General features: G+C 72.8%; 92 protein-coding genes, 1 tRNA gene and 2 pseudogenes (1 of these 95 only partly in view). 46 read left to right on the forward strand and 49 right to left on the reverse strand.

The annotated features are described in order from the left end of the window. Positions 1-104: the final stretch of a DUF397 domain-containing protein gene (locus tag ACW69E_RS10525; protein WP_457497895.1), read on the forward strand. It extends 106 nt beyond the left edge of the window; the window shows 104 of its 210 coding nt (coding positions 107-210); its start codon lies beyond the left edge, outside the window; it ends in the stop codon at positions 102-104. Between the two features lie 47 nt (positions 105-151). Here ACW69E_RS10525 and ACW69E_RS10530 read toward each other — a convergent pair whose 3' ends face one another. Together ACW69E_RS10530 and ACW69E_RS10535 are read right to left on the reverse strand one after the other, a co-directional pair. Beyond that, on the reverse strand, positions 152-712 hold the full coding sequence (locus ACW69E_RS10530; RefSeq protein WP_457497896.1) for a DinB family protein: 561 nt from the start codon (positions 710-712) through the stop codon (positions 152-154). Positions 713-827: 115 nt separating this feature from the next. Beyond that, positions 828-1,364, reverse strand: coding sequence for a restriction endonuclease (locus ACW69E_RS10535; protein WP_457497897.1), 537 nt, complete (start codon positions 1,362-1,364; stop codon positions 828-830). Positions 1,365-1,888: 524 nt separating this feature from the next. Between ACW69E_RS10535 and ACW69E_RS10540 the strand changes: the two genes are divergently transcribed. After that, positions 1,889-5,227: a glycosyl hydrolase gene (locus ACW69E_RS10540; protein WP_457497898.1), complete on the forward strand. Its 3,339-nt coding sequence runs from the start codon at positions 1,889-1,891 to the stop codon at positions 5,225-5,227. A 562-nt stretch (positions 5,228-5,789) separates the two neighbouring features. Here ACW69E_RS10540 and ACW69E_RS10545 read toward each other — a convergent pair. Continuing rightward, entirely contained in the window at positions 5,790-6,521 is a 732-nt protein-coding gene (locus tag ACW69E_RS10545) for a DUF7873 family protein (protein WP_457497899.1), read from the reverse strand. 146 nt (positions 6,522-6,667) lie between these two features. Here ACW69E_RS10545 and ACW69E_RS10550 point away from each other — a divergent pair, with 146 nt between their 5' ends. Next, a complete protein-coding gene (locus ACW69E_RS10550) occupies positions 6,668-7,387 on the forward strand; it encodes a hypothetical protein (RefSeq protein WP_457497986.1) in 720 nt (239 codons plus the stop codon). 129 nt (positions 7,388-7,516) lie between these two features. Here the strand turns inward: ACW69E_RS10550 and ACW69E_RS10555 are convergent. Continuing rightward, positions 7,517-7,987: pseudogene (locus tag ACW69E_RS10555) on the reverse strand (ATP-binding protein); the annotation flags it as partial. Between the two features lie 146 nt (positions 7,988-8,133). Between ACW69E_RS10555 and ACW69E_RS10560 the strand changes: the two are divergent. The 6 genes from ACW69E_RS10560 to ACW69E_RS10585 all read left to right on the forward strand — a co-directional run bounded on the left by ACW69E_RS10560 (position 8,134) and on the right by ACW69E_RS10585 (position 15,083). Continuing rightward, on the forward strand, positions 8,134-9,039 hold the full coding sequence (locus ACW69E_RS10560) for a helix-turn-helix domain-containing protein (protein ID WP_457497900.1): 906 nt from the start codon (positions 8,134-8,136) through the stop codon (positions 9,037-9,039). Beyond that, complete coding sequence (locus ACW69E_RS10565; protein WP_457497901.1) at positions 9,036-9,251, forward strand: DUF397 domain-containing protein; 216 nt, start codon at positions 9,036-9,038, stop codon at positions 9,249-9,251. Before ACW69E_RS10560 ends, ACW69E_RS10565 begins: the two co-directional genes overlap by 4 nt. 622 nt (positions 9,252-9,873) lie before the next feature. Continuing rightward, entirely contained in the window at positions 9,874-10,749 is an 876-nt protein-coding gene (locus ACW69E_RS10570; protein ID WP_457497902.1) for a hypothetical protein, read from the forward strand. After that, on the forward strand, positions 10,746-11,972 hold the full coding sequence (locus ACW69E_RS10575; RefSeq protein WP_457497903.1) for a hypothetical protein: 1,227 nt from the start codon (positions 10,746-10,748) through the stop codon (positions 11,970-11,972). The genes ACW69E_RS10570 and ACW69E_RS10575 overlap by 4 nt, the downstream gene beginning before the upstream one ends. Continuing rightward, on the forward strand, positions 11,969-13,744 hold the full coding sequence (locus tag ACW69E_RS10580; protein ID WP_457497904.1) for an Hsp70 family protein: 1,776 nt from the start codon (positions 11,969-11,971) through the stop codon (positions 13,742-13,744). Before ACW69E_RS10575 ends, ACW69E_RS10580 begins: the two co-directional genes overlap by 4 nt. A gap of 1 nt (position 13,745) precedes the next feature. After that, on the forward strand, positions 13,746-15,083 hold the full coding sequence (locus ACW69E_RS10585) for a hypothetical protein (RefSeq protein WP_457497905.1): 1,338 nt from the start codon (positions 13,746-13,748) through the stop codon (positions 15,081-15,083). Between the two features lie 125 nt (positions 15,084-15,208). Here the strand turns inward: ACW69E_RS10585 and ACW69E_RS10590 are convergent, their stop codons facing one another. Continuing rightward, positions 15,209-15,382 (reverse strand): hypothetical protein, encoded by a 174-nt coding sequence (locus ACW69E_RS10590; protein ID WP_457497906.1) that lies wholly within the window; start codon positions 15,380-15,382, stop codon positions 15,209-15,211. A 56-nt stretch (positions 15,383-15,438) separates the two neighbouring features. Here ACW69E_RS10590 and ACW69E_RS10595 point away from each other — a divergent pair, with 56 nt between their 5' ends. Continuing rightward, a complete protein-coding gene (locus ACW69E_RS10595) occupies positions 15,439-15,762 on the forward strand; it encodes a lasso peptide biosynthesis B2 protein (protein WP_457497907.1) in 324 nt (107 codons plus the stop codon). Continuing rightward, positions 15,759-16,301 (forward strand): GNAT family N-acetyltransferase, encoded by a 543-nt coding sequence (locus ACW69E_RS10600; protein ID WP_457497908.1) that lies wholly within the window; start codon positions 15,759-15,761, stop codon positions 16,299-16,301. The genes ACW69E_RS10595 and ACW69E_RS10600 overlap by 4 nt, the downstream gene beginning before the upstream one ends. 298 nt (positions 16,302-16,599) lie before the next feature. Here ACW69E_RS10600 and ACW69E_RS10605 read toward each other — a convergent pair. The 5 genes from ACW69E_RS10605 to ACW69E_RS10625 all read right to left on the reverse strand — a co-directional run bounded on the left by ACW69E_RS10605 (position 16,600) and on the right by ACW69E_RS10625 (position 20,709). After that, positions 16,600-16,687: transfer RNA gene (locus tag ACW69E_RS10605), tRNA-Leu, on the reverse strand. A 197-nt stretch (positions 16,688-16,884) separates the two neighbouring features. Further along, positions 16,885-17,682 carry a hypothetical protein gene (locus ACW69E_RS10610; protein ID WP_457497909.1) on the reverse strand — a complete coding sequence of 266 codons (798 nt, stop codon included), beginning with the start codon at positions 17,680-17,682 and terminating at the stop codon, positions 16,885-16,887. Continuing rightward, positions 17,679-18,425 carry a hypothetical protein gene (locus ACW69E_RS10615; RefSeq protein ID WP_457497910.1) on the reverse strand — a complete coding sequence of 249 codons (747 nt, stop codon included), beginning with the start codon at positions 18,423-18,425 and terminating at the stop codon, positions 17,679-17,681. Before ACW69E_RS10615 ends, ACW69E_RS10610 begins: the two co-directional genes overlap by 4 nt. Before the next feature lie 29 nt (positions 18,426-18,454). Beyond that, positions 18,455-19,210 carry a hypothetical protein gene (locus ACW69E_RS10620; protein ID WP_457497911.1) on the reverse strand — a complete coding sequence of 252 codons (756 nt, stop codon included), beginning with the start codon at positions 19,208-19,210 and terminating at the stop codon, positions 18,455-18,457. Positions 19,211-19,272: 62 nt separating this feature from the next. After that, on the reverse strand, positions 19,273-20,709 hold the full coding sequence (locus tag ACW69E_RS10625) for a M1 family metallopeptidase (RefSeq protein WP_457497912.1): 1,437 nt from the start codon (positions 20,707-20,709) through the stop codon (positions 19,273-19,275). Between the two features lie 283 nt (positions 20,710-20,992). Between ACW69E_RS10625 and ACW69E_RS10630 the strand changes: the two genes are divergently transcribed. From ACW69E_RS10630 to ACW69E_RS10650, 5 genes are all read left to right on the forward strand, one after another. Then, entirely contained in the window at positions 20,993-23,248 is a 2,256-nt protein-coding gene (locus tag ACW69E_RS10630) for a BTAD domain-containing putative transcriptional regulator (RefSeq protein ID WP_457497913.1), read from the forward strand. A 105-nt stretch (positions 23,249-23,353) separates the two neighbouring features. Further along, entirely contained in the window at positions 23,354-24,205 is an 852-nt protein-coding gene (gene fdhD / locus ACW69E_RS10635) for a formate dehydrogenase accessory sulfurtransferase FdhD (protein ID WP_457497914.1), read from the forward strand. A 301-nt stretch (positions 24,206-24,506) separates the two neighbouring features. After that, positions 24,507-26,333 (forward strand): AMP-dependent synthetase/ligase, encoded by a 1,827-nt coding sequence (locus ACW69E_RS10640; RefSeq protein WP_457497981.1) that lies wholly within the window; start codon positions 24,507-24,509, stop codon positions 26,331-26,333. 185 nt (positions 26,334-26,518) lie between these two features. Continuing rightward, positions 26,519-27,346, forward strand: a complete 828-nt coding sequence (locus tag ACW69E_RS10645) for an aldo/keto reductase (protein ID WP_457497915.1) — start codon at positions 26,519-26,521, stop codon at positions 27,344-27,346. Positions 27,347-27,793: 447 nt separating this feature from the next. Further along, a complete protein-coding gene (locus tag ACW69E_RS10650; RefSeq protein ID WP_457497916.1) occupies positions 27,794-28,996 on the forward strand; it encodes a S1 family peptidase in 1,203 nt (400 codons plus the stop codon). 74 nt (positions 28,997-29,070) lie between these two features. On the opposite strand, the gene ACW69E_RS10655 is transcribed toward ACW69E_RS10650, so the two are convergent. Continuing rightward, on the reverse strand, positions 29,071-29,379 hold the full coding sequence (locus ACW69E_RS10655) for a 4a-hydroxytetrahydrobiopterin dehydratase (protein ID WP_457497917.1): 309 nt from the start codon (positions 29,377-29,379) through the stop codon (positions 29,071-29,073). A gap of 51 nt (positions 29,380-29,430) precedes the next feature. On the opposite strand from ACW69E_RS10655, the gene ACW69E_RS10660 reads away from it, so the two are divergent. Further along, on the forward strand, positions 29,431-30,252 hold the full coding sequence (locus ACW69E_RS10660) for a helix-turn-helix domain-containing protein (RefSeq protein ID WP_457497918.1): 822 nt from the start codon (positions 29,431-29,433) through the stop codon (positions 30,250-30,252). 19 nt (positions 30,253-30,271) lie between these two features. Here ACW69E_RS10660 and ACW69E_RS10665 read toward each other — a convergent pair whose 3' ends face one another. Together ACW69E_RS10665 and ACW69E_RS10670 are read right to left on the reverse strand one after the other, a co-directional pair. Continuing rightward, the gene (locus tag ACW69E_RS10665) at positions 30,272-30,715 is read right to left on the reverse strand and encodes a hypothetical protein (RefSeq protein ID WP_457497919.1); all 444 of its coding nucleotides are present in this window, start codon (positions 30,713-30,715) and stop codon (positions 30,272-30,274) included. A gap of 254 nt (positions 30,716-30,969) precedes the next feature. Continuing rightward, positions 30,970-33,048 (reverse strand): phage holin family protein, encoded by a 2,079-nt coding sequence (locus ACW69E_RS10670; protein WP_457497982.1) that lies wholly within the window; start codon positions 33,046-33,048, stop codon positions 30,970-30,972. 281 nt (positions 33,049-33,329) lie between these two features. On the opposite strand from ACW69E_RS10670, the gene ACW69E_RS10675 reads away from it, so the two are divergent. Both ACW69E_RS10675 and ACW69E_RS10680 read left to right on the forward strand, forming a co-directional pair. Then, positions 33,330-34,106, forward strand: a complete 777-nt coding sequence (locus ACW69E_RS10675) for an MBL fold metallo-hydrolase (protein WP_457497920.1) — start codon at positions 33,330-33,332, stop codon at positions 34,104-34,106. Continuing rightward, entirely contained in the window at positions 34,106-34,738 is a 633-nt protein-coding gene (locus tag ACW69E_RS10680; RefSeq protein ID WP_457497921.1) for a DedA family protein, read from the forward strand. Before ACW69E_RS10675 ends, ACW69E_RS10680 begins: the two co-directional genes overlap by 1 nt. Here ACW69E_RS10680 and ACW69E_RS10685 read toward each other — a convergent pair. The 3 genes from ACW69E_RS10685 to ACW69E_RS10695 form a co-directional block, all read right to left on the reverse strand. Next, a complete protein-coding gene (locus tag ACW69E_RS10685; protein ID WP_457497922.1) occupies positions 34,735-35,859 on the reverse strand; it encodes an MBL fold metallo-hydrolase in 1,125 nt (374 codons plus the stop codon). The two genes, ACW69E_RS10680 and ACW69E_RS10685, sit on opposite strands and share 4 nt — an antisense overlap. Further along, a complete protein-coding gene (locus ACW69E_RS10690) occupies positions 35,856-37,166 on the reverse strand; it encodes an aminotransferase class I/II-fold pyridoxal phosphate-dependent enzyme (protein WP_457497923.1) in 1,311 nt (436 codons plus the stop codon). Before ACW69E_RS10690 ends, ACW69E_RS10685 begins: the two co-directional genes overlap by 4 nt. A gap of 84 nt (positions 37,167-37,250) precedes the next feature. Next, complete coding sequence (locus ACW69E_RS10695) at positions 37,251-38,018, reverse strand: ANTAR domain-containing response regulator (protein ID WP_457497924.1); 768 nt, start codon at positions 38,016-38,018, stop codon at positions 37,251-37,253. Positions 38,019-38,287: 269 nt separating this feature from the next. Between ACW69E_RS10695 and ACW69E_RS10700 the strand changes: the two genes are divergently transcribed. Next, positions 38,288-39,589 carry a PAS domain-containing protein gene (locus tag ACW69E_RS10700; RefSeq protein ID WP_457497925.1) on the forward strand — a complete coding sequence of 434 codons (1,302 nt, stop codon included), beginning with the start codon at positions 38,288-38,290 and terminating at the stop codon, positions 39,587-39,589. On the opposite strand, the gene ACW69E_RS10705 is transcribed toward ACW69E_RS10700, so the two are convergent. Beyond that, a complete protein-coding gene (locus ACW69E_RS10705) occupies positions 39,565-40,434 on the reverse strand; it encodes a SigB/SigF/SigG family RNA polymerase sigma factor (protein WP_206349687.1) in 870 nt (289 codons plus the stop codon). The genes ACW69E_RS10700 and ACW69E_RS10705 overlap by 25 nt on opposite strands. 236 nt (positions 40,435-40,670) lie before the next feature. On the opposite strand from ACW69E_RS10705, the gene ACW69E_RS10710 reads away from it, so the two are divergent. Beyond that, complete coding sequence (locus ACW69E_RS10710; RefSeq protein ID WP_457497926.1) at positions 40,671-41,642, forward strand: TIGR03557 family F420-dependent LLM class oxidoreductase; 972 nt, start codon at positions 40,671-40,673, stop codon at positions 41,640-41,642. Positions 41,643-41,778: 136 nt separating this feature from the next. On the opposite strand, the gene ACW69E_RS10715 is transcribed toward ACW69E_RS10710, so the two are convergent. Beyond that, positions 41,779-42,297, reverse strand: coding sequence for a DUF402 domain-containing protein (locus tag ACW69E_RS10715; RefSeq protein WP_457497927.1), 519 nt, complete (start codon positions 42,295-42,297; stop codon positions 41,779-41,781). A gap of 426 nt (positions 42,298-42,723) precedes the next feature. Continuing rightward, entirely contained in the window at positions 42,724-42,951 is a 228-nt protein-coding gene (locus tag ACW69E_RS10720) for a DUF6158 family protein (RefSeq protein ID WP_206349693.1), read from the reverse strand. Between the two features lie 102 nt (positions 42,952-43,053). Between ACW69E_RS10720 and ACW69E_RS10725 the strand changes: the two genes are divergently transcribed. From ACW69E_RS10725 to ACW69E_RS10735, 3 genes are all read left to right on the forward strand, one after another. Further along, on the forward strand, positions 43,054-44,253 hold the full coding sequence (locus tag ACW69E_RS10725; RefSeq protein ID WP_457497928.1) for a baeRF2 domain-containing protein: 1,200 nt from the start codon (positions 43,054-43,056) through the stop codon (positions 44,251-44,253). 99 nt (positions 44,254-44,352) lie between these two features. After that, complete coding sequence (locus ACW69E_RS10730) at positions 44,353-45,162, forward strand: methyltransferase domain-containing protein (protein WP_457497929.1); 810 nt, start codon at positions 44,353-44,355, stop codon at positions 45,160-45,162. Between the two features lie 112 nt (positions 45,163-45,274). Further along, entirely contained in the window at positions 45,275-45,637 is a 363-nt protein-coding gene (locus ACW69E_RS10735) for a VOC family protein (RefSeq protein ID WP_237880341.1), read from the forward strand. Between the two features lie 73 nt (positions 45,638-45,710). Here ACW69E_RS10735 and ACW69E_RS10740 read toward each other — a convergent pair whose 3' ends face one another. The 5 genes from ACW69E_RS10740 to ACW69E_RS10760 all read right to left on the reverse strand — a co-directional run bounded on the left by ACW69E_RS10740 (position 45,711) and on the right by ACW69E_RS10760 (position 49,316). Next, positions 45,711-46,634, reverse strand: a complete 924-nt coding sequence (locus ACW69E_RS10740) for an NADP-dependent oxidoreductase (RefSeq protein WP_457497930.1) — start codon at positions 46,632-46,634, stop codon at positions 45,711-45,713. An 88-nt stretch (positions 46,635-46,722) separates the two neighbouring features. Then, positions 46,723-46,953 carry a DUF1049 domain-containing protein gene (locus ACW69E_RS10745; protein ID WP_457497931.1) on the reverse strand — a complete coding sequence of 77 codons (231 nt, stop codon included), beginning with the start codon at positions 46,951-46,953 and terminating at the stop codon, positions 46,723-46,725. Positions 46,954-47,000: 47 nt separating this feature from the next. Next, entirely contained in the window at positions 47,001-47,645 is a 645-nt protein-coding gene (locus tag ACW69E_RS10750) for a 4'-phosphopantetheinyl transferase family protein (protein WP_457497932.1), read from the reverse strand. Positions 47,646-47,673: 28 nt separating this feature from the next. Then, complete coding sequence (locus ACW69E_RS10755) at positions 47,674-48,381, reverse strand: class I SAM-dependent methyltransferase (RefSeq protein WP_457497933.1); 708 nt, start codon at positions 48,379-48,381, stop codon at positions 47,674-47,676. 146 nt (positions 48,382-48,527) lie between these two features. Further along, positions 48,528-49,316, reverse strand: coding sequence for an SDR family NAD(P)-dependent oxidoreductase (locus ACW69E_RS10760; protein WP_457497934.1), 789 nt, complete (start codon positions 49,314-49,316; stop codon positions 48,528-48,530). Positions 49,317-49,421: 105 nt separating this feature from the next. Between ACW69E_RS10760 and ACW69E_RS10765 the strand changes: the two genes are divergently transcribed. After that, positions 49,422-50,366 carry an aminoglycoside phosphotransferase family protein gene (locus ACW69E_RS10765; RefSeq protein ID WP_457497935.1) on the forward strand — a complete coding sequence of 315 codons (945 nt, stop codon included), beginning with the start codon at positions 49,422-49,424 and terminating at the stop codon, positions 50,364-50,366. A gap of 44 nt (positions 50,367-50,410) precedes the next feature. On the opposite strand, the gene ACW69E_RS10770 is transcribed toward ACW69E_RS10765, so the two are convergent. The 6 genes from ACW69E_RS10770 to ACW69E_RS10795 form a co-directional block, all read right to left on the reverse strand. Continuing rightward, entirely contained in the window at positions 50,411-51,361 is a 951-nt protein-coding gene (locus tag ACW69E_RS10770) for a S66 peptidase family protein (RefSeq protein WP_457497936.1), read from the reverse strand. Then, positions 51,358-53,364, reverse strand: coding sequence for a prolyl oligopeptidase family serine peptidase (locus tag ACW69E_RS10775; RefSeq protein WP_457497937.1), 2,007 nt, complete (start codon positions 53,362-53,364; stop codon positions 51,358-51,360). The genes ACW69E_RS10770 and ACW69E_RS10775 overlap by 4 nt, the downstream gene beginning before the upstream one ends. A gap of 96 nt (positions 53,365-53,460) precedes the next feature. Next, positions 53,461-54,789, reverse strand: a complete 1,329-nt coding sequence (locus ACW69E_RS10780) for a M20/M25/M40 family metallo-hydrolase (RefSeq protein ID WP_457497938.1) — start codon at positions 54,787-54,789, stop codon at positions 53,461-53,463. Beyond that, positions 54,782-55,618, reverse strand: a complete 837-nt coding sequence (locus tag ACW69E_RS10785) for a M55 family metallopeptidase (protein WP_457497939.1) — start codon at positions 55,616-55,618, stop codon at positions 54,782-54,784. The genes ACW69E_RS10780 and ACW69E_RS10785 overlap by 8 nt, the downstream gene beginning before the upstream one ends. A gap of 96 nt (positions 55,619-55,714) precedes the next feature. Then, a complete protein-coding gene (locus ACW69E_RS10790; RefSeq protein WP_457497940.1) occupies positions 55,715-56,479 on the reverse strand; it encodes an SAM-dependent methyltransferase in 765 nt (254 codons plus the stop codon). Positions 56,480-56,676: 197 nt separating this feature from the next. After that, positions 56,677-57,135, reverse strand: coding sequence for an SRPBCC family protein (locus ACW69E_RS10795; RefSeq protein ID WP_457497941.1), 459 nt, complete (start codon positions 57,133-57,135; stop codon positions 56,677-56,679). Positions 57,136-57,314: 179 nt separating this feature from the next. Here ACW69E_RS10795 and ACW69E_RS10800 point away from each other — a divergent pair, with 179 nt between their 5' ends. After that, the gene (locus ACW69E_RS10800; protein ID WP_457497942.1) at positions 57,315-58,349 is read left to right on the forward strand and encodes an Rv2578c family radical SAM protein; all 1,035 of its coding nucleotides are present in this window, start codon (positions 57,315-57,317) and stop codon (positions 58,347-58,349) included. Here ACW69E_RS10800 and ACW69E_RS10805 read toward each other — a convergent pair. After that, the gene (locus tag ACW69E_RS10805; protein ID WP_457497943.1) at positions 58,336-58,920 is read right to left on the reverse strand and encodes an N-acetyltransferase family protein; all 585 of its coding nucleotides are present in this window, start codon (positions 58,918-58,920) and stop codon (positions 58,336-58,338) included. The two genes, ACW69E_RS10800 and ACW69E_RS10805, sit on opposite strands and share 14 nt — an antisense overlap. 254 nt (positions 58,921-59,174) lie before the next feature. On the opposite strand from ACW69E_RS10805, the gene ACW69E_RS10810 reads away from it, so the two are divergent. Further along, a complete protein-coding gene (locus tag ACW69E_RS10810; RefSeq protein WP_093660023.1) occupies positions 59,175-59,414 on the forward strand; it encodes a hypothetical protein in 240 nt (79 codons plus the stop codon). A gap of 443 nt (positions 59,415-59,857) precedes the next feature. Here the strand turns inward: ACW69E_RS10810 and ACW69E_RS10815 are convergent, their stop codons facing one another. Continuing rightward, on the reverse strand, positions 59,858-60,451 hold the full coding sequence (locus ACW69E_RS10815) for a HEAT repeat domain-containing protein (protein WP_457497944.1): 594 nt from the start codon (positions 60,449-60,451) through the stop codon (positions 59,858-59,860). A gap of 316 nt (positions 60,452-60,767) precedes the next feature. On the opposite strand from ACW69E_RS10815, the gene ACW69E_RS10820 reads away from it, so the two are divergent. From ACW69E_RS10820 to pssA, 9 genes are all read left to right on the forward strand, one after another. After that, complete coding sequence (locus ACW69E_RS10820; protein WP_457497945.1) at positions 60,768-62,552, forward strand: 3-hydroxyacyl-CoA dehydrogenase family protein; 1,785 nt, start codon at positions 60,768-60,770, stop codon at positions 62,550-62,552. 107 nt (positions 62,553-62,659) lie between these two features. After that, positions 62,660-63,460, forward strand: a complete 801-nt coding sequence (locus ACW69E_RS10825; protein ID WP_457497946.1) for a TetR family transcriptional regulator — start codon at positions 62,660-62,662, stop codon at positions 63,458-63,460. A 387-nt stretch (positions 63,461-63,847) separates the two neighbouring features. Next, entirely contained in the window at positions 63,848-65,185 is a 1,338-nt protein-coding gene (gene ccrA, locus ACW69E_RS10830) for a crotonyl-CoA carboxylase/reductase (RefSeq protein ID WP_457497947.1), read from the forward strand. An 11-nt stretch (positions 65,186-65,196) separates the two neighbouring features. Then, positions 65,197-67,242 (forward strand): protein meaA, encoded by a 2,046-nt coding sequence (locus ACW69E_RS10835; RefSeq protein WP_457497948.1) that lies wholly within the window; start codon positions 65,197-65,199, stop codon positions 67,240-67,242. Next, positions 67,239-68,213: an HpcH/HpaI aldolase/citrate lyase family protein gene (locus ACW69E_RS10840; protein ID WP_457497949.1), complete on the forward strand. Its 975-nt coding sequence runs from the start codon at positions 67,239-67,241 to the stop codon at positions 68,211-68,213. The genes ACW69E_RS10835 and ACW69E_RS10840 overlap by 4 nt, the downstream gene beginning before the upstream one ends. Positions 68,214-68,351: 138 nt before the next feature. Continuing rightward, the gene (locus ACW69E_RS10845) at positions 68,352-68,885 is read left to right on the forward strand and encodes a MaoC family dehydratase (protein WP_457497950.1); all 534 of its coding nucleotides are present in this window, start codon (positions 68,352-68,354) and stop codon (positions 68,883-68,885) included. Between the two features lies 1 nt (position 68,886). Continuing rightward, positions 68,887-70,092 carry an acyl-CoA dehydrogenase family protein gene (locus tag ACW69E_RS10850; protein WP_457497951.1) on the forward strand — a complete coding sequence of 402 codons (1,206 nt, stop codon included), beginning with the start codon at positions 68,887-68,889 and terminating at the stop codon, positions 70,090-70,092. Between the two features lie 180 nt (positions 70,093-70,272). Continuing rightward, a complete protein-coding gene (locus ACW69E_RS10855) occupies positions 70,273-70,920 on the forward strand; it encodes a phosphatidylserine decarboxylase (RefSeq protein WP_457497952.1) in 648 nt (215 codons plus the stop codon). Further along, the gene (gene pssA, locus ACW69E_RS10860) at positions 70,907-71,764 is read left to right on the forward strand and encodes a CDP-diacylglycerol--serine O-phosphatidyltransferase (protein WP_237883514.1); all 858 of its coding nucleotides are present in this window, start codon (positions 70,907-70,909) and stop codon (positions 71,762-71,764) included. Before ACW69E_RS10855 ends, pssA begins: the two co-directional genes overlap by 14 nt. Before the next feature lie 380 nt (positions 71,765-72,144). On the opposite strand, the gene ACW69E_RS10865 is transcribed toward pssA, so the two are convergent. The 6 genes from ACW69E_RS10865 to ACW69E_RS10890 all read right to left on the reverse strand — a co-directional run bounded on the left by ACW69E_RS10865 (position 72,145) and on the right by ACW69E_RS10890 (position 78,572). Beyond that, positions 72,145-73,428, reverse strand: coding sequence for an ABC transporter substrate-binding protein (locus ACW69E_RS10865; RefSeq protein ID WP_457497953.1), 1,284 nt, complete (start codon positions 73,426-73,428; stop codon positions 72,145-72,147). After that, positions 73,425-74,594 (reverse strand): branched-chain amino acid ABC transporter permease, encoded by a 1,170-nt coding sequence (locus ACW69E_RS10870; RefSeq protein WP_457497954.1) that lies wholly within the window; start codon positions 74,592-74,594, stop codon positions 73,425-73,427. Before ACW69E_RS10870 ends, ACW69E_RS10865 begins: the two co-directional genes overlap by 4 nt. Beyond that, entirely contained in the window at positions 74,587-75,477 is an 891-nt protein-coding gene (locus tag ACW69E_RS10875) for a branched-chain amino acid ABC transporter permease (protein WP_457497955.1), read from the reverse strand. Before ACW69E_RS10875 ends, ACW69E_RS10870 begins: the two co-directional genes overlap by 8 nt. Beyond that, a complete protein-coding gene (locus ACW69E_RS10880; RefSeq protein ID WP_457497956.1) occupies positions 75,474-76,292 on the reverse strand; it encodes an ABC transporter ATP-binding protein in 819 nt (272 codons plus the stop codon). Before ACW69E_RS10880 ends, ACW69E_RS10875 begins: the two co-directional genes overlap by 4 nt. Then, positions 76,289-77,125, reverse strand: coding sequence for an ABC transporter ATP-binding protein (locus ACW69E_RS10885; RefSeq protein WP_457497957.1), 837 nt, complete (start codon positions 77,123-77,125; stop codon positions 76,289-76,291). Before ACW69E_RS10885 ends, ACW69E_RS10880 begins: the two co-directional genes overlap by 4 nt. 298 nt (positions 77,126-77,423) lie before the next feature. After that, positions 77,424-78,572 (reverse strand): glycerate kinase, encoded by a 1,149-nt coding sequence (locus tag ACW69E_RS10890; RefSeq protein ID WP_457497958.1) that lies wholly within the window; start codon positions 78,570-78,572, stop codon positions 77,424-77,426. Between the two features lie 150 nt (positions 78,573-78,722). Here ACW69E_RS10890 and ACW69E_RS10895 point away from each other — a divergent pair, with 150 nt between their 5' ends. Next, positions 78,723-80,438, forward strand: coding sequence for a BCCT family transporter (locus ACW69E_RS10895; RefSeq protein WP_457497959.1), 1,716 nt, complete (start codon positions 78,723-78,725; stop codon positions 80,436-80,438). Positions 80,439-80,628: 190 nt separating this feature from the next. Here the strand turns inward: ACW69E_RS10895 and ACW69E_RS10900 are convergent, their stop codons facing one another. The 4 genes from ACW69E_RS10900 to ACW69E_RS10915 all read right to left on the reverse strand — a co-directional run bounded on the left by ACW69E_RS10900 (position 80,629) and on the right by ACW69E_RS10915 (position 85,310). Continuing rightward, complete coding sequence (locus ACW69E_RS10900) at positions 80,629-80,832, reverse strand: type II toxin-antitoxin system VapB family antitoxin (protein WP_101257003.1); 204 nt, start codon at positions 80,830-80,832, stop codon at positions 80,629-80,631. A gap of 287 nt (positions 80,833-81,119) precedes the next feature. Continuing rightward, complete coding sequence (locus ACW69E_RS10905; protein ID WP_457497983.1) at positions 81,120-82,535, reverse strand: phytoene desaturase family protein; 1,416 nt, start codon at positions 82,533-82,535, stop codon at positions 81,120-81,122. 45 nt (positions 82,536-82,580) lie between these two features. Beyond that, entirely contained in the window at positions 82,581-83,390 is an 810-nt protein-coding gene (locus ACW69E_RS10910) for an inositol monophosphatase family protein (RefSeq protein ID WP_457497960.1), read from the reverse strand. A 114-nt stretch (positions 83,391-83,504) separates the two neighbouring features. Continuing rightward, a complete protein-coding gene (locus tag ACW69E_RS10915; RefSeq protein WP_457497961.1) occupies positions 83,505-85,310 on the reverse strand; it encodes a gamma-glutamyltransferase family protein in 1,806 nt (601 codons plus the stop codon). A gap of 147 nt (positions 85,311-85,457) precedes the next feature. Between ACW69E_RS10915 and ACW69E_RS10920 the strand changes: the two genes are divergently transcribed. Continuing rightward, positions 85,458-86,240, forward strand: coding sequence for an SIR2 family NAD-dependent protein deacylase (locus ACW69E_RS10920; protein ID WP_457497962.1), 783 nt, complete (start codon positions 85,458-85,460; stop codon positions 86,238-86,240). A 67-nt stretch (positions 86,241-86,307) separates the two neighbouring features. On the opposite strand, the gene ACW69E_RS10925 is transcribed toward ACW69E_RS10920, so the two are convergent. Beyond that, the gene (locus ACW69E_RS10925) at positions 86,308-88,251 is read right to left on the reverse strand and encodes a glycoside hydrolase family 15 protein (protein WP_457497963.1); all 1,944 of its coding nucleotides are present in this window, start codon (positions 88,249-88,251) and stop codon (positions 86,308-86,310) included. Continuing rightward, positions 88,248-89,207: a TIGR03885 family FMN-dependent LLM class oxidoreductase gene (locus ACW69E_RS10930; protein ID WP_457497964.1), complete on the reverse strand. Its 960-nt coding sequence runs from the start codon at positions 89,205-89,207 to the stop codon at positions 88,248-88,250. Before ACW69E_RS10930 ends, ACW69E_RS10925 begins: the two co-directional genes overlap by 4 nt. Before the next feature lie 265 nt (positions 89,208-89,472). Between ACW69E_RS10930 and ACW69E_RS10935 the strand changes: the two genes are divergently transcribed. Further along, entirely contained in the window at positions 89,473-90,255 is a 783-nt protein-coding gene (locus ACW69E_RS10935; protein WP_457497965.1) for a hypothetical protein, read from the forward strand. A gap of 178 nt (positions 90,256-90,433) precedes the next feature. Further along, positions 90,434-91,189 carry a GntR family transcriptional regulator gene (locus ACW69E_RS10940; protein WP_457497966.1) on the forward strand — a complete coding sequence of 252 codons (756 nt, stop codon included), beginning with the start codon at positions 90,434-90,436 and terminating at the stop codon, positions 91,187-91,189. Between the two features lie 59 nt (positions 91,190-91,248). Here ACW69E_RS10940 and ACW69E_RS10945 read toward each other — a convergent pair whose 3' ends face one another. The 5 genes from ACW69E_RS10945 to ACW69E_RS10965 form a co-directional block, all read right to left on the reverse strand. Next, the gene (locus ACW69E_RS10945; protein ID WP_457497967.1) at positions 91,249-91,692 is read right to left on the reverse strand and encodes a DUF6278 family protein; all 444 of its coding nucleotides are present in this window, start codon (positions 91,690-91,692) and stop codon (positions 91,249-91,251) included. Positions 91,693-91,749: 57 nt separating this feature from the next. Beyond that, on the reverse strand, positions 91,750-92,538 hold the full coding sequence (locus tag ACW69E_RS10950; protein WP_457497968.1) for an exodeoxyribonuclease III: 789 nt from the start codon (positions 92,536-92,538) through the stop codon (positions 91,750-91,752). A gap of 86 nt (positions 92,539-92,624) precedes the next feature. After that, positions 92,625-93,290, reverse strand: a complete 666-nt coding sequence (locus ACW69E_RS10955; protein WP_457497969.1) for an MBL fold metallo-hydrolase — start codon at positions 93,288-93,290, stop codon at positions 92,625-92,627. A gap of 86 nt (positions 93,291-93,376) precedes the next feature. Next, the gene (gene pcaDC / locus ACW69E_RS10960) at positions 93,377-94,678 is read right to left on the reverse strand and encodes a bifunctional 3-oxoadipate enol-lactonase/4-carboxymuconolactone decarboxylase PcaDC (protein WP_457497970.1); all 1,302 of its coding nucleotides are present in this window, start codon (positions 94,676-94,678) and stop codon (positions 93,377-93,379) included. Between the two features lie 12 nt (positions 94,679-94,690). Then, the gene (locus ACW69E_RS10965; protein WP_457497971.1) at positions 94,691-95,239 is read right to left on the reverse strand and encodes a site-specific integrase; all 549 of its coding nucleotides are present in this window, start codon (positions 95,237-95,239) and stop codon (positions 94,691-94,693) included. Positions 95,240-95,313: 74 nt separating this feature from the next. Here ACW69E_RS10965 and ACW69E_RS10970 point away from each other — a divergent pair, with 74 nt between their 5' ends. The 6 genes and pseudogenes from ACW69E_RS10970 to ACW69E_RS10995 all read left to right on the forward strand — a co-directional run bounded on the left by ACW69E_RS10970 (position 95,314) and on the right by ACW69E_RS10995 (position 101,673). Beyond that, positions 95,314-95,763, forward strand: coding sequence for a hypothetical protein (locus ACW69E_RS10970; protein WP_457497972.1), 450 nt, complete (start codon positions 95,314-95,316; stop codon positions 95,761-95,763). 62 nt (positions 95,764-95,825) lie between these two features. Further along, positions 95,826-97,040, forward strand: a complete 1,215-nt coding sequence (locus ACW69E_RS10975) for a helix-turn-helix domain-containing protein (protein WP_457497973.1) — start codon at positions 95,826-95,828, stop codon at positions 97,038-97,040. A gap of 125 nt (positions 97,041-97,165) precedes the next feature. Beyond that, the gene (locus ACW69E_RS10980; protein WP_457497984.1) at positions 97,166-97,588 is read left to right on the forward strand and encodes an ATP-binding protein; all 423 of its coding nucleotides are present in this window, start codon (positions 97,166-97,168) and stop codon (positions 97,586-97,588) included. Next, positions 97,585-97,821 carry a DUF7848 domain-containing protein gene (locus tag ACW69E_RS10985; RefSeq protein WP_457497974.1) on the forward strand — a complete coding sequence of 79 codons (237 nt, stop codon included), beginning with the start codon at positions 97,585-97,587 and terminating at the stop codon, positions 97,819-97,821. Before ACW69E_RS10980 ends, ACW69E_RS10985 begins: the two co-directional genes overlap by 4 nt. Before the next feature lie 761 nt (positions 97,822-98,582). After that, a pseudogene (locus tag ACW69E_RS10990) lies at positions 98,583-100,063 on the forward strand (hypothetical protein). Between the two features lie 281 nt (positions 100,064-100,344). Continuing rightward, on the forward strand, positions 100,345-101,673 hold the full coding sequence (locus ACW69E_RS10995) for a cellulose binding domain-containing protein (protein ID WP_457497975.1): 1,329 nt from the start codon (positions 100,345-100,347) through the stop codon (positions 101,671-101,673). Positions 101,674-101,846: the final 173 nt, after the last annotated feature.

The following is a 101,846-nucleotide window of genomic DNA, read 5'->3' on the forward strand; positions in this document are numbered from 1 at the left end:
TCCCCGTACGGGACAGCAAGAACCCCGGCGGCCCGGCCCTGGTCTTCCCGGCGCGGGCGTGGAGCGCGTTCACGGCAGGGATAAAGGGACGCGCGCGTCCCTGACACCCGGGGCGCCGGCGGCGGCGGGGCCGGGACGGCCCCACCGCACGTCACTGGCCCACGCGCCCGTCGACGCATTCGCGCAGCAGATCGGCGTGCCCGCAGTGGCGGGCGTACTCCTCGATGCGGTGCACCATCAGCTCCCGGACCGCGATCTCGTCCTCCCCCACGCGCTCGCCCAGGTCCGGGTACCGGGCCAGAGCGGCGTCGGTGGCGGCCTGTTCACGCTCCAGGTCGGTATACGCGGCGTCGACCACGGCCTGGTCGGCGACGGCTCCGTCGAAGTCCGCGTCGCGCGCGCCGTACAGCTTCGGCAGCGGTTCGCCGTCGCCGATCCAGTTGCGCCAGTCGCGTTCCACCTCGGCGAGGTGCCGGAGCAGGCCGAGCAGCGACATCGTCGACGGCGGGACCGAGCGGCGGGCCAGTTGCCCGGCGTCCAGGCCCTCGCACTTCATCCGCAGGGTGGTGCGGTAGTCCTCCAGGAAATCCCGCAGTGTCGCGAGTTCGCCCTCCGGGCCGGGCCCTTCTCTGTCGCGGGGGTCGTCGTCCGGGTCGGCCCACATGTCGGGGTGGACGGTGGCCTGGGTCCATCGCGCGGGCTGGTCGCTCATGCGCCCATGCTTGTCCGCAACAGCCCGCGTCCGCCACCGAGTTCCTCCAGGGCGGTGCCGTCCTGGCGTGCCGGACCGGGAAACCGCCGTCGCCCCGCCGCCGACCGCCCCCGCGTTACGTACCGTAGGTGTTCCTCCAGCGTGCCCGGTGCTCCCGGTCGCCCTGGCCGGCGCCGTTGACGCCGGCCAGGGCGGGCAGGGAGGTGCCGTTGTTCCACAGGCCCAGGTGGTCGCGGTGCACGGCGAGGATGCCGTGCTCCACCGCCAGCGCCTGGGACGGCCGGCTGAAGCGCGAGGTCGTCACGAAGACGGCCACGTCGGCCCTGAAGTGCACCTTCGCTCCCATCAGGTCGCGCATCTCGCGGCTGGCGATGGGGCGGGTCGGCGCGTACCGCTTGCACTGGACGACCATCGTGCGGCCGTCCGGCAGCCGACCGAGCACGTCCGCGCCGTTGTCGTGGGAGCCGCCCACGCGCCGCACCTCGGTGCAGCCGTCGCGGCGGCACAGCCCTGCCACCAGTTCCTCGAACTCGGTGCCGGACATCGCGTCCACCTCGGCCAGCGTCCGGCGTCCGGCCGCCACCGCGTCCGCCTGCCGCCACTCCCGGTCCCCGCCCCGGAGGATGCGGTCGGTGCGCCACAGCCACCACACCAGGCCGCCGAGACCCGCGGCGACCGCGGCCCCAGGAGGTAGGGCCAGAGATCCGACCAGGAGACGGTGAGCAGGAGCAGCACCGCCACACCGCCGACGACCGCCGCCCTCTGCCTGGCCTCGCGCCTGCGCCGCGCCGCCGAGCCGCGTCCAGACCCCTTACGACCTCCACCGCCCCCACGGCGAGCAGCCATCCCCGGCCTCCTCTCTCCACGATCCGCACAGCAGTCTGGGCAGTAGGGAGGCGGGGGCGGTAGGGCGCCCACCGGCCATGTCCGGAAACCGTGCGGCGGGCGGGCGGGCGGCGCCCGCCCGCCCGGAGGCTCGGTTCACCTCGCGAACGCACCGGTCACGCGCGTGCGGCGGCCTGGGCGGGTGCTTGTGCCCGAAGTCGTCGACAAGTGATCGACGTTTGAACCACATGCACCTTTTTCGAAGTTCCGCGGTTTCAAGTATTGACCGTGCACCGTCAGGACTCTACGTTGTCGCCACTTGTTGAGAGCGCTCTCAAAGAAGGGCTGTTCATGAGATTCCTCAGACGTCTCGCCATGCTGTCGGCGGCCTCGGTGGCCGCGACGGGCCTGGCGGCGACCACCGGTGCCGGCGTGGCCCACGCCGCCACCATCGAGGTGGGCAAGGGCAGTTACAGCGACGTCCGCCCGGCGGGGAGGCAGGGCCCCTCCGACAGCGGCGGCCAGCCCGTCAAGCCGAAGGTAACCCAGGCCGTGGCGGACAAGCCGGTGCCGACCAACGACTGGTGGTCCTCGCTGGCCTTCCAGCGGTTCTCCGCCAACCCGTACTCCGAGAACATGTACGGCCACCCCCTGACCTACAAGGCCGTCTCCGGCGGCCTGGAGGTCGGCTACCCGACCGACCACCAGATCGTGGGCGGCGGCCGCCAGTACGAGTTCCCCCACGAGGCGGACCTGACCCTCGGCATCGCCGGCCTGAACTCCCCCGACGCCAAGGCGGACGGGTGGAGCGACTGGACCGTCAGCCCCTACTGGTCCGACGGCTCCCGCACCCTGCGCGCCACCATCGGCCACGGCCTGCCGTACGTGTACGCGCAGGGCAGCGGCGGCGCGGCACAGATCACCGCGGCGGACGCGCCGACCGTCTTCGCCGACGAGGGCAACGTGCTCGGCGTGACCATCTCCGGCCACCACTACGCGCTGTTCGCCCCCACCGGCACCGACTGGACCGTCTCCGGCAGCCAGATCCGCGCCGACCTGGGCTCGAAGGACTACTTCTCGCTCGCGGTACTGCCCGACAGGGACGCGCTGGCGACGTACGAGAAGTACGCCTTCAGCTTCGTCACCGACTCGAAGGTGGACTGGAGCTACGACGAGGGCGCCGGCGAGGTGGAGGCGGCCTACTCGCTGACCACCGAGGCGCAGGAGGGCGATGAGACCGGCACCCTCCAGGCGCTCTACCGCCACCAGTGGCTGCACACCACCGACGACCTCACCTCCTACAGCTACGTCTCCTCGCGCGGTGAGATGAAGGTCCGCGAGGGCACCTCGTTCACCACCGTCCAGAAGGTCAACGGCGTCCTGCCGGGGCTGCCCGCCGCGCCGGGCGTCGACAAGGCCAAGCTGAAGACGTACATCAACGACGTGCTGACGCAGGGCGACCCGTTCAGCGGCGCCATCGACACCTACTGGACCGGCAAGGCGCTCGGTAAGCTCGCCCAACTGGTGCCGATCGCCGACCAGATCGGCGAGACCGCCAACCGCGACAAGCTCCTGGACCTGATCAAGGGACGCATGGAGGAGTGGTTCACCGTCGGCGGGCCGTCGGAGTTCTCCTACGACAAGGACTGGCGCACCCTCATCGGCTACCCCGCCTCCTACGGCAGCGACCAGGAGCTCAACGACCACCACTTCCACTACTCGTACTACGTGATGGCCGCGGCCATCGTGGCCCAGTACGACCCGCAGTGGGCCGCCGACTCCGAATGGGGCGGCATGGTCAAGGAACTCATCAGGGACGCCGCCAACCCGGCCAGGGACGACGAGAAGTACCCGTTCCTGCGCGGCTTCGACGTCTACGCCGGCCACAGCTGGGCCGCCGGCCACTCCGCCTTCGCCGCCGGCAACAACCAGGAGTCGTCCTCGGAGTCGATCAACCTCAGCGCGGGGCTGATCCTGTGGGGCTCGGCCATGGGTGACGACGCGCTGCGCGACCAGGGTGTCTACATGATGATGACCGAGTCGGAGTCGATCGCGCAGTACTGGTTCGACGCCGACCAGGAGGTCTACCCCGAGGACTTCACCCACGACATCGTGGGCATGGTCTGGAGCAGCGGCGGCGCCTACGCCACCTGGTGGACGGCCAACCCCGAGGAGATCCACGGCATCAACTTCCTTCCCGTGAGCGGCGGTTCGCTGCACCTGGCACGTGAGAAGGAGATGCTGCGCCGCAGCGTGGCCGAGATGGAGGAGGAGAACGGCGGCCCGGCCGTGGAGTGGCGGGACATCTTCTGGGAGGTCCAGGCGCTCTACGACCCGGCCAAGGCCATGCAGTACTGGAACCAGTGGAACGGCGGCTACGTCCCCGAGGCCGGCGAGACCAAGGCGCACACCTACCACTGGGTCGCCACGATGAACTCCATCGGCGCGCCGGACATGACCGTCACCGCCAACACGGCCACCGCCGTGGCCTTCGAGAAGAACGGCACCAGGACCTACGCCGCGCACAACCACGGCGAGCAGGAGTGCTCGGTGCTGTTCTCCGACGGCGGCGTCCTGAACGTCCCGGCGAAGTCCACCGCGTCCGGAGCCGGCGACGACAACGAACTCGGCACCCTCTGCGGCGCCCCCGGCGACGAAAAGCCCAGCGCGCCCGGCACCCCGGTGGCCAGCGACATCACCGACACCTCCGCCAAGCTGACCTGGGAGGCGGCGACCGACGACCTCGGCGTCAAGGACTACGACGTCTTCCGCGGCGACACCAAGGTCGCCACGGTCACCGAGACCACCTACACCGACACCGGACTGGCCTCCGGCACCGAGTACACCTACACCGTCAGGGCCCGCGACACCTCCAACCAGGTCGGCCCGGCCAGCGAGTCCGTGACCTTCCTGACCACCGGAGAGCGCGACCAGCCGCCCGGCGCGCCCGGCATCCCGGTAGTCGGCGACATCACCAGCACCTCCGTCGAGATGACCTGGGAGGCGGCGACCGACGACAAGGGCGTCAAGGACTACGACGTCTACCGCGGCGACACCAAGGTCGCCACGGTCACCGAGACCACCTACACCGACACCGGACTGACCCCCGGCACCGAGTACACCTACACCGTCAGGGCCCGCGACAGTGTCGGCCAGGTCGGCCCGGCCAGCGGTGCCATGACCGCCACCACCACCGGCAAACCGCCGGTGACGGCCGACACCTTCTACCTGCGGTCGGGCGGTGAGCTGGCCACCGAGGCGGCCTCTACGTCCTCCGCCGACACCATCGAGCCGGCCGGCGGGACGAACAACGACGGCACGCCGAAGAACCCGCTCGTCTACGAGGTGGAGAACGTCAACGGCACCCTGAAGTCCGGCTCGGCCACGGCCTTCACCTTCAACGTGGACGCCGGCACCGCCGTCGGAAACGCCCAGCAGGTCAGGGTCTCCTACGACCTGACCGGCGACGGCACGTTCGACCGCGTCGAGACGTTCCGCTACTTCGCCACCGACCCGGTCCCCGGCTGGGAGGAGTACTCCTCGGCCCGGCAGGGGCTGCACTCCGCCTCGGGTGAGCTGGGCGACCTGGACGGCGGAACCGTCCGCGTCGAGGTCTGGAGCGCCCTGGGCAACGGCGCGTCCACCATCCAGGTGGGCTCGGGCTCCGTCCTGACCATCCCCTTCGCCTGACCGCCGACCGCTGACGCTCACCGGCCGCCCGGTGGCGTGGCGCGTGCCCCGCGCGCCGCCCCGCCGGGCAAACGGAGAGGGGATGCGTGGTCGGCCGGACGACGTGGCGGGGCCCGGGAGTCGTATCCAGCTCCCGGGCCCCTGGGGATGCCACCCAATTGCGCACGCCGGCGGCGTTTAAGAGGACGGATCAGTCATCATGCCGTCGTGTTCTGCCTTTGAACTACCGCACCGCGCAAGAGGTGCAGGCGAGAGTCGAACTCGCACCCGACGGCGTTCGTCCGTCCCCGGTCGATCCGGCGATCGGCGGCGATGCTGAGACTGGAGCGAGAGTCTGAGATTGACGGCGGCTGCCTCTGCCGAGTTGGGCTACCCCGGCCCGTCGGTGGTGGTGCTGTGCCGGGGGAAGGACTCGAACCTTCACTGTCACCGCTGCTTCAGGCTGAACTTCAGTGTCAGCTTGCGCTCCTCACGCGAACCGGTCCTCATTCCGGCCCGCGCCTGGTCGCGCACCCCCGCGCTCGCACGCGGGGGCGATCGTGGATGCTACCCGCGGCCGGTGTCAGCCGAACAGGTAGCCGAACACCGCGTCGCCGACCCGCTGGTCGGTGACCTCGGCGCCGTTGGCCTCCTCGCGGGCGAACTTCACGGCCTGCTGGAGCTTCTCCACCCGCTCCACCAGCTCGTTGACCCGCCGCGCCGGAAGCGCTCCGGAGAACTTCACGGTCGTCCAGTACCCGATGGGCACGTCCTCGTAGTACACCTCGACCTGCGCCGGGTGCTTGTCCGTCGCCTCCGCCTTGACGTGGTTGCGGGGGACCTTCTTGGTGCGGATCGTGCGGACCGGGTCCGTCTTCCACCAGTCCGTGGACGGGTCCCGCGACCAGGACTCGGCGGCGTCGAGCGTGGGAAGCTTCCTGACGAAGGTGTGCAGGTCGGTGAGCTGCTTCTCCAGGAACAGCAGGTAACTCACCGGGGCGTCGGCGACGATCGTGCGCCCGTCGACGGTGACGTCGGCGCGGGCCGTGCAGTTCGCCCGGTCCTTGGTGGCGGTCACGTCGAACAGCCGGGTCAGCGACGCGGACATCTCCCGCAGCACGTCCTCGGCCTGCACCTGCACCCGCGTGGACTCGGGCGGCAGCTGCTCGCCCTCCTCGTCCTTGGGCTGGTACGTGCGCGAGATGCCCGCCAGCAGCGCCGGCTTCTGCACCTTGTGGTGCGCCGCGGTGATGTCCTGGAGCGCCTTGCTCTTGACACCCTTCTCGACCGCGATGATCTGGTTCAGCTTCGCCACGTCGGGCCCCCCTTCGAACAGGCAGGAACGTACCCCACCGGCTCGAACGCCCGCACGCCTTTATCGCCGTGTCCGGGCTCCACCCTTCCGCCCGGAACCGCCGGCGGGCTCCTTCCCGTCTGGACTGGGGACGGAAGGGGCGGCGGGTGTTCGCGTGGTTGTTCCTGTGGCTGGTGCTGCTCGTCCAACTGGCCGCCGGGACCTTCGGCTACGGGTTCTGGAAGCGCCGGCGCCGCCCCGCGCGGCACCGGCGCTGGTGGGCACTGGGCGCGGGTACGTCCGCGCTGGGGTACGCCCACACGCTCGCCTACGGCTTCGCGCTGACGCGTCCGGCGGAGATCTGCGGGCAGCGGACCCTGGACGACGACTATCCGCTGACCCACACCCGCGTCGACGTGTTCCCCCCGGCGTTCGAGTGCCACTGGACGGACTCGTCGGCATACGGCCCCAGCCACCCCACGGCCGCGGGCGTCTGGCTGCTGTGGTGCGGGGCGGCCCTTCTGGTGGCCGGCACGGCCGCCCGGGCGACGAGCCTCCCCTCGCCCGCGCCGCGCTGGGCCAGGGCGGGCGTGATCCTCGCGCCCGCGGCCGCCGCCGTCCTCTGGGTCATCCGGATCGCTCCGCTCATGGGCCTGCCGGAGGCCGACCTCGGCAACGAGTGCTTCCGCTGGCAGTTGGCCCGTCTGAACTCCGCGCCCTCCGGCGAGATCACGGGAACCGACCGCGGCCTCCTGCCCCCGGCCGTCGACTGCGTCTTCACCGACGGCACCGTGAATCTCGTCCGCACCGAGGCCTTCGCACTGTCGTGCTGCCTCGCCGTGTTCCTCCTGTGCTGCGCGGCGCTCCGGCCGCCGAAGTCCCCGTAGGGTGCGGTGGGCGGCGGCCGGAGCGGCGGGGCGCAGTGCGGACTCGTCACCGACTGCGGCGTCGGCGACCGTGGTGCCGGGAAGGTCGGCGAGCACGGCGCAGCGTTGCCCGTCGGTCTGCCGCTCCCCCAGCGCGTACTCCGCCCAGACGGTCTTGCCCGGCCCGTCCCGGCGCGGGTGCCAGTCCCAGCGCGCGGCCAGCTCCGACACCAGGAGCAGGCCCCGGCCCGACTCCTGCGGGTGCTCGGCGTCCGGGGCGGCGGGGCGCACCGGCAGGCGTTCGGCGCGGGTGTCGGTTACCTCGACGCGTACGCACCGGCCGCCGGCCGGTGCGTGCAGGCGGAGGTGGAAGTCCCGGCCGGGCACGTGCCCGTGCCGCACGGCGTTCGCGGTGAGCTCGGCGGCGATCAGCACGATCTCGTCGTGCGCTGTGGTCCCGTACGGGATCCCCCAGGCGTCGAGGCGGACGGCGACCAGCCGCCGGGCGAGACGGGCCCCTCTGGGCGTGGAGGTGAAGCGCATCCCGAAGACGTGGTCGCCGGGGCCGGTGAGGCGGGTGGGACGGGTGGCGTCAACGGGGCTGCCGGGCTTGCTCGTCATGCCCACCACGGTCCCCGTGGCGGCGCGGCACGACCAGTGGTGACGCGCCTCGCGGGCCGCTTGTACGCGCGGTACGCGTGCGGGTACGAGGCATGCGGCGTGACCGCCTCCCGGGTAGGCGCGTTGGCCCGGTGAGGTGATGTTCGATGACTGAGCGTACGGACGGGGAGACCGCCCCGAGTGGCGGGGCGGTCGTGAACTTCGGTGACGGCTGGGAAGGCGACGACGGGCCCGGGCGGCGGCCGGAGGACGAGAGCGGACGCGGTGTCGTCACCGCGTTCGGGCGGACCATGAAGGCCCTGCGGTCGCGGCAGGGGCTGGAGCGCGAGGAGTTCGGCAAGCGGATCGGGTACTCGGCCTCGACGGTCGCCTCGTTCGAGCAGGGGCGGAGGATTCCGTCGCCCCGGACGATCGAGCGGGCGGACGAAGTGCTGGGCGCCGACGGGCTGCTGGCTCTGTGGAAGGAGGAGGTGGAGCGGGCCCAGTACCCGCTCTTCTTCCAGGGGATGGCGGCGTTGGAGAAGGAGGCCATCGAACTGGTCATGTACGACACGCTCGTGGTCAACGGCCTGCTCCAGACCGAGGAGTACATGCGTGCGCTGCTCGGCATGCGGCGCCCGCCGCTGGACCCGGAGACCATCGAACTGCGCGTCGCCGCACGGCTGGCCCGCCAGGAACTCCTGGGCCGGCGGCCCGCGCCGCTGCTCAGTTTCGTGGTGGACGAGCCGGTGCTGCGACGCCCGTACGGTGGGAAGGACGTGCTGCGCGGACAATTGGAACACCTGCTCACGGTCGGCCAGAAGCGGAACGTCGAACTTCAGGTCATGCCACTCGGCTGCGAGGACAACGCGGGCGTGAACGGACCGTTCACGGTCGTCACACGCAAGGACGGCAAGAAGTTCCTGTACGCCGAGGCGCAGGGAATCGGCTCTCTTCAGACTGACCCGGAACAGGCGGTTCTCGCACACGCGCGCTATGGGATCATCCGCTCACAGGCTCTCAGTCCGCGAGAGTCGCTGGAGTTCATCGAAGGGGTGCTGGGATCACTATGACCAACACTGAGTCCTCGACCGTCGCCTCCGGCCTCGTCTGGTTCAAGAGCAGCTACAGCGGGACCGAGGGCGGTCAGTGCGTGGAGGTCGCGGCCGGCACGGCCGCCGTGCACATCCGGGACTCCAAGGCCGCTGCCGGGCCGGTCCTCACGGTGTCGCGCGAGGCCTGGGCGGAGTTCGTCGGGCCGACCTCCCCGCAGCGGGACGCCTGACACCCGACAGGCCGCCGGGGCCCTGCCGCCCCTCCCCAGCTGGCAGGGCCCCGGCGCACCCGGCGTGCCTGTAACGCGAGACCCCCTCAGCCACGCGAGGCTGCGGGGGCCTGCACTGTGTGACGTTCGCGAAATTTTTGGACAGAATACCAGAAAGATAACTTACCTCCTCAAATCATCAATTGCCTTAACAGCTTTCGGCATGACCACTGAAGCTGCGCTTGAATCGGCACTTGGGTCCACACGAACGTGACATGACAACACATCACGGGTCAGTCTCACTCAACCCGCGACCTCGCAAAGTCCCTGTTTTCCGACTAGCCTTCCGAAGGTACAAGGGGTGCGGATCAGGAAGCAACGGGAGGGGTTCGTGGGGTTCTGGCACACCGGCTACATGGAGTTCCATGAACCGACTGGATTTGGATCGGTCGGACCACCGCCCCCGCCAAAGCCCCCAGAGTTTCCCTGCGCTGAGTGTGGGCTCGTCTTTTCGTCCGAACGTGCCCGCCGAGCACACCGCTTCGACGGTCATGCGACTAAGCGGCCAACCCTCCTCTTCAAGGGGCGAGAGTGCGGGCGCACCCGCTTGATGGTCACGAGCCCCAGCGTCTCCGCCGATTGGGTGACCTCGGATGTCGAATCCATCGCCGTCAACGGCCGCAAAACCTCACCGTCTGAGGCCGCTGGCTTCCTTGCGTCGGTGAAGGTTGGCGTCCAGACGGTGACTGTTTCCAATGGCCCGCTGGAGCGGACGTTTGAGTTCGATTTCTGCCTTGCAGAAGAAGACGACCTCTGTCTCGTTGACCAGGCTTTGGAGAAGCTCATCTCCAGTCGCGAGTTGAGCCGCAACGCAATCGACGCCTTCATCATGCGTGCCGGACGCGGGGCGACGGCCCGCCGTTACCGAGAAGGTTTGGCGACATACCTGTACGGCGTGCTTGCACGTGAGGAGGTCGAGGACCCCGGCCAGGTAGATGCGTCGGGTGCGCCACTCTACGAGCAGCGTTACAACAGCGCCGTCTCTTTTCTTTCGGCCTTCGACCGGCCCGCAGCGGAGGCGATCTGCGGTTTGGTCGCGTTTCACTACAACCAGTTCGCACTTGCGGTGCGCAAGACCAACAGCCACCGCGTCTCCGATGTCGCGGCGCGGTTCCGATCCATCCTCACAGGCGGCTCATTCACCACAACAAGCCTGGCCGACCGGTCGCATGGAAGCTTCGATCAGGCCTTGAGCGACTCCGTTACCGAGGACCTCCTGGACGTCGGTGCAGCCGCTTTGGACGGGACTCAGTCACCAGTGGTTACCCAGCTGCTGCCCTCGCTGGGCGAGCTTCGGCCCCAGGACCAATTCAAGGTTCGTCTCATCGCGGCTGAGGCGCTGCTCGCTGTGGGAGAAATCGATGGTGCATCACGACATGGCGAGGCGCTCAGGCACTCCAAGGAGACTGGCGCCTGGTACGCAGGATTTCGGACCCGATTGCAAGAGGTAGGACGTTGAGCAACGAAACCATTCCGGAACCCGGCGCGGAGTCTGGGCCGAGCGTCCCTGCGTCGGCTACCGCTACCGGCGATAGCATCGCCTCGACCGCGCCTGTTGACGATGCGCCGGCGGCGTCCGTTACGGAGGAGCGGCCGCAACGGGCCAAGTCCAAGACGAAACCAAAGCCGATCATTACATCGTTCGAGGAGTTGCTGGATTTCGCCTACAAGTCGAACGCTCGACTGCTTGAGTTCTCGAAGGAGGACCTCAAGAAGCTACCGATTACCGATGAGGGATTCGCGTCACAGAAGGCTCTAATCAGTTCTCTCGCGTCGACAGACCCAATATTGTCGACTCCTTTCAAGCTGCTTCAGTACGCGGCGCGCCAGGGGGTCCCGCTCAAGCGTGCCGAGGATGGTGATCTCGCTCAGGCGTTGAACCGGCTCGTTGAGCTCGCAGTAGTCGCAATGGGCAACAGCCCGGTGTTCCGGGTCTGGATGGACCAGTTGGTTGATCCCCGCAAGGATCCACAGCTCCCGGCTGAACACCTGCGTGATCAGGCATGGCGGATCGGTTCCGACGAGCTTGGACTGACCCCAAAGCAGCTCAAGGCCGCAGACCGTAAGCGCCTCGCCAAGAACGCGATTGCTTGCTATGGACTCCTCCGCGCGCTCCAACACGAGTGGACCCTGGATCAGTTCATCGATGCGTCGTACGACTCTGTCTGGAAGCACGAGGCCCCAAAGGCAGCAGGGCTAGAGCGAGCCGTCAGCGAGATCGGGGCAAGCAGCGATCTCGACGTACTCGGGATCGTGGGCGAGAACTACCTGGCCCGGATCGCCCGTTTGGAACAGCAAGTCACAAAACTCGAGCATGAGGCTAGTGCCGCGCGGAATCGCGAGACCCGGCTCCACCATGAGATTTCAGCCATCGAGGAACGTGAGCGGTCCGCACTGGCTCGCGCCGACGCGTTCTCTGCCAACGTGGTGCGACTACAGAAGGAGCTCGCGGCCGAGCGCGATAGCAGAATGGTCGACAAGAGTCATCTGACGGACGACTACGAAACGCTGCGAACGCGCATCATCCGGCGCCTCGGGGGTGAGATCGATCTACTCACCGATGGTCTGCACGCGCTCCGGAACGGTGCGCCCAACGTCGCGGAGGAGTTCCTCGACCGTTCCCTACTTGCCCTCACGCGTGAGGTCGAGCAGTTGAAGGACGCGTCTGGAGGCTTCGCGTGATCGTCGGGTTTGACTTCGGAACGACTAACAGCCTGGTTTCGGTGGTAGTTGGCGACCGCGTGATCGACGTGATGGACGTCGAGACTGGCCGACCACATCCCTCGATCGTCCGGTACGAAGGCGAGCAGGTAGTCGTCGGCCGCGAAGCCAAGGACGCGTTGGGTGCCGCGGGCATTGGGGTGCACGGCAACACGGTGAAATCGCCGAAGTTCCTTCTCGGCGAGGAGGCAATCGCCGTCGGAGGCGTCGAACGGAGCCCCGTGGACATCGTCGCGGACGTCGTGCGGCACGTCCGATCGGAGTCCCTGCGCAGTCCACAGCGGAACGTGCTCGGCGACCTCGACAACGCTGTGGTCACGATCCCCGTGACCATGGATGGATACCGACGCGCGGCACTGCGGGAGGCGTTCGCCGGGGCCGGGATGCGTGTAGCGCAGTTCGTCCACGAGCCGCTCGCCGCCCTGTACGGGTTCATCCGGGGAGCAGACGACCCGGAAGAGATGGTGCGGCGGCTTGCACGACGAAACGTCCTGGTTGTCGACTGGGGCGGCGGAACGCTGGACCTGACTCTCTGCCGAGTCGACGAAGGACAGGTTCGACAACTTCGTAACGGTGGCTCGGCCCAGGTCGGCGGAGACGAGTTCGACAAGGTAATTCGCGATGAGGTCGTGAAGCGCGTTCGGGCTCGTGAAAATGCCGCTGAGGACGACCTTGCAATCCCTGAGGCTGAACTCCGGCTTCTCCAGGACGCGGAGCGTAACAAGATCGAGCTCTCTGCTGACCGCGTTGACGTGACGTTCTACCGGCCAAGTTACTTCCGATCAGGTGCCACGTTGCAATATCAGCTCACGCGTCAGGAGCTGGAGGAGATCACGCGGCCGCTCGTGACGGCGGGCATTGATGAGATCGAGTCGCTGCTCGGCAGCCTTTCGATGGCGCCCGGCCAGGTCTCGCTGGTCGTAGTGGTCGGTGGCATGGCGGCCATGCCCGCGATTCGGAGCCGACTGCACGAGTTGTTTGGACCGGACCGAGTTGAGGTGCCGACGAACAGTGCCACGTTGATCTCACAAGGATCTGCGTGGATTGCGCATGACAGGCAGAGGCTCCGACTGGCAAAGCCCATCGAACTCGAGCTTGCCCGTGGGTCGTTGATGCCGCTCCTCGCTGCGGGAACTGAAATGCCTCTCGGTGGAGAGATCAAACACGAAACCCTTCACCTATACTGCGCTGATCCGACGGACGGGAAGGCGAAATTTCCGATCGCCACTCCGACCGCGTTGTCATCACATCCGCAGGCGAGCGAGCGGCGAACATCGCTGGGAATGATCACACTCAGCGTCGACGAGACCGCGCCGCCACTGCACGAGCGCCTCGAGCTGAAGGTCGTTCTCGACGACGACTTGGTGTTGTGGGTCGAGGCGTCATCAAGCCAGAAGCACGATCAAGTCACGGCGTCATACTACGATCTGGAGTTCGGTCTTGGCCTCCCGACTTCGGCTAAGCCCGGAGGTGCAACCGCGGACCCAAAAGCACCTGAGGAGTCCATGGTCGCGCCACAGGCGGGACTGGTCGTCCGTGCCAATGTGGCGAGGGACAAGGACCAGGCGACCGTTCCCGGCGACGTGCTGTATCTGCACAATTCAAGGGCCTTCACCCGGCACGTGCGCGACGGAGCGACAGAGGACCAGTTGCGGGAACACCTGTACTACAAGCCGTGCGCCATCTGCAAGCGTCAGTGGGGGCACCCGGAGTGCCGATGCGGAACGGCGTGACATGGCGAGCGCCAAGGCATTCGTGCGAGTGCTGGACCACGGAACGGAAGTCGAGTCTGGAGTCCGCCGTCCGATTCGTCTTACTCCCGATGGGTATGCGGGCGTCGCATATGCGGGCTCCGTCTACCCACTCCGCCAGGGCGATCTCATCGACTTGGACGGATCGAGCTGGGAACTCGCAGACTGCGATCGTTTTCTGTTCGCCGGAACGGAGGTCCCGTACGCTCCCATTACCGGTGAACCGCTGGAGAAAGCCAGCGGCTTCGACATCGAGTGGCACCTCGAAACCAACCAGTATGGGCATTACGTCGTCTTCAACGCGTCGGAGCGCGTTGCCAGCAGCTTGGTGTCAGCGTTCGAGGACGCGAATCTCAGCATTCAGCGCTGGGACGTCAGCCATCGTCCAGCAGATGATGGCAACTTCTACGACTGGTTCGCGCGTCTTCGGTTCAAGGGCAGCCAAGCCGAAGCTCTTGCTCTCGTCGGGGCTGTCATCTCACCGCCGTCGCCCCTCGCTCCGGCTGCTCCAGTCACGGATCCGACTACCGCTCGACTCGCTGATGCCGAGGCTCGGATCGAGGAGCTGCTCAACCAGCTGTACGTCGCGACGCGCAAGGGCGAGGCGGCTGAACGCGAGCTCGCGAGACTCCGTCACGATCTTGCGAACGCCGAAGCGAGCGAGCATCGATACCGAGAATCCCTTGCCCTCGCAGAAGGACATCATTCAGATCTGCAAAAGCAACTCGCCGTGCTCCAACAAGGTCTGGGAGGCATGGCTGACACGGCAGAACTGGTGAAAAGTCTCGCTGACGCCGAGGAACTTCAAGAACTCGCTCTTGCCGAGAACTCCTCATTGCTGGAGCGTGTGCGAGTGGCCGACTCGGAGGCCGCAGAAAGCGGAGCACGCGCTGACGACTTGGCGGCGCAGGTAGAAGCACTCCTTGGGAGATTGTCGGAGCTTGAGGCGCTGGAGACTGAGCGATTTCGTGTCGCGACCGCGCAACGACCTCGGCGCGGGGGTGTCATTGAGTTCCTGCCTCAGGTGTTCAGCCGCCTCGAGTTCGTTCTCGATGCGGTCGATGTGATCGCCAACCTCGAATCGCCAGCATCCACGATGAGAGCACTTGCCGAGATTGACTCTGGGCGCCTCATCGGGAAGGATCTCGAGGGAATGCGTGGCTGGTATGAGGTGACGAAACTGGCGACGGGTATCGCGGGAAGAGATCGGCTTGGCCGCATCTACTATAAGCCGGACGGCCAAAGAGTGCTCATCAGTGTGCATATCAAACAGGATGACAAACGACAGAGACGACACATCGAGAGACTGCGGGCCTTCTGACTCCGGTTACCGACGCCTGCCCCCTTCCGGGTCGGTAGAGATCTCAGATGGTGACTGTTGCCTGGGTTTCGTGGTGCTCAGGTAGTGATTGGCTTCGTATTCGATGAGCGGGATGTGTGCCCTATCTAACCGTGGAGCCGGGTGCGGTTGTACCAGTCGCTCCATTCGGCGGTGGCCGGCTCGGCCTGGGAGATGGGTCTCCGGAGCCGCTGCGGTTTGATCACCTCGGTCGTGCCGATCCCGAGCTTCGTGGCGACCAATTTCATCGCGGCCCACTCGATGTCGTAATCGGTCCGCATCTCGGCGACCATGCGCGCCGCACGATGGCGCACCTCAAGCGAGTACGAGAAAGGACATGCCATGGCTCGCCCCTCTCAAAGGGTTGAGTCCCTACCGAACCCGGAACCATTCACACGCCGGTCTGGCAGTCCGGTCGGTCCGCTGGGCCGCGCGCCTGTTCCCCGCCCGTGTCGCATGCCTGGAAGAGTCCACGGCAGCCGCGCTCCTGCTGGCGATCGGCGGCCGTGGAGGAGCCTGGCGACACGGCGTCGCCACCGATCCGATACGCATGCACGCGTGGATCTGTGACGTTCACGGCCGGCCTGTCGAAGAACCGGACCAGACCGGTGACTACTCCCCCATCAACGGAACAGAACCAACGTCGAAGAGGTATCGATGACCGACCCGTACATCCTGCTCCCGGGCAAGCGCGTCAGCTTGGCCATGCCGGACCGCGACCACCTGCCCGACTACCACCGCTGGGAGAACGACCCCGGCACGATCCTGGGCTTCGGGACGCAGGTCCCTCAATCCTGGGAGGTCCGTGCCGGCGAGTGGGAAGCGGCCGGACGGAACCGGGACTTCCCCCAGTTCGAGGTGATCACCACCGAGGAGCGCACTCCGGTCGGTCTCACAACGCTCCAGATCGACTCAGCCGTACGGACCGCCGAGTACGTCATCCTGCTCGCACCGGAAGCCCGGGGCCAAGGGCTGGCCACAGAGGCAACGGCCCTGACGCTGCGGTGGGCGTTCGAGTACGCCGCCCTGCGGATGGTCTGGCTGAAGGTGCTGGAGCCGAATGCGGCGGGGCTCACCGCCTATGAGAAGGCCGGGTTCAAACCCGCCGGGCGCCTGCGGCAGTCCGGCTACTGGCGCGGTCGGCCCTGCGATGAACTCCTGATGGACGCGGTAGCCGAAGAATTCCACGCTGCCCCCTGACGTGACGAACTGATCCCGGAGCCCGGCGGGCTTCCCGCTGCCGGGCTGCCGGGGGCTGGCGTCCGGCTTCCGCGCCCCTGTGCGTCCTTCCCAAGTGCTCTCACCGAAGTGGCACGCGACCATGAGGCAGGCGCCCTCACGTTCCGCTCCGACATGGCCATGGGACAGCTCATGGACGGGCGGCTTGCCAAGCACCGGGGCGAGGACACCACGAGGGAGGTACACGAAGAGGAGCGAAGGAGCTGGTCACGCCACAGCCGGAAGAACAGAAAAGCCCCAGATCGACTGGGGCTTCCACTGGTGTCCGAGGGGGGACTTGAACCCCCACGCCCGATAAAGGGCACTAGCACCTCAAGCTAGCGCGTCTGCCATTCCGCCACCCGGACCGGTGTGCGACCCGCGGCCTTCCGGCCGCGGCGACGGGGAACACCATACCAAGTTTTCGCGGTGCCTCTCACATGCATAAGCCGTGGTCCGGCGGGGTGCGGGGAGATCGCGCGGGCTCTCACCGCAGGTGAGAAACCGCGTACGCCCGGACACCACCGGCCCGCCTCCGGGCCGGTGGTGTCCGGGCGGTGGAAGGTCAGCAGCGCGGGACCACGGGGTCGGCGGAGCCCGTGTAGACGAACGCGTCACTGATCCAGGAACCGCTGGTGAGCCTGTTCCACAGGTTCGAGCTGCCCCAGGGACCCACGTGGGTGGTGCCGAGGGAGTAGCAGCTGATCCGGACGGTGTCGGCGTCCTGGACCCGGCCGACGGCGGAGTAACCGGTCCCCGGGCCGGAGCGCAGGTTGACGTAGCCGGTGCCGTCGCCGGTGCGCACCGTGTAGGTGTTGTTGCCGGACGGGGCGTTGACGCCGGCCTCGGCCTCGCTCCAGTACGCCTGGTAGGCGCCGGTGTTGTAGGTGGTCCACGGAGTGAAGCCGCCGCTCCAGCCGTAGATCCGGTAGGCCGCGTCGGCGTTGCACTGCAAGTCGTAGGCGCACGCGTCGGAGACGTCGGAGTGGTAGCAGTCGTTGATCTGCCACGCGCCCCGGTCCGCCGATCCGTAGGGGCAGCCGGTGGTCGGGCCGTTGTATCCCGTGGCTCCCGGGGTGCAGCCGGACTCGGCCAGGGCGATCGCCACGGCGAGCACCAGCTGGTTGCCCCGCCACCCCGCCGCGCGCCCCGCCCCGGCGCAGCTGATCGAGCGGGTCGTGGCGGTGGCGCCCACCTCCCGGGCGGCCGGGCCTGCGGAGTCGGCCGGAGCGCCGACGCTGGCGGGCGCGTCCTGCCCGCCGCGGGGAGTGGCGGCGGCCGTGGAGGCGAACGCGCCGAACAGGGTCAGTGCCACCACCGCCACCGCGGTCAGCAGTCGGCGCGGGACGGGGAGCCGGCTCACCTCTCACCGCCCTTGTCCGCCTCGGAGGCGCCCTTGACGGAGTGGACGGACGCCGAGAGGTCGGGGGCCTTCACCGTCGGGAGCAGACCGATCCCCTCGGTGAGCAGGCCCCTGCGGAACGTCTGGTCGTCCAGGTGCCCGGCACGGACGAGGACGGCGGTGGACACGGTCGCACCACGCCGGTCCGCGTCGAACATGATCTCCGCAGGGGCGGTGGCGGCCTGGACCCCGGCGCCCAGTACGCGGTCGGCGGTCCGCTCGTCGAGGATGTGCACCCATGTGCGGTACGGGGTGGGGTCCTCGGTGACGCCGGGGCCCACGATCGTGGTGCGCTCGACGCTCTCCGGCAGCCGTACCGAAGGGCAGGTGTCGGCGGCGGCGACGGCGGCCCGCGCCGGCGGTGCGCCGAACGCCGCCTCCCAGTCGGGGTGTTTCTGCACCTGTGCGAGTCCGGAGACCAGTTCGGCGCGGGCCTGCCGGGGGTTGTCGAGCTCTCCGGTGGTGCTCACGCAGAGCCGGAAGTCCTCGCGGGTGCTGACCAGCAGTCCGCCTTCCAGGGTCAGCTCGGCGTGGGCGGGTGAGGCGCTCTGGGCGACGAAGCCGCCCGCCAGTGCGAGCACCCCGGCCATGGCCGCCAGGTGGAGGGCCGCCTTCCTCCGGCTGTTGCTCCTGGTGTTCCTCCGGCTGTTCCCCCTGTCACCGCTCTCGCTGTTCGTCCTGCTGTCGCGCAGTCGTCGAAGCATGTCGAATCCCACTTCCGCTCGGCCGGAGGTCAGACGCCGTTCATCACGGTGACGACGGAGTTGTAGTCGTAGCTGCTGGGCCACCAGTTCTGCCAGTTCGTGCAGCCGTAGGTGTAGCTGCCGTGCATGATGCTCGGGGTGTGGCAGTCACCGTCCCAGCGCGGGTCGAGCAGGCCCCAGGAGTGCCCGGTCTCGTGGTTGATGAAGGCGCGTCCGCGGTTGTCGAGCTGACCGCCGGAGCTGTCGACCAGGTAGATGACGTTCCAGCGGTAGTCGGTGTGTCCGTAGGCGGAGTTGTAGACGGGGTTCTGGTCCACGGCGCAGTTGTAGTAGCCGTAGCTGCCGCCGCACACGCTGCTCCAGTCGGCTGCGTAGTGGTACTCCATCTCGATGCCGGCCCGCTCGGCCGAGGGGTAGGAGGTGCAGGGGTTGGGGGCCAGCCACATGTCGATCCGGTAGTCGCCGGTGCCGTCCCAGTCGCGGTCGCCCTGGCCGGTGAGGGTGTTCTGCAGGAAGTTCGTGGCCTGGCTGTGCGTCAGGTAGGAACTGGAGTGCACCTGGCCGCAGTACTGCTCGTCGTACGTGCCGGGTCCGCCGGAGTTCACGGTGTTGTAGTGCATGTTGTGCAGATGGCTCTGGGTGGAACCGGTGTGGTAATGGGACGCCTGCGCCGCCGGGGCGAGCAGTGCGGCCAGCAGGGCCATGACGGCCGCCCAGCCGAGTCTGGTCCACAAGGGCGCGAAGCGCCCTTTGCGGTGTGCGCGGTGTCCGCGGTCAGATGTCATCTGGTCTCCTCTCGTCGTGCCTTCGGGGTTCTCCCGGGTCGTCCCGGGCGGTTCGGTCGCGGTCAGCCGCGGTCGCTGCGCCAGCGCTGCCACAGCGGGTCCAGGTCGGTGCGGCTGTGCTCCTGCACCGTCTGCCGGAACTCGGCGGGCTCGACCACGCCGTACCGGTTGCGGGCCATCAGGTCGCTCAGCGCCAGGCGCAGTCCCTCGGCGCCGACGGTGGCGCGCACGTCGTGGAGCATGCACACGCCCTGGTGGTAGACGGTGGGGACGTATTCGGCGTAATTACCGGCGAAGTAGTCCATGCCGGCGTCGACCCGGGCGGAGGCCGACGGCCAGCCGCTCACCGGGCTGCAGTCGCGCCGGCGGTTCAGGTACAGGTCGGTGGCGAACTGGGCCACCGACTCGTCGAGCCAGGGATGGTGGTACTGGTCGTTTCCGGCCATGCCGTACCACCACTGGTGGGCCGTCTCGTGGGCGGCGACGGATCCGGTGGGTTCGGTGAGGACGAATCCCGGGTACTCCATGCCGCCGCCCTGCGGGGTGAACGCGCCGCTGATGACGGCGTCCAGTTCTCCGTGGGCGTAGGCGCCGTAGCTGTCGGAGAAGAAGTCGACGGCGCCGCCCACCGTCGCGGTCACCGACCGCGCCTGCGCCGAGGTGACGTCGGGCGTGGCCCAGCCGCGCACCGTGACCCCGGTGCGGGTGACCGCGGTGACCTCGCGGAACGGTCCGGCGGCGAAGGCGAAGTCTCTGACCCGGGGCGCGTGGATCCGGGTGACGGTGCGGCCGTCGGCGCTCTGGGTGCTCTGGACGGTTCCGGTGGCCGGGACGGCGAGGGCGCTGGGGTGGTCGAGGGTGACGGTGAAGTCCGCGGTCAGGGAGAAGAAGCTCTCCCCGAAGCTGCCGCCCTCGGGAACGTACGGCGGCAGGTGCCAGCCGCCGGCGTCCCTCACGGCCAGGACGGGTACGGCGTTGCCCAGGTAGGAGAAGTCGCCGACCCTGCCGAACCGCTGGTGCTGGTAGGGCACGTCGATGGCGAGGTGGAAGGAGATCTCCGTGGCGTCGCCGGGGGCCAGCGGGGCGGGCAGGTCCACGGGCAGGGCCGTGCAGTCCTGGGCGAGGGGGCCGGGCGTCCCTCCGGTCACCCCGGTGACCCGTATCGGGTCGGTCGCCGCGCAGCCGTGGATGCCGTTGCTCCACAGGCGCAGCCAGATCCGGTCCAGGGGCGTGCCCCCGGTGTTGGTGAAGGCGATGTGCTGGGTGCCGCGCCACTGGTCGCCCGCGGTGTTGCCGCTGAGTTCCAGCCAGTGGTGGGCCTGGGCCGGTGTGCGCTGGGGGCCGGGTGAGGTGGCCGGTCCCGGCTCGGGCCGCGGCGGGGGTGCGGGGGCCGGGGAGGCGGGCGCGGTCGTGGTGGCCGCGAGGGTGAGCAGCAGTCCGAGGACACCGAGGACGCGGCGGAGCCGCGGCCCTCGGGCGCGGGCGCTCGTCGCGGTCACGGCGCGTCCGGCCCGGTCGGCGGTGACGGTAACGGCGACGGTGGGAGATCTGTCACGGTGACGGCTCGCTTTCGTCGGGGAACCGGCCGCGGCCCGGGCATGCGCGGATTCGCCCTCTACGCATGGCGCGGGCACGACATCTACGCTCAGAGCGTGGCGCCCGGCGATGAAACGAGAGTGAAACCACGCGTCCGACCCGTGACCTGGGGGCAGTCCCCCGTCACAGCCGTGTCGGAGAGGGGAGCGACGCGCCGTGATCGGCTACGAGGAGACTCCGTTGGTCGTGCGTGAGACGACCCGGTGCAGGCACGCGATCGACAGTGGCGACTTCCCCGAAGCCGTCGCCCTGCTGAAGAACCTCGCCAAGCCGCTGTGCGACCGCGGCGAGGCGCACACCTTCGTCGGGCTGGTGGAGCGGATCCCGTCGCATCTCAGCGCGGACGACATCGAACTGGCGCTGCGCACCGGGGAGGCCTGGACCGAGTTGGCGCAATGGCAGCGGGCGGCGCTCTGCTACGAGCGGGCGCACCGGCTCGCCGAGCGCGCCGGCCACCCGAACGAACGCGCCCGGGTGCTGACCGCGCAGGGCGTCCTGAGCTGGTACCGCGGGGACATCCCCGGCGCCGGGCGGCTTCTCGAGGCCGCCCGGCGGCTGCTCGCGGACACCGACGAGGAGCACCGCGACTGGGACGAGTTACGGGAGGGGCTGGCGCTGGTCCACAGCGGGCAGGGGCGGCTGGACGAGGCCGAGGGGCTGTTGCGAAGGCAGCTGCGCGTGTTCCAGCTCCGAGCGGACGCCGAAGGACAGCGGCACGTGCTGGCCAACACCGCCCTTCTCGTCGCCCTGCGGCGGGGGGACTTCGACAACGCCGGGGCGCTGCTGCGCGAGGCGGTCGACATCGCCCGGCAGCACGGCCTGCGCCTGGGCCTGGCCCGTACGCACAACTGCCTGGCCTTCGTGCTCAACTGGAGCGGGCAGCACGCCGAGGCCCTGGACCACGCCCAGTGGGCGCTGCGCCACAGTGGCAGTCCGCCCGTCTCCCACATCGTCGGCTTCGCCCAGTACAACCGTGCCGTCGCCCTGCTCCACCAGGGCGACACGGAGGCCGCGCACGACGCCTGCCGGCGCTCCCTGCGGGAGCTGGACTCCGGATGCTCCTCGCTTCTGGGCGCCGACGTGCTGATGGCCCAGGCGGAAGTGGAGGCCTCCCGCAGCCTGCTGAGCGCGGCCCGCACCGCGCGCTCGGCGGTGGACGTGGCACGGATGCAGCAGGACCTGTGGACGCTGGCGGTCCATCTCGTCGCCTACGCGGGGCTCGCCGACCCGGCGAACGCGAGGGCGGCTCTGGAGGAGGCCGGCGTCCTCCTCGAACGCTACGGCGACCCGCACCAGCAGCTGCGGTGGAGGCTGGCGGCCGCCGCCCTCGCCCACGCCGAGGGCGACCGGGGCGCGCTGTGCGAACACGTCGGCCACCTACTCACCCAGATGTGCCACTATCCGGGGCTGACCGCTTCCATCACCGAACGGCTCGGGGGGCTGCTGCCCGCCGCGATCGAGCACGGGGCCGCCACCCTGCCGCTCCCGGACCCGCTGGGAACGGCCTGGGCCCAGGCGTTCGCTCCCCTGGCCGCGGATCTGCTCGCCTCACCCGACGAGCGGGTCCGCGAATGGGCGGTCAGGGCGCTCGGCAGACAGCGGGAGGCGTGGGCGTACGAGCTGCTCGCCGGCCACCGGGACCCCACCGCAAGGATCCGCGGCATGGCCGCCGAGGCGATCTCCGACGCCGGGCACCAGCCCCTGCCCGAGATCGGCCTGCGCTGCCTGGGCGGTTCAGAAGTGCGCCTGTCCGGGGTGCTCGTACTCCCCGAACGCTGGAGTTCTCTGCACGCGCAGCTCATCCTCTTCCGCCTCGCGCACACCGGCGGTGCCACCCGCGACGAACTCATCGAGCTCCTGTGGCCCGGCGAGGACCCGGCCAGGACCGAGGCCCGGCTGCGCACCACGATACGGCTCCTGCGCTCGGCGCTGCGCCCGGCCTGGCACCCCAGGGCCGACTACATCACCCACCGCGCCGGGCGCTACGGCCTCTCGCCCGGGGTACGGGTCACCAGTGACGTACAGCGATTCGAGCACTGGGTCGACCGCGCCCGCCGGCAGGAGGGGGCGCCGCGCTGGCAGTCCTGCGAGCAGGCGGTCGCCTGTTACCGCGGCCCCTTCCTGCCCGACTGGCACCAGGAGTGGGCCCACCGCGAGCGGGAACGGCTCACCGGACGGTGGCTGTGGGCGCTGGAGGAGCACGGGAGCGCGCTGCTGGCCACGGACCGTGCCGAGGAGGCCGAGGAACGGGCCCGCCAGGTCATTGCCGTGGACGAGCTGCGCGAGCGGGCCTGGCGCGTCCTGCTGCACGCCCTCGACCGCCAGGGGCGCAGGGCCGAGGCGGTCCGCAGCTACCGGCAGTTGCAGGAACTGCTCCACGACCTCCTGGGGACGGTCCCGGCGCCGGCGACCCGCCGGCTCGCCGGACGCCTCACCGGCTGAGCCTCCCGGCGCCCGGGGGACCGTCGGCGGCGCACAATGGGACCTCGGGCCCGGCCCGAGGAGCCGCGGCCGTACAGCACCACTTCGAGACGGGACTGATCTTCCATGGGCCGAGTCACCGAACGCCGCCGCGTCGTCCGTCTGCGCGACGGTGCGGTGAGCGAGCGCCCGGACACCCTGGTGGCCGAGGAGCCGCTGGAGATCCGCCTGAACGGCAGGCCGCTGGCGGTCACCATGCGCACGCCCGGCGACGACTTCGCCCTGGCCGCCGGTTTCCTGGTCAGCGAGGGGGTACTGGGCGGCCCGGAGGAGCTGGCGAACATCGTCTACTGCGCCGGCGCCACCGAGCAGGCCGACGGCACCACCCGCAACAGCTACAACGTCGTCGACGTGCGCCTGGCCCCCGGGGTGACCGTTCCCGACATCACCCTGGAGCGCAACGTCTACACCACCTCCTCGTGCGGGCTGTGCGGCAAGGCCGGCCTGGACGCGGTGCGCACCACCGCCCGCTGGCCCATCACGGGGGATCTCCCCCCGCTGGAGCCGGAGGTGCTGGCCGCGCTGCCCGGCCGGCTGCGCGCGGCCCAGCGGGTGTTCGACCGCACCGGCGGCCTGCACGCGGCCGCCCTGTTCTCCCCGGAGGGGGAGCTGCTGGACCTGCGCGAGGACGTCGGGCGCCACAACGCCGTCGACAAGCTCGTCGGGCGCGCCCTGACCCGGGGGGAGCTGCCGCTGTCGCGCGCGGTGCTGCTGGTGTCGGGGCGCGCCTCGTTCGAGCTGGCGCAGAAGGCGGTGATGGCCGGGGTGCCCGTGCTGGCGGCCGTCTCCGCCCCGTCCTCCCTGGCCGTCGATCTGGCCGCCGAGACGGGGCTGACCCTGGTCGGCTTCCTGCGGGGGGCGTCGATGAACGTCTACGCCGGCGAGCACCGCGTCGCGCTCGGCGTCCGGCGGGCCTGACGGCGGCGGGACGGGCGGGCGCGGGACCGGGGCGGGAAGCGGCGCGCGGGACGGGCAGGCGGGTGGGGCAGGCCCGGGAGCCGGCGCCCCGGCGGCCACGTCCCACCGCACAAGAGGGGGATCCGCGCGGGAGATCCGGTGGAGGGGACCGGGATGAACGGTGACGGCCCGGTACGGGCGTCCCGAAGTGACCGTATTCACCCCGCCGGGCCGCATCACCTCCCTTCCTGGGCGCGTCTCGGATCCGATACGGTCACCTCGCTGTGAGTCCCCCATGGCACAGCGCGACGAGGAGCGGCACGTGCGCGAGTTCACCGTCCCGGCCCTGGCGACGGAGCCTCAGATCGGAGGTCTGGCCGACGCCGTCTTCGACCGCGCCGACGCCGACCCTCACCAGGTGGTGATGGCGCGCAAGGACGCCTCCGGCACCTGGCGGGACGTGACCGCCGCGGAGTTCCGCGACCAGGTGCTGGCGCTGGCCAAGGGGCTGCTCGCCGAGGGCGTGCGTTTCGGCGACCGGGTGGCGATCATGTCGCGCACCCGCTATGAGTGGACGCTGTTCGACTTCGCCCTGTGGTCCGTCGGCGCCCAGCCGGTGCCGGTCTACCCCACCTCCTCGGCCGAGCAGGTCCACTGGATGCTGCACGACGCGGAGGTGACGGCCGCCGTCGTGGAGCACGAGGACCACGCGATGACCGTCGGCTCGGTCATCGACCGGCTGCCGAGCCTGAAGCGGCTGTGGCAGCTCGATGCGGGCGCCGAGGGGGCGCTGGCCGCCGCCGGGGCGCACCTCCACGCCGACGTGGTGCACCGCCACCGGCTCGCGCTGACCCCGGACACCCCCGCCACCGTCCTGTACACCTCCGGCACCACCGGCCGCCCCAAGGGCTGTGTGCTGACCCACGGCAACTTCATGGCCGAGTGCGACAACCTCGTCCGGCGCTACGAGGCCCTCTTCCCCGACGGGGACGGCAAGCATGCCTCCACCCTGCTCTTCCTCCCCCTCGCGCACGTCTTCGGGCGGATGATCGAGGTCGGGGCGGTGCGCGCCGGGGTCAGGCTCGGCCACCAGCCCAGCATGACCGCCGCCGCCCTCCTGCCCGACCTGGCGGCCTTCCGGCCCACCTTCGTGCTGGCCGTGCCCTACATCTTCGAGCGGATCTTCCACGCCGCGCGGCGCAGGGCCGAGGCGGAGGGGAGGCTGGAGGTGTTCGACAAGGCGGTGGACGTCGCCGTCCGCTACGCCGAGGCGATGGAGGAGAAGGCCTTCGGGACCGGGCGCGGCCCCGGTCCGGCACTGCGGATGCAGCACGGCTTCTTCGACAGGACCGTCTACTCCCGGCTGCGTGCCGCCCTCGGCGGCCGCTGCCGGCACGCGATGTCGGGCGGCTCGGCGATGGAGCGGCGCCTGGGGTTGTTCTACGACGGCGCCGGCATCCGCGTCTTCGAGGGGTACGGACTGACGGAGACCACCGCCGCGGCCACCGCCAATCCGCCCGAGCGGACCCGTTTCGGCACCGTCGGCCTCCCCATCCCCGGCACCACGGTGCACATCGCCGAGGACGGCGAGGTGTGGCTGCGCGGCGGCCAGGTCTTCGCCGGCTACCTGAACAACGCCCGCGCCACCAACGAGGTGCTGCACAACGGCTGGTTCGCCACCGGCGACCTCGGCTCGCTGGACGAGGACGGCTATCTGACGCTCACCGGGCGGAAGAAGGACGTCCTGGTGACCTCCGGCGGCAAGACCGTCTCGCCGACGCTGCTGGAGGACCGGGTACGGGCGCACCCGCTGGTGGCGCAGTGCGTCGTGGTCGGCAACGACCGGCCCTACGTCGCCGCGCTGGTCACCCTCGACGAGGACGCCGTGCACCACTGGCTGACCATGCGCAACAAGCCGCACCTGGACCCGGCCGAGCTGGTGCGCGACCCCGAGCTGGAGGCCGAGGTCAGACGGGCGGTGGCGGCCGCCAACACGCAGGTCTCCCAGGCCGAGTCGATCCGCACCTTCCGGATACTGGGGTCGCGGTTCACCGAGGAGGAGGGGCTGCTCACCCCCTCGCTGAAGCTGCGGCGCAAGGTCGTGGAGAAGACGTACTCGGTCGAGATCGACGCCCTCTACCGGACCTGAGCGGGGCGGGCGGGGCCAGGTGGGACGGGGGGCCGGGTCCGGGGTCGTACGGCGGGGTGCGCGGGGGCGCAGAGGGGTATGGCGGAGTGCGACGGGGTGCGGCGAGGCGGGAATGACAACGCTGCCATGATCGTTGGGACCCCGGGTACACGTGTCGCCAACCGACTGACAAGGACCGATCGCTCGTGAGCAACGTTCCCAACATCATCCTCAACAACGGCGTCCGGATGCCGCAGCTCGGCTTCGGCGTGTGGCAGGTGCCGGACGAGGAGGCCACCGCCACCGTCGGGCACGCACTCGCCTCGGGCTACCGCAGCATCGACACGGCCGCGATCTACCAGAACGAGAAGGGCACCGGGAAGGCCATCGCCGAGTCCGGGCTGCCGCGCGAAGAGCTCTTCGTGACCACCAAGGTCTGGAACAACGACCAGGGCCGCGACACCACGCTGCGCGCCTTCGACGCCTCGCTGGAACGTCTGGGCCTGGACTACGTCGACCTCTACCTCATCCACTGGCCCGCGCCGAAGCAGGACCGGTACGTCGAGACGTGGAAGGCGCTGGAGGAGATCCACGCCGACGGCCGGGCCAAGGCCATCGGTGTGTCCAACTTCAAGCCCACCCACCTGCGGCGGCTGATGGAGGAGACCGAGATCGTCCCCGCCGTCAACCAGATCGAGCTGCATCCCAACTTCCCGCAGGCCGAGTCCCGCGCCTTCCACGCCGAGCACGGCATCGCCACCGAGGCCTGGTCGCCGCTGGGCCAGGGCAAGGGGCTGCTGGAGGACCCGGTGATCGCCGAGCTCGCCCGCAAGCACGGCCGCACCCCCGCCCAGGTGGTGCTGCGCTGGCACCTCCAGGCCGGGAACGTGGTGATCCCCAAGTCCGCCACTCCCTCCCGGATCGAGGAGAACATCGACGTGTTCTCCTTCGTCCTGGACGACGACGACATGACGGGCCTGTCCACCCTGGACAACGGCACCCGGCTGGGCCCCGACCCCGACGAGATGGGCTGAGGCGGCACCGGCTCCCCTCTCCCCCGCACCGCGGCCCCCGGCGTCCCTCCCCGCGGACGCCGGGGGCCGCGGTGCGGACAGCGGTGTGACGGTCAGCCGGGGGCCCGTGCCCCTTCGGCTGACTCCTCGGCGAGGGCCCCCGCGCCCGGTTCCGGCGCGGGGGCCTTTTTCGTTGTGGTCGCGGTGAACTCGCAGGCCCGGAAACGCAGTTGCGAAGCCGCGGTTGAGGGTCCGCGCCCATGAGCCCGGCAGCCGTGAAACCGCTGCCACCAACCGGTGCCTCCCCTGTGATCATCCGTGAAGGTCTCGTGCCCGCTTCCCCTCGGTGTCCGATATGCGACACCTGCACACCGCGAAACGTCTAGCTTGACAGGCGCACGCCACCCTCGTGGAACACGGGCGTGCCGTTCACCCCCACCCTCTTCCCCCCACAACAGAGGAGAACGAATGCGCCACAGCCGTGGTATCGCGACCGGTGCGGCACTGGCCGCCACCGCACTCGCCCTGACCGCCCTGCCCTCCCTGGCCGGCGCGGTCACGTCGTCCCCCACCGACACCCCCGCCAAGACCGCTGCCGGGACCACCCTCACCGCCGACGCCCTCCGCGCCGCCGAGGAGATGCCCGCCGGCGCGCTGAAGGCCATGCAGCGCGACTTCGGCATAACCGCCGAGCAGGCCCGCGAGCGCGTCGCGAACGAGCACCGCGCGGGCGAACTCGCCCCCGCCCTCGCCGAGGACCTCGCCGACAGCTTCGCCGGCGCCTGGACCGCCGGCGACACCTCCACCCTCACCGTCGCCACCACCGACGCCTCCAAGGCCTCCGCCATCACCGAGGCGGGCGCCCGCGCCAAGGTCGTCGAGCACGGCATGGACGAGCTCAAGTCCGCCAAGGCCGCGCTGGACCGGGCCGCCCGGAAGAACGCCACCACCGCCGCGCCGGTGTGGTACGTCGACGTCAGGACCAACTCCGTCGTCGTCCGCGCCTCCGACACCGCCAAGGCCCGCGCCTTCGCCGAGGCCGCCGGAGCCGACACCGGCCTGGTGCGCGTGGTGAAGTCCGCCGAGCGGCCCCGTCCGCTGTACGACCTGCGCGGCGGCGAGGCCTACTACATCAACGGATCCGGCCGCTGCTCGATCGGCTTCCCCGTCACCAAGGGCAGCCAGCAGGGCTTCGTCACCGCCGGCCACTGCGGCACCAGCGGCAGCTCCACCACCGGCTACAACCAGGCCGCCCAGGGCACCTTCCAGGGCTCGTCCTTCCCCGGCAACGACTACGCCTGGGTCGCGACCAACTCCAACTGGACCGCCACCCCGTACGTGAAGACCTCCAGCGGCAGCGTCCAGGTCGCCGGCTCCACCCAGGCCACCGTCGGCGCCTCCGTGTGCCGCTCCGGCTCCACCACCGGCTGGCACTGCGGCACCATCCAGCAGCACAACACCAGTGTCACCTACCCCGAGGGCACCATCACCGGCGTGACCCGGACCACCGTGTGCGCCGAGCCCGGCGACTCCGGCGGCTCCTACATCTCCGGCAACCAGGCCCAGGGTGTCACCTCCGGCGGCTCCGGCAACTGCTCCTCCGGCGGCACCACCTACTACCAGCCGGTCAACGAGATCCTCTCCGCCTACGGGCTCACCCTCAAGCGGTAACCCGCCACCGCGACACGAACGGAAGCCGCCGCCCGGCCGGGCGGCGGCTTCCGCCGTACACGCGACACGCGGGGCTACGGGCGCGCGCCGTGCGAGGGGGCGATCTCCTCGATCCGCCGCGCCAGACCCACGTCCAGCTCCGTCACCTTCCCGCCCACGCTGTGGGTGTTCACCGACACCCCCACCGAGTCATAGCCCAGCAGCAGATCCGCGTGATGGTTCATCTCCTCCTGGATCCGCGCGACATGGAGCACCATCACCGCGGCCGGGAAGTGCCCGGCGAAGGAGTACGTCCTCCTCAGCCGGTCCTCGGCGAACTCCCAGCCGGGCAGCTCCGCCAGCGCGGTATCGATCTCCTGCGGGGTCAGCGGTCGGGGCGCCATGACACGAAATCTCACTTCCCGTGGACGACCCTCCCAGCCTAGGGTCGCGGCATGGGATCCGCTGCGGCCGACACGGGCACGGGGACGAGCAGACCGGCGAACGGGGCGGGGCCCCTGCTGCGGCACTGGCGGGAGCGCGCCGGGCTCAGCCAGCTCGAACTGGCCCTGCGCGCCGACTCCTCCGCCAGGCACATCAGCTTCGTCGAGACCGGGCGCACCCGTCCCAGCCCCGAGATGGTGCTCCGGCTGGCCGAGCACCTCGACGTCCCCGTGCGCGAGCGCAACGCGCTGCTGCTGGCCGCCGGACACGCCCCGCACTACCCCGAGACCCCCGTGGACGACCCCTCACTGGCCGCCCTGCGCGATGGCCTGGAGCGGATGCTGACGGCGTACGACCCCTTCCCCGCCCTGGTGGTCGACGGCCACTACGAGGTGGTGGCCGCCAACCGCGGCATCGCCGCCCTGCTGGAGGGCGTGGCGGAACACCTCCTGCGCCCCCCGCTGAACGCCATGCGCCTGACCCTCCACCCCGACGGCCTGGCCCCCCGCATCCGCAACCTCCCCCAGTGGCGTGAACACCTGCTGGAACAGATGCGGCGGCAGCTCGCACTGCTGCGGTCGGCGCCGCTGCGCGAGCTGTACGAGGAGGTGGCCGCCCACCCGCTGCCCGGGAAGGACTGCGAACGGCTGGAGGCCGCGAGCCCCTTCGCCCTGCCGCTGGTGATCGAGCACCAAGGGCACGTCCTGTCGTTCTTCTCCACCATCACCACCTTCAACACTCCCGTGGACGTGACCGTCTCCGAGCTGGCGATGGAGACCTTCGTCCCGGCCGACCCCGAGACGGCGGCCCTGCTGCCGAAGCTGCTCGGCTAGCCGGCCGGTCCCGAGCCGATCACGACCGGCCGGGAGTACGGAGCACCGCGCGGAGCGCCAGGTGCTGGGCCGCCGCCAGGGCGGCGACCACCGCGGCCTGCAGCGGGATCCACACCCACCCCGCGGTGGACGGCTCCAGCACGCCGGCGGCGAGGACGGCGGCGCCGGCCAGCGCCCACAGCAGGTTCCCCTCCACCACCGCACGCACCCAGGGCGCGGGCGGAACGGGCCGGCTCGCCAGGAAGCCGACCCCGGCGCCGTACAGCAGCAGGAAGGCTCCGGCGCCCAGCAGCAGGCCGGCGTCCACCCCCAGCAGCCGTGCGAGGAAGCCGGACAGGGCCAGGTAGGCGGCGGCGTTGGTGAGGGTGACCACCGCGTCCAGGGCGAGGAGCCGCCGCAGCAGGGGCAGCGCGGGGCGGGCGGGCCGGGCGGTGCGGAAGGTCTCGGGCGAGGTGGCGGACATGGCGGATCGGCCTCCGTGGTCTCGGGTGCGGTGCTGGTGCGCCGTGGGCGCGGTGCGGAACGCTCCGGCCGTACGCACGGGCCACGGGCCGGAGGCCGGGTTCCGGCCGGAGCGCGCCGGCCGGAACCCGGTGTCCTCACCCTGCCGCCGGTCCGCGCGGGGGTCGATTACCGCTGAGGTAATACAAGACGCTTGGCACACTTTTTTGGATCCGGTGGACTCGACCGCACGGCCGGGCGGTCGGGCCGGCCCGGTCAGCGCAGGGGCGCGCGGGCCGGGATGAAGGGCGCGGTCACCGCCTGGGCGGCCTGGGCCTCGTCCAGCCAGCCGCGCAGCACCCGGTGGACCTGCTCCGCGCCGACCGGCTCGCCGTCCGCGTCCGGCGGGGACAGCAGGCGCGGGTAGAGGATGAACGCCCGGGACTGCTCGCCGCCCAGGCCGCCGTGGGAGCCGATCTGCTCCTCGAAGGCGTGGACGGCGCCGGTGGCCGGGTCGAGGGCCGAGTTGACCATGATGTCGGCGGCGTGCGGGAAGCGCGCGGTGCGCCGCACCAGGGCGGCGGCGCGGGGGCCGTAGGGCTTCAGGGGGTCCTCGCCGGTGATCTCGCCGGTGTCCAGGCGGTGTTCGCTCTCCCCGGGGCCGAGCACCACCGGTCCGTGGCACTCGGTGTCCACCAGCAGGAAGCCGATGCCGGGGTGGTTGGCGAGGGTGCGCAGCAGGGCGGGGTGGCGGCGGTCGATCTCCTCGCGGGTGGCCCGCCCGGGGATGCCGGGGAAGGAGATCAGCCCGAGGTTGCCCGAGCCGAGCACCACCGGGTCGGAGGTGGGGGCGGGCCAGTGGGGTTCGGCACCGTGCCCGTCCTCGGGCCGGTGCAGGGCGGCGCGGGCGGCGGCGCGGGCCTCGGCGCCGCTGGCCGTGTGCCGGGCCCGCCGGGAGACCGGCAGCCCGCATCCGGCGCGGACCAGGTCCTCCAGGGTGAGCCCGTAGTGGGAGGCGAAGGTCTCGCCGGGGCTCTGCCCGTGGTCGGACAGGAGCACCAGGCGGTAGGGCCGGGGGGCCTGGGCGGCGACCTTGGCGATCAGGCCGACGGACCGGTCCAGGCGCCGCAGCACCTGGTGGGTGTCGCGGCCGCGCGGCCCGGAGTGGTGGGCCACCTCGTCGTAGGCGACGAGGTCGGCGTAGACGGCGGTGCGCCCGCTGAGGATGTCGCCGAGGACGGAGGCGACCACCACGTCCCGCTGGACGACGGTGGCGAAGGCCCGGATGAACGGGTAGAGCCCGCCGCGCGGCACCCGCGGGCTGTCCCCGCGCAGCCTGGCCCGGGTGGACTGGACGAGCTCGCGGACGACCTCGGCCACGAAGGAGGCGGCCGTGCGGGTGGCGTTGGCGGGGTCGGAGAAGTACGCGAAGTACCCGGCGCGCGACCGGTTGTGGCGGCCGCGCCGGGCGGAGACGGAGAGCACCAGGGCCACCTGGGCGGCCCCGCCGCTGAAGAGGTTGCCGCGGCTGGCGCCGTCGTGGGCGAGCAGTCCGGGCTCGCCGCTGTGCTCGGCGGCGCGGCGCTGGAGCCGGGCGGCGCTGGAGGGCCGGTTGCTGATCACCACCTCGCCGGTCTCCTTCTCGTACCAGCGGAAGGCGGGCACGTCCTCGTTGGAGCCGTGCAGGATGCCGAGCTGGCTGGCGCCGGTCTGGCTGGACCAGTCGGTGTGCCAGGGGACGAGGCGGTGGGTGTCGCGGAGCATGGCGGCGATGTTCGGCATCAGCGGTTCGCCGCCGGCGGGGGCGCGGGCCGCGTCGCGCAGTACGTCGTGGCCGATCCCGTCGAGCTGGAGGAAGACGGTGCCGGGGGTGGCGGGCATCCGGCGGCGCCCGGAGCGGCGCCAGCGGCGGTCGGCGAGCCGGGCCAGGCGCCGCCGGTAGGCCCGGTCGTCGCGGACGGCCAGGAAGGTGTTGGCCGCCGAGGAGGCGGCGGACATCGCGGCGGCGACGACCACGGCGGTCTGCGGGTCGGCCTCGCCCCGGTAGTCGGGCAGGAGGGCGAGTGCCAGCCACAGCAGCGAGCCGTTGAGGAAGAACACCAGCAGGCCCAGCACCAGGGCGGGCACCAGCAGCAGGGCTCTGACCAGCACGGGCCACACCAGTGCGCTGAGCAGGCCGAAGGCGCCGGCCCCGAGGGCGGCGGTGACCCCGATGCTGGTGGCGCTGTCGCCGTCGGCGGACTGGAGCCGGAAGTCGGGGAGCACGCCGGCCAGCACCAGCATGGTGAGGGTGCTCACCGCCCACACCACCAGGACGCGCAGCACCGCGCCGCCCGCCCTGCGCCAGGCCGCCATCCGCACGCCGTCCGCCTTTCCTCCTCCGGGGCCCGGACCGGTTCCGCACCGGTCCAGCACCGGCCCCGGCCGGCCCCTGCCGTCCGCGTTCTCCGCGCCGGGGACATCCATGCTCCCCCCGCGCCGGAAACCGCCGCACCCGGTCCGGCACGTCCCACTTTTCCACAGCGCCTCCCGGTGCCGGGGGCGCGTCCGGTCTCTTCGCGAAGGCTCCCTGAAGCGCGCAGGTGTGATGAGAGGATCGGTACGGGGAATGGGCGAGCGGAGGGAAGGAGGGTCCGGTGCCCGCGGAGATCACGTGGTGGGGCCATGCCACGACGACGGTGCGCGACCGCGGCGTGACGGTGCTCACCGACCCGGTGTTCGTCCGGCGGCTGGCCCACCTGCGCAGGCGGCGCGGACAGCCGCCGCCGGAGTCGGCGGCGCGGGTGGATCTGGTGGTGGTCTCCCATCTGCACGCCGACCATCTGCATCTGCCCTCCCTGGCCCGGCTGGCGCCCGGTACCCGGGTGGTGGTGCCGCGCGGCGCGCTCGCCTCGGTGGCGGGGCTGCGGCGGCTGGCGGGGCGGCTGCGGATCGAGGAGGTGGACGTGGGCGAGCGGGTGCGGGCCGGGGATGTGACCGTCCGCGCGGTGCCCGCGGAGCACGACGGTCGGCGGCTGCCGTACGGGCCGCACCGGGCGCCCGCCCTGGGCTATGTGGTCGAGGGGGATTCCCGGACGTACTTCGCCGGTGACACGGGGCTGTTCGACTCCATGGCGGAGGCGGTCGGCCCGGTGGACGCGGCGCTGCTGCCCGTGGGCGGCTGGGGGCCGAAGCTGGGCGACGGGCACATGAACGCGCGCCGGGCCGCCGAGGCGCTGGCCCGGCTGGGGGCGCCACTGGCGGTGCCGGTGCACTACGGGACGTACTGGCCGATCGGTCTGGACGCGGTCCGGCCGCACGAGTTCCACTCCCCCGGTGACGAGTTCGCGCGGCTGGCGGCGCGTTCGGCCCCCGCCGCGGCGGTGCACCGGCTGGGGCACGGCGAGAGCGTACGGCTGGAGGCGGCGGGGTGATGGACGCACTGCTGGGCGCGGTGCGGGAGATACCGGGTCAGGTGGCGCCCGGCGCGGTGGGCTATCCGTCGCTGTTCCTGCTGGTGGCGTTCGGCGCGCTGGTGCCGGTGGTGCCGACGGGTGCGCTGGTCAGCGCGGCGTCGGCGGTGGCGTTCCACCGCAGTCCTCCGGCCCTTCCGCTGCTGCTGGTGTTCGCCGTCGCCTCGCTGGCGGCGTTCCTGGGTGATCTGCTGCTGTACTGGCTCGGGCGGCGCGGCGGTCACTCCAGGAACGGGGCGCGCTGGCTGGAGCGGATGCGCGGGCGGGCCGAGCCGGAACGGCTGGAGGCCTCGCGGCGGAAGCTGGACGAGCACGGCGTGACGGTGCTCGTCCTCTCCCGGCTGGTGCCGGCCGGGCGGATCCCGGTGATGGTGGCCTGCCTGCTGTCGCGGGTGCCGGTGCGGCAGTTCGTGCGCGGTGCCGCACCGGCCTGCCTGGTGTGGACGGCGACCTACCAGCTGATCGGGATCCTGGGCGGGTCGCTGTTCCCCGAGCCGTGGCAGGGCGTGGCCGCGGCGGTCGGCCTGACGCTGCTGGTCGGGGCGGCGCCCTCGGTGTGGCGGCGGCTGCGCCCGGCGCGGGTTCCGCGCTAGAGGGACCGGGCGCCGGGGTCCAGGCCGAGGCCGGGGTCCGGGTGCGAGTGCGAGTGCGGGTCCGGCTGTCCCAGGACCCTGGAGGCCCCGACCGGCAGGTCCCACAGATCCTCGCGCGGACGTCCGGCCGCGGCCCAGGCGGCCCGTACCCGGCTCAGCGGCTCCAGCGGCGGCTCGGCCGAGAGCAGGAAGGTGGCCCAGTGCATGGGGGCCATGCGGCGGGCGCCGAGGTCCAGGCAGGCATGTACGGCCTCCTCCGGGTCGGTGTGCACCGGGCGGAGCATCCGGCGCGGCGCGTACGCGCCGATCGGCAGCAGGGCGAGGTCGATGCCGGGGTAGCGGTGGCCGATCTCGGTGAACCAGTGGCCGTAGCCGGTGTCGCCGGCGAAGTGGATCCGCTGCCCGTGGCGGTCGGTGAGCACCCAGCCGCCCCACAGCGAGCGGCAGGTGTCGGTGAGGGTGCGCCGGGACCAGTGGTGGGCGGGGACGAAGTCGAAGCGGACGGTGCCGCCGCCCGGGGAGGGCAGTTCGGCCGCCTCCCACCAGTCCAGTTCGGTGACGGATGTGAAGCGGCGCCTGCGGCACCAGGCGCCGAGCCCGGCGGGGACGAACAGGGGGGTGTCGCGCGGCAGGCGCCTGAGGGTGGGGGCGTCGAGGTGGTCGTAGTGGTTGTGGGAGATCACCACGGCGTCGACGGGCGGCAGATCCTCCCAGGGGACTCCGACCGGGGTGACCCGCGCCGGGGTGCCCAGGATCCGGCGGGACCAGACGGGGTCGGTCAGGACGGTGAGGCCGCCGATGCGCACCACCCAGCTGGCGTGACCGGCCCAGGTGACGGCGGCGGTGGCGGCGTCGACCGGCGGCAGGGGGGCCGGTTCGCAGGGCAGCAGGGGAACCTCGCGCAGCGCAGCGGGGTCGGGGCGCGTGCTGCCCTCCCGGGCTATGCGGGACAGGGAGCGCAGGCCGGGCAGGGGTTCGGTGAGCCGGTCGGCGAAGGTCGCCGGCCAGGTGCGCCGCTCGCCCAGCGGACGGGGCTCGGGCAGGGCTGGGGGCCGCCGGGGGGAGCCGGCGGCGGGGGCGTCGAGAACGGCCTGTGCGGGCTTGTCCGTCTGCTCGGTCATGCGGGGCTCCCATCTGCGTCCGGGGCTGCGTCCGGGGGTGTCACGGGGCGGGGGGTCGCCGGACCCGCGGCCGCCGGCTCCCGCAGGGCCGCTTCCAGCCGCTCCGGCGGCACGTCGGTCGACAGGCGCGCCCGCAGGGCGTGCGGGTCGTCGCCGAAGCGGTGGCCGCCCAGCGCGTACGGGCCGAGCCCGCGCACCAGTTCCGCCTCCAGCCGGGGGGCGTCCTCGATGCCGCGGGCGGCCAGCGCGGGGCGCAACGCCTCGAAGTCGGGGTAGAGGTGGCGTCCGGCGTGCGGTGGGCGGCAGACCGCGCCGGCGCCGGTCAGGATGCGGTGGAGTTCGGCGGCGCGGGCGGCGTGGGCCCGGTTGCCGGCGGCGCGGCGCGCGCGCAGCGGTTCCGCCTCGCCCAGCGCCTCGGCGGCGGCGGTGGCGTCGCGGCCGCGGGGGCGGGCGTGCAGGGCGGTCAGGGCGGCGCGGGTGCGCTCGCCCAGCTCCCGTCCGCGCGCGGTGGCCGGCAGGCGGGCCACGCCCACGGCGGTGCCCGGCCCGAAGGCGGGCTCCGGGTCGGCGCCGAGGTCGACGAGGACCACGACGCAGTCGTGGTCACCGCCCTCGTCGCCGCTCCTGTCGCCGCCGCCGTTCACGGCGGTGCGGGCGTGGGCGTGGAGGGCGCCGGCGTGGGTGCCCGCGCCGGTGAGGCGGGCCGACCGGTGCAGGATCTCGGCGGGGCTGACGATCACCGTGTCACGGGGGTCGTGGGAGGTGTCGCGCCAGCTCTCGTCGCTGATGATCAGCAGGTCCTCCTGGACGGCCGCCTCGCACACCTCGTGCAGCAGCTCGGGCGGCGCGGCCGTCCCGGTCAGCCCGTCGGCCACGGACAGCAGCAGCACCCGCGGGTCCCCGCCGGCCGCGCGGGCCCGGCCCACGGTCTCCAGCAGCGCGAAGGGGTCGGGCACTCCGCCGCACTCGGCCGGCACGGGCACGGGGTGCAGCGGCCGGCCGAGCAGTCGTGCCTGGTCGGCGTGCCAGGCCGGGCCCGGCCTGGGCAGCACCACCCCGCCGCCGTCCGTGCGGGCCTCCCCCTGCCCGCGCCCGTGTCCGGGCGTGTGTCCGGGCGCGGCCGCGGCGAGCAGTGCCAGCAGGAGCAGAGGCGCGGTGGGGGCCGCCACGACCTGTCCGGGCTCGGTGGGCAGACCTCGCCGCCCCCAGTAGCCGCAGGCCGCCTCGGCCACGGCGCCGTGGACGCCGTACCGGTCCGGCGCGGTCACGGCCGCGGGGGTGGGGCCGTCGGGTCGGGTCTGCTGCATCCGTGCCTCCGCCGTGTCCGGGGGCGGCCCGCCGGCCGCCCTGTGTGGTTCCGCCGCTGTCCTCCGGCCCTCCCGCCGGACCGGTCAGTGCCGCCGGGACAGCTCCGAGAAGCGCTGGATTTCCCGCTCCATGCCGTGGCCCCGGGTGCGCACCAGGGCACCGGCCAGGTCGGAGAGCTTGCGGTTGGTGTGCTGCGAGATCCCGCGCAGCAGGGCGAACGCCTCCTGTGCGTCGCAGCCGAGCACGTGCATCACGATCCCGCACGCCTGGTCCACGACGGGTCTGCTGCGCAACGCACCCCTGAGCTGCTCCGCCTCCGCCAGCGCCGCGCGGTGGCGGAGGTCGCGGGCCAGCCCGGTGGCGGCCAGGTCGCCCAGGAGCGCCGCCGGGCAGCGGACGGTCTCCTCCAGCGGGCGGGGGTGGAAGCCGTGGACGGTGACGGTGAGGGTGAGGCCGTCCCGGCGGTACGGCAGGGCGGCGCCGGAGCGCAGCCCCATCTCCAGCGCCCTGGCGCGGTAGCCGGGCCAGCGGTCGTCCAGCAGCAGGTCCCCGGAGCCGGCGGGGCGTCCGGTGCGCAGGGCCTGCGGCACGGGACCGTCCCCGTCCTCCCACTGGACGGCGACGAGCTCGGACAGGTCCGGATGGGTGACGGCGGTGGTGCCCTCGGCCGGATCGCCACCGGTGTGGGCGGTGGCGGTGGCGCCGCAGCACCCCGGGGTGGAGCGGACGACCTGTTCGGCCAGCCGGGCGAGGCCGCGGGCGGGGGAGGCGGCGTCGAGCGCCGGATCCGGCTCCGGTCCCGGGCACATCGGAGCGGGCTCGGACGGCATCGCGTCGCATCGGTCCGGCATGGCGCTGTCCGGTCCTTTCCTCATGTTCTGCGGCCGGTCGCGGCCGGCTCCCCGAACATCCGGTCGCGTGGGATCGGCTGCCCCGCGCGGCGGCCGGGAAACGGCCGGTGCGCCGAGCGGCTCCGGGCGGGCGCGGGCCGCCCGGGGACCACAGCCGCGCGGCCCGCCGCAGCACCTTCCCAGCACATGATCCCAACAAAGAGTGATGAGTAGTATTTTTTCTGTGCAACCGACAGGACCTCCGGCTGCCCGCGGGTTACGTTGAGGACATGGCGCAGGCGGAGGAGTTCGGAGGCGAGCTGGCGGACTTCCGCCGACGGGTGGAGGAACTGCTGTCGGCGCCCGCCCTGCCGGAGGCCGACCGGCTCCCCGCCCTGGAGGCCGCGCTCCTGGAGCTGCGGCACGCGGCCGAGGTGCTGTGGCCGCGCTACGAGGAGCTGGCCGCCGAACGGCACCGCGGCGGCCCGGAGGAGCACCACGAGCACCGGCTGCTGCGCATCCTGTTCCAGCGGCTGCCGGTGGCGGTGGCCCTGCTGGACCGGGACACGGTGGTACGGCGCTGCAACCCCGCCGCCGGGCAGGTGCTGGGGGTACGGGCCGGATACGCCACCGGGCGGGCGCTGACCGGTTCCCTGGCCCACGAATCCCGGGCGGCCTTCCGCTCCCAGGTGGCGGCCGTGGCCCGCGGCGAGGGCGACCGCGGCCTGACCGTCCGTCTGCCGGGCCCGTCGAGGCAGGGCGGTACCGCGCTGCGGGCCACCCTGACCGCGCTGCGCCCCCCGCACGAGCCGGGGGCGATCGTCCTGGCCGTGCTCCAGCCGACAGTGCCCGGCACGCCCGCCGGGCGCGGCCCCGCCGGGCCGGCCGCGGCGGTCGAGCGCGGGGAGTCCCGCCCCGACCCGTCCGAGGCCGCCCGCGGCGCCGGGCTGATGGACCTGCTGGACGGGACGACGGCGGCGCTGCTCGGGGCCGACTCCCCCAAGGAGGTGCCGCAGCGGGTGGCGGAGGCGCTCTACGGCCGGTTCGCCGACTGGGTGGTCGTCGACACCGCCGTGCCCGGCGGCGCGCTGCGCCGCGCCGCAGTCCTGGCCCCGGCCGGGCGGCTGCGCGACGCGGTCGCCGGGCAGGATCCGTCCTCCTGGCCGCCGGTGGCGGACGCGGTGCGGCACGGCGGCACGACGCTGCGGGTGCGGCCCGAGGACCCCGGGCTCCTGGGCCGGGACGCCGCCGGGGCCCCCGTTCTGGTGCGGGCCGAGGTGGGCTCGCTGCTGTGCGTGCCGCTGTCCGACGGCGCGGGAGGCCCGGTGCTCGGCGCGCTGACGCTGCTGCGCACCGGCGGCCGGCGTGCCTTCGGGCTGGCGGAGGCCGGTGCCGTGGAGCGGATCGCGCGGCATGTCGCCCTCGCCCTGCGCGGGCCCCCGGGCACGCGTGTGCCGCGCCCGCGCGGCTGCGCGGACGCGGCACAGGCGTGGAGGGCCGGGCAGGGGGCGCCGGGGGTGTGTGCGGGGCGCGCCGCCGGCATCTCGCCTCACCCGGCGGCGGCGCGTCAGGCGGCCCGGGAGCCCGCGTAGACGCGCTCGCGCTCCCGCTCCCCCTCCGGAGCGGCCTGCTCCCGCTCCAGGTCCGCCTCGACCTCGGCGTGCAGGCGGTTGCAGGTGCGGCTGATCAGCCGGGAGACGTGCATCTGGGAGATGCCGAGCTGCTCGGCGATCCGGCTCTGGGTCATGTCGCAGAAGAAACGCAGGTAGAGGATCTTGCGCTCGCGCTCGGGCAGGTTGCGCAGCCGGGGCTTGAGCGACTCGCGGTAGACGACGAGGTCGAAGCCGGGCTCGGCACTGCCGAGGGTGTCCACCAGCGCGTAGCCGTCGTCGGCGCCGGGCAGCTCGGCGTCCAGGGAGAGGGTGCTGTAGCTCTCCAGGGCCTCGGAGCCGATGCGCACCTCCTCCTCCGTCAGCCCGCTGTGTTCCGCTATCTCCTTGACGCCGGGGGTGCGGCCGTCGAGGGAGTGGCTGAGCTGGCGGCTGGAGGCGCGTACGCGGTTGCGCAGCTCCTGCACCCGCCGCGGCACGTGCAGGCCCCACATGTGGTCGCGGAAGTGCCGCTTGATCTCGCCGACGATGGTCGGCACCGCGAAGCTCTCGAACGCGCTGCCGCGCGCCGGGTCGTAGCGGGTGACGGCCTTCACCAGGCCGAGGGCGGCCACCTGCTCCAGGTCCTCCAGGGACTCGCCGCGGTTGCGGAAGTGCCGGGCGAGGCGCTCGGCCATCGGCATCCAGGCCCGCACCACCCGCTGCCGCAGCTCCTCGCGCTCCGGGCCGTCCGGAAGCTCGGCGATGCGCTGGAACTCGGCGGTGGTGTCGGGGGCGTCGTCGTGCGGGTGCCGCGCGTGCTTTGCTCGTGCTCGTACGGGGGTCATGTGCGGTCTCTCCCGAACTGTGGACTGTGGCTCTGTGGGGGTTACCGCGGGACCGGGCACAGGTGGACCGGGGCCGAAACACCCGGGGCGGGGAATGTCACCGCTCCCGCGGATGTGCCTGCGGTCCGAAGCACGAGGGTTCGGATGCCCGGGGCCCATCCCTTCAAACGGTGTTTTTCACACCGGCACCCGGTTACCCGGTGCCCGCACCGCCGGACCTGTGGAGGACTGCTTCGATGACCGAGTACGGCTACTTCCTGGCCTGTGAGGACCACGGACCGAACGAACTGGTGGAGCAGGCCCGGATGGCCGAGCAGGCGGGTTTCACCTCTCTGTGGATCTCCGATCACTACCACCCGTGGAACGGTGTCCAGGGGCACAGTCCGTTCGTGTGGTCCGTCATCGGCGCGATCTCGCAGGCGACCTCGCTGCCCGTCCAGACGGCGGTCACCTGCCCCACCGTGCGCGTCCACCCGGCGGTGGTCGCGCAGGCCGCCGCCACCAGCGCGGTGATGCTGGAGGGGCGCTTCCGGCTGGGCGTGGGCACCGGCGAGGCGCTCAACGAGCACATCCTGGGCGGCCCCTGGCCCCAGGCGTCGGTGCGGATGGAGATGCTCGAGGAGGCCATCGGCGTCATCCGGCGCCTGCTGACCGGCGAGGAGGTCAGCCACCACGGCAGGCACTACACCGTGGAGAACGCCCGGCTGTACGACGTGCCCGACCGGCCGGTGCCCATCGACGTGTCCGGCTTCGGCCCGGCCGCCATCGAGCTGGCCGGGCGGGTGGGCGACGGGTTCATCACCACCATGCCCGACGTGGAGGGGCTGGAGCGCTTCCGCCGCAGCGGCGGGGGCCGCGGCTCCGGGCAGGGCCCGGCCTTCGCCGGGACGAAGGTCTGCTACGGCGCCGACCGCGACGAGGCCGTGCGCACCGTCCACCACCGCTGGCCCAACATGTTCCTGCCCGGCGAGCTGGGGCAGGTCCTGCCCACCCCCGCCCACTTCGAGCAGGCCTCGCAACTGGTGACCGAGGAGGTGGTGGCCGGCTCCGGGCTGCCGTGCGGCGACGACCCCGACGAGCACGTACGCGCCCTGCGGGAGTTCGCCGACGCCGGGTTCGACGTGGTGCACGTCAACCAGATCGGCCCCGACCTGCGGGGTTTCTTCGACTTCTACCGCAGTGACGTCCTGCCCCGGCTGAAGGACTGAGCCGGCCGCCGGGCCGCCCGGCGGCGAGCGGGGCCCTTGGACGGGGGGTGTGGAGAGGGTGCGGCTCTCCGCACCCCCTTCGCCTGCCCCGGGCCGGTCCCGGGCCCGGGGCTCTTCGGACTTCCAGGTCCCGAAGTCAGCTCAGCAGGGAGTCGAAACCGCTCTCCCGGGCGGTCCGTTCGAGTTCGTCCAGCGCTCGACGGGCCCTGGCCGCCGTCTCCGGTTCGCTCTCGGGCAGCCCGCTCCCGGCGAACTCGTCCTCGTCCAGGCGCAGCACGGCGGACCGGTCGGGCGACACCCACAGGTCCAGTTCCAGGTCCCAGGTGGTCAGCGTGCCCGGTGCGACGGCGGCGGGGCGGGTGACGTCGCAGTACCAGCCCTTGAGGCCGCCGTCCGGGCCGCGCACCTCCTTGACCGAGAACCAGCGGTCGCGCCAGTAGTGCTCGGTGAACACGTCGCCGCTCTCGAAGCGCACGAAGCCGAAGTCCCGCACCGGCGGGCCGGCCCAGGGCGCCCGCACGACTGCGTGGACACCGTCGTCGCGCTCCACGGTCGCCGGGTAACGAACCTGCCTGCCATGGGACTTGTGCAGGACCACGGTCACCGTGTCGTCCGGCGCCAGGGTGGTTCCGGGGCCGGTGTGCGCATCACTCATGGGCCCACCCTCCCCGACGGACGAGAGGGGCGCACCCGGTTTTCGGGTGCGCCCCTCTCGCTCTTCCGCGCGATCTGCCCGTGCGTCCACCGGGCCCGCGCGCTCCCTCTTCCGTACACCGCGCGCCCGGGCCGGTGTGTCCCAACGGCCCTGCGGGCAGCCTCGGGTACTGCCCGGGGCAAGGGTGGTACCCGGGTCCGGGAGCGGCTCCGGGCACGGTCCCTGACCTCCGTGCCCGGAGCCTTCTCACTCCCCCACAGGGCCGCTCGCTCGGCCGCGGTCCGGGTGCCCCCGCCTCCCGGGGGCAAACACCCGCTCACCCGGCCGTCACAGTGCTGCCACCATGCCGCCACCACCGCGTACCCGCCCACCGGGGCGGCCGCCCGTTCCCACGCCGCGCCCCGCCCCACTCGGTGCGCCTCCGCTTCACTCGGTGCGCGCCCGGGCGCCCTCCCTCGTACGGCCCGCCGAGACGGCCCGGTCGGGGTGGCGCCGCAGGTACTCGCCCTCCAGTTCGGCGGTGCGCCGGGTGTGGGCGGCCAGCGCGTCCGACGAGCCGTGCAGCAGGGTGTCGTGGCGGGTCCGGTGCAGGGACTCCAGTTCCTCGATCAGCGCGGTCTCGGACAGCTTCTCCGGGTCTACTCCCATGCCCATGGGCTCGGTCGCCTCCTTCGTCGGTGTTCTCCGGCGTCGCTCAGTGTCTTTTGCACCGGTTCGGGTACCCGGAAACCGGCCCACCACAAGGAGGGAGAGCCCGTGGAACTCGGATTCCTGAGCCCTATCTTCGACCGTCCCGGCCCCTGGGCCTCGGTCTACTTCGACACCTCGTGGCTGACCGAGGACGCGGCGACGCGCCACGAACTCGCCGCCCGCGAGGTCCATGATCTGCTGAAGAGCCAGGGGGCGGACGAACGCACCCGCAAGGCGGTGTACGACGCCCTCCTGGCGCTGCCGCGCAGTTCGGCCTCGCCGGGGCGGGCGCTGTTCGCCACCGCGGGCGAGGTGGTGCTCGACCCCGCGCTGGCCCGGGCGCCGAGCGGCGGCCCGCACGCCACCTGGGGACCGCTGCCGCACACCACGCCGCTGCTGGAGCTGATGGACACCGCCCCCACCTGCCTGCTGGCCCGTATCGACCGCACAGGCGCGGACCTGGAGCTGCGGGGCCCCTTCGGCAGGCGCGAGGCCGGCCAGATCCAGGGTGAGGACTGGCCGGTGCACCGCACCCCGAACGCCGACTGGTCCGAGCGGCGGTTCCAGAACTCGGTGGAGAACACCTGGGAGAACAACGCCGCCCTCATCGCGGAGAGTCTGAAGGCACAGCAGGCCGAGACGGGCGCACAGGTGCTGGTCCTGGCCGGCGACACCCGCGAGTGCCACGCCGTGCACGACCGGCTGGCCCCCGACTTCCGGGGGGTGGCCGTCATCGCCGAGCACGGGGTGCGCGCCCCGGGCCGCAACGCGGCGGCCGGCGAGGAGAAGCTGGAGAAGGAGGTGGAGGAGGCCCGCGCCTCCTATGTGCACCGCCACGCCGCCGAGGTCATGGAACGGTTCCAGGCCAGGCGGGTGCCGACCGACGACGGCAGGGTGGGCGCCGCCGAGGGGGTGCCCGCGCTGGTGGACGCCGCCCGGGAGCACCGCATCTCCGCCCTGCTGGTCCGTCCCGACGGTCCCGATCTGCACCGCGAGGTGTGGGTGGGCGACGAGCCCGACCAGGTGTCGGTGCGCCGCACCGACCTGCAGTACCTGGGCGAGACCCGTCCCGTCAGCGCCCGCGCGGACGACGCGCTGCTGCGGTCGGCGGTGACCACCGGGGCCGAGGTGATCTCCGTGGGGCCGCTCGCGGAGGAGCCCGGCACTCCCGGGGGGCTGCCCGTGGGCGGGCTCGGCGCGCTGCTGCGCTGGCCCTACGGCGGGCCGCCGGCCGAGGGGGCGATGGGCGGCTCGGCCCCGTCCTGACGCACCGGCCCGACCGGCCGACCGGCGGCACACTTCACTACTCTCCATATGACGAAACAATCTTGCTCAAATGGCAAGACGGCACGGTACGGTGCGCGCATGTCGAGACCGAACGCCGTGTACACCCACGGCCACCACGAGTCCGTCCTGCGCTCACACCGGTGGCGCACCGCCGCCAACTCCGCGGCCCACCTCCTGCCCCTCCTGGCCCCGGGCCTGTCGGTGCTGGACGTGGGCTGCGGCCCCGGCACCGTCACCGCGGACCTGGCCGCCCTGGTGGCGCCCGGGGAGGTGGTGGGGGTGGACCGGGCCGAGGACGTACTGGCCGAGGCCCGGTCCACCGCCGCCGGCCGCGGCCTGGGAAACGTCCGCTTCGCGCGGGGGGACGTCCTCGCCCTGGACTTCCCCGACGACTCCTTCGACGTCGTCCACGCCCACCAGGTCCTCCAGCACATCGGCGACCCGGTGGCGGCACTGCGCGAGATGCGCCGGGTGTGCCGCCCCGGCGGGGTGGTCACCGCCCGCGACGCCGACTACGCGTCCATGGCCTGGTATCCCCTGGTGCCCGGCCTGGACGACTGGCTCGGCCTGTACCACCGGGTCGCCCGGGCGGGCGGCGGTGAGCCGGACGCGGGCCGCCGGCTGCTGTCCTGGGCCCGCGAGGCCGGCTTCACCGACGTCACCGCGGGCGCGGACGTCTGGTGCTTCGCCACGGAGGCGGACCGCGCCTGGTGGAGCGACCTGTGGGCGGAACGCACCACCGGCTCCGCCTACGCCCGCCTCGCCGTGGAGGGCGGGCACGCGGACCGGGCGGAGCTGGAGCGGATCGCCGCAGCCTGGCGCGAGTGGGGCGGACGGCCCGACGGCTGGTTCTCGGTGCCGCACGGACAGATCCTGTGCCGGGCCTGACACACCTCCGACGCGGCCCCGGCCCGGTCCCGGCCCGATTCCCGGGCGGGCCCGCCCGGGGGGCGGCGGGGCGCGCCTGACACCGTACGCGCCCCCAACTAGGCTCCTGTGCATGGAGATTCTGGGTACTGCGCTGCGCGTGTGTGTCGACGACCTGGACGCGGCGGCGGGCGTGTACGAACGGCTCACCGGTGCCGAGGCCATGCGGTTCGCGCAGGGCCCCGTCTCGGCGGCCGCCGTCGGCCCCTTCCTGCTGATGAGCGGCCCGCCCGGGCCGATGGAGGTCCTCAGCAAGGTCGCCGCCACGCTGGCGGTGCGGGACGTGGAGGAGGCGGCGGCCGATCTGCGGGCCGTCGGCGCCGAGATCATCGCCGGCCCGCAGTCCACCCCCATCGGCCGGAACATGGTGGCCCGCCACCCCGACGGCTCGGTCTTCGAATACGTCGACCGCCGGCAGGCGGGCGCAGAGGGGTAGTCCGGCGGCAGGCGGACCGAGGGAACCGACGCGGGGCCCGCCTTCCGGCGGGTCCCGCGTCCGGGAAGCCGCGTCAGGAGACGTCGATGACGACCTTCCCCCTGGTCCGCCCGGACTGGCTCAGCCGCCACGCCTCGGCGGCCTCGGCCAGCGGCACCGCCCGGTCGACGCCGACCGTCAGCTTCCCGGCGTCGGCCAGGTCCGCCAGGGCGGCGAGGTCGGCCGGGTCGGGCCTCACGAACAGGTAGTGGCCGCCCTTGGCCATCACCTCGGCGTCCACGACCGACAGCACCCGCGAGGAGTCCTTGAGCACCTGCTGCGACACCTCGATCGACTCGCCGCCGACGAAGTCGAAGGCCGCGTCCACCCCGCCGGGCGCCAGCCCGCGCACCCGGTCGGCCAGCCCCTCGCCGTAGGTGACCGGCTCGGCGCCCAGCTCCCGGAGGAAGTCGTGGTTGCGCTCACTGGCGGTGCCGATGACCCGCGCGCCCCACGCGGCCGCGATCTGCACCGCCAGCGAGCCGACACCGCCGGCCGCGGCGTGGACCAGCACCGTGTCGCCCTCGCCCACGCCCAGCCGCCTCAGCGACTGGTACGCGGTGAGCCCGGCCAGCGGCAGCCCCGCCGCCTGCTGCCAGCTCAGCGCGGCGGGCTTGCGGGCCAGGGTGCGCACGGGCGCGGCGACCAGCTCGGCGTAGGTGCCGTTCTGCGCCCAGTCCTTGCGGACGTACCCGATCACCTCGTCACCGGGGGCGAACTCCTTCGCGTCCGGGCCGGTGCTCTCCACCACGCCCGCCACGTCCCAGCCGGGGACGAGGGGGAAGTGGGCGTCGAGGACCGGGGCGAGGTAGCCCGCCCCGACCTTCCAGTCCACCGGGTTCACCCCGGCCGCCTTCACCCTCACCAGGACCGCGTCGGGCCCCACCCTGGGGTCGGGAAGCTCGGTGAGGGTCAGGTCGTCGGGTCCGCCGTACTCGTTCAAAGCGATTGCCTTCATACCCCGCACAACTTCCCCGCCCGGGAAGATCATTCCCCCGTCCGCCCGACAGGCGCGCGAACGGCGGCACCGCGCCGTCCGCCCTCCGCTATCTGCGCCGCACCAGATACATCCCGGACAGCAGCCCGATCACGCCGGGGATCAGCAGCGCCACCCACAGGGGCATGGTCACGATGGGGACCAGCAGCCTGATCTCGGTCTGCTCGGTGTTCTGGAAGACGAAGACCAGGGTGGCGGCCAGCAGCAGCAGGACCAGCACCCTGCCCAGGGTCAGAAAACCGCGTGCGCCGCCGTCGCCCGTTCTCCTGTGTGTGCTCATGCCGCCACCATGGGCGCGGGGGCCGGCGCCCGCCCGCCGGGCCGTCCCTACGGAGTGCTCTCCTCCCCCGTACGGGCGACGGCGACCGCCACGGCCGCCGCGTAGCCCTCGGGCACGGCCACGTCGGTGAGCTCCCAGCCGGGGATCGCGGCGGGGGTCGCGAGGCTGCCGACGTAGGTGGTGTCCGGACTCTCGCCCAGGCCGGTGCCGGTGCCCTTGAGGTACGCCTCCTTCCGCGTCCAGCAGCGGGCGAAGGCGGCCGGCCGGTCGGCCGGTGCCAGCCTGCCGATCTCGGCACGCTCGCGCGGGTGGAGGGCGGAGACGGTCTCGGCGACGGTGGCGGCCGTGGGACACGCCTCCACGTCGGCCCCGACGGGCGCGTCGTCCAGGGCGATCAGCACCATGTCTCCGGCGTGCGACAGCGAGAAGTGGACCGGGTTGCCGGGCACGGCCGGGCGGCCGTGCGGCCCGCCGCACAGCGGGCACGGCTCGCGGGTGAGGGGGACGGCGGCGGGCTCGGTGCCCAGGACCGCGGCCAGTTCCAGACGCAGGGCCGTGTGGGCGACCCGGTAGCGGTCGCGGTCGGCCTCCCGGACGAACGCCGCGCAGCGGGCGCGCTCCTCCTCCGACAGCACCGCCCCGTCGGTTGCGCCGGCCGCGTGCTCGGACACGCGCAACAGGTACAGCTTCAACCCGCCTCCTTGGGTGTCGCGCCGCCCGTCAGGGGCGTCTGACGCAGGTGTAGGCGCCGAAGAGGCGCCCTTCGTACTCCGCCTCCACTATCTCGAACCCGGCCGTCTCCAGCATCGGCTCAAACAGCCAGCGGAAGGTGCTGTACTCGGTGCGCAGGTGCTCGGCGTAGTCCCGTCGGGTGTAGGCGAGCGCGGGATCGCCGGGCGCGCCCGCCATCCACGCCTCCAGGACCTCCCCGGCCTCGTGCGGCCGGAAGTCGAAGACGAGGTCGCGCAGACGGAGCACACCGCCGGGCCGCAGCATGCGGGCGATGCGGTCCAGCGCCAGCGCCTTGAAGAAGTCGGGCAGTTGGTGGAGGGCGTGCCGGGTGTGCACGGCGTCGGCGGGCCGCCCGGTGTGCTCGTGGGTGAGGAAACCGGCCCGGACGCACTCCAGGTTCGCCACCCCCTCCCGTCCGGCCCGCGCCCGCAGGTGGTCCACCATCGCGGGCGAGACGTCCACAGCCACCACCCGGGTGAACTCACGGGCCGCGGCCAGCGCGAACCGTCCGGTCCCGGCGCCCAGATCCACCACGGTGGCGTCACCGCCCACGCCGTGGCGGCGCAGCGCGCCGATGTCCGGCGCCGGGTCGGGGTGCCCCTGCTTGCGGTCGAAGCCCGCCACGAAGGCCGGGTCCAGATGCTCGGGGCCGGCGTGGGCGAGTTCGTCGATCATCCAGGGCTCGGCGGCGGTCATGGGCCGATCGTGGCATGCGGCGCGTACGGTCCGCCCCGGGTTTTCAGCGCGGCCCGCCGGGCGCGTGGCGGGCGGTGTGCTCGGCGAAGGGCCGGGGGCCGGGGCGCCCCCGGTACCGCCCGGCCCCCCGCCGTCCGCCGCCCGGTTCAGGCGGTGAGGCCGCCGTCCACGGCGATGGAGGCGCCGGTGATGTAGCGGCCCTGGGCGCCGGCCAGATGCGCCACCGTCGCCGCGATCTCCTCGGGCTTCCCGTAGCGCCCCAGCGCCGTCAGTCCGCTCTGGTAGTCCGCGCCCGGCCCGTCGGCGGGGTTCATCCCGGTGTCGACCGGGCCCGGGTGGACGAGGTTGGCCGTGATGCCGCGCGGGCCGAGTTCCCGGGCCAGCGCCTTGGTCAGGCCGGTCAGCGCGGCCTTGCCGGTGGCGTAGAGGGAGGCGCCGGGGAAGGCGACGCGCTCGGCCACGCAGCTTCCGATGGTGATGATCCGCCCGCCCTCCCCCATGTGGGCGAGGGCGGCCTGGCAGGCCAGGAAGGGGGCGCGGACGTTGACGTACAGCGTCCGGTCCACGTCCTCGGCCGCGATCTCGCCGATCGGTCCGACCAGGCCGATCCCGGCGTTGTTCACCAGGATGTCGAGCCGCCCGAACTCCGCCGCTGCCGCGTCGACGGCGGCGCGTACGGCCTCCGGGTCGGCGCTGTCGGCGCGCACCACCAGGGCCCGGCGGCCCATCGCCTTGATCTTCTGGGCCACCCGCCGCGCGCTCTCCTCGGAGTCCCGGTGGGTCAGCGCCACGTCGGCGCCGTCCCGGGCGAGCCGGAGCGCCACGGCCTCGCCGATGCCGCGGCTGCCGCCGGTCACCAGCACCGCCTTGCCGTACAGGTCGTTCATGTCTGCTGTGTCGGTCATGCCGGTCGTCTCGGTCGTTTTCATGGACATGGCTCGATCCTGGCGCGGCGCGGCCCGTCGGTCCGGCGGCATTCGGACGTCGCGTTCGACGGCAGTAGGGGACGCGGGCCACCGGCCCGGCCTATGCTCGCCCCCATGACGTCCGCGGATCCGGTGCCGCCCGGCCTGCCCGTGGTGAGGACCGTCTCCGGCTACCCGGGCGGGCCCGAGTGGCTGGGCCGACTGCCCTCCCTGATCGGGGAGTTGACCGAGCGGTGGGAGCTGGTGCCCGGCGGGCCGTTCGCCGGGGGCAGCGTCTCGTGGGTGGCGCCGGTGCGGCGCGCGGACGGCTCGGAGGCGGTGCTCAAGGTGAGCTGGCCGCACCGGGAGGCGGCCGGGGAGGGCGAGGCCCTGCGGCTGTGGGACGGACGGGGCGCGGTGCGGCTGTACGAGCACGACGCCGGGCGGTACGCGCTGCTGCTGGAGCGCTGTACGCCGGGCACCGAGCTGGGCCGGGCCGCGGAACTGCCCGCCGCAGAGAGGCTGTTGGCCGGGGCGGAGGTGCTGCGCGAGCTGTGGAGCGCGCCCGTGCCACCGGACGCGGGGCTGGAGACGGTGGCGGAGGTGACCGCCGGGTGGGCGGATCTGGCCGAGGAGCGGATGGCGCGGCTGCGGCCTCCCGGCTTCGATCCGGCCCTGGTGGCGCTGGGGGTGCGGCTGCTGCGCGAGCTGCCGGGGACGGCCGCCCGCGAGGTGGTGGTGCACGGCGACCTCAACCCCGGCAACGTCCTGGCCGCCGGGCGGCGGCCCTGGCTGGCGGTCGACGCCAAGCCGATGACCGGCGATCCGCTGTACGACCCCTGGCCGCTGATCGAGCAGATCGGCTACGCCTTCGGGCAGCCCGCCCCGCGCGGCGTGGTCGCCGCGCGGTGCTCGCTGGTGGCCGGCGCGCTCGGCGAGGACGAGGGGCGGCTGATGGCGTGGGCGGTGGCGCGGCGTGTGGAGTCGGCGCTGTGGGCCGTGGCCGAGGGCGGCGACCTGGAGGCGGGCACGGCGATGATGGCCCAGGTGCGCACCCTGGCGGGCCTCGCGGGCCTGTAGCTCCCCGGGGCTGTGAGCCGCGGCCCGGTGGGAGCGGGCGCCGCTCAGACCAGGGCGGGCTCCTCGAGCGTGAGGGTGCGGGTGTCGGCGTCCAGGGTGGCACGGACCCCCAGCGGCACGGTCAGGGTCGCCGGGCCGTGTCCGAAGCCCATCTCCTCCACCACCGGTACACCCAGCGGGGCGAAGCGGTCCAGCAGCACCTCGCGGACCTTCCCGTACGGGCCGCAGTCGTGCCAGGAGCCGAGCACCACGCCCGCCACCCCGTCCAGCTCGCCGGAGCGCAGCAGGTGGGTGAGGTAGCCGTCGAGGCGGTACGGCGGCTCGCCGACGTCCTCCAGCAGCAGGATGCCGCCGTCCGGGCGGGCTCGGTCCCGCCCGGGCACGCCGGTCTGGCCGGCCAGCAGCGACAGGCAGCCGCCGTAGGTGGTGCCGGACGCCCGGCCGGGTACCAGTGTGCGGGCGGTCGGGGAGGTGATCGCCGTGACCCTCTCGGGGGAGAAGAGGGTGGCGCGCAGATGCTCCTGGGTGGGGCCGTCCTTGAGGAAGGAGACGGTGGCGGGCATCGGGCCGTGCAGGGTGGCCAGGCCCAGCCGGGCCGCGAACGCCTCGTGCAGCACGGTCAGGTCGCTGTAGCCGACGAAGGGTTTGGGGCCGGCCGCGCGCATCGCGTCCCAGTCGGCCAGGTCCACCATCCGCTGGACGCCGTAGCCGCCGCGGGCGGCGAGGACGGCCGCGACGGACGGGTCGCACCAGGCGTCGGTCAGGTCGCGGGCGCGGTCGGCGTCGGTGCCGGCCAGGTGGTCCAGTCGCGGGTGGACGTCCAGGACGTGCGGCATGACCCGCGGGTCCAGGTCCCAGCCGCGCAGTACGTCCACTCCGGCGTCCAGCCGCTCACGCTCCACCGGTCCGCTGGGCGCCACGATCGCCACCCGGTCGCCGGGGCGCAGCCGCCGGGGCCGGGTGAGGGCGGGGCGCGGTGGTGAGGGAGGTGTCACGTGGTGAGCTCCAGTCCGGGGACGTCCGGGCGGTCGAAGCCGAATACCTGTGCGTACAGGGAGAGTTCGGCCTCCACGGCCCGGATGATGGTCTGTGCTCTGCGGAAGCCGTGACTCTCGCCCTCGAAGGCGAGGTAGGCGTGCGGCACTCCCCGGCCGGCGACCTCGGCCAGGAAGCGGTCGCACTGGGCGGGCGGGCAGATCACGTCGTCCAGGCCCTGGAGCAGCAGGAAGGGGGCGGTGACGCGGTCGGCGTGGTGGACGGGCGAGCGGTCGCGGTAGCGCTCGGGGTGCTCCTCGGCGCGGCCGACGAGGGAGACCAGGTACTGCGACTCGAAGTCGTGCGTCTCGCCGGTCGCCCAGCCGGCCAGGTCGAGGATGGGGTAGCTGATGGTCCCGCAGGCGTACAGCCCCTCGGTCAGCGGCGAGGTGAGGGAGACGGCGGTGGTCCAGCCGCCCGCGCTGCCGCCGCGTATGGCCAGCCGGGCGGGGTCGGCGGTGCCCTCGGCGGCCAGGGCGCGGGCGACGGCGACGCAGTCCTCGACGTCGACCACGCCCCAGCTCTCCCGCAGCCGGTCGCGGTAGGCGCGGCCGTAGCCCGCCGAGCCCCCGTAGTTCACCTCCACCACGCCGATGCCGCGCGAGGTGAAGTAGGCGATCTCCAGGTCCAGTACGAGGGGCGCCCGTCCGGTGGGCCCGCCGTGGGCCCACACCACGTACGGCGGCAGCTCGCCCTCGGGGGCCGCGGCGGCGGGGTGGCGCGGGGGGTGGAGGTGGGCGTGGATCTCGCGGCCGTCCGGGCCGCGGAAGACGCGCTCGGCGGGCTCGGGGTAGTACGCGGGGTCGATCAGGTCGGTGTGGGCGGAGCCGACGACCAGGGCGTGTCCGGTACAGGTGTCCAGCTCCACGACCTCGTACGCACTGCGCGGGCTCGCGGCGACGCCGATGACGCGGGTGCCCGCGGCGGCAAGGGTCGGGGCCCACTCCGTCCACGGGCCGGGGGCGTCGGCCAGTTCACCGGTGGCCGGCTCCAGGATGCCCAGGCGCAGGGAGCCGCGGCCGTGCAGGACGGCGACCGTGCCGTCCTCCAGCGGCTGGAACCACTGGTGGCCGATCTTCCACAGCGGCCCGCCGAACTCCTCCTCGCGCGGGCACAGGGGGGTGGCCGTTCCCGTCCCGCCGGCGTCCAGGCGGTACAGGTTCCACCAGCCGCTCGCGTCACCGGTGTACAGCAGCGAGCCGTCCGCCGCCCAGCCGACCTGCGCCACCGACTCCCGTTCGCCGCCGGCGACGGCACGGACACCGGCGAGGCCGCCCTCGTCGGTGACGTCGGCGAGGCGGACGACCGTGCCGTCCCAGGGCATCCGGGGGTGGTCCCAGACCAGCCACGCCGCCTTTCCGCCGTCCGGGGAGAGGCGGGGACCGGTGGTGAACCGGTCGGTGTCACCGGTCAGTTCGCGGATCCTGGAGCGATCGAGGGCCGCCGAGCCGTCCAGGGGAACGGCCGCGATCACCCGGCGTACGTCGGTGGGCCGCTCGCCGGTGAACTCCTCCAGCACGCACCACACCTCGTCCCGGCCGGCCGGTACCACCGGGTCGGCCCAGCGCAGGCCCTCGCCGAGGGCCGAGACGGGGGTGAGGGGGCGCGGCTCGGCGCCGGGGGCGTCCGGCTCGAAGGCGTACATCCGCTGGTCGGCGTGGTGGACGAAGACGATCAGCGGTCCGCCCGTCTCGCGCGCGGCCCCGGCCCAGGGGCGCCCGCCGTACTCGATGACCCGGCTGCGGACGTTCCACGGCTCGGGCAGTACCGACTCGGCGGGGCCGGACCCGTCCGGGCGCAGCCTCATCAGCGCCCGCCGGCCGCCCTCGGCGGGGCGGGGCTCGGTCCACCACACCTCCGCGCCGACGGTGCCCGCGTACTCGGGATGGCCGTCGTGCGCGGCGACCAGGCGGGCGTCGATCGGTGACTCCCAGGTGCCGTACGGGGCGGTGGCGTACGTCATCGTGCGCGGCTCCTCGCGGGCTCGGCGGGTTCTTCGGGGAAAGGGGCGCGGCGGGGCGCGGCCGGGGCGGCTCGAGGCCCCCGGCCGCCCCGGCGCTCAGAGGGCGAACAGGGCGCGGTCCATGACCCGGACGCCGAAGTGGAGGGCGTCCACGGGGACGCGCTCGTCGACGCCGTGGAACATCGCCTGGTAGTTCAGCCCCTCGGGCAGCCTCAGCGGGGTGAAGCCGTAGCCCACGATGCCCAGTTCCGCGAACTGCTTGGCGTCGGTGCCGCCGGTCATGCAGAACGGGATGACGTGGGCGTCGGGGTCGAAGTGTTCCAGGGACTCGCGCAGCACGGCGAAGGTGCGCGAGTCGACCGGCGCCTGGAGGGCCGGGCCGCGGTGGTAGAACCGCCAGTCCACGTCCGGGCCGGTGAGCTCGTCCATGGTGGCGGTGAACTCCTCCTCGGTGCCGGGGAGCATCCGCCCGTCCACATGCGCCTCGGCGGTGCCGGGGATGACGTTGATCTTGTAGCCGGCCTTGAGTCCGGTGGGATTGGTGCTGTTGCGCACGGTGGCCTCGACCAGCTTGGCGGACGGGCCCAGCTTGGTCAGCAGGGTGTCCACGTCGAAGTCGGGGGCGTCGAAGTCGGGGGTGTCCAGCCCGTGGAGGCGGGACAGCTCGGTGAGGGCGGCGCGCACCGTCCTCGACAGCCGCACCGGCCAGTCGTGCTCGCCGATGCGGTGCACCGCGGCGGCCAGCCGGCTCACCGCGTTGGCGCGGTTGACCTTGGAGCCGTGCCCGGCCCGGCCGTTGGCTGTCAGCTCCATCCAGGCCGTGCCGCGCTCGCCCGCCGCGATCGGGTAGAGCTGCAGGCCGCCGCCGGCGTGGAAGGTGTAGGCGCCGGACTCGCTTATGCCCTCGGTGCAGCCCTCGAACAGCTCCGGGTGCTCGCGGGCGAGGAAGTCGGCGCCGTACTGGCCGGTGTCCTCCTCGTCGGCGGTGAAGGCGAGGACGATGTCGCGGCGGGGGCGCGCTCCGGCCCTGGCCCAGGCGCGGACGACCGCGAGGACCATCGCGTCGGCGTTCTTCATGTCGACCGCGCCGCGGCCCCAGACCACGCCGTCGCGGATCTCGCCGGAGAAGGGGTGGACGGTCCAGTCGGCGGGCTCGGCGGGCACCACGTCCAGGTGGCCGTGGACGAGCAGCGCGTCGGCGGAGGGGTCGGTGCCCTCGATGCGGGCGACGACGTTGGTGCGGCCGCGTACCTTCTCCAGCACCACCGGCTCGATCCCGGCGTCGGACAGCTTCCCGGCGACGTACTCGGCGGCCTTGCGCTCGGTGCCGTCCCCGTTGCCGAGGTTGACGGAGTCGATGCGGATCAGCTCGGAGGTGAAGGCGACCGCCTCGTCGAGTGCCCGGTTGTCGATGCGCTCAGCCATACTGCTCCTCCACTGCGGCAGAGACGACGGTGGTGACCGCCTTGAAGGTGCGGATCCCCTCGTACATGGACGGCGATGTGTACGCCACCCGGCGCTCACCCGTCTGCTCCACGCCGGGCACGACGGTGGCCGCGCCGGCCAGGTGCTCGGCGTCGAACTCGATCTCGACCGTGCGGGGCCGGGGGCCTGCGGGCTCGTGGCGCACCGCCAGCGCGGCCGCCTCCTTCGCCGCCGCGCGGATGTCGGCGGCGGTGCGGGCGGGGGTGCGGCAGACGGCGGCGTAGCGGGAGACGTAGTCCTTGACGGCGACGCCGCGCGCGGCGGGGGCGTAGCCGCGGGCGTCGGCGCAGGTGCGGTCGTCGCCGGTGATCAGGACGACGGGGACGCCGTACTCGGCCACCACCGCGGCGTTCAGGCGGCCCTCACTGGCCCGCTCGCCGTCCAGCCACACTCCGGTGAGGGAGTTGGCGAGGTAGGTGTGGGCCAGGACGCCCTCGGCGCCGGCGCCGGTGTGGTAGCCGACGAAGGCGATGCCGTCGACGTCGCCGTGCTGGACGCCCTCGACCATGCTGAGCGACTTGTGGCGGCCGGTGAGCATCTGGGCGCGGTCGTCCAGCTTCTCCAGCAGCAGGTTGCGCATGGTCCAGTGCGCCTCGTTGACCAGCACCTCGTCCGCGCCGCCGTCGAGGAAGCCGGCGATCGCCGCGTTCACGTCGGAGGTGAACATCGGGCGGCAGCGTTCCCACTGAGGGGTCCCGGGCAGGACGTCGGCGGGCCAGGTCACCCCCGTGGCGCCCTCCATGTCGGCGCTGATCAGGATCTTCGTCATGGAAGGCCACGTTACGCCCAGCCCGGGCGGCGTCAAAGACCAGGGTGGGACGCCTGGCCGGTGTCACCGGTCCACTCCTTTGGCGTCGCTCCGGCGTCAGTCGCCCCGGCCCACCACCAGCCAGTTCGACGGCAGGTCGAGGCGTGAGCCGTCCGGTTCGAAGCCGGTCGTGGACAGCGGCAGCGAGCCCCCGGCGAGCACCCGCAGTCCGGCCGCGGTGAACGGCGCGGCCTGCTCCGTGAGTTCGGCCGGTTCGGCGGATTCGGCGGATTCGGCCGGTTCCCGCCCGGGTGCCTGCGGGGCGCCCCGCAGGTGCGGCAGGTCGGGGAGGCCGGGGGTGTCGAGGGAGCCGGGCAGCTCGGTGGGGTGGGTGGCGCCCGCCCCCTGGGCCAGGGCCGCTTCGGCCTCGGGCGCGGCCTCCACCACGAAGGCGCGGCCGCGCTCCCCCACCAGCACCGCGACGGACTCGGCGACGCGGGCGCGGCCGGCGGGTCCGCTGCGCCGCAGGACGCCGCGCAGGTAGACGTTGGCGTCGCCGAGTTCACCGTGCAGCCGCCGCATCGCGGCGGGATCGGCGGCGTCGAGCTGCCGGAAGTCGGGCGCGGAACGCCCGCCGGCCCCCTCCCCCACCGCCGTCCGGGCGCGCTCCAGGACGGCGGCCGAGCGGTCGATCCCGACGCACGGGTGGAAGCGCCCGGCCAGGAAGACCGTCTGGGCCCCGTTGCCGCAGTCGGCGTCGACCAGCGGCAGGTCCGGGGCGAAGTGCTTCTCGAAGATCGGCATGTGCACGGCGGCCGTGATCGCGGGGTCGGTGCTCCGGATGCCCTGCGAGGAGCCGCCGTCTTCGAGTGTGGCGTTCACGGGGTCTCTCCCTCGTCGCGTCCGCGGGCCGCGGGTACGGCCGCCGGGAGAGCCCGCCTACCCCGTCCGGCGCGGTTCGTGCATCCGGGTGCCGACCTGTCCGGCCGGGGGCGCCGCGGGGTGGAACGCGGCAGGTCGGGGCGGGTGCCGGGTGAGGGCGGGGGCGCGGTGGAGGCGGGTCGGGGCGAGGTGGGCGGTCAGGCGCCCGCGCGGCCCTCGGTCTCGGCGGCGAGGTTGGCGAGCAGTTCGTCGTGGATGCGTGCGAGCCCCTTGGGGGCGAAGGTTCGCTCGAAGAAGCCGCCGACGCCGCCCGCTCCCTCCCAGGCGGCGGTGACGGTGACCCGCGAGGTGCCCTCGGCCGAGCCCGGGGTGACGGTCCAGGTGGTGACCATCGAGGAGTTGCGGTCGCGTTCGACCAGCTGCCCCTCCATGGGCTCGTCCACCTCCATCAGGCAGTCGCGGACCCGCTTGGAGGTGGCCTGGAGCTTCCAGTGGACGAGCGTGCCCTTGCCGTCGCCGCCCTCACGCACCTCGTACTCGCCGAACTGCCCGGGCAGCAGCCTGCCCCGGGTGCCGCTGTAGTCGGCGAGCGCGTCGAACACGTCCTCCGGACGGGCCGCGATCTCGCGCTGCGTGGTGGATTCGACCTGCGCCATGGCTGCTCCCCTGGGAGTCCTGGTGATCCTGGTGGCCTCGGTGGCCCTGCCGGGACGGCCGGCCGTCCCGGCAGGGCCACCGAGGCCAGCCAACCATCCACGACGCGCCCGCCCAAACCGGGGTTACCACCCGTGGGAACAGATGTTCTATTCTTGTGCGGACCGAACGAGGAGGTCGCATGCGCTGGGACAATCTGCACCGGGACGCACCGGACGCGAGCGGCACCGCCGCCCTCTTCGGCTCCGACGTGGTCACACGCACCATCGACACCCCGGAGTTCAGGGGCGTCACCTTCCACGAGGTGCGGGCCCGTTCGATCATCAACCGGGTGCCGGGCGCCTCCCGGATGCCGTTCGAGTGGACCGTCAACCCCTACCGGGGCTGCTCCCACGCGTGCGTGTACTGCTTCGCCCGGCGCAGCCACGGCTATCTGGACCTGGACACCGGGACCGGTTTCGACACCCAGATCGTGGTGAAGACCAACGCCGACCGGCTGCTGCGCCGGGAGCTGGCCTCCCCGCGCTGGCCGGGCCACCACATAGCCATGGGCACCAACGTCGACTGCTACCAGCGCGCCGAGGGCCGCTACCGGCTGATGCCCGGCATCCTGACCGCCCTGCGCGACCACGCCAACCCGTTCTCCATCCTCACCAAGGGCACCCTGATCCTGCGCGACCTGGACCTGCTGCGCTCGGCCGGAGCGGTGGCCGAGGTGGGCGTCTCGGTGTCGGTGGCCTTCCTGGACGAGGAGCTGTGGCGCACCGTCGAGCCCGGTGCCCCCGCCCCCGAACGGCGCCTGGAGGTGGTGCGCGCCCTCACCGACCACGGCATCGGCTGCGGGGTGCTGATGGCCCCGGTGATCCCGTTCCTCTCCGACAGCCCCGACAGGCTCCGTGCGACGGTGCGGGCGATCGCGGCGGCGGGCGCGACCTCCGTCACGCCCCTGGCCCTGCACCTGCGGCCGGGCGCGCGCGAGTGGTTCACCGCCTGGCTGGCCCGGCACCACCCCGGCCTGGTGGGCCACTACGAGCGGCTGTACGCCGACGGCGCCTACGCCCCGCGCTGGTACCAGCGCCGGATCACCCGACAGGTGCACGAACTGGCCGAGGAGTACGGCATCGGGCCGTCCCGGCCCGGGGCGCACCGGGGCGTTCCCGAGCCCCGGTGCGCCCCCGAGCCCGAGCCGGGCCCGACGCAGCTCACCCTGCTGTGAGGCCCGCCCCGGCCGGCTCGCGCGTGTAGCGCACCTCGGCCACGGGCGTCCCTCCCGCGTCGAAGAGCGACCTCGCCCCGTCCGGGGCGAAGCCCGCCGCCGCGTAGAAGCGGCGGGCCCGCTCGTTGCCCTCCACCACCCACAGCCGCAACCTGCGCATCCGGCGCGCCTCCGCCCGCCGCACCACCTCGGCCAGCAACGCGCGCCCGATACCCGAGCCGATGAGCTCCGGCTCCACGTACAGGGCGTACAGCTCACCGTCGCGGCAGTCCTCGCCCTCCTCGCGCCCACCGCCGCCGCTGCCGCCGTCCTCCCGGCACGGGCCGAGGGCGGCCCAGCCGGTGATGCGGCCGCCGCCGTCCACCGCGACCAGGTCGGTGACCGTCTCCCGCGTCGCGGCGAAGGTCTCCCGGCGCCGGGCGGTGTACGCGGCGGCGTCCATTCCCTCCAGGTACTCACGGGGCATCAGACGGCGGTACGCGTACCGCCAGCCCCGCACCCGCAGTGCCGCCACGGCCTCCAGGTCCGCCTCGGCCGCCTCCCGTACGCGCACCGGCTCCCGTCCGTTCACCGTCGGCCTCCCTCGCTTCCCGCTTCCGTTCCCCATTCGGACGCCTCCACCGGGGTGCGAGGAAGTGGTGCAACCCTCCCCCTGCGTTAGAGTAAAGCTGCTCGCCGACATGGTCGGCCTGCTTCCACGCCACCTCCGGGGCCACCGCTCCGTCGTCGTCCGGAGCCTCGGGGGTGGCCGCCCCCAACCGCACCGCAGAGACCCGCGGTCCGCCGCCACCGTACGGCGGTCCCGCCGGGGGAAAGGCATCAGGGATGGCCGTCTTCAAGCTGCAACTCACGGATGGCCGGGAGAGGCTGGTCGAGGCCGGGCGCGCCGGACGCACCGCCGACGGCCAGATCGTCATCGAGGACACCGACGCCCTGGGCGTGTGGGACTGCCTGGAGGAGTACCCGGCCGACCGCGTGAGGGCGGTCTGGCGCCGAGGCCCCGCCGAGAGCGGCATCTACACCTGGATCCCGCAGCCCTCCGAGGGGAGTTGGTGGAGCTACTGACGGCGCTCCGGCCCTGAACGGCGGCCGGGGGGGCGGCCGGGGGCGCGGGGCGCACCATGCACTCGCCCGCCCTCATCGGCCCACTCCGCCCGCCTCCGCCTTGGATGCATCGATTTCAAACCTTCTGTGCTGCATTTCACAAGGCCGCACACGGAAGCGGCCTGCGTTTCGCAGCCTGACGGCCGTCTCATCCCTTACGTCGGGGGAGGGTTTCCCGAGACTCCCACCTGCTGGACGCTCCCGGGGACACAGCGGGGAACGGCCGGGCGCCGCGCCACACCTCCGCCCCGGGACGGCGACCCCGGGCGCCGGGCCGGTCCCCGCCGGCCCGCATCCCCTCTGGCGCCCGGCCGGTTCCGACATCCGGCCGCGGTCGGCCGCCGGCCACCGCGGCCCGTCTCCGCAAGGACACCCACGTCGGCCCGGCGCCCGGCTCCGCCGGATCAGAGCCTGCGCAGCGCCTCGTCGGCCGCCGCGCGCAATTCCTCGCGTTCCCGGGCCGCCAGCAGCACCAGCCGGGCCCGCGCGTCGCCCAGCGCCCCGAGCCCGTCCACGCAGGCGCGGGCCACCTGCCAGTGATGGACGGGGCCGGCCAGCAGCCGGTCCAGGACGCGGATCAGGGTCGGCGCGGACTGCGGTGCGCGCAGGGCGGCCAGCAGCCGCACGGGGTGTAACGCGTAGGAGGTGCGCAGTTCGTTGGTCGCCAGCGCCGCCGCGGCGCGGGCGGTACGCGGATCGCCCAGGCGCAGCAGGGCGCGGGCCGCCGCGGCGCAGCGGGCCGGCTCGCGGTGGTTGAGCAGGAACACCAGCGTCTCGAAGGCCCGGGGGTCCCCGGCCCGGCCCAGGGTGCAGGCCGCCAGTTCCCGGGCCCACAGGGGGCGGGCGGGCGCGGTGAGTTCGGCGGCCAGCGCGTCACGGGCGGCGGCCGTGTCCCGCCGGGCCAGGGCGAGCAGCCGCCCGTACTCCTCCGGATCCGCCTCGGCCCGCAGCCGGTCCACCATTTCGCGGTCCATCGTGCCCGCCCTGCCCACCGGCACGTCACCTCCCTGTGGTATGTGCCACATTCCTGGAAGCGGTCTACCCTCTGGCATTCGGGTTACCCGCAGGTTAGCCTGCTCATCGGAGCGGTACCCCCGCTCAGTCGGACGGCCTGGTGACGCAGCCGTCCGGTGTGCAGTCGGTTCAGCGCGCATACACGCAGGTCGAGCACGGCCCCGGGACAGGGCCGCTCTCGCTCGTTCCACGCCTGCGCGACGCCGCGGGCCCGGCGCTCCCACGCGCCCCGCCCGCCCTTCTCCCCTTTCTCTCCCCCGCAGTCGTCACCGTCTCTTCACTCTTCTCTGGAGTCCCGTGATGGACCGTCCCACCCTCACCACTGTCGCCGTGGTCGGCCTCGGCACCATGGGCACCGGCATCGCCGAGGTCCTGGCCCGCGCCGGCCGCGAGGTCATCGGCATCGACACCGACGAGAACGCCGCCCGCCGGGCCGTCGCCGCGCTGGAGGCCTCCACCGCCCGCGCCGTGGAGCGCGAGCGGATCACCGAGCAGGAACGGCGCGACGCCCTCGCCCGCTTCCGCACCTTCTGCGACCTCCAGGCCGCGGCCGAGGCCGATCTGGTCATCGAGGTGGTGCCGGAGGACTACGGGCTCAAGCAGCGTGTCATCACCGAGCTGGACGGCATCGTCAAGCCGTCCGCCGTCATCGCCACCGGCACCAACGCCCTGTCGGTCACCCGGCTCGCGGCCGACTCCGCGCACCCCGAACGCGTGCTGGGGATGCACTTCTTCAACCCCGCCCCCGCGATGAAGCTGGTGGAGATCGTCTCCTGCGTGCTCACCTCCCCCGAGGCGGTCGCCGCGGTCACCGGTCTCGCCGCCGATCTGGGCAAGGAGCCGATCCCGGTCGGCGACCGGCCCGGCTTCGTCGCCGACGGGCTGCTGTTCGGCTACCTCAACCAGGCCGCGGCGATGTACGAGTCGAAGTACGCCACCCGCGAGGACATCGACGCCGCCATGCGCCTGGGCTGCGGTCTGCCGATGGGCCCGCTGGCCCTGCTGGACCTGATCGGCGTCGACACCGCCCGTACCGTGCTGGAGGCGATGTACGCCGAGTCCCGCGACCGGCTGCACGCCCCCGCCCCGATCCTGGGCCAGCTCAGCGCCGCCGGCCTGACGGGCCGCAAGGCGGGGCGCGGCTTCTACACCTACCAGGCGCCGGGTTCGGCGACGGTGGTGCCGGACGCGCTCACCCCGCGCGAGGGCGGACTGCGGGGCACCCCGCGCCAGGTGCGCTCCGTCGGAGTGGCGGGCTCGGGGACGATGGCCAGCGGCATCGCCGAGGTGTTCGCCAAGGCCGGTTACGACGTGGTGCTGGTCGCGCGCAGCGACGAGAAGGCCGAGACGGCCAGGGCCCGGATCGCCTCCTCGCTGGAGCGGTCGGTGAAGAAGGGCCGGATGAGCGCCGAGGCCCGCGACGAGACGCTCGCCAGGATCACCCCGGCCGGCTCGCTGTCGGCGATGGCGGACGTGGATCTGGCGGTCGAGGCGGTGGCCGAGGACCTGGAGGTCAAGAAGGGCCTGTTCGCGGCGTTGGACGAGGTGTGCAAGCCGGGCGCGGTGCTGGCCACCACCACCTCCTCGCTGCCGGTGGTCTCCTGCGCCCGCGCGACCTCGCGCCCGCAGGACGTGATCGGCATGCACTTCTTCAACCCCGCCCCCGCGATGAAGCTGGTGGAGGTGGTGAGCACCGTCCTGACCGGCGACGACGTCCACGCCACCGTGCGCGAGGTGTGCGCGAGGATCCGCAAGCACCCGGTGGACTGCGGCGACCGGGCGGGCTTCATCGTCAACGCGCTGCTGTTCCCGTACCTGAACAACGCGATCAAGATGGTGCAGGAGCACTACGCCGACATGGACGCCGTCGACGCGGCCATGAAGCTCGGCGGCGGCTACCCGATGGGCCCGTTCGAGCTGCTGGACGTGGTGGGCCTGGACGTCTCCCTGGCGATCGAGAAGGTGCTGCACGAGGAGTTCCGCGAGCCGGGCCTGGCCCCGGCCCCGCTGCTGGAGCACCTGGTCGCGGCGGGCTGCCTGGGCCGCAAGAGCGGGCGCGGCTTCCGCGAGTACGCGAGGCGGTGAGCCCGGCGAACCCGGCGTTCCCGCCACGGGCGGACCCCGGGTGGGGTGGGCTGCTGGACCCCGGCGGCCCACCCGCCGGCGGCGGTGCGCCGTGTAACGTTCCCCACATGTCGCAGTCCGTTCGGTCCGCCCGCCCCAACGTGCCCAGCCAGCGTCTGAAGATGCGCCGTGAGCTGGCCGCAGCCGCGATGGAGCTCTTCGCCACCAAGGGGTACGAGGAGACCACGGTCGACGAGATCGCGGCCGCGGCGGGGGTGGCCCGGCGCACCTTCTTCCGGCACTTCCGCTCCAAGGAAGAGGCGATCTTCCCGGACCACGACGACACCCTGGAGCGCGCCAAGGCGGTGCTGGACGCGGCGCCCGCTCACGAGAACCCGCTGGACACCGTGTGCCGCGGCATCAAGGAGGTCATGCGGATGTACGCGGCCTCCCCGGCGGTGTCGGTGGAGCGCTACCGGCTCACCCGCGAGGTGCCCACGCTGCGGGAGCGGGAGATCGCGTCCGTGGCCCGCTACGAGCGGCTGTTCACCCGGTACCTGCTGGGCCACTTCGACGAGTCCGCCGCGGCCGGCCGGGACGGCGACGAGGACGGCCTCGACGAGCCGCTGCTGGCCGAGGTGGCGGCGTCGGCGGTGGTCACCGCGCACAACCACGTGCTGCGGCGCTGGCTGCGCGCGGGCGGCCAGGGCGATGTGGAGGCCCAGCTGGACCGGGCCTTCGCCACCGTGCGGCGGACCTTCGGCACCGGTTTCGTCGCCGGCCGGGCGGCGGCCGACCTGCCGGCCGGGGCGGGCGGGACGAACGGTGCGGCCGGCCGTAAGGGCGAGGTGCTGGTGACGGTGGCGCGCACCGACGCCCCGCTGGACCAGGTGATGCGCACGATCGAGGAAGCCTTGCGGCGGGGCTGAGCACCACGCGGCCCCCAGGGCGAGCAGGAAACGGCACATCCGGACATAATCAGACACAATCGGACACGGACATGCGGCCGCCTCCTCCGGGAGGCGGCCACTTCCGTCTGCATTCCGCTCATGCGTGCACTCCCGATGACAACTGAGAGAAATTCTTGGCACGCAGTGTCTTGTGTGCTGGCACGCAGTGCCATAACGTGAGCGGTGTCCGGGCACTGTCCCCGCGGTCACTGCCGTGCGCCCGGGCGCCTGCGTCACAGGCACCTTCAGCGCTACCGCGCCGAGCCGCAGTACCACCGCCGAACCGACGGCACCAGCAGCTCACACAAGACCGAAGAAGACCCCAGCGACCCCTCAAGCGTCCCCGAACGCTCGCCGGAGGCCACAGTGAAGGAAATCCTGGACGCGATCCTCGCGTCGGACAGCAAGCCCGCCGACTTCGCCAACCTGGCGCTGCCCGAGTCCTACCGCGCGGTCACCGTGCACAAGGACGAGGCCGACATGTTCGCCGGGATGCCCACCCGGGAGAAGGACCCGCGCAAGTCCCTGCACCTGGACGAGGTCCCCCTGCCGGAGCTGGGCCCCGGCGAGGCCCTGGTGGCGGTCATGGCCTCCTCGGTGAACTACAACTCGGTGTGGACCTCGATCTTCGAGCCGGTCTCCACCTTCGGCTTCCTGGAGCGCTACGGCCGCACCTCGGAACTGGCCAGGCGCCACGACCTGCCGTACCACATCATCGGCTCCGACCTGGCGGGCGTGGTGCTGCGCACCGGCCCCGGTGTCAACGCCTGGCAGCCCGGCGACGAGGTCGTCGCCCACTGCCTGTCGGTGGAGCTGGAGAACGCCGACGGCCACAACGACACCATGCTCGACCCCGAGCAGCGCATCTGGGGCTTCGAGACCAACTTCGGCGGCCTGGCCGAGATCGCGCTGGTGAAGTCCAACCAGCTCATGCCCAAGCCCACCCACCTGTCCTGGGAGGAGGCCGCGGCTCCCGGCCTGGTGAACTCCACCGCCTACCGGCAGCTGGTCTCCCGCAACGGCGCCGGGATGAAGCAGGGCGACAACGTGCTGATCTGGGGCGCCTCCGGCGGCCTGGGCTCCTACGCCACCCAGATGGCCCTGGCCGGCGGCGCCAACCCCATCTGCGTGGTCTCCTCCCCGCAGAAGGCCGACATCTGCCGCTCCATGGGCGCCGAGGCGATCATCGACCGCAACGCCGAGGGCTACCGGTTCTGGAAGGACGAGAACACCCAGGACCCGCGCGAGTGGAAGCGCTTCGGCAAGCGCATCCGCGAGCTGACCGGCGGCGAGGACGTGGACATCGTCTTCGAGCACCCGGGCCGCGAGACCTTCGGCGCCTCCGTCTACGTCACCCGCAAGGGCGGCACCATCACCACCTGCGCCTCCACCTCCGGCTACATGCACAGCTACGACAACCGCTACCTGTGGATGTCGCTCAAGCGCATCATCGGCTCCCACTTCGCCAACTACCGCGAGGCGTGGGAGGCCAACCGCCTGATCGCCAAGGGCAAGATCCACCCCACGCTGTCCAAGACGTACTCCCTCGCGGAGACCGGCCAGGCCGCCCACGACGTGCACCGCAACGCCCACCAGGGCAAGGTCGGCGTGCTGTGCCTGGCCCCGCGCGAGGGCATGGGCGTGCGCGACACCGAGATGCGGGCCAAGCACATCGACGCCATCAACCGCTTCCGGAACGTGTAGAGGTCATCCCCATGGCTGAGCGCCAGAAAGACCGTCCGTGGCTGATGCGGACGTACGCCGGTCACTCCACGGCCGAGGCGTCCAACGAGCTGTACCGGCGCAACCTCGCCAAGGGGCAGACCGGCCTGTCGGTCGCCTTCGACCTGCCCACCCAGACCGGCTACGACCCCGACCACGTCCTCGCCCGCGGCGAGGTCGGCCGGGTCGGGGTCCCGGTCTGCCACCTCGGTGACATGCGCCGGCTGTTCCAGGACATCCCCCTGGAGCGGATGAACACCTCGATGACCATCAACGCCACCGCCATGTGGCTGCTGGCGCTGTACCAGGTGGTCGCCGAGGAGCAGGGCGCGGACGTCTCCGGTCTGTCGGGGACGACGCAGAACGACATCGTCAAGGAGTACCTCTCGCGCGGGACGCACGTCTTCCCGCCGGGGCCCTCCCTGCGTCTGACCACCGACACGATCGCCTACACCGTGGCGCACATGCCCAGGTGGAACCCGATCAACATCTGCAGCTACCACCTGCAGGAGGCCGGGGCCACCCCGGTGCAGGAGATCGCCTACGCCATGTCCACCGCCATCGCGGTGCTGGACGCGGTGCGCGACTCCGGGCAGGTCCCCGCCGAGCGGATGGGCGACGTCGTCGGGCGCATCTCCTTCTTCGTCAACGCGGGCGTCCGCTTCGTCGAGGAGATGTGCAAGATGCGGGCCTTCACCCGCATCTGGGACAAGATCACCCGCGAGCGGTACGGGATCGAGAACCCCAAGCACCGCCGCTTCCGCTACGGCGTCCAGGTCAACTCCCTGGGGCTGACCGAGGCGCAGCCGGAGAACAACGTCCAGCGCATCGTGCTGGAGATGCTGGCGGTCACCCTCTCCAAGGACGCCCGCGCCCGCGCCGTGCAGCTGCCGGCCTGGAACGAGGCGCTCGGCCTGCCCAGGCCCTGGGACCAGCAGTGGTCGCTGCGCATCCAGCAGGTCCTCGCCCACGAGAGCGACCTGCTGGAGTACGACGACCTGTTCGCCGGGTCGCACGTGGTCGAGGCCAGGACCGCCGAGCTGGCCGAGGGCGCGCTCGCCGAGATCGAGCGCATCCAGGAGATGGGCGGCGCGATGGCGGCGGTGGAGTCCGGCTACCTGAAGTCGCAGCTGGTCGCCTCGCACGCCGAGCGCCGGGCCCGCATCGAGTCCGGCGAGGAGAGGATCGTCGGGGTCAACTGCTTCGAGTCCACCGAGCCCAGCCCGCTCACCGCCGACCTGGACACGGCCATCATGACCGTGGACCCGGCGGTGGAGCGCGGCGTCGTCACCGCCCTCCAGCGGTGGCGCGACGAGCGGGACGAGGACCGCGCCCACCGGGCGCTCGCCGAGCTGAAGCGGGCCGCGGCCGGCAAGGACAACCTGATGCCGGCCACCCTGGAGTGCGCCCGGGCCGGGGTGACCACCGGCGAGTGGGCCTGGGCCCTGCGCGACGTCTTCGGCGAGTACCGGGCCCCCACCGGCGTGAGTTCCGCGCCCGTGGCGACCCCCGCCGAGGAGGGCTCGCGGCTGGCCGAGGTCCGCCGGAAGGTGGCGGCCACCGCCGCCGAGCTGGGCTCGGGCAAGCTGCGCCTGCTGGTGGGCAAGCCCGGTCTGGACGGGCACAGCAACGGGGCCGAGCAGATCGCCGTACGGGCCCGCGACGCGGGCTTCGAGGTGGTCTACCAGGGCATCCGGCTCACCCCCGAGCAGATCGTCTCGGCGGCCGTCGCCGAGGACGTGCACTGCGTGGGGCTGTCGATCCTCTCCGGCTCGCACGCCGAGCTGGTGCCCGACGTACTGGACCGGCTGCACCGGGCCGGCGCCGAAGATCCCCCTGGGCCTGGCGGCCCGGGTGGTACCCCCATCCCCGTCATCGTCGGCGGCATCATCCCGAACGCGGACGCCGAGGCACTGCGTGCCGCCGGGGTGGCGGCGGTCTTCACCCCGAAGGACTTCGGCATCACGGAGATCATCGGCCGTATCGTCGACGAGATCCGCACCGCGAACAAGCTCGACCCCCTGGAGGTCCCCGCATGACCACGCCCGCATCGCCGGTCAACCGGCTGCGCCCCCGCCGCTCCTGCCTCGCGGTCCCGGGCAGCAACCCCCGCTTCCTGGAGAAGGCCCAGGGCCTGGCCGCCGACCAGGTCTTCCTGGACCTGGAGGACGCCTGCGCCCCGCTGGCCAAGCCGGAGGCCCGGCACACCATCGTGAAGTTCCTCAACGAGGGCGACTGGACGGGCAAGACCCGGGTGGTGCGCGTCAACGACTGGACCACCCACTGGACGTACCGCGACGTGATCACGGTCGTCGAGGGCGCGGGCCCCAACCTGGACTGCATCATGCTGCCGAAGGTGCAGGACGCCGCCCAGGTCAGGGCGCTGGACATGCTGCTGACGCAGATCGAGACCACGATGGGCTTCGAGGTCGGCCGCATCGGCATCGAGGCGCAGATCGAGAACGCCAAGGGCCTGGTGAACGTCGACGAGATCGCCGCCGCCTCGCCCCGGCTGGAGACCATCATCTTCGGCCCGGCCGACTTCATGGCCTCCATCAACATGAAGTCCCTGGTCGTGGGCGAGCAGCCGCCCGGCTACCCGGCCGACGCCTACCACTACATCCTGATGCGGATCCTGATGGCCGCCCGCACCCACAACCTGCAGGCCATCGACGGCCCCTACCTGCAGATCAAGAACGTGGACGGCTTCCGGGCCGTCGCCGAGCGCGCCGCGGCCCTCGGCTTCGACGGCAAGTGGGTGCTGCACCCCGGCCAGGTCGAGGCGGCCAACGAGGTCTTCTCCCCCTCCCAGGAGGACTACGACCACGCGGAGCTGATCCTGGACGCCTACGAGTACTTCACCTCCGAGGCGGGCGGCAGGAAGGGCTCGGCGATGCTCGGCGACGAGATGATCGACGAGGCCAGCCGCAAGATGGCGCTGGTCATCGCGGGCAAGGGCCGGGCCGCCGGCATGGAGCGGACCTCGAAGTTCGAGCCGCCGGCCGCCTGAGCCCCACCACCGCGGGCCGCTCCCGGCTCCCCGCCCTTCCTTATCCCGCCGCCCCCCCGGGGCGCCGGAGAGGGGCCGGGGAGGGGGGCGGCCCGGTCCGGTACCCCGTTCTTCCACCACACCACGGAGACTCACACCATGCAGTTCGGCCGCACCTACGAGGAGTTCGAGGTCGGGGACGTCTACCGGCACTGGCCCGGCAAGACGGTCACGGAGTACGACGACCACCTGTTCTGCCTGCTGACCATGAACCACCACCCGCTCCACATGGACACCAACTACGCCGAGAGGACGACGGACTTCGGCAGGAACGTGGTGGTCGGCAACTACATCTACTCGCTGCTGCTGGGCATGTCCGTGCCGGACGTCTCCGGCAAGGCGATCGCCAACCTGGAGATCGAGTCGCTGCGGCACGTGGCGCCGACCTTCCACGGCGACACGATCTACGGCGAGACCACCGTCCTGGACAAGACGCCGTCGCGCTCGAAGTCCGACCGCGGCATCGTCCACGTCGAGACCAGGGGCTACAAGCAGGACGGCACCCTGGTGTGCGTCTTCCGCCGCAAGGTGATGGTGCCCACCGCCGAGTACATCGAGGCGCGCGGAGGTGAGCAGCCCGGCCGCCCCGAGCTGCGCACGGACGGGCGGGACTCCGGAAAGGGAGGCAAGTGACATGGGGCGCCTGGCGCAGACCGAGGGCCTGACCGACATCCAGCGGGAGATCGTCTCCACCGTCCGCGGCTTCGTCGACAAGGAGATCATCCCGGTCGCCACCGACCTGGAGCACCGGGACGAGTACCCGACGCAGATCGTGGAGGGCCTCAAGGAACTGGGGATCTTCGGTCTGATGATCCCGGAGGAGTACGGCGGCCTCGGGGAGTCGCTGCTCACCTACGCCCTGTGCGTGGAGGAGATCGCCCGCGGCTGGATGAGCGTGTCCGGCATCATCAACACCCACTTCATCGTCGCGTACATGCTCAAGCAGCACGGCACCGACGAGCAGAAGGAGTACTTCCTGCCGAGGATGGCGGCCGGCGAGGTCCGCGGCGCCTTCTCGATGTCCGAGCCGGGCCTGGGATCGGACGTGTCGGCCATCACCACCAAGGGTGTGCGCGACGGCGACGAGTACGTCCTGACCGGCCAGAAGATGTGGCTGACCAACGGCGGCACCTCCTCGCTGGTGGCGGTGCTGTGCCGCACCGACGAGGGCCACCCCGACGGCACCGCCCCGCACAGGTCGATGACCACCTTCCTGGTCGAGAAGGAGCCGGGCTTCGGCGAGGTCAAGCCGGGTCTGACGATTCCCGGCAAGATCGACAAGATGGGCTACAAGGGCGTCGACACCACCGAGCTGATCCTGGACGGCCTGCGCGTCCCGGCCAACCGGGTCCTGGGAGGTGCGACCGGCCGCGGCTTCTACCAGATGATGGACGGCGTCGAGGTCGGCCGGGTCAACGTGGCCGCGCGCGGCTGCGGCGTGGCCCAGCGCGCCTTCGAGCTGGGCGTCTCCTACGCCCAGCAGCGGCACACCTTCGGGAAGCCGATCGCCCAGCACCAGGCAATTCAGTTCAAGTTGGCCGAAATGGCCACCAAGGTGGAGGCCGCGCACGCCCTGATGGTCGGCGCCGCACGGAAGAAGGACTCCGGGCAGCGCAACGACCTGGAGGCGGGGATGGCCAAATACCTCGCCTCGGAGTACTGCAAGGAGGTCGTGGAGGACGCGTTCCGCATCCACGGCGGCTACGGTTTCTCCAAGGAGTACGAGATCGAACGGCTGTACCGTGAGGCCCCGATGCTCCTGATCGGCGAGGGCACCGCCGAGATCCAGAAGATGATCGTGGGACGCCGACTCCTGGAGGAGTACAAGATCCAGGGGTAGAATGCCTTATTCGGGGTGTTTTCCCTTCAAGGGGACGACACCCCGAACCGAGGCCTTCCGGGGAGCCCGCGGTCCCGACAGGTGCTCTGGCTTGCCCAGTTGCCACCGGTAACCGATAGCATCCCGGGAAAGCCGCCGTCCCCCGTGTTTACGCGGCACCCTCCGCTACGAAGGTCATCCATGCCCCACAGCTCATCCTCTGCACAACGCGGCCGCGTCCGTCTCGCGCGCGGAGCGTCGCCGTGGCTCCTCCCGACCGTCGCCACCGCCGCCCTCAGCCTGGCCCGCTCCAGGCGCTCGAGAGGCGCGGCCGTGGCGGCAGTGCCCGCCACCGCCCTGGCGGCGGGCATGCTGTGGTTCTTCCGCGACCCCGAGCGAGAGATCGCCCAGGGCCGCGTCATCTCCCCGGCCGACGGCGTGGTGCAGAGCATCATGCCGTGGAAGGACGGGCGCACCCGCGTCGCGATCTTCATGAGCCCGCTGAACGTCCACGTCAACCGCGCCCCGCTGGCGGGCACGGTGACGTCCGTCGAGCACGTGCCCGGCGGCTTCGTTCCGGCGTTCAACAAGGAGAGCGAGAACAACGAGCGGGTCGTCTGGCACTTCGACACCGAGCTGGGCGACATCGAGATGGTCCAGATCGCCGGCGCCGTGGCCCGGCGGATCGTTCCGTACATCGAGCAGGGCGCCAAGGTCGAGCAGGGTGAGCGGATCGGCCTGATCCGCTTCGGCTCCCGTGTCGACCTCTACCTCCCGGAGGGCGTCGAGGTCGCCGTCGAGGTCGGCCAGCCCACGACCGCGGGGGTGACTCGCCTTGACCGTGATTGACCCCAAGACCCAGTGGGTCCCCGAGGCAGGTCCGGAGGACGACGGCGACGAGATGGGCGACATGCCGCTGTCCATGCGGCTGTCGATAGCCGACGCGCTCACCCTGGGCAACGCCACCTGCGGCTTCCTGGCGGTGTACTTCACCACCACCGGCGTCCTGATCCCCCATCTGACGGGCAACGGCGACGGCGGCATGGCCCGGCACAGCGCGGCGACCGCCGTGATGCTGATGCTGCTGGCCTCGGTCTTCGACCTCTTCGACGGGCTCGTGGCGCGCAAGCTGCGCAGCTCGGCGATGGGCGCGGAGCTGGACAACCTCTCCGACCTGATCAGCTTCGGGCTGGCGCCCGCGTACTTCGTGCTGGTCTGGGGGATGGTGGCCAACGACGCGCACCAGGGGGTCTCGGCGCTCGCCGGGATCGTGGTGGTGCTGGCGGTGGTGCTGCGGCTCGCCAGGTTCTCCTGTCTCACCCTGCCCAACGGGGTGTTCCAGGGCATGCCCAGCCCCTTCGGGGCGCTGACGGTCGTCTCGATCGTGCTGCTGGAGCTGCCGTTCGTCCCGACGCTGCTGGCCATCGTCGGAGTGGCCTGGCTGATGGTGAGCCGGGTGGAGTACCCCAAGCCGCGCGGGCTGCTGGCCGTGGCGATGCTCGGCTGGATCGTGCTGAGCATGGGCCTGCTGACGGCCTGGGCCTTCGACGCCCCGGGCGGTGAACTGCTGCTGCAGACCGGCTGCGCGCTGCAGCTGGTGCTGGGCGCGGTGATCCCGCTGTTCGCCACCGCGCGCCGGGTCAACACCTTCCGCGACAACCGCCGTGAGGCACGGGCCGCGGCCCAGCCCTAGCCGCCGACCGGTCCATAGCCCATACCTCGGGCGCCGGACGGATTCCATGGAATCCGTCCGGCGCCCGGTGTTTTCCCGCCTTCTCCTCCTGTTCCGCGCCTTCCCGGCTCTCGCCGGAATACACCAGCGGATTTGCCGGGGGACACCGGCGGGCCGTGCCGGACCCCGGCGGCCGGAAGGGGTACGGGGCCGCGGGAGCACTCCGGGCGGGGCGCGGGCACGGTACCGGCGGGCGAGCGGGACACGGTGCGGGCGGCCCCGCGTCGCGGAACGCCACGGGGCCCGGGCTCGTACGAGCCCGGGCCCCGTCCGCATTGTCCGCACCGTCCGGCCCGTCCGCCCCCCGTCACGGCGGGTACGGACGCCTGGTCAGCGCACAGTCACTCCTCGAAGGAGAACGCCTGCGCGTTCTTGGACGCCTCCGCCTCGCGGAGCACCTTCAGCCCGCCCTTGGTCTTCCCGTCCGGCTTGAGGATGAAGGTCTCCCGTGTCGAGGGCAGCTCCGGGTCGGTGAAGTCGTGCCGGATGCCGAAGCCCCCGTCGTGGTCCTCCATGGAGGTCAGCGCCTTGACCACGCCCTCCCGGGTGAGGTCCTTGTCGTCGCACGCCTGCTTCAGCGCCGCGCCGAGGACGGAGGCGGCGCTCCAGCCCGCGGCCACACCGTTGTCGAGGATGTCGTCGGGGTAGGCCTTGGCGTACTCCCGGGCCAGCCTGGCCGGCTCCGGCTCCTCCGACCCGATGGGCAGGGTCGAGGCGGCCACGTAGTAGTCCTTCTGCAGGACCGGGCCGGCCTGGGTCTTCAGCAGCTGCGGCGCGAACGCCGAGTTGTTGCCGATGATGGGCACGTTCAGGCCGCCGGCCGCCGAAACGCCGACCAGGGAGGCCGCCTGGCGCGGCCCGGCGCTGATCACGACGGCCTTCACACCGGCCTTCCTGAACGCCGCCACCTGGGCGGACATGTCCTCGTCGGTCGGCTTGATCTTCTGCTCCACCAGGGTCAGCCCGGCCTTCCCGGCCGCGTACTGCGCGCCCTTGAGGGCGTTCTCGCCGTAGTCGCCCTCGAAGTAGACGTGGCCGATCTTGTCGCCCTCGGCGATCCTCCCCTCCTCCAGCAGGAACTCGATCGCGTTGACCGTCTCCACGTCGTAGGTGGCGCCGATGACCCGGATGTACTCGCTGCCCAGCAGGTCGGCGGACCAGGCCTGCGGCAGCACCAGCACCTTGTGCTGGCCGTCGATGCGCTCCTTGACCGCGCTGACGAACGGCGAGCCGAGGAACTGCACGAAGCCCACCACCTTGGGCTGCAGCTCGGTGTAGGCGGGAATCGCCTTGCCCGCGTCGTAGCCGTGGTCGCGGACGGTCAGCTCCAGTTTCCGCCCGCAGATCCCGCCGTCGGCGTTGATCTTGTCGATGTAGAGCTGCTGGGCCTGGGTGACGCTCTTGCCCAGGGAGGCGTAGACACCGGTCATGTCGGTGAGGGCGCCGATGCGGATGGTGTCGTCCGTCACGCCCTTGTCGGTCCGCACGCCGTCGGCGCCGGTGCCGCCGGAGTCGCCGCCGCCCGCCTTGGAGCTGCATCCGGTGGCGATGAGGGCGAGGGCGGTCGCGGCGACCACCGCGGCGGTGCGCGCCGTGTGCTTCTTCTGCGTCTTCACAGTCTTCATGCCTCGTCTTTCTGGGTGTGACCGCGGCGGGCGGCGAGCCGCACCAGGCCGCCCGGCAGGAACAGCACGATCGCCACGATCGCGGCGCCGTACAGGTAGCGGGACATCTCGCCCGGTGCGACCCCGCCCGTACCGGGGGCGGAGACCAGGGGCAGTGCCTCGCTGTAGCGGGTGAGGAGCTGGGGCAGCAGGGTGACGAACACGGCCCCCGTGACGGCTCCGGAGACCGAGCCGAGACCGCCGATGACGATCATGGCCAGGTACTCCAGGGCCAGGACGATGCCGAAGTACTCGGGCACGGTCTGCTGGAAGACCAGTGCCAGCAGCACCCCGGCCAGGCCCGCGTACATCGAGGACAGGACGAACACCCCCGCCCGCTGGCGGGCCACCGGCACGCCCATCACCCCGGCCGCGATCCGGTGGTCGCGGATGGCGTTCAGCGCCCGGCCGGGGCGGTCGCGCAGCACGCCGTGCGCGAAGAAGGCGCACACCGCCAGCAGAACCAGCCCGGCGTACCAGAGCTTCTCCATCGACTGGAACGGCACGGCGGCGACCATGGTCTCGGTGTCGTCGAAGGTGATGCCCAGCAGCGACAGCGGCGGGACCGGGCGGCCGTTGTAGCCGCCGGTCAGGTCGTGTGCGTTGAGCAGCACGTGCTGGCCGATGAAGACCAGTGCCAGGGTGGCGATGCCCAGGTAGGCGCCCCGCAGCCGTCCGGCGATCGGGCTGAACAGCCCGCCGGCCGCACCGGCCATGGCCACCGCGCCGGTCACCGCCAGCCAGCCGGGCAGGCCCAGGCCGGTCAGCTCCCCGTCCCGGTCGCCGGCCAGCACGCAGTAGCCGTACGCGCCGACGGCCAGGAAGAAGGAGTGGCCCAGGGAGAGCTGGCCGGTGGCGCCGGTCAGCAGGTTCAGCCCGATCGCGCCGATGGCGGCGGCCATGGCCAGCAGCCCGGCCTGGAGCCAGAAGCGGTCGAGGTAGAAGGGCAGGGCGAGCAGCAGCAGGCCCGCCGCGGCCGTCGCGGCCACCGTGTAAGGGGCGGTGCGGCGCGGCGGCCGGAGGCGGGCGCGCGCCCGGCGGCCGCGCCCGGTGGTGGCCCCGGACGCCCCGGATTCCCCGGTCGCCCCGGCGGACTTGGTGGTCGCTGCGGTGGTGGGTTCAGACACGGGACAGCTCCCTCGTTCCGAACAGGCCCGCCGGGCGCACCAGCAGGACCAGGAGCATCACCAGATAGGGGGCGAGGTCGCCGATGCCCCGGCCCAGGAAGGTCAGGTCGCTCTGGTAGCCGGCGGCCATGGACTGGGTGACGCCGATGACCAGTCCGCCGACCAGGGCCCCGGTCGTGGAGTCCAGTCCGCCCAGGATCGCGGCGGGGAAGGCCTTGAGCGCCACCAGGGAGGTGCCGCGCTCCAGGCCGGGGGTGGGGAAGACGGTCAGGAACAGGGCGGCGACCGTGGCCAGTCCGCCCGCCACCGCCCAGGCCGAGGAGGAGACCCGGCCCAGCCGGATGCCCATCAGCGCCGCCGTCTCGGGGTGTTCGGCCACCGCCCGCATCGCCACGCCCCAGGAGGTGAAGCGGAAGGCCAGCAGGAAGGCGCCGATGATGAGGGCGGCTGTGACGAAGGCGGCCACCCGGGTCTGCGGGATGCTGACCGATCCGAAGGTGAGCACCCGGTCGCCCCACGGGTCGTTCATGGGCAGGACACGGGCGCCGATCTGCCGGGTCAGCTCGGTGACCAGCACGATGTCGACGCCGATGGTGACGATGGCCAGCACGCTGTGGTCGTGTCCGCGGTAGCGGCGGATCACCAGGAACTCCACCAGCGCGCCCACCACCGCCGCGCCCGCGACGCCCACCAGCAGGGCCGCGAGGAAGCCGAGGTCCTCCCGGAGCACGGCGGTCAGATAGCCGCCGGCCAGCAGCAGCGAGGCGTGGGCGAAGTTCACCACCTCGGTCGCCTTGAAGATGATCACGAAGCCGAGTGCGATCAGCGCGTAGACCGATCCGATGGACAGCCCGCTCAGCAGCAGTTCGACGAAGGTCGTCATGCGCTCGCCGCCTCCTGTCCCAGATAGGCGCGGACGACGGCGGGGTCTCGCTGGACCTCGTCGGGTGTGCCGTCGGCGATCCTGCGGCCGAAGTCGAGTACGGTCACCGCGTCGGCGAGCCGCATCACCATTCCCATGTCGTGCTCCACCAGGACGATCGAGATGCCGAGCCCCTCGCGCACGCCCGCGATCAGGGAGGCGGTGCGGCGGCGTTCGTCGGCGGTCATGCCGGCCACGGGCTCGTCCAGGAGCAGCAGCCGGGGTTCCATGCACAGCGCGCGGCCGAGCTCGACGAGTTTCTGCAGCCCGTACGGCAGTGAGCCGGCGGGCTGGTCCAGATAGGGCTCCAGACCGGTGAACCCGGCTATCTCCCGCACCCGTTCGCGGTGCCGGGCCGCCTCGCGCGCGGCCTGCGGCAGACGGAGCCCGGCGGCCAGGTAGCCGGTGCGGGTCAGCCGGTGGCGGCCGAGCATCAGCGTGTCGGCGACCGTGGTGTACGGGGAGAGCGCGATGTTCTGGAAGGTGCGGGCCACGCCGAGGGAGGCGATCGCGTGCGGCGCCAGCCCGGTCAGTTCCTCGTCGCCGAAGCGGACGCTGCCCGCGGTCGCGCGGTAGACGCCGGACAGGACGTTGAAGGTGGTGGACTTGCCCGCGCCGTTGGGGCCGATGACGGCGTGGACGCTGCCCGGTTCGACGGTGAAGGAGACGGCGTCCAGCGCGGTGAGCCCTGCGAAGCGGACGGTGAGGCCTTCCACCCGCAGCGCGGGGACGTCCTCCCCGGCGGGTGCCGGTTCCCGGGTGCCGGAGGTGCTCACGCCGACCACCTGCGCAGGGGCGCGGCCGGGCGCGGGGCTCCTCCGGGCACGCTCCCGGCACCGGCGCCCTCCGGGGCGCCCACGTGCCCGGCGTCGTCGGTGATGCCCAGGTAACGGCGGCGCACCTCGTCGGAGGCGGCCAGCTCGTCCGCGTCCCCGGCCAGGACCACCTCCCCCACCTCCAGGACGACCGCCGAGGAGGCCAGGCGCAGCGCGATCGCCGCGTTCTGCTCGACCAGCAGCACCGAGGTGCCCTGGGCGTTGATCTCCCGCACGGTCTCGGCGATCCGGTCGGCCATCAGGGGGGCCAGGCCGAGGGAGGGTTCGTCCAGGAGCAGCAGCTTGGGGCGGGCCATCAGGGCGCGGCCCATGGCGAGCATCTGCTGCTCGCCGCCGGAGAGCAGCCCGGCCCGCTGGTGCGCCCGCTCGGCCAGCACCGGGAACAGCTCGTGGACCCGCGCCTGCGCCCCGGCGGCCGCCCGGCGGCCCCCGGCCGCGCCCAGCGCGCCGGCGCGGAGGTTGTCGGCCACGGTCATCCGGGCGAACACCTGCCGTCCCTCGGGCACCTGCACCACTCCGGCGGCCACCACCTGAGCGGGGGTCAGGCCGTCCAGCCGCCGTCCGGCGAAGGACACCGTGCCGGAGGCGATCGTCCCGCCGTGGAAGCGCAAGGTGCGCGAGACGGCGCGCAGCAGGGTGGTCTTGCCGGCGCCGTTGCCGCCGAGGACGGCGACCACCGCGCCCTCGGGTACGTCAACGGAGACCGAGTTCAGCGCCCGTACCGGGCCGTAGCCCACGGACACCCCCCGGACCTCCAGCGAAGCGGCCGTCATCGGCCCTCCTCTTCTTCCGTCCTGTCCCCCGGTGGGCTCCACCGGGATCACGGCGCTCACCCCAGCACCGGCCGGAAGGGCCGTCCACGGCCGGTGGGCGAATCGCTGCCGGTGACCAGAGGTGCCCGGGCCCGGCTGTGCACGGGCACAGCGGATGCCCGCCCTCCGCTCCCGGGCGGAGGGCGGGGCGTTGCGGAAGGGTCCGGGGACGGCCGCGCCGGGCAGGCCGAAGGCCCGGACCGCGCGGTCCGGGCCTTCGGTGCGTCGCGAAAGCGGCGTCGTGCGCCCTACGGGCAGGTCACAGGCGGTCGGCCGCCAGTGTCTCGGCCACCCGCTCCAGTAGCGGACCGGCCTGCGCCATGCAGACGGCCGGATCCGGTTCGAGGTCGGTCAGGGCGTACGCCGCCTCGATCCCGGCGGCCCGCATCTCCTCCTCGCCGATGGCCAGGCGCCCGCACACCGCGACCACCGGCAGGCCCGCCCGGCGGGCGGCGGCGGCCACCCCGGCGGGGGCCTTGCCGCGCAGGGTCTGGGCGTCCAGCGAACCCTCGCCGGTGATCACCAGATCGGCGCGCTCCAGGGCCCCGGCGAAGCCCAGCACCTCCAGCAGCACCTCGATACCGGGCCGGAAGGAGGCGTCGAGCGCGGCCAGGGCGGCGTAGCCGACACCGCCGGCCGCGCCCGCGCCGGGCCGCTGTGCCAGGTGCGCGGCGCGCGGGCCGAGAACGCCCTCCAGTACGCGGGCGTAGTGGGCGAGCGCGGCGTCCAGGAGCTCCACGTCCGCCTCCCGCGCCCCCTTCTGGGGGCCGTAGACGGCCGCGGCTCCGTGCGGACCGGTGAGCGGGTTGTCGACGTCGCTCGCCAGGACGATCTCGACATCCCTCAGCCTCGGGTCCAGGCCCGACAGGTCGGCCGTCGCCAGGTGGCGCAGCGGTCCGCCGCCGGGCTGCAGCGGCCTGCCGCCGTCGTCGAGGAAGCGGGCGCCGAGCGCGGTGAGCATGCCCGCGCCGCCGTCGGTGGTGGCGGAGCCGCCCACGCCCAGGACGATCGTGCGCGCCCCCGCCTCCAGCGCCGCCAGCAGCACCTCGCCGGTGCCGTAGGTGGTGGCCGACAGCGGGGCGAGGACGCCCTCGGGCATCTTCTGGAGGCCGGACGCCTGGGCCATCTCCACCACGGCGGTGTCGCCGCGCAGCGCGTAGGAGGCGGTGACCGCCTTGCCCAGCGGCCCGGTGACCGCCGTCTGGCGCAGCGCGAATCCGGCGGCGACCGCCGCGTCGACGGTGCCGTCGCCGCCGTCCGCGACGGGCAACGCCTCGACCTCGGCGCCGGGGCGGGCCCGGTGGATCCCGGCCGCGGTGTGCCCGGCCACCTGGGCGGCGGTGAGCGACCCCTTGAACTTGTCCGCGGCGATCAGCACGCGGCCTGTTTCGGTGTGTGTCGTTTCCACGCGGTCTCTCTTGTGTCTCGAACAGGCTGTCGCGCCGTCTAGACCCTACCGGTGGCGGGCATGCGGGACCACGATGCGCCATCGGACGGCCCGCGGCAGCTCGGCGCGCCCGTCCGACGAACCGGAAGAACCATTTCATAGTTGGGTGATATGAGCACCGATGTGAGCAATCCGCCCCAGGAACCCGTCCCGGAGGCGGCCCGGAAGGACCCGCCCCCGGACACCAAGGTGATCGCCATCGGGGTGGTGGCCGTGCTGGCCGTGGTGGCCTGGACGGCCATCGGCACGGACGGTTTCTCCTCCGTCTCCACCACCGCGCTGAACTGGGTACTGGGCAACTTCGGCTGGCTGTTCACCCTGGCAGCCGACCTCTTCCTGGTGCTGTGCCTGGTGATCGCGGTCAGCCGCTTCGGCCGGATCAGGCTCGGCAAGGACTCCGACGAGCCGGAGTTCTCCAACCTGGCGTGGATCGCGATGATGTTCAGCGCCGGCATGGGCATCGGCCTGATGTTCTACGGCGTGGGCGAGCCGCTGACGTACTACGTCGATCCGCCGCCCTTCGGCGACATCCAGGGCGGCACCGGCACCGCCGAGCGCGTCGCGCTGGAGTACTCCTTCTTCCACTGGACGCTGCACCCCTGGGCGATCTACGGCGTGGCCGGCCTCGCCCTGGCCTACGTCACCTTCCGCAAGGGCCGCGGCAACCGGATCAGTTCGGTCTTCGTCCCGCTGCTGGGCGAGCGCCGCGCGAACGGCTGGCCCGGCCGGGTCATCGACCTGCTGGCCGTCTTCGCCACGGTCTTCGGCACCGCCACCAGTCTGGGTCTGGGCGCCCTGCAGGTGGCCAAGGGGCTGAACCTGACGGTCGGCTGGGACGACAGCCGGGAGATGCAGCTGCTCATCATCCTGGTGCTGTCGGCCGCGTTCGTCGTCTCGGCGTTCTCCGGACTGCACCGGGGCATCAAGTGGCTCAGCAGCATGAACGTGGTGCTCGCGGCCGGGCTGATGCTCTTCGTCTTCCTGCTGGGCCCGACCGTGTTCATCCTCGACGCGATTCCGGCCGGAGTCGGCGCCTACCTCCAGGACCTGGTCGTGCTCTCCTCCCGGACCGGCGCGTTCGGCAACAAGGACTGGCTGGGCACCTGGACGATCTTCTACTGGGCCTGGTGGCTGTCGTGGGCGCCGTTCGTGGGCACCTTCATCGCCCGCATCTCCCGCGGCCGCACCATCCGCGAGTTCCTGACCGGCGTCCTGCTGGTGCCCAGCGGCGCCACGGTCGTCTGGTTCTGCGTGATGGGCGGCAGCGCCATGCGGCTTGACGACACCGGTGAGGCCGACATGGCCGGGCGGCTGGAGGACGGCGTGGAGGCCTCGCTGTTCGGCCTGCTGGAGGCCCTGCCGCTGGGCACGGTCACCTCGGTGATCGCGATGATCCTGGTGATGACCTACTTCGTCACCAGCGCCGACTCCGCCTCCCTGGTGATGGGTTCGCTGACCTCCGGCGGCGCGCTGCACCCGCGCGAGTGGCTGGTCGTCACCTGGGGTGTGCTGATGGCGGCGGTGGCCGCCGTGCTGCTGGTCGCAGGCGGTCTGGACGGGCTGAAGACGGGGACGATCCTGGTGGCGCTGCCCTTCGTCGTGGTGATGCTGGCCCTGTGCTGGTCGCTGGTGAAGGAGCTGCGCGAGGACCCGGGCGCCGGGCCGCCCCGCCACCATCCGCTGCACGGGGCGCGCGAGGCCATCCGGGCGATGGTCGGCGAGGCCGTCAGCGAGCAGCAGAGCGCCCGTCGCCATCCGCGGCTGCGGCGGGCGGCCGGGGGTGGCAAGGCGCCCGCACGGGACGGGGAGGACTCCCAGGGCTCCTGACTCCTCCGGTGCCTCTCCCGGCGGGGGCCGCCCCACCGGGAGAGGCCTGGCGTACGCGCCCCCGGCCGGTACCGGCCGGGGGCGCGGCTCCCTCACGCGCGCGGCCTGCCCGGTCACGGCACCGGTGCGGGGGATGGGCTCCGCGCCCGGACCGGCCGGCTCCGGACACGGGATCCCTCCCGTGGCGGGCTCAGCCCTCCTGGATCCTGGGCGTTGTGTCGATCTCCCGCAGCCGGGCCTCCGCCTCCTCGCCCGTGCGCGTCTCCGTGCGGTGGCCGCGCGCGACGTAGTCGCGCACGACCGCCTCGATCGCGTCACGGGGATTGCCGATCCCGCTCAACACCATGACCTCGACGACCAGTTCGGTGTCGAGTGAGATCTCCGTCTTCGCCATGGCGGCACTCTAGCCCCCGCCCGGCCGGGCGGGGAGCCCGTCGCGAGAACCCGCCGGAGCCGGGAGCCCGGGGCGCCGGACGGGGACCGGCCGCGCGCGCCGGTGCCGCGCCGGCCGGGGTTCACCCCCGCTCGCCGCCTCCCCCGGCCTCCGGCCGGTGTGCCCCCATGCCGCGTCGGCCGGAAGCCCGGACAGGACGACCACATGCGGCTTCCGGCCGCCCGGCGATCGCGCCTCCTCGGCCCTGCGGGCCCCCTGGTGCCGGGCGAACCCCGGCCGGCGCGGCGCTAGGCGCGCGCCCGCAGGCGGCGCCAGACCGCCTTGGCCGCGTTGTGCCCGGACATGCCGTGCACGCCCGGGCCCGGCCAGGTGGCCGAGGAGCACAGGTAGACGGCCGGATGGGCGGTGGCGTACGGGACGCGGGCGAGCCCCGGCCGCAGCAGCGTCTGCAGCCCGGTGAAGGCGCCGCAGGCGATGTCGCCGCCGACGTAGTTGGCGTTGCGGGTCGCCAGTTCCGGCGGGCCCGCGGTGGCGCGGGCCAGCACCCGGTCGCGGAAGCCGGGCGCGAAGCGCTCGATCTGCCGCTCGATCGCCTCGGTGGCGTCCCCGCTCCAGCCGCGCGGCACATGGCCGTACGCCCAGAAGACGTGTTTGCCCTCCGGTGCCCGGCCCGGGTCGACCACGGTGGGCTGGGCGGTGATCAGGAACGGCGGGTCGGGCTGGACTCCCTCGGAGGAGGCGGCGCGCAGGGCGGCGGCGATCTCACCGCTGGAGGGGCCGATGTGGACGGTCCCGGCCCGGCGGGCGGCCTCGGAGGTCCACGGGACCGGGCCGTCCAGCGCGTAGTCGATCTTGAAGACGCCGGCGCCGTAGCGGAAGTGCCGGTAGGCGTCGCCCAGTCCGGCGATCCGGGCCAGTGCGGTGGGCGAGGTGTCGAAGACGTAGGCGCGGGCGGGCGGCAGCTCGTCCAGCCGCCGCACCTCCACCCCGGTGTGGACCTGCCCGCCCAGGTCGCGCAGGTAGGCGGCGAGCGCGTCGGACAGGGACTGCGAGCCGCCGCGCGGCATCGGCCAGCCGACCTCGTGCGCGGCCAGCGCGAAGACCAGGGCGATGCCGCCGGTGGCGGGCGAGGTGGTCGGCCCGATGGCGTGGGCGGCCAGTCCGAACATCAGCGCCCGTGCCCTGTCGTCGCGGAAGCGGCGCACCAGCCAGTCCACCGGCTGCAGCCCCAGCAGCCCGAAGCGGGCCAGGGTGACCGGGTCGCGGGGCAGCCCGTCCCACGGCACCTTGAAGAAGTCCCCGACCAGGGTCATCCAGCGGCCCAGGAACGGCGCCACCAGCCGGCGGTACGTCCCCGCGTCGCGCGGCCCGAAGGAGGCGGCCGTCTCGGCCGGCGAGCGGGCCAGCACCCCGGTCGTGCCGTCGGGGAAGGGATGGGCCAGGGGCAGTTCGGGGTGGAGCCATTCAAGCCCGTACCGCTCGGTGAGCGGCATCGCGGAGAAGGCGGGCGAGCCGACGCCCAGCGGGTGCACGGCCGAGCAGGGGTCGTGCCGGAAGCCAGGCAGCGTCAGCTCCTCGGTGCGCGCCCCTCCCCCGACCGACTCCATCGCCTCGAACAACTCGACGGAGAAACCCCGCCGGGCCAGCTCCACCGCGGCGGTCAGCCCGTTCGGACCGGCTCCCACCACGACCACGTCCCGCATCGACGCCACGTCGGATTCTCCCCTCGGCGCTGAGGTCTGACCGGCTCAGGCCAGCAGGGAGAGGATACGACGCACCGTCAGCGCGTCCCGTGCGGCGGTGAAGGGCAGCGCGTTGCCGCCCGCCAGGCGGAACGGCTGCCCGGTGCGCGTGGCGTGGCCGCCGCCCGCCTCGGCCACCAGCAGCAGCCCGGCGGCGTGGTCCCAGGCGTTCTCCCAGGTGAAGGCCACCGCGTCGAGCGCGCCGCGCGCCACGTTCAGGTACTCCAGGCCCGCCGAGCCGCACGGCCGGGGCCTGATCCCGTCGGTGTGCAGGCCCTCCAGGGAGCGCTTCTGCGCGTCGGTGGTGAAGTCCGGGTGCGAGTGGGCGACCTCCAGGGGCGCGTCCGGCGCGGGGTTGCCGGAACGGATCTCCTCGCCGTTGAGGCGCGCGCCCTCGCCGCGCACGGCGACGGCCAGCTCCTCGCGGGCCGGCGCGTACGTCCAGGAGGCCAGCAGTTCGTCCCCGCGGGCGAGGGCCACCAGGGTGCAGAAGCCGGGGTCACCGTGGACGAACTGGCGCGTGCCGTCCACCGGGTCCACGATCCACACCGGCGCCTCGCCGCCCAGCGCCCGGTAGACCGCCGGGTTGTCGTGCACCGCCTCCTCGCCGACGACCACCGAGCCGGGCAGCAGCGCGGTCAGGGCCCCGGTCAGGTGCTCCTCGGCGCGCCGGTCGGCGATGGTCACCAGATCGTGCGGGCCGCTCTTCTCGGTCACCTCGTGCTCGGCCAGCTGCCGCCAGCGCGGCATGACCTCGGCCGCGGCGGCCTTGCGCACGGCCTCCTCGACACCCGTCAGCAGTTCGTCGTCGATCATCCGTCCATGGAAGCACGCCGCCGGGGGTTCCCGCCGGACGGCGGATGGCCGGAGGGTGAACGGCCCCCGCGGCCCGCCTTCCGTTCCCCCGGCCGCCCGGCCCGGCCCGCGCGTTCAGCGGCCGACCGCGTAGCCCTGCATTCCGCGCGGGTTGGCCGCCGCCGACAGCACGCCCGTCTCCGGGTCGCGGGCGACCGCGCACAGCCGCCCCTGCGTCCAGGGGCCGCCCACGGTCACCAGGTGCCCGCGCCGCCGCAGCTCGCGTACGGCCTCCTCGCCGATACGGGACTCGACCGTGACGGCGCCCGGCCGCATGGCGCGCGGCCAGAACGAGCCGGGGAAGCCCTCGTGGTGCCAGTTCGGGGCGTCGATCGCACCCTGGAGGTCGTATCCGCCGCGCACCGGCCCCCGCAGGGCGACGGCGAGGAGGAAGTGGGTCTGCCACTGGTCCTGCTGGTCCCCGCCGGGCGTGCCGAAGGCGAGGACCGGCTCCCCGCCGCGCAGTGCGAGCGAGGGGGTGAGGGTGGTGCGCGGGCGGCGGCCGGGGGTGAGGGTGTTCGGCAGTCCGGGTTCCAGCCAGGCCATCTGGAGCCGGGTGCCGAGCGGGAAGCCGAGGGCGGGGACGGCGGGATTGGACTGGAGCCAGCCGCCGCTGGGGGTGGCGCTGACCATGTTGCCCCAGCGGTCCACGACGTCCAGGTGGCAGGTGTCGCCGGAGGTCGCGCCGTCGCGGGCCACGGTGGGTTCGCCGGTGCCCGCGGCCCGGTCCCCGGCCCGTGCGGCGGCCCGTGCGGCGTGGGCGCCGAGCCGGGGGACGCGCCCGCCGGGGCTGCCGGGGCGCAGCTCGTGGGAGGCGCTCTCGCCTATGAGGGTTCGGCGCCGCGCGGTGTAGGGGCCGGAGAGCAGGTCGTCCAGCGGTACGGCGGCGGCCCCCCGCGCGTCGCCGTACCAGGCCTCGCGGTCGGCGAAGGCCAGTTTGCTCGCCTCGATCACGGTGTGGAGGTACTCCCCCGTGCCGTACTCCGGTCCGTTTCCGGGCAGGTCCGCCAGGAGGGCGAGCTGCTGGAGCATCACCGGGCCCTGCGACCAGGGGCCCGCCTTGCAGACCGTCCAGCCGTTCCAGTCGTGGGTGACGGGCTCCTCGTAGGAGGCCGACCAGGAGGCCATGTCTTCGCCGGTGAGGGTGCCGGCGTGGCGCTCGCCGGAGGTGTCCATGGCGGGACGGGCGGCGAAGTCGGCGAGCGCCTCGGCCACAAAGCCCTCGCGCCACACCCGCCGGGCGGCCTCGATGCGCCTCTCGCGTCCCGTCCCGGCCGCCCGCGCCTCGGCCAGCAGCCGCCGCCAGGTGGCGGCGAGGGCGGGGTTGCGCAGCAGGGCGCCGGGCGCCGGGGAGCGCCCGCCGGGCAGGTACAGCTCGGCGGAGGTCGTCCACTCCGTCTCGAACAGATCGCGCACCCGCTCCACCGTCGCCCCGATCCCCGGTACGGCCGGGTGGCCGTGCTCGGCGTAGCCGACGGCGTACTTCAGCACGTCGGCGGGCTCGCGGGTGCCGTGGTCGCGCAGCAGCGTCATCCAGGCGTCGAACGCGCCGGGGACGGCGGCGGCCAGCGGGCCGGTGCCGGGCACCAGCTCCAGGCCGAGCGAGGTGTAGTGCTCCACCGTCGCGCCGCGCGGCGCGGGCCCCTGCCCGCACAGCACCCGCACCGGACCGCCGGCGGGCGCCAGGATGACCGGCACCTCCCCGGCGGGGCCGTTGAGGTGGGGCTCGACGACCTGGAGGACGAAGCCCGCCGCGACGGCCGCGTCGAAGGCGTTGCCGCCGTCCTCAAGGACGGCCATGGCGGAGGCGGAGGCCAGCCAGTGGGTGCTGGAAACCATCCCGAAGGTGCCCTGCAGGGTCGGGCGGGTGGTGAAGGTCATCGGCTCGGCTCCCGGGGGTGGTCGGTCGGCAGGGGGTGGCACGGCCGGCGGGTGCGGGCGTGTCCGGGCGCAGTGTGCCACCACCGGACGGCGGGACCCCGGAAACGCGGTCGAGGTCCGGGCTCCCGGCTGCGTAGGCTCGGGAGCATGAGCACACAGGACGGGCAGGGCGCGCGGGCCCCCGGCGGGGAGGCCGGGGCGGGCCGGAGGCCGCTGGTGGCCCTCCTGAGCGGCGCGGGGATCTCCACCGACTCCGGGATCCCCGACTACCGCGGCCCGAACGGAGTGTGGCGCAAGGACCCCGAGGCCGAGAAGCTCGTCACCTACGAGTACTACATGAACGATCCGGAGATCCGCCGCCGCTCCTGGCGGATGCGGCTGGACGGTCCGGCGCTGCGGGCGAGGCCGAACGCCGCGCACGAGGCCGTGGCGCGCCTGGAGCGCTCGGGGGTGCCGGTGCGGGTGATCACCCAGAACGTGGACGGTCTGCACCAGATGGCCGGGGTGCCCGAGCGCAAGGTGCTGGAGCTGCACGGGACCGCGCGGGCCGTGGTGTGCACCGGGTGCGGCGCGCGTTCGGACATGGAGCGGGCGCTGGAGCGGGTGCGGGCCGGGGTCGCGGACCCCGAGTGCCTGCGGTGCGGCGGCGTTCTGAAGTCGGCCACCGTGATGTTCGGCGAGGCGCTGGACCCGCAGGTGCTGGGCGAGGCGCTGGCGATCGCCAGGGCGTGCGAGGTGTTCGTCGCGGTCGGCACCAGCCTGCAGGTGCAGCCCGCCGCCTCGCTGGCCGGGATCGCCGCCGAGCACGGTGCGCGGCTGGTGATCGTCAACGCCGAGCCCACGCCGTACGACCCGCTGGCCGACCGGGTGGTGCGCGAGCCGATCGGGCGGGCGCTGCCGGCCCTGCTGGAGGAGCTGGCGGCGGGCTGAGGCACCCCGCCGCACGGGAGTGGGGCGAGGGTGCGGCGGTGCGGGGCCGGGCGGCCGGGCCGGTGCGTCAGTCCGGCCGGCTCGCGCCGCGTGTGGCCCAGGCGTGCAGCGACTCCTCCCGGCCCGCGTCCTCCAGGTTCATCGCCGCCTCGATCAGCGCGAGGTGGGTGAACGCCTGCGGGTAGTTGCCGAGCATGGTGCCGTCGGCGGCCTGCTCCTCGGCGAACAGCCCGAAGTGCCCCGCGTGTGCGCACAGCGCCTCGAAGCGCTCCCCGGCCTCGTCCAGCCGCCCGGCCAGGACGAGCGCCGAGACCATGTCGAAGGAGCACAGCAGGAATCCGCCCTCGGGGCCGCCGATCCCGTCCGCGGTGGCCCGCGGGTCGTAGCGGTGGATCAGCGGGCCCTCCCCCAGCCCCTGCGCGATCGCGTCGAGTGTGGACAGCACCCGGGGGTCGCGCCCGGGAAGGAAGCCGAGCAGCGGGATCCGCAGCAGGGAGGCGTCGAGGTTGCGGGAGCCGTAGGACTGTACGAAGGCGCCCACGGTTTCGTCGTAGCCGTGGGTCAGGATGCTCTCGCGCAGCTCGTCCCGCTGCGTGCGCCACTTCTCCAGCGGCTGCCCCGGGTCACCGGTCAGTTCGGCCAGGCGGACGCCGCGGTCCAGGCAGACCCACAGGTAGAGCTTGGAGCTGGTCCAGTGCCGGGGCTCGTCGCGGATCTCCCAGATGCCGTGGTCCGGTTCCCGCCACAGCCCGCACGCGGTCTCCACCACCTTGTAGACGGTGGCGCGCTCGTCCTCGTCGAGCCCGGCGCCGGTCCTGTCGCCGGTGCCGCCCCCGTCGCCGTCCCCGGAGCCTGCGGTGACCTGCTGGAAGACCAGGACCGCGTCCAGGACCTGGCCGTAGACGTCCAGCTGGGTCTGTTCGTGGGCGGCGTTGCCCACGCGTACGGGGCGGGAGCCCCGGTAGCCCTCCAGGTGTTCCAGCGTCCGCTCGGTGGTGTCGGTGCGGCCGTCGATGTCCAGCATGGGTGTGAGCACGCCGCGCGAGGCGGTGCAGTGCCGCAGCAGGCCGCGCAGGTAGGCCCCGGCCTCCGCCCGGTGTCCCAGCCGCATCAGGACCAGGACCACCAGAGCGGCGTCCCGGTGCCACATGTAGCGGTAGTCCCAGTTGCGTTCGCCGCCCGGCCACTCGGGGAGGGAGGTGGTGGGCGCGGCGATGAGGGCGGCGGTGTCGCTGGACATCAGGGCGCGCAGCACCACGGCACTGCGCCGCACGTGGTCCACGCCGTGACCGTGGTACGGAACCGGCGAGGACCAGGCGTACCAGGCGTCGCGCGTCTCCTGGAGCAGCAGGTGGGCCTGCCCGGGGTCCAGTGGGCCACGCCGTCGCCCGTCGTAGGCGAGGGCGACCGCCAGGGTCTGCCCGGCGGCGAGTTCGGCGGTCACCTCCGCGTCGCCGTCGGCGGTGGTCCGCGGGCGCGGGCCCGCACCTCCGCCGGGGCCCGCGGCGGTGAGCCACAGGCCGGCCTCCTCCTCGGCGAGGCCGCCGGCGCCGGGGGCCTCGGCCCACCGGGCGGTACGGCGCGCGTAGTCGGGCCTGGCCCGCAGCCGGTGCCGTACCCGTACCCGGCCGCGCTCGCACCGCAGGAGCCGGACGAGGAAGCCGGTGGGCACCAGGCCGCGGTGCTCCTGCCCGCCGGGCGGGCGGACCGCCAGGAAGTCATGGCCCACCGCGGTGCCCTCGGAGGACTCCCAGCGGGTCTCCAGGATCGGCGCCGTGCCGGCGTAGCGCCGTTCGGACGGGCCCTCGTCCGCCACCCGCAGTTCCCAGGCCCCGCCCGTGGCGCGGTCCAGCAGCCGGGCGAAGACGGCGGCGGAGTCCACTCGCGGCGCGCACAGCCACTCCACGGCGGCGTCCGGCCCGATCAGGGCGGCGGTGCGGCAGTCGGAGAGGAAGGCGTACTCACCGATCGGCGGGTACGCCTCTGACTCCGCCGCGCCCCGCCCGGTCACGGGGTCAGCTCCGGGAGGACGCGCGCGCCGAACGCCTCGACGAAGCCGGCCTGGTCGCGTCCCACCTGGTGCAGCATCACCTCGTCGAAGCCCGCCTCGGCCTGGGCCGCCAGCCAAGCGGTGTGCCGTCCCAGGTCCTCGGAGACCCGCACGTGCGGTTCGACCTGGTGGGGCTCGATGAACCGGGCCGCCTGCTCGAAGTGCTCGGGCAGCGGGATCTCCCAGCCGACGTCGCTGCCGAGCACCGCCTCCCGCCACTGGTCGTGCGCCGCCTCCAGCGCGCTCTCCCGGTCCGGGGCCCAGGACAGGTGCGCCTGGAGTACGGCGGGGCCTTCCCCGCCCGCATCCCGGTAGGCGGCCAGTGTCTCCCGCTGTGCGTCGTCCGGCTGGTTGACGGTGATCAGGCCGTCCGCCCAGCGCGCCGCCCGCGCCGCGGTGGCGGGGCTCACCGCCGCCGCCAGCAGGGCGGGCGGCCTCTTCGGCAGCGACCACAGGCGGGCGCGGTCGACGCGGACCAGGCCGTCGTGCGAGACGGTCTCGCCCGCGAACAGGGCGCGCATGACCTCCACGCACTCCTCCAGGCGGCGGACGCGCTCCTCCTTGCCGGGCCAGGGGGTGCCGGTGATGTGTTCGTTGAGCGCCTGCCCGGTGCCGAGCGCCACCCACAGTCTGCCGGGGTGCATCTGCGCCAGCGTCGCCGCCGCCTGGGCGAGGACGGCCGGGTGGTAGCGCTGGCCGGGGGCGGTGACCACGCCCAGCGGGAGCGAGGTGGCGGCCAGCGCCGACCCCAGCCAGGCCCAGGCGTGTCCGGAGTGCCCCTGCCGCGAGCTCCAGGGCGCGAAGTGGTCGGAGCACATGCCGCAGGAGAAGCCGGCCTCCTCGGCCGCTTCCAGCAGGGAGAGCAGCCGCGCGGGCGGGAACTGCTCGTGGGAGGCGTGGAAACCGTAGCGGGTCATGCCGGACAGGCCTCCTGTCCGGCCTCCGGGCGCCGGGCCTCCGCGCGGCCCCGCGCGGGCGGCGTCGGCCCACGGCCGGCGGCTCCCGGACCGGGCGGGCGGCATACGGCTGCGTTCATGTGCGTACCTCCCGGTACAGCGTGCCCCGGGCAGGGATCGGTAAGCAGCGCCGTTAGGCCGTACGGCCGCGGGTCCGTGCCCGCGGGCCACTCCACCCTTGTCATGTTTCCAACAGAAGCGGCATCCGGCGATACGCTTCCGCCCCATGGACGAGAACCTGCGCGACATCGTGCTGGGCGTGCTCGCGGCCGGCGTCACCACCTCGCTCGGCTGGTTCGGCCGCACCTGTCTGTGGCGCCGCGCGCTCCGCCGCAAACAGCGCTTCTTCGGGATGCCGGAGCACTCCGAGTGCCTGCTGGTGGTCGGCCGCAAGGCCGCCACGGGGGAGGGCGCCGTCTCCCGTGACGACGTGTTCGCCCTGCTGGAGCTGTCCGCCCTGGTCAAGGACTGCGGCGCCAACGCGCAGGTGCTGTCGCACGAGAACGTCCGCCAGGGCTTCGGCGAGCGGACCGAGTTCTGTGTGGGAGGCCCGTCGGCGAACCGGCGGACGGCGGCCCATCTCCACTCCCTGCTGCCGGGGGTGCGGATCGACACCACCCCCGAACCGGGCCCGGACCAGGCCGCGTTCACCATCGGCGGCGAGCGCTACCGGATGGAGCGGGGATCGGTGGAGTACGTCCTGCTCGCCCGGCTCACCGCGGGCGAGGGCTCCCACCCGGTGTTCGTCCTGTGCGGTCAGCGGGCCGTCACCAACCAGGCGGCCGCCCGCCATCTCGCCCGCCACCACGCCCGACTGGCCCGCAGGTACGGCACGGACGGCGACTTCTGCCTGCTGCTGAAGGTGGTCAACTCCCAGGCCTACGGACCCGATGTCGTCGAACTGGTCGCGGACGTCACCCGGGCCGCCACCACCGCGCCGTCCGCACCCGCGTCCGTACCCCCGCCCACCCGCCGCCAGCACCGGGCACGCGGCCGGGCCGAGGGATGACCCGGTCAAGTGCCCGATTGTGCAAGGAGTTTGCGGAACCGGGTACCGATGTCGCCGAGGTGTTCCCGATGATGTTGCCCACGACGCCTCATGCGGTACAGGCCCCCCTCCTACCCTGTTGACCCAGGCACGGAGACCGTTCCCACCCCGCAGGCGGCAGCACGGAGAGGAGTCCCGGATGGGCGACAGCAGACCGGTCTACCAGCGGATCGCCGACGATCTGCGGCAGCAGATCGACGAGGGGGCCCTGGCCGTGGGCTCCCGCATCCCCTCGCGTTCGGAGCTGAAGCGCACCTACGCCGCCAGCGACCAGACCGTGGACCGGGCGGTGCGCGTACTGAAGGCCGCCGGCTACGCGGAGGGGCAGTTCGGACGGGGGGTCTTCGTCACCGACCGCAGCCCCGCCGGCAGCCTGCTGCGCACCGGCGAGGCGGTGGACTCGCCGTTCGCCGCCCGGCTGCTCACCGGCTCCCCGGCCGCCCCCACGCTGCTGTGGGAGGCCGCCTCCACCGCCGCCGGGGCCCCGCCGCGGATAGCCGAGCGGCTGGGGATCGGCGCGGGCGACCCGGTGATGTGCACACGGTACGAGTACCTGGCCGACCGGCGCCCGCTCCAGCTCGCCACCAGCTGGGAGCCGCTGGCGCTCACCGAGGGCACCGAGGTGGTCTTCCCCGAGCGCGGCCCGTACGCCCGGCGCGGGGTGCGCGAGCGGTTCGCGGCCATCGGCCTGCCCGTGGCGCGGGCCACCGAACTGGTCGGCTCGCGGTCGGCCACCAGCGCGGAGTCGCAGGCCCTGGGGTGCTCCCCCGGGCAGTGCGTGACGGTCATCGAGCGCACCCACCACACGGCGGACGGCCGGGCCGTGGAGACCTCCGAAATCGTGGTGCGCGCGGACCGGTGGCGGCTGGAGTACCGCATCGACTTCCCCGGCTGACGGGCCGCGCCCCGGCCGCGTCCGGCGCCCGCGGGCCCGGACGCACCGGCCGGCGCCCGTCACGCCTCGGATGCCTCCGCGTACACCTGCGACAGCTCCGGAGTGCCGCTGAGCGCCCACTCGTGGCCCGCCGCCACCACGTCCAGCTCCCGCCCGGAGGCCAGCCGCACCACCGGACGGCCGCTCGGCCACACCTGCCACTCCGCACCCGGCACCGTGCGGACGACGACGGTGCCCAGATACAGGCCCGCGTCGTTGCCCAGCCAGGTCAGCGCCTCGGGGTCCTCGTCGCGCCAGCGCGGCAGGAGCTGGTCGAGGGCGGCCAGCGAACCGGGCGTGTCCTCCAGCTCGATCCCCGCCGCCCCGGCCTGCCCGCGCAGCAGTTCGCACTCGGACAGCAGCTGCGCCACTCCCTCGGCGTCGTGGGGGACGGACTGCATGACCGCCACCCCACGGGACATGCCGTGCTTCTTGCGCCAGTTGTCCAGGAAGGGGATGTTCATACGCCTCAGCCTGACATCAACGGCGCGGTGAACGGCACATGGCGCGCGGGCGGGCGCTCACACCTCCAGGTCGACGACGACCGGAGCGTGGTCCGAGGCGCCCTTGCCCTTGCGCTCCTCGCGGTCGACGTAGGCGTCCTTCACCGCCGACTCGAAGGCCGGGTTGCCGTAGACCAGGTCGATGCGCATGCCCTTGTTCTTGGGGAAGCCCAGCTGGCGGTAGTCCCAGTAGGTGTAGGGGCGGTCGTACTTCAGCGGGCGCGGCACGACGTCGGCCAGGCCCGCCGCGCGCAGCCCGGCCAGCGCCTCGCGCTCGGCCGGGGTGACGTGCGTGGCGCCCTCGAAGACGGCGGGGTCGTAGACGTCCTCGTCGGTCGGCGCGACGTTGTAGTCGCCGAGGATGGCGAAGGGCCGGCCCTGCGCCTCCCCCGCCGTCTCCCGTACCGCCAGCTCGCGCAGCGCGGCGAACCACCTGAGCTTGTACTCGAAGTGCGGGTGGCCCACCTCGCGGCCGTTGGGCACGTACACCGACCACACCCGCACCCCGCCGCAGGTGGCGCCCGCCGCCCGGGGCTCGGTGACGCCCTCGTAGTCGGGCCCCGCGGGCAGGCCGACCACCGGATCCTCCAGGCCCACCCGGGACAGCACCGCCACTCCGTTCCACCGGCCCGTGGCGTTGACCGCGGCCTCGTAGCCCAGCTCGCGCAGCGGTTCGGCCGGGAACGCCTCCGCCGTGCACTTCAGCTCCTGCAGGCACAGCACGTCCGTGCCGCTGCTCTCCAGCCAGGCCAGCAGCCGCTCGAGCCGCGAGGTGATCGAGTTGACGTTCCAGGTGGCGATACGCATGGCAGCGAATCTACCGCCCGGCACCGACAGCCGGCGGGCGGCGGGGCGGCTGCCGGCCGCCGGCGGGGCGCTCCCTCCGGCGGGGCTCAGCCCGCCCGCAGTGCGACGCTCTGCCCGGGCTCCAGCCGCGTGTGCTCCGCGCCGGCGGCACCGGGGCCGTCCGGACCGAGCAGGCGGCCGTAGACCAGATGCCCGAAGTCCGACAGCAGTCCGTCGTGGACGTCGTACGCCACGCGCGGCCGCACCTCGCGCACGTAGTCGACGACCTCGGCGACCTTGCTCCAGGGGGCGTGCACCGGCAGCAGCAGGGTGTCCACCGGGCGGCCGGGTACGGTCAGGGCGTCGCCGGGGTGGAAGACGGTGCCGGCGCCGGGGGCGGTGACGGCGTACCCGACGTTGGTGACGCGCGGGATGTCGGGGTGGATGACGGCGTGCAGTTCGCCGTGCACCTCCACCTCGAAACCGGCGGCGGTGAAGGCGTCCCCGTCGCCGACGGTGTGGACGCGTCCGGGGAAGGCGGCCGAGATCCGCTCGGCGACGCTGCGCAGCGTCCAGATCCCGGCGGCCGGGTTCGCCTCCAGCGCGGCGCGCAGCCGGCTCTCGTCGAAGTGGTCGGGGTGCTCGTGGGTGACCAGGATCGCGTCGGCGCCGACGGCGGCGTCCGCCTCGCTGAAACCGCCCGGGTCGATGACGAGCGTGCGGCCTTCGCGGTGCAGGGCGACGCAGGCGTGGCCCTTCTTGGTGAGCTCCATGGGGCCCATTGTGCTGCCCGCCCGCGATCCTCGCCGCGGAGTCCCGCCACCGCCGGGGAACCTGTCACGGGAACCGGTCGAGGGCGTCAGTCGCGGGGGGTGGTCTCCTCCGCTATGACGCGCCGGGCGACTTCGAACGCGGCTCCGGCGGCGGGCATTCCGCAGTAGACGGCCGTGTGCAGCAGCACCTCCCTGATCTCCTGCGGGGTGAGCCCGTTGCGCAGCGCGGCGCGGGTGTGGGAGGCCAGCTCCTCCAGGTGCCCGCCGGCGGTGAGCGCGGTGAGGGTGACCACCGAGCGGGTGCGGCGGTCGATGCCGGTGCGGGCCCACACCTCGCCCCAGGCGTACCGGGTCAGGAGGTCCTGGAAGTCGCCGGTGAAGTCGTCGGTCTCCTCGGCCACGCGGTCGACGTGGGCGTCGCCGAGCACGTCGCGGCGGAGCCTCAGACCGGTGTCGTACGCGGCGCCGGGGTGGCCCTGGCTCCGCTCTCCGGCGGTCAGGGCGGCGATCGCGGCACGGGTGGGCAGGGCGTCCGGCGCGCGGTCCGTACCGTCGGCGGGCGCCTGGGCGGGGACCGGGGCGGCCGCCGGGGCGTCCCGCCGGCCGGCGGGGAGGGCGGCCGAGAAGTGCCCGGCCAGCAGTTCGGTGATCTCTCCGGGCCGCTCCACGGGGGCCATGTGGCAGGCGTCGGGGACGAGGGCGAGCCGGGCGTCGGGAACGCCCGCGACCAGGGCGCGGGCATCGGCGGGCGGGGTGACCCGGTCCTCGGCCCCGGCGACGACCAGGGTGGGCACGCCGATACGGGCCAGCTCCCGGCGTATGTCGAAGGAGGCCAGCGCCTCGCATGCGGCTATGTAGCAGCCGGGGTCGGTGGTGCGGACCATTTGGACGGCCCACTCCACGATGGCGGGCTGGGCGGCGGCGAAGGCGGGCGTGAACCAGCGCTCGGGGGTGGAGCGGGCGATGGGGTCCAGTCCGTTGGTGCGCACCACCACGCCGCGCTGCCGCCAGGTGTCGGGGGTGGCGTAGCGGGGAGCGGAGGAGATCAGCGCCAGGGATGTGAGTCGGCCGGGCGCGTCCAGCGCGATCCTGGCGCCCACGGCGCCGCCCAGGGAGCAGCCCGCGTAGGCGAAGCGGTCGGCGCCCGCGGCGTCGGCGGTGGCCAGCAGCCGGGCGGCGAGGTCGCCGACGGAGGTGGCGGGACGGGCGGGCGCGCCGCCGTGGCCGGGCAGGTCGTAGCGGAGCACCCGCCAGTGGCGGCTGAGTTCGGGGACCTGGCGGTCCCACATGTGCCAGGTGGCGCCGAGGGCCGGTCCCAGGACGAGGACCGGGGCGTGTTCCGGCCCGTCAACGCGGTACTGCAGCGTTTTGATCTTGGGCTCGCTCACGGGATCACACCTTCATCTGTCACGATCTGTCACACGCCCCCCCGCGAGGCCTCCCCACACCTCCGCTGCCGGAAGCAGGTCCGCCACGTCCGGCTTCACGTACCACTTATTCGTCGTCTTCACGTTGGTGTGCCCAGCCCACATGGCAAGCAGGTGGTCCGGCACACTGCTGTTGGCCAGATACGTCAAGCAGGATGCTCGGGCATCGTACAGACGGACCCTGCGGAGGCCGTTCTCATCCATGGTCTTGTACGCGCGGACACGAAGCCGCCGACCGTTCAGCGCGGCACCGGGTTCGTCCACGAGCACGTACCCGCTGCCCTCGCGTCCTTCGCCCGCCGCCAGTCTCTCCGCAGCCTGCACGGCACGGAACGCCTTCAGCGCCTCACGCACGAGGCTGGGAAGCGACAGCCCACGTTCGCCCGCCACGTTCTTGGCGTCCTTCTCCACCACGGTGCGGTTCCCCATCGGTGTCCGCGTGTTTGCGATGCTCAGCGTGGCCGCGTCCAGGTCGATATCCGACCAGCGCAGGCCGCGCACCTCCGCCGGGCGCAGGCCCATCAGCGAAAACGGTCAGCCGACCTGCTACCACCGATCCACAGTCCAACGCTGCGAGCCCTGGCTACCATCCCCCGATGGAATGGTGGAAAACGATCGCGCCCCTGGTCGGCGTCGTCCTGGGAAGTCTCGGCACGCTACTCGGGCAGAAGCTGTCCGACATACGCACCCTCCGGCGTGACCGGCTGCTCGCGCGGGAAGAGGCGATGATGCGTCTCACCTCAGAGCGGGCAACTCTCCAGCGGGAGGCAATCATGGAAATACAGCACGCGCTGGAAAGCAGCATGGCCGCGAACGAGCTGCCGCGCGGGGCCAGGATGAGTGAGCAATTCCGGTCGGTGGCAACGGAATCTGCGCTGCATCTCCGTGCTCACATCGCCCGGCTTGAAGACCGCGGACTTGCCGCCAGCGTGCTGGAGTGGCTGGAGCCGCACCAGAGTGCGGCAGCAGCACGGACTGCGCTCGATGCGCTTCGGGATCGGCTGAGCCGCCATCTCCGAGGGCTCTACGCGGACGGCCCTGTCTAACGCGCGAGCGGAGGCTTCATTGGCGCTCTGTGCCCTGAGCACGGCAGGCGTACCGTGGCGGCGTGGCAAACGAAGACCTGGGAAAAACTCTGCGCCGCCTGCGCCGCCTGGCCTCCCTCACACAAGAAGAGCTGGCCGAGCGCTCCGGCGTATCCGTCGACGTGATCCGTCAGCTCGAACAGGGACGGAAGCATTCGGCGCGTCTGCCCACATTGCACGCCCTGGCGAACGGTCTCGGTGTGGAGCTGACCACGCTTCTCGGGGACCCGCCTGCCGTGTCCGTCACCGGGGAGAACGACGGCCCCCGTTTCGTGGCGGTGCGCCGTGCCATCATGCCCGCGCTCTGGGGACCGGCGCCCGAGCCGCCCGAGCCCGACTTCTCCATGAGCAGCCTGCGTGAGCAGATCGCAGACGGCTGGACGCAGTACCACTCTGCCGAGTTCAACACAGTGATGAAGGCGCTGCCGGACCTGATCTCGGATGCACGCTCCGCCACCGCATCATGCAGCAACGACGAGCGTAGGGCCGGTTTCGCGGCACTGGGGAAGGCGCTTCAGCTCGCCGGGCACGTAGCCGTGCGGATGGGCAAAACGGACCTCGCTCTGATCAGTCTCGAACGCGCCATAGACGCTGCTGGGCAGTCCTCCGATCCGCTGCTACTGCCGATGATCGTCAACTCCACTGCGTGGACGTACCAGCGGCAAGGCCGTCTGGAAGACGCGTTGGGTATCGCCCTCCAGACCGCCGACAACATGGTGAGCGCGGGCCACACCGATACGGCCGACGGCCTGAAGGTGTGGGGCGCACTGACCATGAGCGCCGCCACATCGGCTGCGCGCAGCGGTGACTACGAACGCGCGGCCACGATGATGGAGACGGCCGAGAAGGAAGCCGCCCGCGTCTCGAAGTTGTCCGACGGCGGGGACAGCCGCATGGTCAGCGTCTTCAGCCCTTCATCGGTCCGCATCGAACGCGTCCGACTCGCAGTGCAGTACGGGCACCCGCAGGGTGCCCTGGCGCTGGCGAAGGGGATGCGGCTCAGCAAGGACACACCTCCGTCGTGGCGCACGTGGCTGCTGCTGGACGTGGCCCGCGCTCACACGGACACAGGGGACGCGGCTGGAGCCGTAAAGACCCTGGAGTCCCTGCGCCGTGTGGCACCGGCGTGGATGCAGCACCACACCTTGGCCGTGGCGATCGTGCGCGACCTGTGGGCGCTCCCCAATCACCCTCCGGGCCTACGGCCGTTGGCGGAGTTCCTGGGGGTCTGCGAATAGCGTGGTGAAAGTGGGACGTTGCGCCCCTGTCAGCGTTCCAGGCATGTCGCTTACATAAGCGGACAGCGCCCCGGCGGCCGTGCGACCGGCCCCGGGGCTTGGCCGATCTGAGAGAGCAGACCGACATGCCGCAACCTACAGCGCAGGCCCGCAAGACCGGGCACCCCGGGTACAGCGAGACCCTGCCGCGCCGGCCCGAGAGCGCCGCGTCCGCTCGACGCATGATTCGCGCCGCGTGCGCCGCGTGGCGTCTGGACGACTTGGCCGAGGATGGCGCCCTGATCGTCTCCGAGCTGGTGTCGAACGCGGTCCAGCACGCCCGGCGGAACTCCATCCGGGTAGTTATCGAAAGACCCGAGACGGCGCGCCTACGCATTGGCGTCGTGGACTTCTCGAAGGCCCCGCCGGTACGCAAGGCGCCGGGCCCAGACGATGAAGGAGGGCGCGGTCTCGCGCTCATGGCGGCACTGGCGGACCGCTGGGGCACCGAACCGTTGCCGTGGGGGAAACGAGTGTGGGCAGAGCTGCACGGGAAGGGACGAAAATGAGCGTGCGGACAGTGATCCGGCACGAGACGTGGGTCCTGGAACCAGACCGCGAGCCGGACGCCGGGCCGGTGACATACGCGATGGAATGCGCGGTGTGCGGGGAGTCCTCCGAGCCCTCCGAAAACTTCGCGGAGCCACAGGCGTGGGTGCTGAAGCATTGTGGGAAGAACCCGTCCCACCACACCTTCCGGGAGCGCATCGCGCGTCCGTGGCGCACGTGGCGGCACGGATGATCCGACCGGCTGTCGATGCGCGAGAAGCCCCGGCTCGGTGTGTTCACCGGCCGGGGCTCCGTCGTCTCAGGAGCTGTCACGCTCTCTACGGAGCGCGACGGCCTGAGCGGCGCTCGCCTGGAACTTCATGGCACCGTCTGGACTGTGTGGAACCCCTCGGAAGGGTTCTATGGCTTGTGCCAGGTGGCGCCGAGGGCCGGTCCCAGGACGAGGACCGGGGCATGTTCCGGCCCGTCAACGCGGTACTGCAGGGTGTCGACGTTCTTCTCGCTCACCCGTTCACGCTCCCACATCCCGCGCCCCCCACCGGCGGGGGGTGGGGCACCCGGCGGCCCCGCGCCCCCGCCGCCGGCGCACGACACCGCTCCCGGCGCGCCGCCGGACACAAGCCCGCAGGGGTGGTGGCTTGTTCTCGCTGCTCCTTCCGCCGCCGGTGCGGCAGCGCCCCGGGCGCACCGGCGTCCTGACGCCGTATCGGTTACTGTTCCGGTCCGATGGGCTGATTGGTCGCCCTGATCCGGCCAAGACACAAGAAAACAGGGTGCGGTATGAGATCACGTTGAATATGGGGCACGGCCGCCGCGGTGGCGGCGGGGGTTTCGGGGGTGCTGGTGCTCCAGGGGGTGGTCGGCTCTCCCGTCGGGGGTGCCGGTGACGACGGGAGGTCCGCGGGGGCGGGGAAGCCGGTCCGGGCCGGTGTCCACTCGGCCGCGCTGAAGGTGGCCGACGGCGGCCGGGCCGCGGAGTCCGGGCGGCGGGAGATGGAGCCGTTCAGCCTGCTGGGAGTGACCTGGACCGATCCCGCCGCCCGCGTGGAGGGCACGGTGGAGGCCCGCACCCGCGCCGCGGCGACGGGCCGGTGGTCGCGCTGGCTGGTACTGGACGGCGACAGCGGGCAGGGCGAGCGGGGCGCCGAGCGCGGCGGTACCGAGCCGGCCTGGGTGGGCCCCTCGGACGGGGTCGAGGTCCGGGTGCGGGCCGCGGGCAAGTCCTCGGCCGGTCTGCCCGAGGGGCTGCGGCTGGACATGATCGACCCCGGCGGCACCGCCACCGGCATGGAACCGGCCGCGTTCACCGAGGACGACCCCGCGGCCGATCCCTCCCCCACCCCGGAGCCGGACGGGCCGGAACCGGAGGGTTCGGAACCGGCCACCGAGCCGGCGCCGGAGCCGCCGGCGACGCCGGCCGCAACTACTTCGGCAAGACCTGGGCCAAGGGCGCGCAGCTGTCCTTCCCCGCCATCCACGGGCACCGCGACGGCTACAACACCCAGTGCCCCGGCAACCGGCTCTACGACCAGCTCGCCACCGTCCGCAGCTGGGCCGCCGGCCCGGTCAGCGGCCTGGCGATCACCTCGGTCACCGGCGCCGGGCAGTCGGGGACGACCTACTACACCAAGGCCGCCGTCACCGTGAACTGGAAGGCGTCCACCCCCGCCGCGCTGGTCTCCCGGTACGAGCTGCTGGTCGACGGCAAGGTCGCCGCCACCGCCGCGAACACCGCCACCTCGGCCAAGGCCACCCTGGCCCTGGGCAGCCACACCGTCGCCGTCCGCGCCGTCCACATCTCGGGCAAGGCCGCCACCACCGCGGCCGCGACCGTGGTCGCCGAGACCACCGCCCCCACCTTCACCACCAAGCCCAACCTGGCCCTGCGCACCGGCACCGTCAACACCGGCGCCGTACCCCTCACCCTGAAGTGGAAGGCCACCGACACCGCCGCCCTGAAGGAGGTCAAGCTGACCAAGCCGGTGGCCAAGACCTACGGGCCCACCACCACCAGCGCCTCCCACACCGCCGCCTCGGGCACGGCCACCACCTGATCGCTGACCGCCCGCGACCAGGCCGGCAACACCGCCACCGCCTCGGTGGCCGGCACCCCGGTGATCCTCCAGGAATCCTCGGCCACCAAGACCGGCACCTGGACCACCAAGTCCTCCACCAGCTACCTGGGCGGCAAGTCCTACTCCAGCTCCGCCAAGAACGCCTCACTGAGCTGGACCTTCACCGGCCGCTCGGCCGCCTGGACCGTCTCGCGGGCCACCGGCTCCGGCCAGGCCCACATCTACGTCGACGGCACCAAGACCGCCACCGTGGACCTGAAGTCCTCGACCACCAAGTACCGCCAGGCGATCTGGACCAAGACCTGGGCCACCAGCGCCAAGCACACGGTCAAGATCGTGGTCGTGGGCACCAGCGGCCGGCCCACCGTCACCACCGACGGCCTGGTCTACCTCAAGTAGGCGCGGGCCGGCGACAGGAGCGACACTCCGGGGCCGGGTGCCCCCCGCGCAGAGCGGGGGCACCCGGCCCCGGCCATGAGCACCGCCGACCGTGCCGGAGCGGAGCCGGTTTCCCGGACGGTGTTGACACCACCGGCCGTCTCTCTAGGATCCGTGACGTCCCGGCTCATCGAACGGTGTTCGACATTTCGTACGGCCAGGTGGACGGCCACTGCCCCTGCCCCGTTCCACCACCGCGGCCACCGGCCCGGGACGACCCCCACACGAGAAGGAGTCTCAAGATGACAAGGACGGCAAGGGCAAGATCCCTCTTATGGCCGGCCCTCGTCGCCGTACTGCTCGTCCTGGGCGTGGACGGCGCCGCGCTGGGCCACGGCCGGAGCGAGGGCACCCGGTCCACGGCATCCCGCGCGGCCGCTGACGCCGGCGCCGCCGCCGCGAGCCCCGGATGCGGCAAGGCCCCCACCCTGACGAGCGGCACCCACACGATCCAGAGCGGCGGCAGGGCCCGGAGCTTCATCCTGCGGATCCCCGGCGGATACGACCGCAGCCGCCCCTACCGGCTGGTCTTCGGGTTCCACTGGCTGGGCGGCTCCTCCACCGACGTCGCCACCGGCCGCACCGTGGACACGGGCACCTGGGCCTACTACGGGCTCCAGCGACTGGCGGACGAGAGCGCCGTCTTCGTCGCGCCCCAGGGCCTCGACAACGGCTGGGCCAACACCGGCGGGAGGGACACCGCCTTCGTCGACGACATGATCCGGCTGATCGAGGCGGACCTGTGCGTCGACCAGGAGCAGCGCTTCGCCCTGGGGTTCAGCTACGGGGGCGCGATGTCGTACTCGCTGGCGTGTTCGCGCGCGACGGTCTTCCGCGCGGTCGCGGTCCAGAGCGCCGGGGTGCTCAGCGGGTGCGACGACGGCACCAGGCCCATCGCCTACTTCGGGGTGCACGGCCTCAGGGACAGCGTCCTCGGCATCTCCGGCGGCCGGGCGATGCGGGACAGGTTCGTCCGGAACAACGGCTGCACCCCCCAGAACCCGCCGGAGCCGTCCCAGGGCAGCCTGACCCACAGGATCACCGCCTACTCGGGCTGCTCGGCCGGGCATCCGGTCGTCTGGGCCGCGTTCGACGAAGGGCACATCGCCGCCCCGCAGGACGGGGCGCCGGGTGACAGCGGTCCCAGGACCTGGCTGCCGGCGGAGATATGGAAGTTCTTCTCCCAGTTCCAGTCCTCCGACCCCGGCCCCGACCCGGACCCGGACCCCGAGCCCGAGCCGGCGGCCTGCCGGGTCACCGCCGCCGTCAACGCCTGGAACACCGGCCTGACCTCGAGCATCACCATCACCAACACCGGCACCACCGCGATCGAGGGCTGGTCGCTGGCCCTCACCCTGCCCGAGGGGCAGACCATCACCTCCGGCTGGAACGCGACCTACTCCCCCGCCTCCGGCCGGGTGACGGCCAGGAACGTCTCCTACAACGCCACCATCGCCCCGGGCGCGTCGGTCGACATCGGCTTCCAGGCCACCCACACCGGCGACACCGCCCCGCCCGGCTCCTACACCCTCAACGGCGCCGCCTGCGCCGCGGGCGGTTCGCGGAGCTGACCGGACGGTCCGGCCCCGTGGCGGGGGGGGGCCCCCGGCCCCCCCGGGGGGGGCCCCCCCCCCCCCCCCCCCCCCCCCGCGCGGCGGGCGCCCGGGGCGGGGCCGCCCCCCCCCCCGCCCCCCGGGGGGGGGGGCGGCGGGGCGCCCCCCCAACAAACCCGGGACCGAAAAGG

Source organism: Streptomyces sp. SS8, from assembly GCF_054072955.1.

Bases quoted from the DNA above. Each gene is read 5' to 3' on its own strand.
- ACW69E_RS10795 (WP_457497941.1), bottom strand. From the start codon at position 57,135: ATGGCGCAGGTCGAATCCACCACGCAGCGCGAGATCGCGGCCCGTCCG.
- ACW69E_RS10810 (WP_093660023.1), top strand. From the start codon at position 59,175: ATGGCCGTCTTCAAGCTGCAACTCACGGATGGCCGGGAGAGGCTGGTC.
- ACW69E_RS10585 (WP_457497905.1), top strand. From the start codon at position 13,746: ATGGCGAGCGCCAAGGCATTCGTGCGAGTGCTGGACCACGGAACGGAA.
- ACW69E_RS10835 (WP_457497948.1), top strand. From the start codon at position 65,197: ATGGCTGAGCGCCAGAAAGACCGTCCGTGGCTGATGCGGACGTACGCC.
- ACW69E_RS10655 (WP_457497917.1), bottom strand. From the start codon at position 29,379: ATGGCGCCCCGACCGCTGACCCCGCAGGAGATCGATACCGCGCTGGCG.
- ACW69E_RS10905 (WP_457497983.1), bottom strand. From the start codon at position 82,535: ATGCGGGACGTGGTCGTGGTGGGAGCCGGTCCGAACGGGCTGACCGCC.
- ACW69E_RS10595 (WP_457497907.1), top strand. From the start codon at position 15,439: ATGCCATGGCTCGCCCCTCTCAAAGGGTTGAGTCCCTACCGAACCCGG.
- ACW69E_RS10765 (WP_457497935.1), top strand. From the start codon at position 49,422: ATGACGTCCGCGGATCCGGTGCCGCCCGGCCTGCCCGTGGTGAGGACC.
- ACW69E_RS10600 (WP_457497908.1), top strand. From the start codon at position 15,759: ATGACCGACCCGTACATCCTGCTCCCGGGCAAGCGCGTCAGCTTGGCC.
- ACW69E_RS10875 (WP_457497955.1), bottom strand. From the start codon at position 75,477: ATGACGACCTTCGTCGAACTGCTGCTGAGCGGGCTGTCCATCGGATCG.
- ACW69E_RS10850 (WP_457497951.1), top strand. From the start codon at position 68,887: ATGGGGCGCCTGGCGCAGACCGAGGGCCTGACCGACATCCAGCGGGAG.
- ACW69E_RS10740 (WP_457497930.1), bottom strand. From the start codon at position 46,634: ATGAAGGCAATCGCTTTGAACGAGTACGGCGGACCCGACGACCTGACC.
- fdhD (WP_457497914.1), top strand. From the start codon at position 23,354: ATGGGCCGAGTCACCGAACGCCGCCGCGTCGTCCGTCTGCGCGACGGT.
- ACW69E_RS10950 (WP_457497968.1), bottom strand. From the start codon at position 92,538: ATGCGTATCGCCACCTGGAACGTCAACTCGATCACCTCGCGGCTCGAG.
- ACW69E_RS10755 (WP_457497933.1), bottom strand. From the start codon at position 48,381: ATGACCGCCGCCGAGCCCTGGATGATCGACGAACTCGCCCACGCCGGC.
- ACW69E_RS10920 (WP_457497962.1), top strand. From the start codon at position 85,458: ATGAGCACACAGGACGGGCAGGGCGCGCGGGCCCCCGGCGGGGAGGCC.
- ACW69E_RS10760 (WP_457497934.1), bottom strand. From the start codon at position 49,316: ATGTCCATGAAAACGACCGAGACGACCGGCATGACCGACACAGCAGAC.
- ACW69E_RS10985 (WP_457497974.1), top strand. From the start codon at position 97,585: ATGAGCGTGCGGACAGTGATCCGGCACGAGACGTGGGTCCTGGAACCA.
- ACW69E_RS10670 (WP_457497982.1), bottom strand. From the start codon at position 33,048: ATGGCGGCCTGGCGCAGGGCGGGCGGCGCGGTGCTGCGCGTCCTGGTG.
- ACW69E_RS10980 (WP_457497984.1), top strand. From the start codon at position 97,166: ATGCCGCAACCTACAGCGCAGGCCCGCAAGACCGGGCACCCCGGGTAC.
- ACW69E_RS10560 (WP_457497900.1), top strand. From the start codon at position 8,134: ATGACTGAGCGTACGGACGGGGAGACCGCCCCGAGTGGCGGGGCGGTC.
- ACW69E_RS10820 (WP_457497945.1), top strand. From the start codon at position 60,768: ATGGACCGTCCCACCCTCACCACTGTCGCCGTGGTCGGCCTCGGCACC.
- ACW69E_RS10695 (WP_457497924.1), bottom strand. From the start codon at position 38,018: ATGCCGGACCGATGCGACGCGATGCCGTCCGAGCCCGCTCCGATGTGC.
- ACW69E_RS10995 (WP_457497975.1), top strand. From the start codon at position 100,345: ATGACAAGGACGGCAAGGGCAAGATCCCTCTTATGGCCGGCCCTCGTC.
- ACW69E_RS10540 (WP_457497898.1), top strand. From the start codon at position 1,889: ATGAGATTCCTCAGACGTCTCGCCATGCTGTCGGCGGCCTCGGTGGCC.
- ACW69E_RS10840 (WP_457497949.1), top strand. From the start codon at position 67,239: ATGACCACGCCCGCATCGCCGGTCAACCGGCTGCGCCCCCGCCGCTCC.
- ACW69E_RS10685 (WP_457497922.1), bottom strand. From the start codon at position 35,859: ATGACCGAGCAGACGGACAAGCCCGCACAGGCCGTTCTCGACGCCCCC.
- ACW69E_RS10615 (WP_457497910.1), bottom strand. From the start codon at position 18,425: ATGCTTCGACGACTGCGCGACAGCAGGACGAACAGCGAGAGCGGTGAC.
- ACW69E_RS10715 (WP_457497927.1), bottom strand. From the start codon at position 42,297: ATGAGTGATGCGCACACCGGCCCCGGAACCACCCTGGCGCCGGACGAC.
- ACW69E_RS10900 (WP_101257003.1), bottom strand. From the start codon at position 80,832: ATGGCGAAGACGGAGATCTCACTCGACACCGAACTGGTCGTCGAGGTC.
- ACW69E_RS10865 (WP_457497953.1), bottom strand. From the start codon at position 73,428: ATGAAGACTGTGAAGACGCAGAAGAAGCACACGGCGCGCACCGCCGCG.
- ACW69E_RS10700 (WP_457497925.1), top strand. From the start codon at position 38,288: ATGGCGCAGGCGGAGGAGTTCGGAGGCGAGCTGGCGGACTTCCGCCGA.
- ACW69E_RS10780 (WP_457497938.1), bottom strand. From the start codon at position 54,789: ATGGCTGAGCGCATCGACAACCGGGCACTCGACGAGGCGGTCGCCTTC.
- ACW69E_RS10895 (WP_457497959.1), top strand. From the start codon at position 78,723: ATGAGCACCGATGTGAGCAATCCGCCCCAGGAACCCGTCCCGGAGGCG.
- ACW69E_RS10825 (WP_457497946.1), top strand. From the start codon at position 62,660: ATGTCGCAGTCCGTTCGGTCCGCCCGCCCCAACGTGCCCAGCCAGCGT.
- ACW69E_RS10885 (WP_457497957.1), bottom strand. From the start codon at position 77,125: ATGACGGCCGCTTCGCTGGAGGTCCGGGGGGTGTCCGTGGGCTACGGC.
- ACW69E_RS10965 (WP_457497971.1), bottom strand. From the start codon at position 95,239: ATGGGCCTGCGCCCGGCGGAGGTGCGCGGCCTGCGCTGGTCGGATATC.
- ACW69E_RS10530 (WP_457497896.1), bottom strand. From the start codon at position 712: ATGAGCGACCAGCCCGCGCGATGGACCCAGGCCACCGTCCACCCCGAC.
- ACW69E_RS10910 (WP_457497960.1), bottom strand. From the start codon at position 83,390: ATGATCGACGACGAACTGCTGACGGGTGTCGAGGAGGCCGTGCGCAAG.
- ACW69E_RS10665 (WP_457497919.1), bottom strand. From the start codon at position 30,715: ATGTCCGCCACCTCGCCCGAGACCTTCCGCACCGCCCGGCCCGCCCGC.
- ACW69E_RS10775 (WP_457497937.1), bottom strand. From the start codon at position 53,364: ATGACGTACGCCACCGCCCCGTACGGCACCTGGGAGTCACCGATCGAC.
- ACW69E_RS10845 (WP_457497950.1), top strand. From the start codon at position 68,352: ATGCAGTTCGGCCGCACCTACGAGGAGTTCGAGGTCGGGGACGTCTAC.
- ACW69E_RS10705 (WP_206349687.1), bottom strand. From the start codon at position 40,434: ATGACCCCCGTACGAGCACGAGCAAAGCACGCGCGGCACCCGCACGAC.
- ACW69E_RS10955 (WP_457497969.1), bottom strand. From the start codon at position 93,290: ATGGAGCTCACCAAGAAGGGCCACGCCTGCGTCGCCCTGCACCGCGAA.
- ACW69E_RS10680 (WP_457497921.1), top strand. From the start codon at position 34,106: ATGGACGCACTGCTGGGCGCGGTGCGGGAGATACCGGGTCAGGTGGCG.
- ACW69E_RS10690 (WP_457497923.1), bottom strand. From the start codon at position 37,166: ATGCAGCAGACCCGACCCGACGGCCCCACCCCCGCGGCCGTGACCGCG.
- ACW69E_RS10945 (WP_457497967.1), bottom strand. From the start codon at position 91,692: ATGAACATCCCCTTCCTGGACAACTGGCGCAAGAAGCACGGCATGTCC.
- ACW69E_RS10620 (WP_457497911.1), bottom strand. From the start codon at position 19,210: ATGACATCTGACCGCGGACACCGCGCACACCGCAAAGGGCGCTTCGCG.
- ACW69E_RS10710 (WP_457497926.1), top strand. From the start codon at position 40,671: ATGACCGAGTACGGCTACTTCCTGGCCTGTGAGGACCACGGACCGAAC.
- ACW69E_RS10650 (WP_457497916.1), top strand. From the start codon at position 27,794: ATGCGCCACAGCCGTGGTATCGCGACCGGTGCGGCACTGGCCGCCACC.
- ACW69E_RS10940 (WP_457497966.1), top strand. From the start codon at position 90,434: ATGGGCGACAGCAGACCGGTCTACCAGCGGATCGCCGACGATCTGCGG.
- ACW69E_RS10930 (WP_457497964.1), bottom strand. From the start codon at position 89,207: ATGACCCGCTACGGTTTCCACGCCTCCCACGAGCAGTTCCCGCCCGCG.
- ACW69E_RS10800 (WP_457497942.1), top strand. From the start codon at position 57,315: ATGCGCTGGGACAATCTGCACCGGGACGCACCGGACGCGAGCGGCACC.
- ACW69E_RS10785 (WP_457497939.1), bottom strand. From the start codon at position 55,618: ATGACGAAGATCCTGATCAGCGCCGACATGGAGGGCGCCACGGGGGTG.
- ACW69E_RS10565 (WP_457497901.1), top strand. From the start codon at position 9,036: ATGACCAACACTGAGTCCTCGACCGTCGCCTCCGGCCTCGTCTGGTTC.
- ACW69E_RS10590 (WP_457497906.1), bottom strand. From the start codon at position 15,382: ATGCGGACCGATTACGACATCGAGTGGGCCGCGATGAAATTGGTCGCC.
- ACW69E_RS10735 (WP_237880341.1), top strand. From the start codon at position 45,275: ATGGAGATTCTGGGTACTGCGCTGCGCGTGTGTGTCGACGACCTGGAC.
- ACW69E_RS10745 (WP_457497931.1), bottom strand. From the start codon at position 46,953: ATGAGCACACACAGGAGAACGGGCGACGGCGGCGCACGCGGTTTTCTG.
- ACW69E_RS10720 (WP_206349693.1), bottom strand. From the start codon at position 42,951: ATGGGCATGGGAGTAGACCCGGAGAAGCTGTCCGAGACCGCGCTGATC.
- ACW69E_RS10730 (WP_457497929.1), top strand. From the start codon at position 44,353: ATGTCGAGACCGAACGCCGTGTACACCCACGGCCACCACGAGTCCGTC.
- ACW69E_RS10915 (WP_457497961.1), bottom strand. From the start codon at position 85,310: ATGACCTTCACCACCCGCCCGACCCTGCAGGGCACCTTCGGGATGGTT.
- ACW69E_RS10935 (WP_457497965.1), top strand. From the start codon at position 89,473: ATGGACGAGAACCTGCGCGACATCGTGCTGGGCGTGCTCGCGGCCGGC.
- ACW69E_RS10660 (WP_457497918.1), top strand. From the start codon at position 29,431: ATGGGATCCGCTGCGGCCGACACGGGCACGGGGACGAGCAGACCGGCG.
- ACW69E_RS10855 (WP_457497952.1), top strand. From the start codon at position 70,273: ATGCCCCACAGCTCATCCTCTGCACAACGCGGCCGCGTCCGTCTCGCG.
- ACW69E_RS10970 (WP_457497972.1), top strand. From the start codon at position 95,314: ATGGAATGGTGGAAAACGATCGCGCCCCTGGTCGGCGTCGTCCTGGGA.